Below are 111,822 nucleotides of genomic sequence, written 5' to 3' on the forward strand. Positions count from 1 at the left end.
AGCATGGACCCGCAGGAGATCGGCTGGTTCGTCTCCCCGCTCCAGCACGACTTCGACTTCGTCAAGGGCTCCCGGCATGTGACCGGAGGCGGCTCCGAGGACCTGACCTGGCTGCGGGAGGCCGGAAACCGCGCCCTGACCGGGCTGGCCAACGTGGTCCTCCACAGCAACTACTCCGACCTTTGCTACGGCTACATCGCCTTCCGGCGGGAGTGCCTTGAGGTCCTGCAGCTGGAATCCGAGGGATTCGAGATCGAGACGGAACTGATCGTGAAGGCGGCGCGGGGAGGACTTCGTATCGCGGAGGTTCCGAGCATGGAACTGAACCGGATTTCGGGAGCCTCCAATCTGCAGACTTTCCGTGACGGGTGGAGGGTGCTGCGCACCCTCGCCCGGGAGTGCGCCGCCTGGGACGCGCCCACCGGCGGGGCCCGCCCCGAAGCGCTCCGGCGGGTGAAATACACCTATCCCAGCGTCCGGCACTCACGGACTCCAACCGATCCCCGTAGCGTGCTCACCCTCGCGGAAGGTGCCTGACATGTCGCCCACTGGAGTACGACCTACTGTTTCCGTGGTCATCTGTTCCTACACCCAGGACCGCCTGCCGCTCATGGCCCGTGTCGTCGAGTCGGTACGGGCCCAGTCGGTGCCCCCGCAGCAGATCATTCTTGTCGTGGACCATAACAAGGACCTTTATAAGCACCTCATCGCGAATTTCAGTGCCGTGACGATCGTGGAGAGCACCGGCCAGCCCGGGCTGGCCGGCGCGCGCAACACCGGAATCGCCCACGCGACGTCGGACATTGTTGCCTTCCTCGACGACGACGCCGAGGCGGCCCCGGACTGGCTTGAACGCCTGATCTCGTTCTACGACGATCCCGATGTGCTCGCCGTGGGTGGGCACGTCGACCCGGTCTGGGAGGCGGGGCGTCCCGGGTACTTCAGCGAGGAACTCGACTGGATCGTGGGATGCAGCCACCGGGGCCTGCCGCGGATGGCCACCGAAGTCCGCAACCTGATCGGTGCGAACATGTCTTTCCGGCGGGACATCCTCGAGCATGTCGGCGGTTTCAACCAGGACCTTGGCCGACAGATCCTCAAGCCACTCGGCTGTGAGGAGACGGAAATCTGCATCCGGGCCACCATCGCGTCACCGGGCTCGCGCATCGTCTACGATCCGACCGCCGTGGTCCACCATCACGTCCCCGCCGCCAGGGGAACCTTTCGATACATGGCGGCACGAGCCTGGTCAGAAGGGCTCTCGAAAGCCCAGGTGAGCCATCTTGTGGGCCACAAACGCGCCCTGCGTTCCGAACGGCACTATGTCCGGAGGATCCTTCCCCGCGCCGTCCTGTCCGGACTCCGGGATTGGGGCACAGGCAGGGACAGCGCCGGACTGGGCCGGGCGGGAGCCGTTGTCGCCGTGCTTGGCATCACGACCGGAGGATATCTCCGGGGCCGTCAGCTCGCCCATCTCGCTCGGTCCCGCGCGGCCGAGCCAGTCCCTGCGGCTGCCGAGTGGCGAACCGTCCAGTGAGGGCTTAGGCCGAGGTCAGCGGCCGAGCGGCCGGCCGGCCATCCCTTCGAGCCGCGCGATCCGCTGGGGCATGGGCGGGTGGCTTGCGAACAGGCGCTGCATTCCTCCGCCCCGGAAGGGGTTCGCGATCATCAGGTGCGAGGTGTTGACGAGCCGCTGGTCCTGCGGCAGCGGCGCCCGCTGCGTTCCCAGCTCCAGCTTGCGCAGCGCCGAGGCCAGCGCCAGCGGATCGCCGGTCAGGCGCGCGCCGTCCTCGTCGGCGTCGTACTCCCGGGTCCGGCCGATCGCCATCTGAATGAGCCCGGCCGCCACCGGGGCGAGGAAGGCCAGCAGCAGCGCGGCGATCGGATTGCCCCCGGAGCTGCGGTTCCCGCCCATCAGGCCGGTGAAGGCGAACATCTGGGCCAGCGAGGTGATCACGCCGGCGACGGCGGCGGCGACGGAGCCGGTGAGGATGTCGCGGTTGTAGACGTGCATGAGTTCATGCCCGAGCACCCCGCGCAGCTCGCGCTCATTGAGCAGCTGCAGGATGCCCTGGGTGCAGCACACCGCGGCGTTCTGCGGATTCCTGCCGGTGGCGAAGGCGTTGGGCGCGAGGGTCGGAGAGATGTAGAGCCGCGGCATGGGCTGGTTCGCCCGCGCGCTGAGCTCGCGCACGATCCGGTACATCGCCGGCGCCTGCTGCTCGCTCACCTCGACCGCGCGCATGCTGCGGATCGCCAGCTTGTCGCTGTTCCAGTAGCTGTAGGCGACAGAGCCGACCCCGATGAGGGCGAAGATCAGCAGGAAGGACGAGTTCCGGGTGGCGCCCGCGATGGCCGCCCCGAAGAGCAGAAACAGTCCCATGAGCGAGCCGAACAACAGCGCGGTCTTGGCTCCGTTGAAGTGTCTGTGCACTGGACGGGATCTCCTTCAGGGGTCTTGTCTAGGGAGAACGGCCGGGCGCGGCGCTCCGTTCCACCGATTCTGCGGCCGGCCCGAGGGCACGGTCGACGCGGCACGGGCAGCGCTTTCAGGCCTGCGGGTTGCGCGAATCGTACTGGGCGAAACGGGGCTGCCACCTCGCAAGCAGGCCCACGAGGGCAATGCACAGCAGGCCGCCGATCACCGGCGTCCAGCCTTCCCCCAGCCACTCGGCGCCACCGCCGGCGACCATGTCGCCCAGGCGCGGGCCTCCTGCGACGACGACGATGAAGACGCCCTGCAGCCGCCCGCGCATCGCATCGGGGGTGGCGGACTGCAGGATGGTGCTGCGGAACACCGAACTGACGGAGTCCGAGATGCCGGCGAGGACGAGGCAGAGCGCGGCGGGGATGATCCAGGGCGTCACCGCGCCGCCGGCGCCGGGTCCGGTGGCTCCGGCCGCGACGACCACGAGGCCGAAGGCGCTCACCGAGGCACCCCAGCCCACGATGGACCACAGCACGGCCAGCCCCTGGCGGTGGATCCGGCCGAGCGGGCCGGAAAACAGTCCCGCCAGCACCGAGCCGAACGCCACGGCCGCGAGCAGGATGCCCACGGTGAATTCCCCGCCGCCGATCAGGACGGCGCCGATGGCAGGCAGCAGCGCCCGCGGCTGGGACAGGATCATGGCGGCGAGGTCGACGAGGAAGGTCATGCGGATGTTCGGGCGGGTGCCCAGGAACCGGAACCCCTCGAGCACCGAGGACAGCCCGGCCCGCCGGGTCGGCCCCTCGGGCGGCATGGGCGGGAGGCTGAACACGGCCCAGAGCGCAGCGGTGAACGTGACGGCGTCGATCGTGTAGGTCCAGGCGTAGCCCACCTGCGCAACCAGCACGCCCGCGAGCAGCGGTCCCACCGTGAACGCCAGGCCGAAGGTGAGCATGCTCAGCGCATTGGCCGCAGGCAGGAGTTCGGGCCGCACGAGCCGCGGAATGATCGAACTGCGGGTGGGTTGGTTGACGCCGGCCGCACCGCTCTGCACCGCGACCAGGAGGTACAGCAGCCAGACGTTGTTCAGGCCGGCCCAGGCCTGCGCGGCGATGGCGATGGTCGTCAGCCACAGGGCGAACCCGGAGAACAGCGCCACCGTCCGGCGGTCGTGGGCGTCGGCGATCGCCCCGCCGTACAGCCCGGCCACCACCAGCGGCACCAGCGCGAAGAGTCCCAACAGGCCAACGCTCAGGCTCGAGGAGGTCAGGGCGTAGACCTGGAGGCTGACGGCCACCAGGGTGAGCTGGGTGCCGGTGGCCGAGAGGGTCGTGCCGATGTAGAGCCGGCGGAAGGCCCTGCTCTCCTTCAGTGGCGTGATGTCGGCAAGGAGTCTGGGCACTCCAAAAGTGTAGCGGCGATGTGGTTCGCATCGGCAACTACCGAGGTCGGGACCGCCGAAGGTTACGCCCGCCGGCGCTACTCGGCGGCGGCGATCGCCTCGTCGACCATCTTCAGCACCCGGCGGTCCGCGATCGGCCGGAAGTGGCCCATGGTCTCGAGCTGGATATTGCGCGCCCCCTTGAGGAAACTGCCGCCGGGGATGTGCGGGTCGAAGCGCCCGTAGATCGAGGTGATGCGGGAATTGACCTCGAGGTTGCTCCCAAGCGAGACCAGGGTGCGGTTCCGTGGAGCGAAGGCCCGGATGCTCGGCAGGACGAAGAAGTTTGCGTAGAACGAGCCCGAGAAGGGGGTGTTGATGGCGACGAGCCGGCTGGCCCGGCTTCCGGGCAGGGTCATCAGGTATTTGCCAATCAGCCCGCCCTTGCTGTGGGCGACGATGACGACGTCGCGGAGGTCGCGTTCCTCGAGGTATTCGGCGGCCAGCGCGGCCATCGCCGGCACGCTGCCGCGGTTGTAGCCGAGCTTTTCCACGACGTGCACCGGATGTCCGGCCCGGTGCAGGTGGGCGGCGACCGGCCGCATGAACTGCCAGGGCTCGTAGACGCCCGGGATCAGCAGCACCGGCAGCTTCGCCGGGCCCCGGGAGGGCTCCGGGCCGGCAACGAGGTACCGGGCCGGGTCGTCGCGCACGAGGAGGCCGTGAAGCTGCCAAAAGCCGACGTACGCATAATCGAGTGTCCAGGCCCATGCCCGCCGCAATAAATCCATCGTTCCACCGTACCTAGCCACGCCCTGCCGCGGCACGCAAGTTAGACGGACCTTATTATGAATTCCTCAGAATTGGTGGTTGACTCCCTCCATGACCGACACCGCTCCGCACCCCACCGCGCGCGAGGCGCAGTGGTCGCAGGAGCTGCGCGGCCACGGACGCCGGGTGACCCGGCAGCGCCTCGCCGTGCTCAGCGCCGTCGAGCGCTCCCCCCATGCGACCGCCGACGACGCCGCCGCGGCCGTGCGCCAGGAACTGCCGCACATCGCCGTGCAGTCGGTGTACGTCATCCTCGCCGACCTGACGGCCCTGGGCCTGCTGCGCCGCATCGAAACCCCGCACTCTCCCGCCCGCTACGAGACCCGGGTCGGTGACAACCACCACCACGCCGTGTGCACGGGCTGCGGACGGATCGAGGACGTGGAGTGCGCCGTCGGCCACGCCCCCTGCCTGACCCCGCAGTGGTCCCCCGGCTCGGCCGGAATGACCATCCAGATCGCCGACGTCCTCTACCAGGGGCTCTGCGCTGACTGCCGCGCCCCCGCCGCCGGCCCAACGATTTACCCCAGCAGCACCACAGAAACAGGAGCACAGTGAACGCCAATTTCAGCACTACGCAGTCCGGGGCGCCCGTCGTCGACGACAGCAACTCGTCAGCGATCGGCCGCGACGGAGCGATCCCGCTGACCGACCATTACCTGATCGAGAAGCTCGCCCAGTTCAACCGCGAGCGGATCCCCGAGCGCGTCGTCCACGCCAAGGGCGGTGGAGCCTTCGGTGTCTTCGAGACCACCGAAGACGTCAGCATGTACACCAAGGCGGCCCTGTTCCAGACCGGCGCCGTCACCGAGACGCTGCTGCGCTTCTCCTCCGTCGCCGGCGAGCAGGGCTCCCCCGACACCTGGCGCGACCCCCGCGGCTTCGCCCTGAAGTTCTACACCTCCGAGGGCAACTACGACCTCGTGGGCAACAACACCCCCGTCTTTTTCATCCGCGACGGCATCAAGTTCCCGGACTTCATCCACTCGCAGAAGCGCCTTCCGGGCACCAACCTGCGCGACGCCGACATGCAGTGGGACTTTTGGACCCTGAGCCCGGAATCCGCGCACCAGGTGACCTGGCTGATGGGCGACCGCGGCCTTCCCGCCTCCTGGCGCACTATGAACGGTTACGGCTCGCACACCTACATGTGGATCAACGAGGCCGGCGAGAAGTTCTGGGTCAAGTACCACTTCAAGTCCAACCAGGGCCACGAGACGCTCACGGTCGACGAGGCCGAGTCCCTGGCCGGCTCGGACGCCGACCACCACCTGCGCGACCTCTCCGAGAACATCGCCAAGGGCAACCACCCAAGCTGGGACCTCAAGGTCCAGGTCATGCCCTACGACAATGCCAAGGACTACCGGTTCAACCCCTTCGACCTCACGAAGGTCTGGCCGCACGCGGACTACCCGCTGATCCCGGTCGGGAAGCTCACCCTGAACCGCAACCCGGAAAACTACTTCGCGCAGATCGAGCAGGCGACCTTCGCGCCGTCGAACTTCGTGCCCGGCATCGCCGCCAGCCCCGACCGGATGCTGCAGGCTCGCATCTTCTCCTACGCCGATGCGCACCGCTACCGCGTGGGCACCAACCACGCCCAGCTGCCGGTGAACATGCCCAAGAGCGAGGTGCGCAGCTACTCCAAGGACGGCGCGGGCCGGTACCACTTCAACTCCGCCTCCACTCCGGTGTACGCGCCGAACTCGGTGGGCGGTCCCGCGGCCGACCCTTCGCTGTACGGCCCGCACGGCGGCTGGGAGAACGACGGCGAGCTCGTGCGCGCCGCCCACACCCTGCACGCCGAGGACGACGACTTCGGCCAGGCCGGCACGCTCTACCGCGAGGTCTTCGACGACGCGGCCCGGGCCCGGTTCCTCGAGACGATCACCGGCGCCGTCGGCGGCGTGGTCAGCTCCGATATCCGCGAGCGGGCCATCCAGTACTGGACCAACGTCGACGCCGACCTGGGCGCCAAGCTGCGGGCCAACCTCGGCTCCGGCGAGACTCCGGCGTCGGAGTCGGAAGCGGCCCTGTACTAGGAGCCCTTTCGCGCCGCACGCGCCAGAAAACGACGAACGCACCCGGTTTTCCGGGTGCGTTCGTCGTTTCGGGGTGCGTCCGTCGTGAACGGAGGCGTCAGCGCGTCCCGGCGCCGACCATCTCGTCAGCCTCCGGTTCGGACGAGCCCGCTGCGGTATTCGCATTGAGCTGGGAGTGGCGGTAGCCGTACGCGAAGTAGATGGCGAATCCGGCGACCAGCCACACGGCGAAGAACACCCAGGTGATCGTGGCGAGGTTGAGCATCAGGTAGATGCACAGCAGTGCCGACACGATCGGGATGATCTTGCCGAACGGCACCCGGAACGCCGGCAACAGGTCGGGTCGCTTGCGCCGCAGCACGAGGATGCCGACGCTGACCATGATGAAGGCGGAGAGGGTGCCGATGTTGATCATTTCGGCGAGGATCTCGACCTGGGTGAACCCGGCGAGCAGGGCGACGACGACGCCGCAGAGGATCTGCGTGCGGGCCGGGGTGCCGCGCTTCTCGGAGGTGCGGCTCAGGAAGCGGGGCATCAGCCCATCGCGGCTGAGGGCGAAGACCACCCGGGCCAGGCCCATGAGCAGCACCATGATGACGGTGGTCAGGCCGATGAGGCTGCCGATCGAGATGACGCCGGCGGCCCAGTCGGCGCCGACGAGCTGGAAGGCCGTCGCCAGGGACGGTGCGCCCGACTCGCCGAGCTCGGTGTGGGAGACCATGCCGGTGACGACGAGGGTCACGAGGATGTAGAGCACCGTGACCACGGCCAGGCCGGCGAAGATGCCGCGCGGCAGGGTCCGGCTCGGGTTCTTGACCTCCTCAGCGGAGGTCGCGACGACGTCGAACCCGATGAAGGCGAAGAAGACCAGCGCGGCGCCGGAGATGATTCCGGTGAAGCCGAACGCCGACGGGGTGGCCCCGGAGAGGAAGGACAGGAAGGGCTGGTCGGCCCACTTGGCCTCGGTGTCGGCCGGCGGCTGGGATTCGGGCACGAACGGCGTGTAGTTTTCGGGGCTGACGTAGAAGAACCCGACGACGATGACGAAGAGGACGATCGCGATCTTGATGACGGTGAACACGCTGTTCACGCGGGCCGAGAGCTTGGTGCCCAGCACCAGCACGGCGGTGAAGATGGCGACGATCAGCAGCGGCCCCCAGTAAAGGGGAAGACCGAAGAAGCTGATCTCCGAGGGCACGTCGAGGTTGAGCACCGCGAACAGATCGCTGAGGTAGATGCCCCAGAACTTCGCGATGACGGCCGCGGCCATAAGGAGTTCGAGGATGAGGTTCCAGCCGATGACCCAGGCGACGAGTTCGCCCATGGTGGCGTAGGTGAAGACATACGCGCTGCCGGCCACGGGGATCGCGGTGGCGAACTCGGCGTAGCACATGATGGCCAGCGCGCAGGTGATTGCGGCGAGCACGAAGGAGATGGTGACGGCCGGTCCGGCGTTGAACGCCGCCGCCTGGGCCCCGACGGAGAAGATCCCCGCACCCACGGCCACGGCAACGCCCATGATCATGAGGTCCCACGTGTTCAGGGAACGCTTGAGCCTGCGCCCCTTTTCGTCAGAGTCTGCTATCGACTGCTCAATCGATTTTGTGCGCAATAGGTTCAATGGCCTGCATCTTTCACAGAGGGGGGGGCGGCAGTCAAGGGAAAACTGCCCAGACAAGCGTATTGAGGTCCAGCCGCTGGGACTGAATCCGTCCACATGGTGAGATGGTTAACCAGGGCCACCATGTGGTCCTCCGGCGTTTCTCCGGAGGGCGTGCGTCCGGGGGCGTCGGGACCCCATCCGCGACCCCGAAAGCGGCCGCTGCATACGAAACGACCGCCGCGCCGGATATATCAGGTGCGGCGGTCGCTTTCGGGCCGCTCGGTCGCGAAGCGGTACGCCTGGCGGTCAGCCCGCTGCCGGCACGGCCTCCCGCTGGGGCTCGGGCCGCGGGGTGAGCTTCGCCCCCTCGACGTCGACGTCGGGCAGGATCTTATCCAGCCAGCGCGGCAGCCACCAGGCCTTCCGGCCCAGCAGGTACATCGCGGCGGGCACGAGCGTCATGCGCACCACGAAGGCGTCGAGGAGCACCCCGAAGGCCAGCCCGAACCCGATCGGCCGGACCATGGTGAGGTGGGAGAACACGAAGCCGGCGAACACCGACACCATGATGATCGCCGCGGCCGTCACGACCCGTGCGCCGTGGCTGAAACCGACCCGCACCGCGGCCCGGGCGCCTCCGCCGTGGACGTACGCCTCGCGCATCCCCGAGACGAGGAACATTTGGTAGTCCATCGCCAGGCCGAACAGCACCCCGATCAGGATGATGGGCAGGAAGCTCAGGATCGGCCCGGGGTTGGTCACGCCGAAGAGGTCCCCGAACCAGCCCCACTGGTAGATCGCCACGGTGGCCCCGAAGCTCGCCAGCAGCGAGAGCAGGAACCCGGCGGTGGCGATGAGCGGCACGAGCACCGAGCGGAACACCAGCAGGAGCAGGATCAGCGAAAGCCCGACGACGATGCCCAGGTACAGCGGCATGGCCTCCATCAGCCGGGCCGAGACATCGATGTTCGCGGCCGTCTGGCCCGTCACCGACACGGAGACCCCGGTCCGGTCCTCGATGTCGTCGGAGGAGGCGCGCAGGGTGCGCACGAGGTCCTCGGTGGATTCGCTGGCCGGCCCCTCCTCCGGAAGCACCTGGAAGACGGCGGTGCGCCCGTCGGCGCTCACCGAGGCGGGAATCGAGGCGGCGACCTCCGGGATGTCCGCCAGCAGGTCGTTGACGTCGAGCTGCAGTTCGGCCAGTTCGGCCTCGCCCGCGGTTGCGGGCATCGCCCCGACGACGATCAGCGGCCCGTTGGCGCCCTCTCCGAACTTCTCGTCGACGGTGCTGTAGGCCTGGAAGGCGGTGGAGTCGGCGGGCTCGGATCCGCCGTCGGGCAGGCCGACCCGCAGCTGGGCCGCGGGGACCGCGATGGCGCCGAGCAGCAGGATGCCTGCCACGAGGGTAAGGGCGGGCCTGCGGGTGACGAACCCGCCCCAGCCGCGGCCGCGCTCGGCCCGCCGGTCCTGGGTCCGCTGCTCCTCCTCCGAGGAGGCCCCGCCGGACCGGCTGGCGTTGCGGGCCCACGCCCGCGCGGAGATGAGCCGGGTGCCGAGAACGGCGAGCAGGGCCGGGGTGAGGGTCAGGGCCACGAGCACCGAGACGGCGACAGTTCCCGCGGCGGACAGGCCCATGACGGTGAGGAACGGCAGGCCGGGCACGGCGAGCGCTGCCAGCGCGACTACGACCGTGAGCCCTGCGAAGAGCACGGCGTTGCCGGCGGTGCCCGTGGCCCGGCCGACCGACTCCTCAAGCCCCATCCCGTGCAGGAGCTGCGTGCGGTGCCGGTTCACGATGAACAGGGAGTAGTCGATGCCCACGGCCAGGCCCAGCATCAGCGCCAGGACCGGGGAGATGCTGTTCATCTCGATGATCCCTGACAGGGCGAAGGTGATGCCCACCCCGACGCCGACGCCGATCACGGCCATCAGGAGCGGCAGGCCCGCGGCGACGAGCGTACCCAGCATGAGGACAAGGACCAGGGCGGCGACGAGCAGGCCGATGATCTCGGCGTAGCCGAAGATCTCGGAGACGTCCTCGACGATGTCCTTGCTGTAGTCCACGGTGACGCCGCCACCTGCGGCGGCCGCGGCCTCCTCCTGCACGGCTTCACGCAGCTCCGGGGACACGGCGTTGATTGACTTCTCAAACTGGACGCTGGCGACGGCGGCGGAGCGGTCGTCCGCCACCAGCCGGACGCCCGAGGAGGCCTCGAGGCGGCGTTCGGCCAGTTCGAGCTCGGTGCGGCCCTGTTCGAGTTCGGCGGCGCTGCCCTCGAGCTCGGCCCGGCCGGCGTCGAGGCGCTCCTGCCCCGCGGCCAGCTGGGCCCGGGCGGCATCCAGAGCAGGACCCGGCAGGGAGGGTGCGCTATGTTCAAGCTGGTCCCGCTGGGCGTCGAGCTCCTGCTGGCCCTGCTCAAGCCCGGCCCGGCCGGCCTCGAGCTGCTCCTCCCCGGAGGCGAGGTCGGCCCTTCCGCTCTCGAGTTCGGCCCTTCCGCCTTCGAGCTGCTCCGTCACGGCGAAGGGGTCGACGACCGACCTCACGCCGTCGAGGCCGGCGACGCCGGCGAGGGCCTCCCGGACCGCGGACTCCTGGTCCGGGGTGAAGGCCGCGCCGTCATCGGTCCGGAAGACGACCGTCCCGGTGCCGCCGACGGCCTCGGGCAGTTCGCGCCGCAGCTGGTCCGCGACCCGCTGGGACTCGGTGCCGGGGATGGAGAAGTTGTTGGTGAGGGTGCCGGAGAAGAAGACGGCGGAGGCACCCACGGCCACCATCACCGTCAGCCAGGCGGAGACGACCCACCACCGCCTGCGGTAGGCGAACTTGCCGAGCCGGTAGAGCAGAAATGCCATTGGAAGTGTCCTTGGGTGACGGAGGTGGGGTGGGCGTGTGCGGATCAGGCGGGGTGTGCGAAGCCGTCCCGGAGCATTGAGAGCGCCAGCACCATGCGCTCCTCGAGGGCGGCACCGGCGTCCCCGTGCCGGTCGGGGTCGTCGGCGGCCCAGTCGTGCATCGCCGCCTTGGCGCAGGAGAGCACCGAGCCGACGAGGGCGCTGACGTAGAGGGGCGACGCGCCGCCCTGGAGGTGGTGGGTGACGGCCTCGATGATCCGGGCTTCCGCCCGTTCCCAGGCGTGCAGCTGGGCCCGCAGCAGTTCCGGGCTGCCCGCCGCCATGCGGAAGAGCTCGCCATGCACGGCGAGGTCCTGGACCTTGGCGGTGGCCGCGAGCGCGGCGATCATGGCGTCGAGCAGCGGCTCCCCCGCCGGGCGCCGGGAGAAACTGGAGATGGCGAGTTCGAGGAAGGACTCGGTGCTGACGTTCAGGGCTTCCTCGGCGCTGTGGAAGTAGTTGAAGAAGGTGCGCCGGGAGACACCGGCCCGGGCCGCGATCTGGTCCACGGTGAACGATCCGGCCCCCTTGCTGCGGGCGAGGGTGAGCGCGGCCTCGGCGATCGCCCGGCGGGTGTCGATCTTGTTCTGCTCCCGACGGCCGACAGGCTCCGGGGGCTCCACCGCGTCCTCAACCGTTTGCACGCTTTGACGTTACGCCAAAAGTTGCACGGTGTGCAAGAAATATTCCGGCGGGGAGGAGGTGGACTAAAGACCGGGCCCGCCACACCGGTCTAGGCTTGCCCGAAAACCTCACCGAAAGGCGTCGAAATGAAGCACCTCACCCTGGGACAGGACCTGGAGGTCTCGCGGCTGGGCCTCGGCTGCATGGGCATGTCGGCCTTCTACACCGGCAGCGGCACCGACGACGACGCCGCCGTGCGCACCCTCCACCACGCGCTCGACCTGGGCATCACCTTGTTCGACACGGCCGAGATCTACGGTCCGTACACGAATGAGGAACTGCTGGGCCGGGCCTTCGCCGACCGGCGGGATCGGGTGGTGATCGCCTCCAAGTTCGGCGTCATCCGCCACACCGGTTCGGGCGAGCGGGGCCTGGACGGCAGCCCGGCGAATGTGCGCCTGGCGGTCGAGGGGTCGCTGCGGCGCCTCCGCACCGACTACATCGACCTGTACTACCAGCACCGGATGGACCCCGCCGTCCCCGTCGAGGAAACGATGGGCGCCCTGGCCGAACTGGTCGAGCAGGGAAAGATCCGGCATATCGGCCTGTCCGAGGCGGCGCCGGCCACCCTCCGCCGGGCCCACGCCGTGCACCCGGTGACGGCGCTGCAGACCGAATACTCACTGTGGACCCGCGACCCCGAGCAGGAGATCCTCCCGCTGGTGCGCGAACTCGGCATCGGGTTCGTTCCGTACTCGCCCCTGGGCCGCGGATTCCTTACCGGGACCATTCGCAGCCTCGACCAGCTCGACGAGGCGGACGTCCGGCGCTACAACCCGCGTTTCGCCGGGGACAACCTCGAAGCGAACATCCGGATTGTCGAACAGGTCGACGCCGTGGCGCGGCAGGTCGGAGCGACCCCCGGGCAGGTGGCCCTCGCCTGGCTGCTCGCCCAGGATGGTGACCTTGCGCCCATTCCGGGCACCCGCAGGATCGAGCACCTCGAGGAAAATATCGCCGCCGAGGCCCTCGAGCTCTCGGGTGATCACCTCGCCGCGCTCAGCGCGGTCGCCGCGCCGGTCGGGGACCGGTATGCGGACATGTCGACGGTGAACCGCTGAGCCGCGGCTCAGCGGTTCACTGTGCCATTCAGCCCAGCGGCGGGGTCCTCGGCGGCGGCGTGCGGCGCCGGCCCGTGGCCTCGAAGGCGGCGGCGAGCCCCAGGAGGGCGGCGTCGTCGTAGGCCCGGCCGGCGAAGGTGAGTCCGACGGGCATGCCGGTATCGGCCATCGTGCCCATCGGTACGGTCACCGTCGGGATGCCCAGGTGCCTCGGCACCAGGTTGCCGTTGGCGACCCAGACCCCGTTGCGCCACCCCTGGTCGGCCGAGGCGGGATTGACGTCCATGTCCGCCGGTCCGACGTCGGCGGCCGCGGGGAAGAGCACGGCGTCGAGGCCGAGGCGCTCCATCCAGTCCTCAAGGTCGACGCGGCGGGTTTCCTCGAGCCCGCGCAGGCCCTCGGCTAGGTGTGGGATCGCGAGGAAGGACTCCACCGGGTGGTCGCGGACGCGGTCCGGGTAGGTGGCGATGTCGTCGTCGAACCCGTCGTAGCGGTCCGGCAGCGCACCCTCGGGGGCCGGGAAGATCGCCGCGCCGTCGACCGCCGCCAGGGTGTCGAGGGCCGGATCGCCGTTGGCCTTCAGGAAGTCATCCCACGCCCACGACGAGAGGTCGGTGATCTCGCGCTCAAGGTAGTCGGGGCTGACCAGTCCGCGGGTGGCGAGAGTGGGGGCGCCGGGGCGGTCGCCCTCGTAGTTGGAGACCACCGGGAAGTCGACTTCCACCACCTCCGCGCCGGCTGCCTCGAGGTCGCGGCGGGCGGCCTCCCAGAGGGCGATCACGGAGGGGCGCGTGTCGATGCGCTGTCCGGTGGGCCCGCCGATGCCCGGATTTTCGCCGGTGCCGGCCTCCGGATCGGCGTTGATGTACATGCGGGGCACCCCGAAGCGCCGGCCCTCAAGAGCCACTCGGGCGCCGTCCGGCCCTGCCGGGGCCAGCGCCGGGTAGGACGGCGGGCGGAGGTCCGACACGGGCGGGATCTCCACCCACGGCTGGGTGCGCCAGAAGTCGCCGCGGGTTTCGGCGTCGTCGGCGACGATCACGTCGAGCAGCTCAAGCAGGTCGGCCATGGAGCGGGTGTGCGGAACGACCACATCCATGGTGGGCACCAGCGGCCAGTTGCCGCGCACCGAGATCACTCCCCGGGAGGGCGTGTAGGCGCACAGGGCGTTGTTTGAGGCCGGCGCCCGTCCGCTGGACCAGGTTTCCTCGCCGAGGCCGAAGGCCGCGAAGCTCGCCGCGGTCGCCGTGCCCGAGCCGTTCGACGATCCGGAGGCGAACGCTGCGGGGAGGTAGTCGGCGTTGTATGGGCTTTCGGCGCGCCCGTAGAGTCCGCGCTGCATGCCGCCGTTGGCCATCGGGGGCATGTTCGTCAGCCCGATCAGGACCGCGCCGGCGCCCCGGAGGCGTTCGATGGTGAAGGCGTCGCGCTGGGCGGTGAGGTGCTCGAAGGCCGGGGAGCCGGCGGCGGCCGTGAGCCCCTCGGCCAGGTAGCTGTCCTTGGCGGTGTACGGGATGCCGTCCAGTGGTCCGAGCACGGCGCCGCGGGCACGCCGTTCATCGGAGGCCCGGGCGTCGTCCAGGGCCTGCGGGTTGGACACCACGACCGCGTTCAGCCGGGGGCCGCTCCGGTCGTAGGCCTCGATCCGCGCGAGGTAGGCCCGAGTGAGGTCCTCGCTGCTCGTCTCCCCGGACTCCAGGGCGGCGCGCAGCTGCGCAATGGAGGCCTCGACGACGTCGAACCGGGCCATCAGGCGTCCCCTCCGCCCAGTGCCGGCTGCTGCTGGGTGATGCAGTGGACGCCCCCGCCGCGGGCCAGGATCGGCCGGGCGTCCACGGTCACTACCCGCCGTCCGGGGTAGGCCTCCGCGAGGATCTCCGCGGCCAGCGCGTCGGCCCGTTCTTCCCCGTAGCCGCAGGCGATCACGCCGCCGTTGACCACGAGGTGGTTGACGTAGCTCCAGTCCACGAACCCTTCGCTGTCGCGCAGGGTGGCAGGCGCCGGCAGCGGGAGGATCTCGAAGGGCTTGCCTGCGGCGTCCGTCTGGGTCTCGAGGAAGGCCGCTAGGGTGCGGCTGACCTCGAAGTCGGGGTGCCCTGGGTCGGACTGGAGGTGAAGCAGGACCCGGCCGGGCGAGGGCAGGGTGGCAACCATGTCGATGTGCCCGCGGGTGCCAAGGTCCTCGTAGTCGCGGGTGAGGCCGCGGGGCACCCAGATGGTCTTCGTGGCGCCGAGAGTGCGCGCCAGTTCCGCCTCGACGCGGGCCTTGTCCGCGTAGGGGTTCCGGCCCGGATCCAGCTGGACCGTCTCGGTGACGAGGACCGTCCCGGCGCCGTCGACGTGGATCGCCCCGCCCTCGTTGACGAGCATCGAGCTGATGAGTTCGGCGCCGCTCTGCGCTGCGACCACGCGGGCCATCTCCGCGCTCTTCTCCCATTCGGACCAGGCGGGGGCGCCCCAGCCGTTGAAGGTCCAGTCCACCGCGCCGAGGACGCCGGGGCGCTCGTCGTCGAGCACGAAGGTCGGCCCGACGTCGCGCATCCAGAACTCGTCGAGGGGAACCTCGTGGAGCTCGATGCCGCTGCCGAGCAGGTTCCGGGCACGCACCATTTCGCTGGGGTCGACCGCCATGGTGACCGGTTCGAACTCGGCGACCGCGTGTGCGACGGCGGTCCACGCCGCATAGGCTTCGGCTGCCGACGCGGCATCCGCGCCGAGGGTCAGCCCCGCCCGGGGGAACGCCATCCAGGTGCGTTCGTGGGGTGCGGTCTCGGCCGGCATCCTCCAGGCCATTCGCGGCTCCTTACTCCCGTGCGGCCGTCCGGCGCCGGGGCTTGAAGGCCCTCGGCGGATCCGCAGCGGCACTGCACATCCTGTTATTGATCAAGTGATCAATAGAGTTGAAAACTACTTTAGACTGAAGCGTGATGTCAAGCACTCCTCCGAGGCGCGCGGCCCGGAAAGCACCGTCCGAGCGCGCCGCCGAAATCGCCGAAGCCGCACGGGAACTGGCCCTGGAGCGGGGCCTTGCCGCGATCACGCTGCGCAGCGTGGCCGCGCGTGTGGGTGTGGCCTCCGGCCTCGTCGCGCACTACCAGCCCAACGTCGACGCGCTCGTGGCGGACACCTTCACCACCATCGTCGCGGCCGAAACGGCGGAGGTCGCCGCCCTGCTGGCCCGGCTCCCGGACCCGCCGCAGCGGCTCGCCCTGCTCCTGGACACGCTGCTGGACGGGGCGCGCCTCGACGTGACCGCGGTCTGGGTTGAGGCCTGGACCCTCGGCCGCCGGAACGAGGCACTCGCCGCCAGCGTGCGCAGCCAGATGGACGCCTGGCAGGCGGTGCTGCAGGACGTCGTCGAGGCGGGAATCGCGGCGGGGCAGTTCGAGACCCCGGACGCGGCGTCCGTCGCCTGGCAGATCCTGGGCATGATCGACGGCCTGAACGCCCAGGCGCTGGTGCGCTGGGACGGGGTCAACGACCGCGGCGTGCACCTGGCCCGCGCTGTCGAGGGGATGGTCGGGGCGGCGCGCGGCGCACTGGTCCCCGGCGGCCTCCCGCAGGCCTGACCCCGGCGGGGCAGCGATCCGGCCCGCGGAACCGGAGTCAGTGCTGGCCGGGTGCGGCGGAGCCGGCCAGCGGGGAGGGCGGGGAGTCCTCCGGAAGACTGCGCAGGATGTCCTCGACGCGTTGTTTGGCGTCGCCGAAGAGCATTGAGGTGTTGTCGCGGAAGAACAGGGGGTTCTGCACGCCGGCGTAGCCTGCTGCCATTGAGCGCTTGAAGACGACGACGTTGTCCGCTTCCCAGACGCGCAGCACGGGCATGCCCGCGATGGGGCTGCCGGGGTCCTCGGCCGCGGCCGGGTTCACGGTGTCGTTGGCTCCGATCACGAGGACCACCGAGGTCCCGTCGAAGTCGTCGTTGATCTCGTCCATTTCCAGCACGATGTCGTAGGGGACCCGGGCCTCGGCGAGCAGGACGTTCATGTGCCCGGGTAGGCGTCCGGCGACCGGGTGGATGCCGAATCGAACGGTCACCCCGCGGGCGCGCAGTTGGTGGGCGAGCTCGGCCACGGGGTACTGGGCCTGGGCCACTGCCATGCCGTATCCGGGGGTGATCACCACACTCGAGGCGTCGAGGAGCAGCTCGGCGGTCTGCCGGGCCGTGATCTCGCGGTACTCGCCCTGCTCGGCGTCCGTCGTTGACGGTGGAGCGATGCCGAACCCGCCGGCGATCACGGAGATGAACGAGCGGTTCATCGCCCGGCACATGATGTAGGAAAGGTAGGCGCCGGAGGATCCAACCAGGGCGCCGGTGATGATGAGCAGATCGTTGTTGAGCAGGAACCCCGCCGCGGCCGCGGCCCAGCCGGAGTAGCTGTTGAGCATCGAGACGACGACGGGCATGTCCCCGCCCCCGATGGACGCCACGAGGTGCCAGCCCAGTCCGAAGGCGAGCACGGTGACGGCGATGAGCAGTTCCAGCCGGGAGTCGTTGACGTACCAGACGGTCAGGGCGACGAACGCGGCAAGGGCGCCGAGGTTGATGGCGTTCTTCCCCGGCAGCATCAGCGGGGCTGACTTTATCCGGGCGGAGAGTTTGAGGAACGCGACGATCGACCCGGTGAACGTCACCGCACCGATGAACACTCCGATGAACACCTCCGCATGGTGAACCGCCATCAGGTCCCCGGCCAGGGCGGGGGCCTGGAGGTGCCCGTTCCAGCCGACCAGGACCGCGGCAAGGCCGACGAAGCTGTGGAGCAGGGCGATGAGTTCGGGCATGCCGGTCATCTCCACAACACGGGCGCGCCAGAGCCCGATGCCGCCGCCGACCAGGACGGCGGCCGCGAGCAGGACCAGGCCGGTCGAGCCCCGCGCCGTGCCCAGGACGCCCTCAAGGGTCAGCCAGATGGTGGCCGCGAGCGCGAGTGCCATGCCGGCGATGCCGTAGAGGACGCCTGCCCGGGCCTTCTCGTGCCTGCTCAGACCGGCGAGGCTGAGGATGAACAGCAGGGCCGCGACGATGTAGGCCGCACCCGCAACGGACTCTGCGGTAAACGGCCCGGCAACGGCATTCGACACGTCTCCACTCCTCGATAGTGTTGCTGCTGCTCCCGGGGTCATGGTCGTGACCGATCGCCGCGGGCGAACATTCCGAGCATGCGCCGGGTGACGGCGAACCCGCCGAAGATGTTGATGCTCGCCAGCAGGACCGCGGCGGCGGCAAGGGCCTGCACCAGGGGGTCGCTTGAGGTGACCTGGAGCAGCGCCCCGATGACGATGATGCCCGAGATGGCGTTGGTGACCGACATCAGCGGTGTGTGCAGGGCGTGGTGGACCTTCCCGATCACGTAGAAGCCCACCACGACCGAGAGCATCAGCACCGTGAAGTGCTGCGGCAGCGGCGCCGGAGCCACGGCGTTGACCAGGAACAGCACCGCGATGCCGGCAGCGAGAAGGCCGGCCTTGCCGGCAGCGCTGAGCCCCGGCTTCGCCGCGGTGGCTTCGGCAGCGGGTCCCTCCGCGCGGGCGGCCGAGGCCGGCGCCGCGGAGACCTGGACCGGTGGCGGCGGCCAGGTCTTCTCCCCGTTCCGCACCACCGTGACCGAGCGCTGCACCACGTCGTCGAAGTCGATCCTCAGCTGCCCGTCCTTGTCCTTGGTCAGGAGCCGAAGCAGGTTCAAAAGGTTCGTCCCGTACAGCTGGGAGGCTTGGGCCGGCAGGCGGGCCGGAAGATCCGTGTAGCCGAGGATCACCACGCCGTTGTCGGTGACCACCCGTTCCCCGGCCACCGAGCCCTCGACGTTCCCGCCCTGCCCTGCCGCCATGTCGACGATCACGCTGCCCGGTCGCATGCCCGCCACGTCCGCCGCCGTGAGCAGCCTAGGCGCGGGACGTCCGGGGATGAGCGCGGTGGTGATGATGATGTCCACGTCGCGCGCCTGGTCGGTGTAGATTTCCGCGGCCCGGGCGTTGTAGGCCTCGCTGGTGGCCCTGGCGTACCCGTCGGAGGACGTCATTTCCTCGCCGACCTCGACCGGGAGGTAGGTTCCGCCGATGGACTTCACCTGGTCGGCCACCTCGGGCCGCGGGTCCGTCGCGCGCACGATTGCGCCGAGGCTGCTGGCGGCCCCGATCGCGGAGAGGCCCGCCACACCGGCTCCGGCGACGAGCACCTTGGCCGGCGGCACCTTCCCCGCCGCGGTCACCTGCCCCGTGAAGAACCTGCCGAACTCGTGCGCGGCCTCGATGACCGCCCGGTAGCCGGCGATGTTCGCCATCGAACTCAGGACGTCCATCGACTGCGCCCGGGAGATCCGCGGCACCGCATCCAGGGCGAGCGCGGTGATCGGGCGCGCCGCCAGGGCCTCCACCAGGTCCGGACGCAGGCCGGGGCTCAGCATGCCGATCAGGGTCGCGCCCTCGGCCAGCCGGTCGATCTCGTCCCCGGTGGGCGGGTTCACCTTCAGCACCACGTCGCTGCCCCACGCCTCAGTGGCGCCCCCGATGACGGCGCCGGCGGCGGTGTACGCGTCATCCCGGAACGAGGCCGACTCCCCCGCACCCTTCTCGACCACGACGTCGTAGCCCAGTTCCAGCAGCTGCCTCACCGTGGCAGGCGTTGCCGCCACCCGCGTCTCCTGGCCCATTTCGGCCACGATGCCAATACGTGTCACGTCTCTCCTCGTGCAGTGTTGAGGGAAGTGTAAGGCCACAGACCGGTCCGGTGGCGGATTCCGGAAGGGCAACCGGTTGGGGCAGCATCCGTCGACCGTGACGGTCGTCCACCGGATGATGGAAATCCTGCTCCATCCGGGCAACGATTGGAAGCCACGGATCAGAAGCCGGAAGAACCACCGATGGAGCCGCGCCATGAACGACTCGACCGCTTCAACCGCTTCGACCGATCCCGGGCCGCCCATCGCCGGTGACGAAGCCGCGGCCCTGCTGGCCTTCCTGGAGAGGCAGCGGGCGACCTTCGCCTGGAAGACCGGCGGGCTGGATGCGGCCGGGCTGCGGGCGACGGCCGGCCCCTCGTCAATGACGCTGGGCGGCCTGCTGAAGCACCTGGCCCGCTTCGAGGACGACATGTCCACCGAGTGGCTGCAGGGCCGCGCGCAGCTCCCGCCGTGGAATGCCGTCGACTGGGAGAACGACTCCGACTGGGACTGGCGCACGGCCGGCGGGGAGTCCCCCGAACAGCTGTATGGACGATGGCGCGACGCCGTGGCACGCTCCCGCGCCCTGTTCGCCGAGGCACTGGCCGAGGGCGGCCCGGCCCGCCGGGGCACCGTCGCCTCCGATCCCACCATCGAGCTTCCGAACCTGCGCTACATCTTCCTGAACATGATCGAGGAGTATGCCCGCCATAACGGCCACGCCGACCTTCTCCGGGAGTCGGTGGACGGGCTCGTCGGACAGGATCCGCCGGGCTGACGATGGGTGCCCGGTGGCAGCCGCGCGCTGCTCTCCCGGCAACCGAAGGGAGCCCCGGCCGTAGCCGAGACTCCCGTCGGGTTGTCCTGCGCCCCGGGGCCGTGCCCTACGCCATCAGCCTCGACCGAATGAGGAACCGCTTGCCCTCGGGCGCCTCCACCGAAAAGCCGCTCCCCCGCCCCGGCACCACATCCACGGTGAGGTGGGTGTGCTTCCAGTACTCGAACTGCTCCCGGGACATCCAGAAACCGATCGGCTTCCCGCCGTTCCCGGAGGCACCGCCGGAGGGCTCACCGCCGTCGTCCCCGGCGGAGATGTCGAGGACGCCGAGCAGGATGTCCGCCTCGGCCGTCAGGAATTCCCCCTCCGGATAGCACATCGGCGAGGAGCCGTCGCAGCAGCCCCCGGACTGGTGGAACATCAGCGGCCCGTGAAGGTCCCAGAGCTTGCGCAGCAGCTCGGTGGCCTCAGGGGTGAGGGCGACCCGGGAGAAGTCCTCTCCCGGGATCACCACCGACGCTTCGAGTGTCACGGCGCGTTCCTAGAAGAACCCGAGCTTGTTCTCGGAGTAGCTGACCAGCAGGTTCTTGGTCTGCTGGTAGTGGTCGAGCATCATGGCGTGGTTCTCGCGGCCGATCCCGGAGGACTTGTAGCCGCCGAAGGCCGCCCCGGCCGGGTAGGCGTGGTAGTTGTTGACCCACACCCGGCCCGCCTGAATCTCCCGGCCCGCGCGGTAGGCCACGTTGCCGTTGCGCGACCAGACGCCGGCGCCGAGCCCGTAGAGGGTGTCATTGGCGATTTCCATGGCTTCGGCGTAGTCGTTGAACCGGGTCACCGAGACCACGGGGCCAAAGATCTCCTCCTGGAACACCCGCATTGAGTTGGTGCCCTCGAAAATGGTGGGCTTGACGTAGAAGCCCTCCGCGAGGTCCCCGTCGAGCATCAGTCGCTCGCCGCCGATCAGGACCTTGGCGCCCTCCTGGGCCCCGATGTCGAAGTAGGAGAGGATCTTCTCCAGCTGGTCGTTCGAGGCCTGCGCGCCGACCTGGGTGTCGGTGTCGAGCGGGTTGCCCTGCACCATCTTCTCCACCCGGGCCACCGCGTCGGACATGAAGGAGTCGTAGATCGAGCCTTGGATCAGTGCCCGCGAGGGGCAGGTGCAGACCTCGCCCTGGTTGAACGCGAACAGGGCGAAACCTTCGAGCGCCTTGTCGTAGAAGGAGTCGTTCTTCTCGGCGATGTCGGAGAAGAAGATGTTGGGGCTCTTCCCGCCCAGTTCGAGGGTGACCGGGATGAGGTTCTGGCTCGCGTACTGGCTGATGAGCCGGCCCGTGGTGGTCTCGCCGGTGAAGGCGATCTTGCGGATGCGCTTGGAGGAGGCCAGCGGCTTGCCGGCCTCGACGCCGAAGCCGTTCACGACGTTGACCACGCCCGGGGGCAGGATGTCGCTCAGCAGTTCCATGAGCACGAGGATCGACGCCGGGGTCTGCTCGGCCGGCTTGATCACGACGGCGTTGCCGGCGGCGAGCGCGGGGGCCAGCTTCCAGACCGCCATGAGGATCGGGAAGTTCCAGGGGATGATCTGGCCCACGACGCCGAGCGGCTCGTGGAAGTGGTAGGCCGTGGTGTCGTCGTCGAGCTGGGAGATCCCGCCCTCCTGGGCACGCACAGCGCTGGCGAAGTAGCGGAAGTGGTCGGCCGCGAGCGGCAGGTCGGCGGCGAGGGTCTCGCGGACGGGCTTGCCGTTGTCCCAGGTCTCGGCGACGGCCAGCATCTCGAGGTTTTCCTCGATGCGGTCGGCGATCCGGTTCAGGACCAGCGCCCGGTCCGCGACCGAGGTCTTCCCCCACGCCGGTGCCGCCTTGTGGGCCGCGTCGAGGGCGAGGTCGATGTCCTCGGCCGTGCTGCGGGCAACCTCGCAGAAGACCTTCCCGTTGACCGGGGACACGTTCTCGAAGTACTGGCCCTTGATGGGGGCAGCCCATTCACCGCCGATCCAGTTTTCGTACCGGGGCTTGAAACTGACCTTGGATCCGTCCTGGCCAGGCTGGGCGTAAACAGTCATTGTGTAACTCCTTGGGCGTTGGAAACTCCGGTGGACGCCTTCGTCCACGCCCCGAGCCTAGGTCGCGGCACGTTGCACCGACGTTGCACCGCCCGCCGCAGGGGCCACCATACGGCCGACGCACGGGCCGCCGGCCGTCAGCGGTGCCAGTCGCTGCCCAGTTCCCGCTCGAGGCGTTCGATGTGGGCCACGACCGCCGACCGGCGGGGGGAGCGTGCCGGGAGCACCTTCAGCGCCGTCATCCAGGCGTCGGCGTCGTACTCGGCCTCGGGCAGCTGGAGGTACTGCAGCAGGGCCTCGGCCCCGCCGTCGTTGAGGACCGCGTCCCGCAGCAGGAAGCTGATCTCCCCGCGCAGGCGGGTGATCGCCGGGGCCTGGGAGCGCGGAAGCACCTGGCCCTTGTAGATCCCCAGGGCCAGGCGGTGGGAGCCCCGGTGAAGATGGTTCAGCACCTGCACCGCATCGAGGATGAGTTCCTGCGGCAGCCGGTACGGCCGCGACGCCGGCATCAGGGCGCCCCCGTGCTGGCCGAGGGCCTTGCGCAGGCGCAGCATCTCCGCGCGGACCGTGGTCACCGAGGCGTGCTCCGGGTAGGCCATCACGGCGAGCTGTTCGGCACTGAGGCCCTCCGGGTGCATGGCGAGCAGGGCCAGGAGTTCGGCGTGGCGCAGCGTCAGTTCGCTCGCCCGGCCCTCGGCGTGGAGCAGTCCGTAGTCGGTGCCGAGAATCTGCAGGCTGCTGCGGTACAGCGACTGCGGGGCACCCCGGTCGGCGGGCCGGCGGGACGGGGAGAGCCTGCTGCGCAGCCGCTGGATGGTCAGCTGCGCCTCGGCGGCGGCCACGCTTGCCTTAACGAGGGAGAGGGTGTGCCCGGCGACGGCGTCGGAGGCACCGGTGATGTCGACGACGCCGAGGACGGTGCCGGAATCGGGGTCGTGCAGCGGCACCGCGGTGCAGCTCCACGGATGGGCCTGTGGGCTAAAGTGTTCGGCGCCGGCGATCTGCACGCTGCTGTCAAGGGCCAGGGCGGTTCCGGGTGCGCTGGTGCCGACGGTGGCCTCCGACCAGTCGGCCCCCTCTATGAACATCATGCCCTCGGCCCTGCGCAGCGAGGCCCGGTCGCCGTGCACCCACAGGAGCCTGCCGTGCTCATCGCCGACGGCGACCAGCAGGCCGCTGTCCCGGCTGGGCTGGATGAGGAGCCGGTCGATCACCGGCATCACGGCTGCCAGCGGGTGGCTCTCACGGTAGGCCACCAGCTCGTCCGGAGTGTAGGACAGCCGGGCCCCGGCCCGCTCCGGGCCGGTCAGGTGCCCCAGGGAGCGCAGCCACGAGTCGTGGACCACCCGCCGAAGGCTGCCTTCGGGCGGTTCACCACGGCCGAGCGCGCTGTGCGCATCGACAGCGCGCTGCTGAATCACTCGGGATGTAAGGTCCCCCGAGGAGGTCGGTCGGAACGGCGACATCGGCACTCCACATCATGAATTCCGCCGCACAGGGGGCGGAACTCACAGTGTAACCGAGGTCACTCCCCGCGCGATATGGCGATCATGTCCTCGCGGGGGACGAGTTTCACCCGTTCCCGGACGAGGTCGCCGTTGCCCGTCTCGTTGACGAAGTTGGCTCCAAGTTTCAGCTCGTGTGCGTCCAGGCGCAGCCATCCTTCCCAGGTGGTGTACTGGACGCCGCGGGATTCGAGCAGGTTGATAATGGCGTCCTCCGAGGGGTCCTCGGCCGCCGGCAGGTTGAGCCGGTCCTCCAGCAGGAAGCCGATGGTCTCCAGGGCGTCGCCCTTGGTGTGGCCGATGAGCCCGACTGGTCCGCGCTTGATCCACCCGGTGGCGTAGATGCCCGGGACGGGGTTGCCCTCCTGGTCGATGACGCGCCCACCCTCATTGGGGATCACACCGCGCCTGGAGTCGAAGCCGACCTCGGGCAGTTCCGAGCCGAAGTAGCCCACGGCCCGGTAGACGGCCTGCACCGGGTAGTCGATGAAGGTTCCGGTGCCGCGGACGGTGCCCTCACCGGTCAGCTCGGTGCGCTCGAACCGGATGCCGGCCACCCTGCCCGGGGTTTCCGGCGAATCGTAGATCTCCACCGGGGTGTGAAGGAAGTGCAGGTGCAGCCGGCGGGAGGCGCCGGTGGGTTCGTCCTCGACCAGCCAGTTCGTGAGGGTCTTGACCATGGTCTTGGTCTGGTTGTTCGTCGCGATCTGCTTCTCGGAGGCTTCGTCGAAGTCGAAATCCTCGGGGTAGAGGACGATGTCGACGTCGCGCGAGTGGGACAGCTCCCGCAGTTCGAGGGGGGTGAACTTGACCTGCGCCGGGCCCCGCCGCCCGAAGACGTGGACGTCGGTGACGGGCGAACGCCGAAGGCCCTCGTAGACGTTGTCGGGGATTTCGGTGGTCAGCAGGTCGTCGGCGTGCTTGGAGAGCATGCGGGCGACGTCGAGGGCGACATTGCCGTTGCCGATGACGGCGATCTCCCGGGCCTCGAGGGGCCAGTCGCGGCTGACATCGGGGTGCCCGTCGTACCAGGAGACGAAGTCAGCGCCGCCGAAGGAACCCTCAAGGTCGATGCCGGGGATGTTGAGGTCGGCGTCCTTGACCGCGCCGGTGGCAAAGATGACAGCGTCGTAGAAGCGGCGGAAGTCAGAAAGCGTGAGGTCGCGGCCGTAGTTGACGTTGCCCAGGAACCGGATGTCGCCGCGGTCGAGCACCTTGTGCAGGGCATTGACGATGCCCTTGATGCGCGGGTGGTCGGGGGCCACGCCGTACCGGATGAGGCCGTAGGGGGCCGGGTACTGGTCGAAGAGGTCGATGCTGACCTCGAAATCCCCTCCCTGGACCTGGTGGGATTTCGTCAGGATGTCCGCGGCATACACGCCGGCGGGGCCGGCTCCGATGATCGCGACCCGCAGCGGACGGCCCGCAGCTGAGGTAGACACTGATTTGCCTTCTTCCATGGTGGAAACACTCAAGGTAACCGGTCGGTGCGCCGAATTTGCGCACATTTGTCTATTCTAAATCAGTGCGGCGCAGGGGGCTAAACCAGTGGCGTGGATCTCACTTTGGGCCCGGGGGAATAAATTCCGGCCCTCCGCGGTTCCTCACCGTGTGAGCGATGCGACAGCGGTAAAAACTCAACGACCGGCCCGCAGTGAGAACTCACTCGGCATCTTCTACGGCATCGGCGCGTACGGCCTCTGGGGCCTGCTTCCGCTCTACTTCCTCATCCTCCATCCGGCCGGCGCGGTGGAGATCGTCGCGAACCGCGTCCTGTGGTCGCTGATCTTCTGCGTCCTGCTGCTGACCGCCACCAAGGCCTGGCACACCGTGCTTGCGGCGGTGCGCAGCCCGGGCATCGTCGGAACCCTCGCCGTGGCCGGTGCCCTCATCGCCGTGAACTGGCTGACCTACACCTACGGGGTCACCACGGGGCACGCGATCGAGGCGGCCCTCGGCTACTTCATCAACCCGATCGTCTCGGTGCTGCTCGGGGTCATCGTGCTGCGGGAGAAGCTGCGCCGCCTCCAGTGGGCAGCCATCGGGCTGGGCTTCGTCGCGGTCATCGTCCTCGCCGTCGGGTACGGCTCCGTGCCGTGGATTGCCCTGATCCTCGCCTTTTCCTTCGGCTTCTACGGCTTCGTCAAGAAGCGCGTGGGCTCCCGCGTCGACGCGGTGTCGAGCCTGAGCATCGAGACGGCGCTGCTCACCCCGGTCGCCGCCGCGGTGATGATCTGGCTGGGCGCGACCGGCGCCGCCACGCTCACCACCGAAGGCCCCGGGCACTTCTGGATCATGGCGGCCTCCGGGATCATCACCGCGGTCCCCCTGATCTTCTTCGGAGCGGCCGCGCGCCGGCTGCCCCTGAGCACCATCGGCCTGCTCCAGTACCTCGCCCCGATCCTGCAGTTCCTGCTGGCCCTCTTCGTCTTCGGGGAGGAGATGCCGCCCGAGCGCTGGGTCGGCTTCGGACTCGTCTGGTCGGGCCTGGTGCTGCTGACCATCGACATGCTCCGCACAGTGCGCTCGGCCCGCCCGCGGAAGGGGTCCGGCGGAGCCCTTCCGGCCGGCAGCACCGCACCGGCCGGGCAGACCGCACCAATCTCCTCCTAGGGACTATCTCCTCCCCAGGCAGCTGCCTCCCGGGCGCCAGCCCCCTCCCGGAGGCGCTTCCGGGGGGGCCGGCTGGCAGGTCAGGCCGCGGCGAGGTTCCAGTCGCGCGGCACCACGACCATCGGCACCGGCAGGGCGCGCAGCATCTTGTTGGCCGTTGAGCCCAGGAAGAGCTGACTGTGCTGGGCGAGGCGGCTCGAGCCGACGATCACCAGTTCCCCGGCGTCCCATTCGACGTCGTCGATTGCCTGCTCAATGGTCCTGCCGTGGGCGACGGCGATGGTGGCCTCGTGGCCCTGCGGAAGCTGCTCAACGGCGTTGATGAGCACCGTGTTGGCGTGCTGGTGGGCCTGGTTCAAGGCCTCCCCCGAGTCCGTCGGGTCGCTGACATCCAGGGCCACCAGCGAGATCAGGCGCAGCGGCACCCCGTGCCGGGCCGCGGATTCGACGGCGACATCGAGCACCGCCCCGGCCCCGGCGCGGGTGCCAACGGCGCAGGACATGCGGGTGATGGTGTCGCGGTGGCGGTAGCCGCGCGGCGCGAGCGCCACCGGCACCGGCGAGGAATGAAGGACGGCGTTGGCAACGCTGCCCACGGTGAAGCGCCGCAGCAGTCCGTTGCTCGAGGCGCCGATCACGATCAGCTCCGCCTCGAATTCGCGGGCGGCCTCGAGCAGGCCCTCGGCGAACGAATCGGCCGTCCTCACATGGGTCTGTACGGTGACGTGGTCCGGGGTGCCGGCGGCGGCCTGGGCGAGGGCGGCCTCGGCGCGGTCCGTGCCGGGGGCGGCACCGCCGGAGCGCGGCCGGTTGAGCACGGTGACCAGGTCGACCTGCGCCCCCTGGGTGGAGGCCAGCGAGGTCGCCAGCGCGAGGGCGTCCTGGCCGCGGTCGTTTTCCGTGTATCCGACAACGTAGCGCACGGGGTTTCCTTCGTTCGGCGGGTGCCCCGGAGCAGCGGAAAGGCCGCGCCGGCGCAGGATGGCTTTCACTCTATCCCCTGCCCGGCGCGGCCTTGACCGCGGCGGCGCGGTGTCCTCAGCCGGTAAAACGCCGTCCTAGATGAGGTCCTCCAGCGGACCGCGGGGCGCGGGGCGGTGTTTCACGCCCGCCGGAAGTCCTTCGATCGTCCCGCTGCCCGCCTCGCCGCGCACGGTGATGCGGGAGGCGCCGAGGCGCACGTTGCCGGCGCTGACGCTTCCGAAGTCCTCCGGCAGCACCGGTGCCAGGCACACCTCGCCCTGCGGCAGGAGCGGGTCGAAGCGCAGGAGGGTGCGCAGAAGGTGGACCGGGGAGGCCGACGCCCAGGCCTGCGGGGAACACGACGTGGGGAAGGGAACCGGCTCGGCGAACTCGTCGCGGGCGAAGCCGCAGAAAAGCTCGGGCAGCCGGCCGTCGAAGTATTCTGCGGCGTCGAACAGGCCCCGGGCGACCCTCACCGCTTCCTCGACGAAGCCGTACCTCATGATGCCGGCGGCGACCAGGGTGGTGTCGTGCGGCCAGACGGAGCCGTTGTGATAGCTGACCGGGTTGTAGGCGCCCATATCGGAGGCGAGGGTGCGGATCCCCCATCCCGTGAACATCTCCTCGGACATGAGCCGCTCGACCACAAGGGGCGCCTTGTCGGCATCGACGATGCCAAGCCACAGGCAGTGGCCCATGTTGGAGGCGCAGGCGTCCACGGGTCTCTTGTCCTTGTCCAGCGCCACCGCGAAGTAGCCCCGATCCGGCAGCCAGAACCGGTCGTTGAACTCCGCCTTGAGGTACGCCGCCTTGTGCGCCCATTTCGCGGCGCCCGTGTCATCTCCAAGCTGCCGCGCCAGAAGTGCCCGGCCGAGGTAGGCGCTGTAGACATAGGCCTGCACCTCACAGAGCGCCAGCGGGGCCTCGGCCAGGGAACCGCCGGCGAAGTTGATGCCGTCCCAGGAGTCCTTCCAGCCCTGGTTCACCAGTCCGTGGTTGTTCCTCCGCCCGTACTCGACGAACCCGTCGCCGTCGCGGTCGCCGTACCGCTCGACCCATTCCAGCGCGCGGTCGGCATGCGGCAGCAGAACCGAGAGCAGGTCGCTGGCCAGTCCCCACCGGCCCAACTCTCCGAGGAGGGCAACGAACAGCGGAGTGGCGTCGGCGGTGCCGTAGTACGCACGGTTATGCCCCAGTGCCAGCCCGCCGCCGGTTCCCAGCCGGACCTCGTGCAGGATCCTCCCGGGTTCCTCCTCCGTTGCCCGGTCAACCTTCTCCCCCTGCATCGACGCCAGCGTCTGGAGGGTGCCGGCGGCCAGGGTGGGATCCACCGTCAGGGCCATGTAGGAGGAGATGAGCGAGTCCCGCCCGAACAGCGCCATGAACCACGGTGCGCCCGCCGCCACGGCGGCACGGCCGGGCTCGTCGGGATCGAAGATCCTCAGCGCGCCGAGGTCCTCCCGGCTGCGGGTGAGGACGCGTTCAAGGTTCCGTTCGCTGATGGCAAGGCGGGGCACCTCGCGCTCCCACTCGGCATGCCGTTGGGCCGCTACATGGTGCACGGACCCCGCGGTCGGGGAAAACGGCTCGTCCGGGCCCGCCCCCTCGACGAGGGGCGTGCTGATAATCCGGGCCGACCACGACCCCCGCGGTTCGAGTTCCGCCAGGAAGAGGAGCGACCCCTCGGTGACGAGTGCTCCGGGTGCGCTGACCGCGACCCCCCTTTGGGAGTCGTTCCGCACCGCTTCAATCCGGAGTTCGTCCCCGCGGACCTGCCGTACGCCTTCCTTTGAGGCGGGTATCCTCCCACCCTTCACCTCGAACAGGTCGCTGAGGTCGGCGTCGATCAGGATCTGGATCCGGCAGCTGACCTGCCGCTGCGAGAAGTTGCGGAGCCGGATGTCATCGCGCAGCCCCGGGCCGACCTCACGCTCGTGTTCCACCACGATGGGGCTGTCGGCGCCGTCGATTCCGCTTGGCCTGCCGACGAAGACCGCCCGGTAGGGTTCCCGGGTGCGCGCGGTCAGGGGTTCAAGCGGAGAGCCGTCCAGGGTCAGCTGCCATCGCGAGAGGATGCGGGTGTCCTGGTAGAACGCGCCCTGGGGAAGGCCCGGAAGGATGTCCCCGCTCTGGGCCGAGATGCAGAATGATGAACCCTCGACAAGAGTGACGGCGCCGAGGCCAGGTGAGCCCGCAGCATTATCCGCATTCCATCCACTCATGGTCCGCTCCCGATCGATAGTCCGCTACCGACAAGCCGTTGGGCCGTCGCCCGTGTCCATGGTCCCGCACCCCAGATTGCGCGGCAATAGGCCCCGGTTCACCCCGCCGCCGCTGTCTGCAGATACAGGGCCAGATGCTCATCGACCATCCGCCCGGCGCTGAAGCGCTCCTCGGCGCGGGCCCGGATGACGGCCCGGTCAAGTCCCGCGGCGCGCGCCAGGAGCGGCGCGAGCGCATCCGGGGTATCGGCGAGATAGCCCGTCACGCCGGGCTCAACTATTTCCGGTACAGCTCCCAGCGGCGTCGCGACGACCGGCGTGCCGGTGGCCAGGGCCTCGATCGTCACCAGCCCGAAGGGTTCCGGCCACTGGATCGGGTTGAGCAGTGCGATTGCATCCCCGAGAAGTGCATATTTGTCGCCGTCGCCGACTTCGCCCAGGAACTCCTCATTCGGCCCCAGGATCGGTTCAACGGCATCGCGGAAGTACTGAAGCTCGACGGCTTCGCGCATCTTCGCCGCGATCTTCAGGGGAAGTCCTGCGGCCCGGGCGGTTCGAATCGCTTCGACAACACCCTTTTCGACGCACATCCGTCCGAGGAAACAGACATAGCCACCCTCGCCCCGGCCGACCGGCACCTTGGCAACGTCGATGCCATGGTGGATGACCGCGGCCACCCGGATGTCCGGCGACCCGCTGAGCTGGCTGCGGGAGATCGCAACGAGGGCGGTGTCCTGGGCTGCGGCCCGGTACAACTCCCGGCTGGCCGGAGTCAGCCGGTTGTGGATGGTCGCCACCACCGCGACGCGCGGAGGCCGGTGCCGGTATAAAGGTCCGGTCGGGGTGTGGTCATGAATGAGGTCGACCCCGGCAAGCCCGGCATAGGCGTGGGCGACATGGGGCAGTTCCGAGCCGGTGATCCCCAGGGTCGAGGGATCCGAAACCTCTGTGTCCGGAAGCAGCGGGACCGGACACCTGCTGTCCGCCGGTGCGGCCAGCAGCACCTCGTGGCCGGCTTCGGCGAGCCCCCGGGCGAGGGAGTCGACCATCAGCTCCACACCGCCGTACCCTTCCGGCGGAACCGGAAGCCATGGCCCTGCAATCAATCCGATCCGCATGATGACTCGCCTCGCACTGGCCGGCCGCTATGGATGGCCGTGGCCCACCGGCCGCGGGACCCTCCTTATCGGGGCACTGCGGCAGGGGCCCACCGGTCGGAGTCGGGGGCCGCGCCGTCGACCGGTCAATGGCGGCACCGCACGTCCAAGCCGTCCGGGGAGTTCCGTACGTCGATCGTAAGCCTCCTGACGGACTCCGTCGAGCCGCGAAGAGGTGTACCGGATCGGCCGTGGCAGTGGTGACTTCGGCTTTAACGGCGGAGGCCGCCGGCGGAACTTCCAGGAGGAGGAATCCGCCGGCGGCCCGGTCGGTGCTCAGTCGGTCAGGACGTCGTCGAACGCGTCCTGGGAGGTGCCTTTGCGCAGCCCGGTGCCCTTGAAGAAGCCGGGGTTGCGCCGGTACTGAATGCCCATCAGCACGGCGCCGAGCAGGAGCACGCCGATGCCGAGAATGAACACCATGCCGATGCCGCCGACCTCCGAGCCCGAGCCGTAGGCCGGGTCCATCGAGTCAATGGCGGTTTTGACGAACATCACCAGGAGGATAACCCCGCCCAGCAGCGGCGCGAGGAACTTGCTGAGGAAGTTGCCGGCTCCGCGGAAGGCCTCGGCACGGAAGTACCAGACGCAGGCCAGGGCGGTGACGCCGTAGTAGAAGCAGATCATCATGCCAAGGGCCGTGATCGTGTCCCACAGGGCGTTCTCGGACAGCACCCGTGTCACCACGTAGAACCCGGCGGCGGCGACGGCCGCAGCGACCGTGGCGTAGCGCGGAGACTTGTGGCGGGGGCTGACGGTGCCGTACTTGGCCGGCAGCGCGTCGTAGTGGCCCATGGCGAGCAGCGTGCGGGCCGGCGAGACGAAGGTCGACTGCAGCGAGGACGCCGAGCTGCTCAGGACGGCCATCGACATCAGGATGGCGAACGGGCCCATGACCGGCCCGGCGAGCGCGGCGAAGATGCTGCCCTGGTTGTCGGGGTTGCCCGCGCCGAGTTCGCCGTCGCCGACGCCCGCGAAGGACAGCGTGGCCAGCGCGACGATCAGGTAGATGGCCATGATGACGACGATGGTGACGCCTGCTGCACGGCCCGGGGTCTTCTTGGGGTTCGTTGCTTCCTCGTTCATCGTGAGGCAGACGTCCCAGCCCCAGTAGATGAAGATCGACAGCGAGACGCCGGCGGCGAAGGCGGAGAAGGACCCGACGGCGAAGGGGTTGAACCATTCGGCGCTGATCGGGGTGGCGTCGAAGGCCGAGCCGTTGGCCACATGCGCGAACGCGGCGATGGCGAACCAGGCCAGGACGATGACCTGGAAGGTGACGAGCACGTACTGGACGGTCTTGATCGTTTCCATGCCCCGGTAGGAGATCCAGCAGGCCGCCGCGATGAAGATCAGGGTGGTGACGATGTTGACCGGCAGGTTCAGGGTCAGATCGGCCAGCGCATCGTTGCCGGTGAGCTGGGCGAGCATGAGGTAGAAGAAGTCGACGGCGACGGCGGCCAGGTTCGACAGGACGATGATCGTCGCTGCGATCGCGCCCCACCCTGCCATCCAGCCGATCCACGGGCCGAAGGCCCGGGTGGCCCAGGTGAACGAGGTGCCCGAGTCGGGCATCGCCTTGTTCAGTTCGCGGTAGCCGAGGGCCACCAGGAGCATGGGAACGAAGCCGACGAGGAAGATGGCCGGAAGGTTCACCCCGACCTCGGCGACGGTGGGGCCAAGGGCCGCGGTCAGGGTGTAGGCCGGGGCGATGCTCGAGACGCCGATGACGACGGCGCCCAGCAGGCCGACGGCGCCCGCGCTGAGGCCCTTCCTGCTGAGGCCTGTCCCCTGGCCGGTCGTGCGTACCTCTGTGCTCATTGGGTCACCTTCGTGAAGAGGGATCCCGGACCGGAAGCGGTGCCGGGCGGTGGAGCAAGGATGCTGCTGATGGTCTGTGCGGTGCGCCGGCCCATGCGGACTGCCCCGTCGACGTGCTGGTAGCCCTCGGCGGCGATGTCCGAGCAGGACCAGTGGATCGGCCCGACGGGGGTGTGCTGGTGGCGGCCGTACCGGCTCAGCCCGCCGAGGTCGTAGCTTGAGGCGTAGGCGCCGCGCGTCCATTCCTCGGAGGCCCAGTCGGATTCGTAGTAGACCTCGGGGGTCAGGGCCTCGGGGCCCAGGAAAGCGGCGATGGATTCGAGGATCCGCTGCCGCCGCTCCTCCGGCGGCAGTTCGAACATCGCGTCGGCCTTCTCGTCGGAGACGAACCCGACGAGGGTTCCCCGGGCGTCGCCGTGGTTGGTGTTGTCGTACACCTCCTGCACGATGGAGCCGGCGCCGAACCCGGTGCCGGAGAGCCCTGCGGCGCGCCAGAACGGGGTGGTGTAGACGGCGTGGACCTTGATGACCAGGCCCAGCGACTGGTGCTGGTGCATCTGTTGCTGGAGCCGGGGCAGCGGCGGGTCGTAGGAGATCCGGGAGTAGAGGTTCGGCGGCACGGCCACGATGCAGCGCCGCGCGTGCACCGTGACGCTCTCGGAGACGGCGGTGACGCTGGTGCCGTCGCCGCCGCCCGCCCCGCCGCTCCAACGCAGGGTGCGGACCGGGGCACTGAGGAACACATCGTCGCCGAGCTCGGCCGCCATGCGCTTGGAGACCTCCTGCATGCCGCCGACCACCCGCCTGTCGAGGATGAAGTTCTCGTCAACGAGGTTGGAGAAGGATCCGGCGGTGGCTGCCATGAGCACTGCCTGCAGCGCCGAGAAGGAGTGGGCGGGCTTGGTGAGCATTCCGCCGGCGATGAAGAGCCCGATGTTGTTGCAGGCCTCCTCGTCGTCGGAATGCCGGCGCAGCCAGGAGGCGAAGGACTCGGTATCGAGCTCACGGGCGAGCGGGTGCTCCCAGGGTGCCTCGGGCCCGGCTTCCTCCACCAGCCGATCGAGCAGTGCCGTCAGGCGCTCCATCTCGGCCCGGGTGCGCTCCCCCACCGGGAACCACTCCCCCGTATAGCGCCTGGCGGTGCCGTCGGCGCCGATGTAGACCGACTCCCCGTCGCGGTAGCGGGAGTAGGTCTCGAGGCCGAGCTCCTCGAGCAGGTCCTTCAGGGCGGTCTGGTCGGGTGAGACCCACTGCCCGCCGACCTCGAGGGTGGCACCGTCGATGACGTCGGTGTGGGTGCGGCCTCCAACCCGGTCCCTCGCTTCGAGGACAGCCACCGTGTGGCCGGCCCTGCGCAGTTCACGCGCGGCGGTCAGGCCCGATGGCCCTGCGCCGATCACGACGACGTCGCGTTCAATCGTTTTCATGGTCTCCTTACGGCGGCGGTGACGTCCGCCACAAAATGAATGGTATTCATTTACTGTGAGGACTTTAGCGAACCGGCCCGCCTTTGGGAAGAGCCGTAGGATAAATTCGAACAACGGATGGGAGCCGCTCGAATGACCGCAGCTGCGCAGGGAACACCGCGGCGCGCTGGACGGCCTCCGCGGGGGGTGCTCTCCCGGGAGCGCATCACCTCCGCCGCGGTCGCCCAGATCGCCGCCGAGGGCTATGAGGGGCTCACCATGTCGGCCCTGGCCCGCCGCCTCCGGGTCGCCCCCTCGGCCGTGTACAACCATGCGAGTTCCAAGCAGGAAGTGCTGCGCTGGGTGCAGGACCATGTGATGACCATGGTGGATTTCAGCGCCTTCGCCACCGAGCCGTGGGACGAGGCGGTCCGCCGCTGGGCGTGGTCCTACCGGGAGGTGTTCGCCCGGCACGCGCCCCTCGTACCCGTCATCGCCGTCATGCCCGTCACCGATGCGGCGGAAACGCTGCGGATGTACGAGGAGGTCGCCCGGGGCTTCCTGGCCGCCGGCTGGCCCGAGGAACGCGTGGTGCCCGCCATCGTCGCCCTCGAGTCCTTCATCTACGGCTCGGCGCTCGATGTCTCGGCGCCCAGCAACATCTTTGACTCGGGCGCATCGGGACCGGAGTTCCCGGTGTTCACCTCGGCCGTCCGCAGCGCGGCCGGCGAAGGTGCGGGTGATTCCGCGGAGGGCGGGAGCAATGCCGCCGATGTTGCGTTCAGCACGGGCCTCGAGGCGCTCATCACCGGCCTGAAACTGCAGCTTCCCACGTAACCGGCGGGGCGGAGCGTGGTTGAGTGCGCACTCGGCGGCGGAGCCGGCGTGCGTGGCCGCGGCTGCGGTCAGGGCTGCGCTGTGTAGGAGAAGTCCAGGTCCCACTCCCCCACGTCATCCGCGTCCAGCTGCCAGACGTACTCGTTCTTGAGCTTGCGTCCGTCCGCCGTGAAAGGCCCGGTCCGGTAGGGATAGAAGGCGATGGTCGGCAGGGTGGAGCCGGGTGCGGTTCGGATGGCGTTGTTGAAATCCCCGTTCATCCGGCGCAGCTCGGCGAGCACGTGCGGGCGGTACCGCTCGACGTCGAGGGCCCCGGACTCGCTGGCCTGCTGGGTCAGCTGCAGTGCGACGTGCAGCTGACGGTTGCCCGCCGCGTCCTCGTAGCTGATCAGCCGGTGGTTCTCGACGGCGTCGAGCAGCACCGGCTCGTTGTAGATGACGTCCCGCAGCGCATCGGGAGCCACGACGGCGCCGTTGAAGTCCACTGACAGATCGGAGCGGCCGTAGTGGAACAGCAGCGGCAGGTCCAGCAGCTGCTCACGCAGGACGTCCTCAAGGCCGTACTCGCGCAGGATCGGCTTCAGCTCACGCACCCGCATCACATGGCCGCGGTCGTGGATGTTGTAGCGGATCCGGGGATTGATGTTCTCCCGGCGCACGATCGTCACCAGCAGTTCGCCGGCGTCGTTGGTTTCAATCAGGTAGCCGTACGGATTGAACTGGAAGATCATCGGCAGCACGCCGTACTCCTCCTGCCGGGTGATGCGTGCGGCGAGTTCCGGGTTCCGGTCGACGGCCTGGCGCAGGGCCACTGAGAAGTCGGTTTCGATGGCCAGATTGATCTCCAGGTCGGAGGCGCCGTAGGAGCCGAATACGCCGTGCGTGTAGCGGTTGATGTGGGCGCGCATGTTCTCGCTGATGCCCTCGCCGCCGAACGCCGCGACGATGTCGTACTCCTGCCAGTCCAGCCGGGGGTCCTCGAAAAGGGCCTTCAGGAAGGGCGGGTAGCTCAGGATGATGTAGGTGAACCCCGTGCCGAACTCCCGCATGGTGGCGATGATCTTATCCTTGTCCGGGCCGACCGACTTGATCATGGTGACCTCGGTCAGTGACGAGGAGACATTCATGCCGGTGGCCCAGGCCCCCAGGGAAAACGCGTTGAGGACGAACGGCTGCTTGTCCAGGGCAGTGGCGGTCCGGGCGAAGCCCAGCTGGAGCAGCTGGCGGGTGGCCTCGCGCTCGTCCGGACCCCGGACCCAGCTGGTTGGAACCCCGGAGCTGCCCGAGGATTCGTCGACCACCACTCCGCGGCGGGGCAGCTTCCCGTCCAGGCAGCGGTCCTCGGTGCTCCAGGGCCGGATATAGCTGTCCTTATCCATTTCCGGGATCCGCGCGAACTCCTCCGAGACCCTGCCGTTGCCCGGGAGGCGGCCCGGAAAGTCCTGCTTCTCCAGGAACTGCCCGTAGGCGGGAACCCGTCGTGCCGCCAGCTCGAAGGTCCGCCAGGCGCGCCACCGCCCCAGCGTCCAGCGGAGGGACTCGATGCCGGGGAGCAGCAGCAGCTTGTGTGTGGAGACCCGGGGCATGAACAGCCGGACGAACCGCTCGTGGACGGCGAGGAAGGCGAAGATCAACAGCTTTTTCATGGGTGCAGCTCCTGGCCCGAGGGAAGAATCATCGCGGATGCGGCGCGGCGGTGCGCCACCGGTGGGCGGGCACTGTGGCCGAAGCGGAAGAGCATCCAGGCCATCCGCCCGTCGGACTCGGTGACGCCGGCGGCCTTCACGAACTCGGCGTGCGAGCGGGGATTGGTGATCACGGTGCCGAAGGGGTGCAGGTAGATATTGCGGCGGGTGAAACCCAGCCACACCTGCATGAACGTACGGCCGGCCTCCACATAGTCGGAAGGCCCGTCGAAGGGTCCCTCCAACCAGCCCAGCTGGCGCACCCCGCGCATGGTGTTCAGATAGATCCTGCGGATGAGAGCGCCGACCATCGGCGCATCCCACAGCCCCCGGTTCCGCATAGCGAACCGCAGCACCGGTCCGGGCATCAGCATCGTTTCCGCGCTCAGGCCGTCACCGCGCTCCTTCGCCTCGGCGCGCGAGAAACGGAGCCAGGTGAGGATTTCCCGGTGCACTGCGTCGTTGCGCAGGTCATCGAACAGCGTGGCCTGGTTGACGTGGACGAGCGCCCGGACGAGCGCGGGATCGCTGGAGCTGCGGAACACCTGCCCGTGCCGCCGGGCAGTGTCCTCGGCTTCCGCGACGGCGGCGGGCGCCACCAGCGTGTTGTCGTAGGGCCGGCGGGAGGTCCGCCGGGCCAGGAACGCCTCGTAGTCCGCTCGATCGTTGGCGTCGGGAGGCCGGGGCACCAAGTTGACCTCGCCGATAAGGTGGAGCCGGTCCTGCGCCCCGAAGTCCATCTCGCGGTGCTGGAGTTCTTCCCGGACCGCATATCCGCGAACCTGCGCGCAGACCCTGAGCGACTCAAGGAAAACGCCTGCGCAGACGTAGCCGAAGGGAATTCCATAAGCTTCCGCGGGCAGCCCTCGATCCAGATCATAATAAAGAGACGCCTGGGTTGAGCTGCGCAGCCGGATTTTTATCGGCTGTGAATTGTGCGGTGACGGATATCGGTGGGTGTCCTCAAGAATGGCCCCCCACGCCTCGGATTCCAACATGCCCTCACCCTAGTGGTGCCTGCGGCTTTGCGGACCTGATTTTTGGGAATAGTTTTCGGCGGGTAGTGGCAGGAGTGACGGCAATTCAATGTTTCGCCCCCTCCACCGCCCGCCGAAACTGCAGATCACCACTTAATTCCGCCCACGTGGCGTGGTTATCTGCACACTCGGCGAGGCGTTATTGCACGGCCGTTACACCGCCCCCGCCGAAAACGCAGATCACCACGCCATCCCGGGGGAAGAACGTGGTGATCTGCGGAGTCGCGGAGGCGCCGGCCCCGCTGATTTGTGTGGACGGCGCCGTACGCTGACTTAGGCGGCGGCGCGGATGGCCCCTTCGAGGACGTCCAGGCCGTCGAGCAGCAGTTCATCGCCGATGACCAGCGGCGGCAGCAGCCGGATCACGTTGCCGTAGGTGCCGCAGGTCAGGATGATGACCCCTTCCTTGAGGCACGCCGCCGCGATGGCCTTGGTGGCCTCCGGGTTGGGCGTGGTGGTCCCCGGCTTCACGAACTCGATGGCCAGCATCGCGCCGCGGCCGCGGACCTCGCCGATGATGCCGGCGTCGCCGAGCTCCTCCTGCAGCGCGGTGAAGCGCGGCACGACGATGCCCTCGATGGCGCGGGCGCGCCCGGCGAGGTTCTGTTCCTTCATGGTGCCGATCGCGGCGAGGGCCGCGGCACAGGCGACGGGGTTGCCGCCGTAGGTGCCGCCGAGGCCGCCGGGGTGGACGGCGTCGAGCAGGTCGGCCCGGCCGGTGATCGCCGACAGCGGCATGCCGCCGGCGATGCCCTTGGCCATGGTGATGATGTCGGGCACGACGCCCTCGTGGTTCACGGCGAACCACTCGCCGGTGCGGCAGAACCCGGACTGGACCTCATCGGCGATGAAGACGACGCCGTTGTCCTTGGCCCAGGCCGCGAGCGCCGGCAGGAACCCCTCGGCGGGAACGATGAAGCCGCCTTCGCCCTGGATCGGTTCGATGATGATCGCCGCCACCGACTCGCCGCCGATCTGCTTTTCGATCATGGTGATGGCCCGCTGGGCCGCCTCCGCACCGGTGATCGAGGGGTTTTCCTCGCGGTACGGGTAGCTCATCGGCATCCGGTACACCTCGGGGGCGAACGGACCGAAATTGGTCTTGTACGGCATCGACTTCGCGGTGAGCGCCATCGTGAGGTTGGTGCGCCCGTGGTAGGCGTGGTCGAACGCGACGACGGCGTTGCGGCCCGTGGCGAGGCGCGCCACCTTGACCGCGTTCTCCACGGCTTCGGCACCGGAGTTGAAGAGCACGGTGCGCTTGTCGAAGTCGCCGGGGGTCAGCTCGGCGAGCTGCTCGGCGACGGCGATGTACCCCTCGTACGGGGTGACCATGAAGCAGGTGTGGGTGAAGTGCCCCACCTGCTCCTGCACGGCCTGCACGACGGCCGGGTCGGAGGCGCCGACGCTGGTGACGGCGATGCCCGAGCCGAGGTCGATGAACGAGTTGCCGTCGACGTCGCGGAGAATGCCGCCGTCGGCATCCGCGGCGTAGACCGGCACGCCGGAGGCCACCCCCTTGGCGACGACGGCGCCGCGGCGGGCGTCAAGGGCGGCGGACTGCGGGCCGGGGAAGGGGCCCGTGAGGTGCCGCTTCTGCTCCAGGCGGAAGGTCGGCTGAACTGCTGGAAGTGTTGTCATGGTGTCCCTCCTAGGCATCCAGCACGGTCATGACGTGCTTGATGCGGGTGTAGTCTTCGACGCCGTACATCGAGAGGTCCTTGCCGTAGCCGGAGCTCTTAAAGCCGCCGTGGGGCATCTCGGCGGTCAGCATGATGTGGGTGTTGATCCACACAGCTCCGAAGTCGAGGTCGCGGGAGGTCCGCATCGCGGTTCCGTGGTCGGTGGTCCACACGCTGGAGGCCAGGGCGTACTCGACGTCGTTGGCCATCTCGATGGCTTCGGCCTCGGTGAGGAACTTCTGCACCGTGATGATGGGACCGAAGGTTTCCTTCTGGACGATGTCGTCCTCCTGCTTCGCGCCGGTGATGATGGTCGGCTCGAAGAAGTACCCCTTGTCGCCGGCGCGCTTGCCACCGGTGGCGACGGAGCAGTGTGCCGGCAGGGCGTCCATGACGGCGTTGACGGCGTTGAAGTGATTGATGTTGTTCAGCGGTCCGAAGTAGTTCTCGCTGTCGTCCTGGCTGCCGGTCTTGAGCGTCTTGGTGTGCTCGACCATGGCGGCGACGAGTTCGTCGTGGGCCGCTTCCTGGACCAGGACGCGCGTGATCGCGGTGCAGTCCTGCCCGGCGTTGAAGAAGGCGAATTCGGCGATGGCCGCGGCGGACTTCTTCAGGTCGGCGTCGGCGAAGACGATGGCCGGGGCCTTGCCGCCCAGTTCGAGGTGTGCCCGCTTGAGGCCCTTGGCCGCACCGGTGGCCACTGCGATGCCCGCCCGGACGGAACCGGTGATCGAGACGAGGCCCGGGGTCTTGTGCTCGACCATGGCGGCGCCGGTTTCCCCGTTGCCGAGGACGACGTTCAGCACGCCGGCCGGCAGGATGTCCTGCGTCAGCCGGGCGAGGACGAGGGTGGACTCGGGGGTGGTGTCGCTGGGCTTGAGGACGACGGTGTTGCCGGCGGCCAGTGCCGGCCCGATCTTCCAGACGGCCATCAGCAGGGGGTAGTTCCAGGGCGCGACCTGGGCGACGACGCCGATGGGCTCGCGGCGGACGTAGGAGGTGTGGCCCTCCAGGTATTCGCCGGCTGACTTGCCCTCGAGCAGGCGGGCCGCTCCGGCGAAGAAGCGCAGCTGGTCGGCTCCGGCGGAGACCTCCTCGGCGGCGATCATTTCGCGCACCTGGCCGGTGTTGCGGTGCTGGGCCTCGACGAGTTCCTCACTGTTCGCCTCGAGGGCGTCGGCGAGGCGCAGGAGCATCAGCTGCCGCTGGCTCGGCGGAACGTGCTTCCACGAGGTGAAGGCCTGCTTGGCGGCGTCCATGGCGGCGTCGATGTCGGAGGCGACGGAGACCGGCGCCTTCGCAACGAGTTCACCGTTGGTCGGGTTGACGATGTCGAGCAGCTCGATGCCGGCGGCGTCGACGAATTCGCCGTTGATGTAGTTCTGCAGGGTCTGGACCACAGCGTTCATCCCTTTCATTGCGGGGTTGGGCCGCCGCCGGTGCGGCCGAAATTGCCGGCGTTGCGGATCGGGCGCCAAATTAAAGCTGACCCTATCCGTCGGTACTCACGGTTCACTAGGTACTCTTGCACAGGATACCCAGTATTCCTTCATGCAGGCGCACAACTCAATCCTAGGACAGTTTCATGGCCATCTCCCTTGCAGATCTGCTCGCCGTCTCCAGCCTCCGCCTGGTTCCCGCCGGCGGTGCCCCCGCGTCGGACACGCCGATCGGCTGGATTGCGGTGACCGAACTCGAGGATCCGCTGCCGTTCCTCAGCGGCGGCGAGGTGGTCCTGACGACGGGGGTGCGGCAGACGACTCCCGCCGCGCAGCGCCGCTTCGTGCGCCGGGTCTCCGAGGCCGGCGGCCTCGCCGTCGGCTTCGGGGTGGGCCTGTCCCATCAGCGCATCCCGCCGGCCCTGCTCGAGGAGGCGCATCGGGTGGAACTGCCGGTCTTCGAGGTCCCCTACGAGACGCCCTTCATCGCCATCGGCAAGATCGTTGCCGATTCCCTCTCCGCGGAGCACTACTCGCGGCTCGAGGACCTTCTCCGGGGCCACCAGGTGCTCGCTGCGGCACTCCTGGGGGGCGGCGGGCTGTCCCGACTGCTCGAGGAACTGGCGGGCATGCTCGGCACGGACGTGGCCCTCTTCCAGTACGGCACGCGCATCGCGGGCGGGCGGGCACCGGCCGGAACAGTGCCCGCCGGAACAGTGCCCGCCGGATCAGTGCTGGGAGGATCAGTGCCGGGAGGATCAGTGCCGGGAGGATCAGTGCCGGGAGGATCAGACCGGAGCTGGCACCGGGTTCCGGTGGCGACCGGACTGAAGGACCGGTGCACGCTGGTCATCGCCGAGCCGTACGCCCCGGCTGCGATCGTCGACTATGCCCAGAGCCTGATCAGCGTGGAACTGAGCAACCAGGCCCGCCGCCGGGCGGGCGAACGGGTCACCGCCGGACAGCTCCTGCAGGACATCGTGCGCGGCGCGCTCGCCGGGCCCGACGCCGTCGCCCGCCTGGGCAGCACCGGCCTGGACTGCACCGGCCGGCACGTGGTGGTGGCAGTGGAGGTGGCGTCGGGGCAGCGGAAGGCCCTGCGGACCCTGCCGCTGCCCGAGGACTGCGCCGGTGTCCTCACGGCCCTGCTGGATGACCGGCTGCTCGTCCTGGCCCCCGAACCGGACGGCGCCGGGCTGGGCACCCGGCTGGGCGCCTACCTCCACGCGGCGGGGTTCACGGCGCGGGTGGGCATCGGCGGTGCCTACGCCCAGCCCAACGGGCTGCGGTGGAGCTACTTCGAGGCCCGCGAGTCCCTGACCAGGGGCGGGCCGGTGAACCCGCCGAACCGGCTCAGCCTCACGTCGCTGCTGCTCTCCAGCGAGGACGTTCCCCTTGCCGATCTCGCCGCCGAGGCCCTGTCCCCGCTGGTCGACTTCGACGCAAAGCACGGCGGCGGGCTGATCACCACCCTCGAAAGGTACCTGGCGCTCAATGGGTCGGTGGCCGCCGTCGCCGACGCCCTTCAGCTGCATCGCAATACCGTGCGCTACCGCCTTCAGCAGATCGCTGACCTGACCGGTTACGACCCGGCGGTCACCGCCGATCGGGTGCACCTCTACCTCGCCCTGAATGTGCGGGCGCTGCGGTAGCCAAGCGCAGGAAAAGCGCAGGTTCGTAAGGATTGGCCGAGTAAGTCCACAGCTTTACCGCAATCCTCGGACGGACCGGGGAAGCGGCGAATACCGTCGATGGAAGAGCCGGCGCTGGGCCGGTTCACCCGAAGTGAGGTATTCGTGAACGTTGTACAGAAGATCGCCGCTGCCGGTCTCACCGGCATGCTCGCACTGACCCTCGGAGCGGGAGCTGCAAGTGCGGCTCCATCCGCCACGGCGAAGGCCAACCCCGTCGCCGCCGCCGCCAAGGCCAAGCCGGCCGGCACCTCCAACTCCACCGTCGCCAAGGCCAACCCGGTTGCTGCAACAGCCAAGGCCAAGGCTCCGGTTGCCGCTGCCAAGACCCTCGTCGCCGGCAAGGCACCGGTGGCAGCCAAGGCGAACCCCGTCGCCGCCGCCGCCAAGGCCAAGGCGCCCGGAACGTCGAACTCCGAGGCGGCCCATCTGCACTCCAAGGGCTTCCAGAAGAACATCGACAAGCCGAAGCCTCCGGTAGTGGTCGTGCCGCCGGCACCCGAGCCCGAGCCCGCACCCGCGCCGGAGCCCGCACCCGAACCCGCACCCGAGCCCGCACCCGCCCCGGAGCCCGCACCCGAACCCGCACCCGAGCCCGCACCCGCCCCGGAGCCCGCACCGGCACCCGCACCCGCCCCGGAGCCCGCACCCGCACCCGCCCCGGAGCCCGCACCCGAACCCGCACCTGAGCCCGCCGCCTAACCAGCTGCGGCGGTTGTGATGAATGAGGGGCACCGGCGCCGACCGCCGTCGTGCCCCTCATTCGTGCGGCGACACGACGAACTGCGCGGTGCATGGCCAGCTCCGGCCGTAGCGTTTAATGAGGGACATGACTGACGCTCCGGATCGACGCCGTGCCCTGGTTGTAGAAGACGACGCCGATATCCGGAGCCTCCTGGTGCAGATCCTCACCATGCAGGGCTTCGACGTGACCGAGGCGGGAACCGCCAGGGAGGGACTCCAGGCCGCGCGTCTTGGGGTCGACCTGATCACCCTGGACCTCAACCTGCCCGACGGCGACGGCATCGAAATCTGCAGGGAGGTTCGTACCTTCTCCGATGCCTACATCCTCATGATCACCGCCCGCACCGACGAGATCGAACGGCTCACGGGCCTCGAAACCGGAGCCGACGACTACATCTCCAAGCCGTTCAGCCCGCGCGAACTCGTGGCGCGCCTCAACTCGATCTTCCGCCGCCAGAACCGGCAGAGCGCCGTCGAGGAGGCCAATGCGACCGAGCGGCGCCGCGCGGCCGAAGTGCAGCAGAGCCTGCTCCCCCGTGACGCGCTCTCCCTCGACGACTACGACCTGGCCGGCCAGTTCCGACCCTCCCGCAGCGTCGGCGGGGACTTCTACGACTGGTACCGGACCGCCGACGGGCTCCACCTCACCGTCGCCGACGCCATGGGCAAAGGCATGGGAGCGGCGCTGATCGCCGCCACCGTCCGCGCGGTCATGCGGTCGGTCTCCAACCAGTCGAACATCGATGCGGCGTTCAACGCCGCCGCCCGGGCCACCGAGCCCGACCTCGACAAGGCCGGATCCTTCGTGACCCTCTTCCACGCCCGGTTCAACACCTCCACCGGCGTTGTCGACTATGTCGACGCCGGCCACGGCCTCGCACTTCACATCACGGCCGGTGGCGACTGCACCCGCCTCTCCCCCGGCGGGCCGCCCGTCGGCGCGTGGGCCGGGCAGACCTGGACACCGGGCCGGCTGGTCCTGGCCCCCGGGGACACCCTCGCGGTCATCAGCGACGGCCTGCTGGACGCCTACCCCACCATCGATGAGTTCACCGCAGCGATGGCCCGGGTGGTCCATTCGAGCGAGAGCGCCGCACAGGCCTGCGAGACGCTGCTCGGGCTCGCCGACGTGCCCGAGGTCGACGACGACGTCACCGTCGTCATCCTCCGCCGGAAGGCAGCCGGCGCCACCGGTGACGCCGGGAACCTGCGCGCGGCGGAGCGCACCGGATGAGGATTTTCCCCACCCGCCTCCTGGTGGTCCTGACCCTCCTGCTGGGCATCAACTATCTCGCATGGCGCTGGCTGGAATCCCTCAACTGGGACGCCTGGTGGATCGCGGTTCCCCTGGTGGCCGCGGAGACCTACAGCCTGATCGACGTCGGGCTGTTCGGGCTGACCGTGTGGAAGAAGAAGGAGCGCACGGCCCCGCCCGCCCCCGCCGATGCAACTGTCGACGTCTTCATCACCACCTACAACGAGCCTCCGGAGATGGTGCTGGAGACCGCACTCGCGGCGAAGACCATCCGGCACCCGCACAGCACCTGGATCCTCGACGACGGAGGACGCGAGGAGGTGCGGGAGCTGGCACGGCAGCATGGCCTCGGCTACCTCACGCGGGGCCCGGACTGGGCGGACCGGCCCCGGCACGCCAAGGCGGGCAACCTCAACAACGCACTCATGGAGACCCAGGGCGAGTTCCTGCTGATCCTCGACGCCGACCAGATCCCCGATCCCGCGATCCTCGAGAAGACCCTCGGCTACTTCAACAACCGGCGGGTGGCCCTGGTCCAGACCCCGCAGTACTTCGCCAATGTGCCCGACGACGACCCGCTGGGCAGCCAGGCCCCGCTGTTCTATGGACCGATCCAGCAGGGTAAAGACGGCTGGAACGCGGCCTTCTTCTGCGGATCCAATGCCGTCCTGCGGCGCGAGGCCCTCATGCAGCTCGGCCTGGCCGGCTACGTCAAGGAGATCGAGCAGGGCGTCACCAGGGCACTGAAGGCCTCCCGGACCGCCCTGCGCCGGGCCCGCAGATCGCCCGAGGCGGCCGACCCCCTGGTCGCGGGGCTGCTCGACGACGTCGAGTCGGCAACGGAGCGGGCGCGGGCGGAACTGCGCGCGGGGGTGTCCCTCAGCGAGGTCACCTACCGGGTCCGCCGGACCGTCGACGGCGCCGTGCAGTCCCTGGTCGGCGCCGACTTCTTATCGCTGGAGGCCGACCTGGCCGACATTGCGGCCCTCGAACAGGGTACGGAACCCGCCCTTCCTAGCGGGGGCGAACTGGACGGCGCGATCGAACGCATGTCCCACCGCGACCTGTCCCCGCTGGCGGCCCTGGCGTCGGTCCAGGCGGTCCTCGACGCCCTCTCGATCGAGCGCTCCGCGGAGGCCCAGCCGATCATGCCGATGGCGACCATCTCCGTCACCGAGGACATGGCCACCTCCATGGGGATGCACGCCATGGGCTGGCAGAGCGTCTACCACCACGAAATCCTCGCCACCGGACTGGCCCCCGAGGACCTTTCGACCATGCTGACGCAGCGGCTGCGCTGGGCGCAGGGCACCATCCAGGTCCTGCTGCGGGAGAATCCGCTGGTCCGCCGCGGCCTGGGACTGGCGCAGCGCCTGATGTACTTTGCGACGATGTGGTCCTACCTCAGCGGCTTCGCGGCCGTCGTCTACTTCGCCGCCCCGGTCATCTACCTCACCCTCGGCGTGCTTCCGGTGACCGGGATCAGTTCCGAGTTCTTCCTCCGCTTCGTGCCGTTCATGGTGGTCAACCAGCTGCTGTTCGCGGTCACCGGCCGGGGCATCCCCACCTGGCGCGGCCAGCAGTACAGCCTGGCCCTGTTCCCGACGTGGATCCGGGCCTGCACGACGGCGGCCCGCAACGTGTGGTTCGGGCGCCCGCTGGGCTTCGCCGTCACCCCCAAGACCCGCCAGGAATCCGGACCCCGCTGGGACCTGATCCGGCCGCAGCTGATCGTGATGGCACTGCTCGCCGCAGCACTTATGGTGGGGGTGGTCAGGCTTGCGGCCGGGCTCAACGAGCCGATCGGAACCCTCGTCAACGTGGCCTGGGTGGCCTTCGACCTGCTGGTCCTCAGTGTGCTGATCAAGGCAGTAAAGTACAAGGGGTTCACCCCCGAAAAGAGGAGCGTAGATGCGGTTCAGCACTGAACAGAAGGACTCCTACACCGAGGTGTCCGGCACCGGACGGCTCAATATGGTTGCGGCGCCGAAGCTGCGCGAGGTGGTCGGCGAAGTGGTCTCGGCGGGAAACAAGCGCATCGTCCTCAATATGCTGGCCACTGACTTCATCGACTCCTCGGGCCTGGGCGCCCTGATCGGCTGCCTGAAGATGGCCCGCCAGGCCGGCGGAGACCTCCGCATCGCCTGTGTGCAGCCCCAGGTGAAGATGGTCCTGGAGCTGACCAGCATGAACCGGGTCCTGACACCGCATGCCACGGCCGAAGGCGCCTTCTCCAATGACTGAGGTGCTCGCCCAGCGCGCCTACCAGGCGCCCGCGACCCCCGAGGCGATCGACGAACTCCACACCGAGCTCGACCGGATCTGGGAGGTCGCCTCCTTCGTTCCCGAACTCGACCAGATGGCCTTCACCACCGCGGTGATCGAGTCCGCCTCGAACGTGGTGCAGCACGGCGTCGCGGTGCCCGGCGGCGAGCTCCGGCTGGCCGTCACGCTGACCGTCATGGCCTCGGTGCTGCAGGCCCGCATCTCGGAGATCGGTGCCGTGCCCTCGCCGGAGATGCCGTCGGGCTCCCTGCCCGACGACGACGAGGAGAGCGGCCGGGGCCTGGCCCTGATCGAGGCGCTGATGACCACGATCACCGTGGAACTGCGGGGCGAAACGAAGACCTGGGTGCTTTCGCGGGAGATCGAAACCCCGGCCTGACCCACCCCTGAAAAGGACTTCATGACCGCCGCGTCCCAGATCGCCCTGATCCTTGACCTGCTGGGCGTCTTCTTCTTCGCCGTCTCAGGCTCCCTGCTGGCCGCACGCAAGGGCTTCGACCTCGTGGGCTCGCTGCTGCTTGCCTCCCTCGCGGGCCTCGGCGGCGGCGTCGCGCGCGACGTCATCATCGACACCCCGCCGGCGGCGTTCAGCAATCCGGCCTACCTCATTCCTCCCCTGCTGGCGACGGTGCTGGTCTACTTCACCGTGGCGGGGGTGGAACGGATCAAGCGGGTCGTGGTCATCTTCGACGCCGGCGGGCTGGCCCTGTTCTGCGTCACCGGGACCGTGAAGGCCCTGGATTTTGGCCTCAACCCCGTTGCCGCCGTCCTGCTGGGCGTGACGACCGGGGTGGGCGGGGGCCTGCTGCGGGACGTGGTGGCCAACGAGGTGCCGCAGCTGTTCGACCCGCGCGACATCTACGCGCTCCCCGCCATGCTTGGCGCCGCCGTCGTGGCCCTGCTCGTCGGGGCCGGGTGGTTCAACCTGTTCAGCGGCACCGCGGCCGCGTCCGTCGTCTTTGTGCTGCGCCTGCTGTCCTGGCGGTACGGGTGGCGGGCACCGCTCGCATCGCGGACCTAGGCGGCGGGCCGGTCACCGTGCCCCGCATTGGAGGATAGGATGGAGCCTTCCCCCAATCCCATCTGGAGTTTTTCGTGACCGAGCTGTTCCTGGACAAGTTCCGTGCCCTGGTTCCTGCCTACTTTGACGACCAGTGGGAAGAGGAGGACGGCCTCTCGCCCGCCGAGATCGACGAGCTGATGGAGGGGAAGAATTTCCCGCTGCCCCAGGCCCTGCGCGAGTTCTACCTCGCCGTCGGGGCGACCGAGGACATCATGGAGGCGTTCCACTTCTTCTGGGACCCGGACGAGCTTGAGATCGAAGACGGCTTCCTGCTGTTCCTTGAGGACGAGGACGAGCAGTACACCTGGGGCATGCGCGCCGACCAACTGTCGGTGCCCGACCCGATCATCTGGCGCCGCAACAATGCCCGCGGCGAGTGGCAGAGCGAAGAGGGAACGTTCAGCGAGTATGTCCTGGACCTGTTCGAGTGGGTGTTCGAAGACACCGACGAGGACTGAGATGTCCGAGTTCGTCAACCACGCCCCGGAGGGTTACCAGTGTCCCTTCTGCGACCTGGCCCGCGGCAATTTCGATAACCCGCGCAACCTCTGCCGGCCCGGGGACATCATTTACGCCGACGACCTCGCCCTCGCCTTCATCGCCTCGCACGGATTCGCGCCGAACCCGGGCCACGTGCTGGTGACACCGCGCGCCCACTTCGAACTGCTGTACGAACTTCCCGACGACGTGGCCTCGCGCATCATGCTCCTCACCCGGGACCTTGCCGTGGCGATCAAGAGGGCGTGGCAGCCCGACGGCGTCTCCACCCGCCAGCACAACGAACCCGCGGGCAGCCAGCATGTCTGGCACTACCACCAGCATGTCCTGCCGCGGTGGCACGATGACGGTTTCTATTTCACCCCCAAACGCCCCATCGTCGACCCCGAGGTGCGCGCCCGGAAAGCACGGGAACTCCGCGCCTTCCTGTGACCGGGGCCCATCTGTGGCAGGGTGTTCCGTCGCCATAGGTCCGCGGCCCACCGTCCGGCACCGGACCCCTGCAGTCCGGTACCGGACCCTTGCGATCCGGCACCCTCCGGTGCTATTAAAAGAGGTGTCCCGGAGCTGCCGGGACGGCAAAAACATATGCGGCCATTGTGTAATTGAAAGCTGGTTTTGCAGGGGTTCCCATGTTGACGCATTCCGTCGAGTCCCGTGAAGAATTCGCGGTGTCCGGGTTCGTCGAATTGATGTGCCTTGAGGATGATTTCCTCGATGCCGAATTCCAGGAAATTGTCGAGAGGATCGACCCTCCTGACCGCGTCCGCGGTATAGCCGCCCCGGCCCGCCGCCGCGGGAAAGGCACCGATACCGCCCAGGGCGGCCACCGGCCCCGCCGGCCGCGGGAGCACGGCAGCCGGACGCCGCCGGCGGCCCGGGAGCGTTCGCCCCCGACCCTGCAGCACCGGAAGCGGTGCCCGACCTCCCAGCGCCTCAGGGCCCCTCGCGCGCCCGCCCATCCTTGACAGCCGGCCGGCCGTGCCGCCCATGATTAAGCAGTCCTAGTAATCGGCGGTGCCGGCTCGGCCGGACCGGCACCCGGCGCGCAGGGCGCCGCCGCCCTCCCGGCCGGTCGGGAGTAACCCGAATGCGACGACCTCGGAACGTCCACCGCAGCGGGCTGGGCCCCCTGGCGCCGCTCGTGCTCGTCCTGGCGGTGCTGACCGGCTGCACCGCGTTCGAAGGCAATGGGGACCCCGACCCCGGCCCGACAGCCACCCGGACGGAGCAGTCCGCCGAGGCGGGGAGCGGGGAAGGGCAGGGTCCCGGGTCCGCGGAACGGGAGGACGCCGCCCTGTCCATCCCGGAGATCGTTGAGGCCGTTCAGCCCTCGGTGGTGACCATCTTCACCGAGGGCGGGCTCGGCAGCGGGGTGATCTACTCCGAGGACGGCCTGATCATCACCAATGAACACGTGGTGCGCAACAACACCGAGGTGGAGGTGGCCTTCGCCGACGGCCAGCGGGTGGCCGGCACCGTGACCGCCGCCGACCGGGTCTCCGACCTCGCCCTGGTCCAGGCCGACCGGGAGGACCTGCCTGCGGCGCAGTTCCAGGAACGGCTGCCGGAGATCGGGGAACTGGCGGTGGTGATCGGCTCTCCCCTCGGCTTCGAGAACACCGTGACGTCCGGGATCATCTCGGGTCTGCACCGGCAGATCCCCGGCTCGGCCTCAAGGAGCCAGTCGCTTGTGGATCTGATCCAGACAGACGCCGCGATCAGTCCCGGCAACTCGGGTGGCGCCGTGGTCAACGGCCAGGGCGAGATCATCGGGATCAGCGAGGCGTACATCCCGCCCCAGACCGGGGCCGTCTCACTGGGGTTCGCCATCCCCGCCCCAACGGCAACCGCCATTGCCGAGGAACTGCTCGAGGACGGCACCGCCGACCACGCCTATCTGGGCCTGACCCCCGGCACCATCACGCCGCAGATCGCCCAGCAGCTGCGCGTCGAGGACACCACGGGCGCCGTGGTGATCTCGGTGGCGGAGGGCGGGCCGGCCGGCGAGGCGGGGCTCCGCCCGGGGGACATCATCACGTCCCTCGACGGGGAGGAAGTGGCTTCCCCCGAAGACCTGCTGGCGGTGCTGCGCCGCCTCGATCCCGGCGATACCGTCGACGTCGAGTTCAACCGCGGAAGCGATGGGGAGCGGGCCCGGATCGAGCTGACGGAGCGGCCGACCGAGGGCCTGTGACCTCCGGCGGGGGGTTACACGTCCCGGCTGACGACAGCCTGTGCGAAGCTCGTGAGGGCCTGCTTCACCACGCTCTCGGGCAGGGGCTCCAGGGCGGCCACTGCGTCGTCGGCCCAGCGCTGGGCGAAGGCCCACGCCTCCTGGGTCTGCGGGTGCGCACGCACCGCGGCCACCGCCTCCCCGAGCGCCTCATCGGAGCTGAGGTCGCCGTCGACGAGGGCCAGCACGTCCGCGGCGGAGGCGTCACCGGCGGCGGCGGCGCGCCGCAGCAGGATGACCGGCAGCGTCGGCACCCCCTCGCGCAGGTCGGTGCCAGGCGACTTCCCGGAGGTCACCTTCAGCCCGGTGACGTCGATGACGTCGTCGGCAAGCTGGAAGGCCACCCCGACCTTCTCGCCGTACTCCACCATGACGTCGATGACTTCCTGGGAGGTGTTGGCGAACAGCGCGCCCAGCTGGCCCGAGGCTGCCACGAGGGAGCCGGTCTTGTCGGCGATGACCGAGAGGTAATGCTCGAGCGGGTCCTGATTCTCGCGCGGCCCGACGGTCTCGTGGAGCTGCCCGAGGCACAGCCGCTCGAAGGTGCGGGCCTGGATCCCGAGCGCCTCTCCTCCAAGTTCGGACACCAGGATCGAGGCCCGGGCGAAGATCAGGTCCCCGGTGAGGATGGCCACGGTGTTGCCCCACACCTCGTGGGCCGTCGGGGCGCCCCGGCGGTAGGGCGCCGAGTCCATCACATCGTCGTGGTACAGGGTGGCCAGGTGGGTCAGCTCGACGACGACGGCGGCCTGGACCACCTCGGGCCGGCCGGGGTCGCCAAGGTGGGAGGCCAGGAGCGTCAGGAGCGGACGGATGCGCTTCCCACCGGCCTCCACGAGGTGGCGGGAGGTGGCGTCGGCGAGCCTGTCGGCGCTGGCAATGGCCCCGCGGAGCTGCTTTTCCACCTCGGTGAGGCAGGAGGAGACGGCGGGGCCGAGGTCGGGATCGTCGGCGATGAGCGCGAAGCCGGGCGGCAGCTTGAAGGAGGAAAAGCCGTCGTCCGGGTTCTCAGCGGTGTCGAGCGTGCCGTTTTCCACGCTGGTCATGCCGGAGTCGAAGGAGGAAGTCACTGTATAAGCCTAACCAAGTGGGGTGGCGGATGACGCACGGGTACCGCAGGGGGCCAGCGGCTGATTGGCGGTGGGCGGCACCAGCGCTTCGAGCAGGTGGATCACCCTGTCTTCGAAGCCGCGCCCGCCGGCGTCGGTGAGGTTGGCGAGCATCCTCACCACGAAGCGCATGAGCACCGGAACGGGCATGCCGGTGCGCAGGGCCAGCCGCAGAATTGCCGGTTTACCGATCAGCTGGGCGAACACCCGGCCGAGCGTGAAGTGGCTGCCCCATTGGGTCCGGATGTGCGGGGCGTAGCCGGTGAGGACCTGGTCCCTTCCGGCGAGCGAGGTGACGTCCTGGGCCGAGGCGATGAACTCCGCGGCGAAGCGCGCCGATTCCATGGCGTAGGAGATGCCCTCGCCGTTGAAGGGGGAAACCATTCCGCCGGCGTCACCGAGCAGCAGCAGGCCCGGACTGTAGTGCGGGATCCGGTTGAAGCCCATGGGCAGGGCGGCGCCGCGGATCTCCCCGACCTGGTTCTCGGGGGTGAACCCCCACTCGGCGGGCATGCCCGCGGTCCAGTCCCGGAGGACCTGCTTGTAGTCGAGCTTTCCAAACTCCGACGAGGACTTGAGGATGCCCAGCCCGACGTTGGAGGTGCCGTCGCCCACTCCGAAGACCCACCCGTAGCCGGGCAGCGGGCGCCCGGTGGCGTCGGGCAGTTCAAGCCAGCCCTCCATCCAGTCATCATTGTGCCGGGGGCTGGTGAAGTAGGTGCGCACGGCGACGCCGAGGGGCCGGTCGTCGCGTTTGGCCATCCCGAGGCTGACGGCGGTGCGGGTGGAGTTCCCGTCGGCGGCCAGGACGACGTCGGCGGAGAAGGTGCGCGACTCACCCGTCTTCCGGCCCGCGTCGTCGAGCAGGTTCACGGTGACGCCGGTGACCCGGCCCGTCTCGTCCCGGACTGCCGAGGAGACCGAATGTCCCTCAAGGATGGTGGCGCCGGCCGCGCGGGCGTGGCCGGCGAGGGCCTCGTCGAAGCCGAGCCGGGTGCGCACCAGACCGTACCCGGGGAAGTCGCTCAGTTCGGGCCAGGGCACCTCGACGGTGCGTCCGCCGGCGAGCAGGCGCAGGCCTTTATTGCGCCGCCAGCCGTCCGCTTCGTCGTGCGGCAGGCCGAGAAGCTGGATTTCACGCACCGCGCGCGGGGTGAGTCCGTCGCCGCAGACCTTCTCCCGCGGGAAGTGCGTCTTCTCAAGGACGGTGACCTCGATGCCGGCCTGAGCGAGGTAGTAGGCGGCAGTGGAGCCTGCGGGACCCGCCCCGGCGATGAGGACTGACACTAGTTGACTGCCCGGGTGCTGCGGCGGCGGAGACGCGCGCGGGCGGCGGGCGCAGCTGTTGGCCGTGGCGTCCCGCCCGGTTTGACCGCACGGTGGATGGCGACGATCCCGCCGTTGAGGTTGCGGTAGGCGACCTCGCCCCAGCCGCTTCCGGTGATCCAGGCGGCCAGTTCATCCTGGTTCGGCCAGGCCCGGATGGACTCGGCCAGGTACACGTAGGCGTCGGGGTTGGAACTGACCTTCTCGGCGATCGCCGGCAGCGCGCGCATCAGGTATTCGGTGTAGAGGTTGCGCCACAGCGCCACGGTGGGCTGGGAGAACTCGGCGATGACGAGCCGGCCGCCGGGCTTGGTGACCCGGAGCATCTCCTCAAGGGCCTTGCGCGGCTCATTGACGTTGCGCAGCCCGAAGGAGATGGTGCTGGCATCGAAGGAGTTGTCGGCGAACGGCAGATTCGTGGCGTCCCCGGCGACGAAGTCGATGTCGGGGCGGCGGCGCTTGCCCACGGTGAGCATGCCGAGGGAAAAATCACAGGCGACGACGTCGATGCCGTTGTCCGCATAGGGCTCGCTGGAGGTGCCCGTCCCGGCGGCAAGGTCGAGGACCCGCTGTCCCGGCTCGGCACCCACCGCCTGCACCACGAGGCGCCGCCAGCGGTGTGTCTGCCCGAGGGAGAGCACATCGTTGACCACGTCGTACCGGGGCGCGACGCCGTCGAACATGGCTGCTACTTCATCAGGGCGCTTTTCCAGTGATGCACGGTTCACCCGCCTATTGTCTCAAACAAAACCGGCACACCCGACCGCGGCGGTCGGGACGGGCCCGCCCCGGAAGCCGCGCCCGCGCACCGGAGTAGGCTTGGATCATCATGAGCAATCCCTTTCCTGCCGCGCTTGCCCCTGCACCCGGGCGCGCGGGCGGCCTGAGAAGCATCACCATCCCCCGGGGGCGGATCGAACCCGAGACGGGTCTTCTCGATTATTTGGTCCGCAACGACGCCCATACCTGGATCCGGCGCGGAGGCGGCCTTATCGCCTTCGGCGAGGTGACCCGTTTCACCACCGCCGGCCCGGACCGCTTCGCGGAGGCGCAGCGGTGGTGGCGGAGGGAACTGGAATCGGCCGAGGTGGTCAACGGCCTCTCCGTCCCGGGCACCGGTCTGGTGGCGTTCGGTTCCTTTGCCTTCTCGAAGACCTCACAGCACGCCTCACGGCTGATCGTGCCGGAAATCATCATCGGCTGCCGCGACGGGCAGAGCTGGTTGACCTATATCTCGAACGACGCCGACGCCGAGCTGAGCGCGGAGGCAGCGGAGTCGGCCCTGGCCGCCTACCTCGAAGAGGTGGACCCCGCCCGGGCCCCGCACCCGGAGGACCGGCTCGCCCCGGGGGTACTCACCGAGGAGCAGTACCTTGAGGCGGTGGCCGGCGGGGTGCGGCGAATCCAGGCCGGAGAGCTGAGCAAAGTCGTCCTGGCCCGCGATGTGGTGGCCGAACTCGGATCCCCCGTCGCCACGGCGCAGGTTCTGCGGGAGCTGGCGGTGCGGTACGAGGACTGCTGGACGTACTCCGTGGACGGGCTGATCGGTTCCACCCCGGAAATGCTGATCAAGGTTGAGGATTCGACGGCGCAGGCCCGCGTGCTCGCCGGCACCCTCGACCGGGCCGGAGCCCCCGCTGACGATCCGGGGTATGCCGAGCGGGTGCTTGCCGGATCGGCGAAGCAGCTTCACGAGCACTCCATCGCCATCGACTCCCTGACCCGCCAGCTTGAACCGTTCACCGACTCAATGACCTCGCACAGCGAGCCCTTCGTGCTGCAGCTGCCCAATGTCTGGCACCTGGCCTCGGACGTCCGTGCCCGGCTGACCCGGGACGGCGGCGGCGAGGTGCCGACCTCGCTGGCCCTGGTCGAGGCGCTGCACCCCACGGCCGCGGTCTGCGGCACTCCGACGACCGTTGCCGGCGCCCTGATCCGTGAGCTTGAACACCTTGAGCGCGGACCGTACGCCGGACCGGTCGGCTGGATCGACGCCGAAGGCAACGGCGAGTGGGGCATCGCGCTGCGCGGCGCGGTGATCGAAAGCAGCACCCGGGTGAGGCTGTATGCGGGGTGCGGAATCGTTGAAGGCTCGCAACCACAGGCCGAACTGGCCGAAACGTGGAGCAAGTTCCGCCCGATGATCGAGGCGCTGGGCCTTTCCCGCTAGGCGGGCCGTATTGCCCGCGGGAAATGCTTGGTTACCAATACGCATCTCCTGTAGCCTGTGACGCACATCTCTTGTGCAGTTAGAATCAACACGACCTTTCCTACCCGTCCAAACGCAGAGGTATCCGATGTTTTCCACGAAAACCGCAATGCTGGCCGCACTGGCCGCCGGAACGCTGGCGCTGAGCGCCTGCGGCGGCGGCTCCGATGAACCCGGGGCAGCAGGTGAGGCGGGCGGCCTCAGCCTGGTCAATGAAGGCGCCCTGACCGTCTGCTCCGATATCCCCTACCCGCCGTTCGAGTTCGAGGAGAACGGCGAGTACACGGGCTTCGACATGGACCTGATGAAGGAGATCGCCAAGGGCCTCGAGCTCGAGCTCGAGGTCCAGGACGTCGGCTTCGACGGCCTCCAGAGTGGTGCCGTCATCGCCGCCGGCCAGTGTGACGTCGGAGCCAGCGCCATGACCATCACGCCGGAGCGCGAGGAGAACCTCACCTTCTCCGAGCCCTACTACGATTCCCTGCAGTCGCTGCTGGTCCCGGCGGACTCCGACGTCAAGACCGTCGACGATCTGGCAGGCAAGTCGGTCGGCGTCCAGCAGGGCACCACCGGCGAGACCTACACCCGGGAGAACGTCCCCGCCGACACCAAGGTCGTCGCCTTCCCCTCTGATGCAGAGATGTATGCCGCCATCCAGGCCGGCAATGTCGACGCGCTCCTCCAGGACCTGCCGGTGAACATCGGGCACACCGAGGACGGCAAGTTCACCATTGCCGAGGAGTACAAGACGGACGAGCAGTACGGTTTCGCCTTCGCCAAGGAAGGCAGCGAAGAGCTGGTTTCCGCAGTGAACGAGCAGCTCGGCGAGCTGCGCGACAACGGCAAGTACCAGGAAATCTACGACACCTACTTCGCGGAGTAGAAAAACACTGCCGGTGCCCCGGTGGCCGAGCGCCACCGGGGCACCAGCGCGCCACCTCCTGAAGGAAGGTACACCCCAGCGTGAAACCCTCTACACGCCGGCGCCTGTTCCAGGGCGTCCTCTACGCGGTCTTCGTCATCGTCATCCTCGTCGTCGCGTTCCTCGCCGACTGGGACGCGATCCGCACCAACTTCTTCAACCTCGAGGTCGCCGCCGCGACCTTCCCCGAGATCGTCGTCATCGCGGCCAAGAACACGGTCATTTACACCGTGATCGCGTTCATCGGCGGCCTGATCCTCGGGCTGATCCTGGCCCTGATGAAGCTCTCACCGGTCCTGCCCTACCGCTGGCTGGCCACCGGTTACATCGAACTCTTCCGCGGCCTGCCCGCACTGCTGGTCATCTTCGGCTTCGCGTACGCCATCCCCATCGCCTTCCAGTGGCGCCCGCCGGGAGGCAGCGTGGGAGCGGGCCTGATCGGACTGATTGTCGTCTCAGCCGCCTACATCGCCGAGACCATCCGTGCGGGCATTGAAGCGGTCCCCAAGGGGCAGGTCGAGGCGGCCCGCTCGCTGGGCATCAACCCGACCTGGACGATGGTCTCAGTGGTGCTCCCCCAGGCGTTCCGCATCATCACCCCGCCGCTGACGAACGAACTCGTTATCCTGATCAAGGACACCTCGCTGCTGTTTATCGCGGGCCTGGCCCTGGGCGAACGGGAGCTGACGACCTTCGCGCGGGATTCGCTGACGAGCCTGGCCAACGCCACCCCCCTGGTGGTTGCGTCCTTGCTGTACCTGGTGATCACCTTGCCGTTGACGCAACTTGTCGCGAAGCTTGAACGACACAACAAGAGAGGCCGGTGATTGCCATGACTAGTTTGTCAAAGGGCTCCTCGGCAGTAAGCACCACCGAACCGGCGATCGAAGTCAGGGCCCTGTGCAAGAGCTTCGGCAGCAACGACGTCCTCAAGGGCATCGACTTCCACGTCGACCAGGGTGAGGTCGTGTGCGTGATCGGGCCCTCCGGCTCCGGAAAGTCGACGCTGCTGCGCTGCGTCAACCGGCTCGAGGAACCCACCACCGGATCGGTGATGGTCGAAGGCATCGACATCACCGATCCGGAGACCGACCTGGACAAGATGCGCACCCGCATCGGCATGGTGTTCCAGCAGTTCAACCTGTTTCCCCACCTGACCGTGCTCGGCAACCTCACGCTCGCCCAGCAGCGCGCCAAGAAGCGCGGCAAGGCCGAAGCGATAGAGGTGGCCCGGCGCAACCTGGCCAAGGTCGGCCTCGCGGAGAAGGAGAACGCCTTCCCCGCCCAGCTCTCCGGCGGCCAGCAGCAGCGCGTGGCCATCGCGCGGGCACTGTCGATGGATCCCGACATGATGCTCTTCGACGAGCCCACCAGTGCACTGGACCCGGAGCTCGTCGGCGACGTCCTGGAGGTCATGAAGCAGCTGGCCCGCGAGGGCATGACCATGATGGTCGTCACCCACGAGATGGGCTTCGCCCGGGAGGTCGGCGACCGCGTGGTGTTCATGGACGGCGGCGTCGTGGTGGAACAGGGCAAGCCCGAGGACGTCCTGGGCAACCCGCAGCACGAGCGCACCCGGAGCTTCCTCTCCAAGGTGCTCTAGCGCGGAGGAGTTCCCGGCCGCACCGCGCCTCAGGGCGCGAGCACCGCAGCGACGGCGTCCTGGATCCTTGAGTGCAGCGCCCGCAGCGACTGCCGGTCCGCCTGGACTTCAAGTATGGAGCGGCCCCTGAGGGGCCGCTCCATTGCTGTCTCAAGGCCCTGCAGCGTGGTGACCCGTTCGAAGGCCACCCCGTAGGCAGCGGCCAGCGCCGCCAGGTCCACCTGCTGCGGCGTCCCGAAGAGCCGCTCCACGGCGGCCCCGTAGCGCGCCGCCGTCGCGGGCTCCCCGTGCTCAAGCAGCCCGAAAATTCCGCCGCCGTGATCGTTCAGCACCACCAGCTGCAGGTCGGGCTCGGCCTCCCCGGCGCCGATGAGCAGCCCGCCGGCGTCGTGAAGGAAGGTCAGGTCGCCCAGCAGCACCCGGGTGGGCACCCCGGCGGCCAGGGCGATCCCGGTGGCCGTCGACACGGTGCCGTCGATGCCGGCCAGCCCGCGGTTGGCGAACACCTCGAGCGGGTGCCAGCCCGGAGCTGCGGTGAGCTCGACGTCCCGGATGGGGTTCGATGAGCCAAGCACCAGGAACCCGTCCGTCTGCTCCCAGACGGCCTCGGCGACGGCGGGACCGGTGAGGCCCTCCTCGCCGGCGAGCAGGGTGGCGATGGCCGCATCGGCGGCCGCGCCGGCGGAGCGCCAGGCCTCAAGCCAGCCCGGCGCCGCCGGCCCGGCGAACTCGAGTAGCTCGGGAAGGTTGTCGATGATGCGCTCAGAGCGGCGGCCCGGCTCGAACCACGCCGCCGGCTCCGGAAGGTAAAGTGCCCGCTCGATGTCGGTACGGGCCAGCAGCGCGGCCACCGGCCGGGACAGCGTCGGGCGGCCGAAGACCACCACCCGGGTGATGCCGGCGCCCAGGTGCCCGAGAAGCAGTCGGTAGGGCGCGATTGCGCTGGTGCCGAACCGGGCATTAGAGGACGGCTCGGCCAGCAGCGGCAGCCCAAGGTGAGCGGCGAAGACCGCCGCCAGCTCACCGGCACCGTGACCGGCCACGACGATGGGGCCGCCGGCCGCCGGCGCTGAGGGTGCCCGGCGTCCTGCCTCCTGGAGGGCCTCCGCTGAGCCGGCCGCCGCGCCGTCCCCGCCGGCCGACGGCAGCGTCCCGGCACCGTCGTGCGGGGGTGCCGGCGCTTCGACGGGACCTTCGACCGGCGCGGCCCCGGCGTCCCCTGCCGGTACCAGCGGGTCCCGGAAGGCAAGGTTGAGCTGGACCGGTCCGGCCGGTGCTCCGCCGCCGCGGGCCTCGCGCACCGCACGGGCGACGAAGGGTCCGGGGTCCTCCCCCGCCGGCACGTCGAAGGCGCACCGGACGTGGCTGCCGAACAGGCCCGGCTGCCGCGTCGTCTGGTTGGCGCCGGTTCCGCGCAGTTCCTCGGGCCGGTCCGCCGAGAGCACCACCAGCGGCACGGCCGCGTGGTTGGCCTCCATGACGGCCGGCAGCAGTTCCCCGACGGCCGTGCCCGAGGTGGTCAGCACTGCCGCGGGCCGCTTCCCGCCCAGGGCCAGGCCCAGCGCCGTGAACCCGGCCGAGCGCTCGTCAATGCGCACGTGGAGCGTCAGCTGCCCGGCGGCCTCCGCCTCGGCCAGCGCGTAGGCCAGCGGCGCGCTGCGGGATCCGGGGGCAACGACGACGTCGTGCACACCCCCGTTGGCCAGGGCCGTCACCGCACGCCGCGCCGCTTCGAAGGATGGAAGGGAATCGCTCATCCCCCAATACTTCCACGCCCCGGGCAGCCGCCCGCGGCCCGCCCCTCGGGTGGCCGGCGCGGTGCCGGGGCCTGCCGGGCCAGAGGTAGCGGGTTACTCTCCAGTGCTTCCGTCGACGGATTCGCGCAGCAGGTCGGCGTGGCCGTTGTGCCGGGCGTACTCCTCGATCATGTGGACGAGGATCCAGCGCAGGCTCGGCGCCTCGCCACTGGCCCAGGGGCGGCGGGCACGCTGGTCAAGGCCTCCCGAACCGAGGGCCCGGGTCGTCGCCGAGCGGGACCGTCCCACCGTCCCGTCCCAGAGAGACAGGAGCTCGCTGGGGGTGTCCCCGGCGGCGGAATGCCACTCCCAGTCGGGGTCGGTCTTCCAGTCCACCGCGTCCCACGGGGGCTGCCGGTCCTGTCCGTGCAGGGTGTAGGTGAACCAGTGGTCCTCGACGAAGGACATGTGCTTGAGGAGGCCTCCGAGAGTCAGGGCAGAGGCGCCGACCGTGGCGGACAGCCCCGCCGCGTCGAGTCCACCCGCCTTCCAGGCGAGGGTGGCGCGTTGGTAGTCGAGGTAGCCGAGCAGGGTCTCGGCTTCGGTGCCTGCAAGCGGAGGTTCAACCCGGCCCTGGTCATCAACGGTGGTCATGGGCGGGAACTCTACGCGCCGGGAAAGGCGGGGGCAATGTCGGCAGCCGGGCCGGGACCGGCGGGCGGACACCCCGGAGGCCACGGACTCCGCCCGGCGGTGGAGAGATTCCCAGCGGCGGCTCAGGAGACGCCCATCTTCGCCTGTCAGGCTGCCGGTTTGTGCCGTAGGTCCATTGAGCCGAATGTCCGTTGAGAGGGGCTGAACTTGCTTTTCAGGAGTATTGAACGTGGCCGGCCGGAGGCCTGGTCGTCCGTGGATGGTGCCGCCGCCGCGCGGGTCCGCTGGCAGGAGCTGACCACCGGGGACGCCGTCGTCGTCGAACTGGGCAACGGCCATTCGGTGCCCGGCGTGGTGGATGCGCTGGGCGAGGACGCCAGCGTGCTCTGGGTGGAGCTGGACGGCGGCAAAGGACGCCACCTGTTCCACTGGGAGGACGGCGTGGCCATCCGGCTGCTCAGCTGACCGTCGATGAACGCAGAAGGAGCCGGGAGAATCCTCCCGGCTCCTTCTGCGTGCCCGGCGGGTCAGCGCACCTGGAGGGTGAGCATTCCGTTCGGGTTGGACTGGATCACTTCGATCCGGGTGCCGGTGCCGCCCACGATGACGGAGCCCTGCGGGTTCGCCGGGTCGTAGTAGGCGTTCGGGTTGGTGTCATCGAAGACGGGAACGCCCGGCTGCGACGGCGCGGAGAGCGTCGTCATGCCGGTTGCCTGCTCGCGGTGGAGGCCGAGCGGATCGGTGGCCTGGCGGCCGAAGGTGGCGTCGTAGCTCTGGATGCGGTTGCGCACCACCGTACCGTCGGACCAGGTCAGTGGCTTCGGATGGGCGTCCACGGGCAGCGCGAGGCCCTCGCCCGGGTGCTGGCGCGTGTTGTTGTTGCGCTGCGCGGTGTTCCAGTAGGTGACGCTCAGGCCGTCCTGGTAGGTGTAGTGCTCCACGGTGTCCGGGGCGCTGAGGCTCCAGCCGAAGTTGTACGGGCCGGTGGCGAGCGTTCCGTCGTAGCCCAGGTACTGGCGATTCTCTGCGATGTAGAAGCGGCTCTTGCCCGCCGCGTCCTTGGGAAGGTTCACGACGACCGCCTGCGGGGCCTTCGTCGCATGGAAGGACGGCCCAATGGTGTGGGTCGAGGCGCGGCCGGCGGTGGCCACCTCGTAGTCGAGCCAGCCGAGCTGGATCTTCTCCCACGCTCCCATGTGGTTCGGGGTGGTGCCGATCGAGCCCTTGCCGTGGCCCAGCCAGGAGCCAGAACTCATGAGCGTCCAGAAGCCGGTGCCGTTCTCGCCGCCGCTGGTGTCGTAGAGGTCGGGCAGGCCGAGGTCGTGGCCGTATTCGTGCGCGAAGACACCGAGGCCGCCGTTTTCGGGTTCGGTGGTGTAATCGCGGATCCAGATGTTGGAGTTGCCGATCTTGATGCCGCCATAGGGGTTCGCCGCGGGCCCCGAGACCCCCCGGCCGGCCTGGCCGACGGACCAGCGGTGTGACCAGATGGCCGAGGAGGGCGCACCGGCTTCCTCGCCCTCGCCGGCGTGGATGGCCTGGAAGTGGTCGATGTAGCCGTCGGCTTCGTTGAAGTCGCCGTCCTTGTCGTAGTCGTAACGGTCCCACTGGTCGAAGGTTGCCAGGTACGCGTCGATCTCGGCGGGCGTCTTCCCGGAGGCGAGCTGCGAGTCATACCAGGCATTGGCCGTGTCCTGCACAAACCGGGTCATATCTGCCTGGCTCTCGGTTTGGCCGTAGCTGGCCGAGTTGAAGGGAACCGTTACCCAGTCGCTGACGTCGCCGTCGACCGTGTAGCGGCCGCTGGACATCTCCTCGTAGACGCCCTTGAGGGATTCGCTATCCCCGCTGAAGAACATGTCCAGAAAGTGCGCCCGGTCGAAGCGCGGCGACCAGTAGGTGGAGTTGTCCACCGCACGGTTAGGTTCCTTGATGGTGTCGCGCTTCGGTCCGGGCGCGGCGGTCGGGTAGCGGGGGTCGACCTGGTCGCCGAAGTCCACCAGGAAGGAGAGGATCTGGTCGCTGTCGGTGAGCCCGTACTCGGCCCACTGACCCGGAGCGACCCGGACGGCCCGAGAGCCGTTGCGGTCCTCGACCTTGGCCTCGCCGGAGATGACCTTCTCGACCGCCTTCTGGTTGAGGTCGCGGCGTGCGTCGGCCACCGGGTCGGAGCGGTCGTCGGACTTGGGGAGTGCGCCGTCGGCACCGGGTGAGGAGGTGGTTGACGGTCCCGGGTCGGTGCCGGGGGCGGCATACGCGCGCACGGGGGCGAGGACGACGGCGCCGGTGACGGCGAGCGCCATCGCGCGCCGCATCCTCCTGCTAGGGGTAGTGGAATTCAAGGGTTCTCCTTAGTGAAATGTCCCAGCTGGGCGGCGCTCCGTGATGGAGGCCGCCGTGGCGAACCTGTTGCCTAAGCACACGTTCTGGGAGGACGGTAACACCGCAATTCACCGGCTTGCCGTCTTGTTTTCACTCTGAACCGCTTTTCACACGCCCCCTAGCCGAAATGCGCGTGGGTTTGTATAGTGCCGGGCGATCAGGCGTAGGTGTCGCCCGGGTGGTGCTGATCCACGCCGGCCCGGACGGCAGCCGTCGGCGGCCGTCCGGGCGCGGGGCCTCCCGCACATTTCAGCGGCGTGCTTCGAAGACGCGGTTGAAGGGCGTCTGCGCCACCCGCCGGAAGGACGTGAATCCATTGCGGTGGAACAGGCGGGCCCACGTTTCGTCCGGGACCTGATTGCCGAGGGCCGTCGCGCCTCCTGCCAGAGCCGAAGGGGTGCAGAGCATCGCCGAGCTGGGGTAGAACAGCCGCGCGGCGAACATGCCCGCAGCGTCCTCGGGACCCTCGGCCGTCATCGGTTCGACGACCATCACTGACCCGTCCTCGGCCACCTGCCGGGCCGCGTTTGCGATCACCCGCTCAGGGTCCCCCATGTCGTGGAGGGAGTCGAAAAAGGTGATCAGGTCATACGGCCCTCCCCCGTACTCGGCGCCGGAGGCGTTCTCCAGCTGGATTCGGTCCGCCACTCCTGCGGCCGCGGCCTTCTTGGCCGCGGCCTCCAACGAGCCTTGGTGCAGGTCGACCGCGACGAAGCGCGATGCGGGGAATTCCGCGGCCATGAGCGTCACCGCCGTCGCCTGTCCGGCGCCGATGTCGGCAACCCGGGCGCCGGCGGCCAGTTTGGACTCGACCCCCGAGAGTGCCGGAAGCCACTGGGTCAGGAGGCACGCCCGGTAGACCGGGCCGAAGGAGCGGTCGAAGCCGTCGAACAGCCCCGGATTCTGATCTCCCCAGGACAGGGAGCCGTCGGAGCGGAACGCGGCGTCAATGCGTTGCTGCCCCTGGACCGTGGCGGCAAGGACCTCGGTGAGGCCGCCAAGGTAGGCCGGTGATTCTTCGACGGCCAGGACCATTTCCTGCTCCGCGGAGAGGCGGTACCGGCCATCGGGATCCACAGTGATGTACCCGGCCAGTGACTGGCCCGCCAGCCATTCCTGGAGCAGGCGTTCGTTGGTGCCGGTCCGCGCGGCCAGTTCGCCTGCACTCGCGGGGCCGGCGGAAAGGGCCTGGTAAAGGCCCTGCCGCACACCCAGATGGACCGAGACGATTCCCCAGGCGCCTACCAGCTCGGTGGCAAGCTGCGCGGTCAGGGCGTTCAGCTCGGATTCGTTGATATTCACGGAAACTCCTTCGTTGAGGTGGTGGAACCACGGTCGCAGGAGCCGCTTGCAGGCCACGCACAATCTGCTGACAGATTCCGCCCCGACCCGGTCCCTCACTTCAGGGCGGCGCCCGGACGTGCGGCCGCCTCGCGTGCCTGGGGCAGGGCGGTGCCGAGCGCGTAGACGATCGCCTCGGACCGGGTCAGCGCCGAGCCCATGGCCGCACAACGGGCGGTGTCCGCCGGACCGAGGCGGCGGGCAAGGTGCGTCCACCGCTCCTCGGCGCGGTCCGCCTCCGGGCCTCCGATAACCGACGCCTCAGGCGCGCTCCCGGCTGCCGACAGCAGGACGACGGCGGGCCGGGGCTGGTCGAGGTCCGCGAGCAGCTCGGCCAGCAGGCGCAGCGTGGTCCACTGCTGAACCCACATCCCCGCGCGGTGCCAGTGCTCAATGACGACCGGGAAGGCCGCGAGCGCCCGGGCGTAGTCCCGCCCCCGCATCGCGCCTGAGAGAAGGGAGACCATGGCAATGCCCTCCACATAGCCGGCCTTGACGGTCCGTGCGGCCGCCACCGCTTCCTCCAGGGCGGTGGCCGCCCGGTCGGGGTCGTCGACGAGGGCCACCTCCCCGTCGACGAACAACGCGAACGAGCGTCCGGCGGGGCAGCCGACAGCAGCGGCCAGCCGGATACAGGGGGTCACGGCCTTGCGCGCACCCTCGACATCGCCGCTGTACAGCCGGGCCAGGGCGATGTCCGCCAGCAGAATGACCCTCCACAGCGGCGAGACGGTCGGGGCAGCGCAGGCCTCGCGGGCAAGCTTTTCCGCTTCCGTATAGGAGCCCCTGAAGATCGCCACAATGTTGGCCGACGCCGCGCACAACCATGCCCGCTGCGAAAGCTGCGGGGACGCCTCGAGGGTCTGCCGCGCTGCGGCCAGGAGCCGTTCCGCTTCGTCGAGATCACCCTGCAGGCAGGCGGCCTGCGCGGCCGCGCTCTGTACGGCCGTGGACAGGGGATGTCCCGCCAAGCCCGGGTGGGCCGCCAGGGCCCGCGCCCAGGGCCACAGTTCGGACTGTTCGTGGATCTGCGCGTAGTTCGCCAGGGCTACCGTGATGCGCGCGGCCGAGGTGAGGTCGGACCGGCTCATACATCCATGCCACGCAGTGCGGATATTCGGCAGCTCGGCCTCGAGGGTTTCGACCCACCGTGCCTCATCGGCGCCCTCAAGAGCACCCTCGGCTTCTTCCACGAGCTCCACGACCCAGGCGGTGTGAAGCAGCACCGCGCTGCTGTCAGCCGTGTCCGCCGCGAGCCGTTCCGCGGCATAGGCGCGGAGGGTCTCCAGCAGCGAGTATCGGAGGCGTCCGCTCCTGCCCTGGCGGGCCGAGACCAGGGACGCGTCGACCAGGCGGGTGAGGGCCTTGACCGTCGAGCTTCCGGCCAGGGCCCCGCCGGCCACCCGCTCAGCGGCCTCGAGGGTGAACCCACCGTCGAACACCGACAGCCCGGCGAACAATGTTTTTTCATGAGCTGTGAGCAGGTCGTAGGACCTGTCGATGACGGTCCGCAGCGACGCCTGCCGCGGGAGGGACAGCAGATCCAACCGGTCGTCGAGCCGTTCCCGCAGGCCCGTCACGCCGAGAGTCCGCACCTGACCGGCGGCGAGTTCGATTGCCAGAGGGAGTCCGTCGAGGCGCCGGCACAACTCGTCCACAGCGGGAAGGGTCCACTCGTCCAGGGCGAAGTCGTCCTGGACCCGCCGCGCGCTTTGTTCGAAGAGCCGCGTCGCCGCCGATCGGTGTCCCTGGGCCGTCGCCCCGGTGGAATCGGGCGCGCCGCCTTCAGTGGCGAGTGGTCCCAGCGGAACCACCTGTTCGGCCCGGAGTCCAAGCCGCTTCCGGCTGGTGGCCAGCACCGTCAGGGCCGGGCCAGCACTGATCACCCGGTCGACGAGGTCCGCGACCTCGTCGAGCAGGTGCTCACAGTTGTCGAGCACCAGGACCAGCCGCTGGGTCTTCAGGTAATTGACGAGGACTTCCCCGAGTGGTTCCTCCGGGCCGGGACGAACGCCAAGCATGCCGGCAAGAGCCGGGCCAATGCCGTCCCCGCGGTGCAGGGGCGAAAGCTCAAGCACCACCACGGGCGATGCTTCGGGTTCCCGGGCAATGGCGGAGACGACTTCAATGGCCAGCCGTGTCTTGCCCACCCCTCCCGTGCCGGTCACGGTCACCAGCGGTGACGCGGCCATGGCGGCCCGCACCCGTTGCAGATCGGCTTCGCGGCCGAGCAGGGCGGTCGGAGGGCGCAGCCAGGCCGGCGGAGACGGCGGGGCATTGATGGTTGACCGACCGCGCCGCGGTTCCAAAGCGGGGTGCTGCGCAAGGATTTTTGATTCGAGGGCGCGGAGCTCCGCTGAAGGATCGAGTCCGGCATCCTCGGCCAGGCGCGCCCGGTATCCGCGGAGTGTAGCCAACGCCTCGGTCGGTTTCCCGCCGCGGTACAACGCCAGGGCCAGCAGGCGGTGCGGCCGCTCACTCAGAACCTCCTGCGCCGTCATCCGCTGCAGGTCCGGGAGCACCTCGTCGTACAGTCCTGCCGCGAGACGCGCTTCGACCAGATCCTCGGTGATCCTCCGGTGCAGTGCGTCAAGATGGAGCTGTTCTGCGGCCAGCGCGGAATCCGGCCAGCCGGGCAGACCGGCGAACTCCTCGAGCGGCCGGCCGCGCCAACGACCCAGCGCCCGGATGAACAATGAGACAGCGGAGGCCGGGTGGGATTCCAGCGATTGTCCTGCGGCAGCCACGAAGGAGGTCACCTCGTCCACGTCGACGTCGCTGCCGGTCATCGCCAGACGGTAACCGCCCGGTGTGCGCAGCACCGGACATGCCAGGTCCGGGGCCACCTGAAGCCACGATGCACGCAGCCGCGAGATGTGGCTTTGGAGACCGTTGCGTACGTCCCTCGGCGGATCATCGCCCCAGACGGCGTCGATGATTGCGTCCTCCCCCACCGTTGCCCCCCGGGCAACGAGCAGGAGTGCCAGAACGGCCCGGCGGCGGAGGCCTCCGAGGGGAAGCTGCTGCCCCCGAACGGTCACGGTCAGCGGTCCGAGCAGTCGGTAAGCCACGCGGCCGCCCTCGTCCGGGCGTTCCCTCGCCGCGCTGGTCCCGAAATCGTGCTCCATGATGTTCCCGACGCCCGCTCTGTGGAGCTTCAATCGTCGAACCGCGTTCGGAGGGCGTCAATAGGGCCGGACCATCAATCGATACGCCTCGGTTCCTGGAAGCGGCAGCATGCCTGCGGCCGCCGAACTTCAGTAGTGTTGAGAAGACGAGTTGCTCCACAGGGAACGGCACCGCGGGCCCGGTGGGCTCCTCCCCCAGCCGAAAGGGATATCCATGCACGAGGTTCAAGCCGTCGTCGTGCGGGCCAAGAACGAGCCCGCCACCGTTGAGACCATCCTGGTTCCCGACCCGGGGCCCGGCGAGGCGCTGGTCGACGTGCTCACCTGCGGGGTCTGCCAGACGGACCACCACTATCAGGTCGGTGCGGTGGGCGACGATTTCCCCTACCTGCTCGGGCACGAGGCCACCGGCGTCGTCTCCGCGGTCGGCGAGGGCGTCACCGAGGTGGCCCCCGGGGATCGGGTGATCCTGAACTGGCGTGCGGTGTGCGGGCAGTGCCGGGCCTGCCGCAAGGGCCAGCCCTGGTACTGCTTCAACACCCATAACGCCACGCAGAAGATGACCCTGCTCGACGGCACCGAACTCTCCCCCGCCCTGGGCATCGGCGCGTTCGCGGAGAAGACCCTCGTCGCCGCGGGACAGTGCACGAAGATCGAAGGCGACCTCGAGGAGCACCAGTACGCGGCCGTGGGCCTGCTCGGCTGCGGCGTGATGGCCGGCATCGGCGCGGTGCTCAATACCGGCGCAGTGCAGCGCGGCGAGTCCGTGGCCGTCATCGGCTGCGGCGGGGTCGGCACCGCCGCCATCGCCGGGGCGCAGTTGGCCGGCGCCACCACGATCATCGCTGTGGACGTCGACGACGACAAGCTCACCACCGCCCGCTCCTTCGGCGCCACGCACACCGTGAACTCCCGGGAGCAGGAGCCGGTCGAGGCGATCCGGGCGCTCACCGGCGGATTCGGCGCCGACGTCGTCATCGACGCCGTCGGGATCGCCGCCACCTTCCGGCAGGCTTTCGAGGCGCGAGACCTCGCCGGCCGCCTGGTCCTCGTGGGCGTCCCCGACCCCGGCACCACCTGGGAGATTCCGCTCGACCAGGTCTTCGGACGCGGCGGCGCGATCAAATCGGCCTGGTACGGCGACACCCTGCCCTCCCGGGACCTGCCCATGCTCGTGGACCAGTACCGGCTGGGCCGGCTGGACCTCGACGGCTTCATCTCGGAGCGGATCGGACTCGGCGACGTAGAGCCCGCCTTCGAGAAGATGAAGGCCGGCAAGGTGCTGCGCTCCGTCGTGGAAATCACCGACAGCCGATCTGCCTCCGCGGCCGCGGCCCGGACTGAGGCCGCCCGGTGAGCGCCGGGTCGGCCCCGCGCTCCGACGCCACGGGCCGGGTCCGCGTCGAACACCTGGTGACCTCCGGAACGTTCTCCCTCGACGGCGGCACGTGGGAGGTGGACAACAACGTGTGGATCGTCGGTGATGACAAGGAATGCGTGGTCATCGACCCCGCCCACGACTCAACGGCCGTCGTGGGCGCCGTCAACGGGCGCACCGTGAAGGCGGTCCTGCTCACCCACGGCCACGACGACCACATCCGGGCCGTCCGGGACGTCGCGGCGCGGCTGAAGGCGCCCGTCCACCTGCACCCGGCCGACACGATGCTGTGGGAGCAGGTGCATCCGGAAACCACCGTCGACGCCGCGATCGCCGACGGCGACGTGTTTTTCGTGGGCGGGGTGGAACTCACCGCCGTGCACACGCCGGGCCACTCCCCCGGGTCGGTCTGCTTCCGGGCTCCCGGCCTGGGACCCCACGGGGTGATCTTCTCCGGGGACACGCTCTTCTCGGGCGGACCGGGCGCCACCGGGCGGTCCTACAGCGACTTCGGCACGATCATCGAGTCGATCCGGACCCGGCTGCTCACCCTCCCGGAGGGCACCGAGGTGCTGACCGGCCACGGCGATTCAACGACCATCGGGGCGGAGGCCCCGCACCTGCAGGAGTGGATCGATCGGGGCCACTGACCCTGATCGCCGGGGGGGGGGCCGGGCGGGCAGGACGCCTTGGCCTTTCCGGGTCAAACGTGAATAAATGGGAGCGGGCTGCCCCAGCAGGGCGCTCCCGGACGATGGGTGCCGTACCCGGTGTGCGACAAGACGGCCCGGAGGAGTCTGTGATGGCGTGGATCGTACTCGTGATTTCCGGTGTCCTGGAGGCGGTCTGGGCGACGGCGCTGGGCAAGTCGGACGGCCTGAGCCGGATGGGACCGACCATCGTCTTTGTCGTCTCCATCCTTGCCAGCATGGCCGGCCTGGCCTATGCGATGCGCACGCTGCCCGTCGGTACGTCCTACGCGGTCTGGGTGGGAATCGGTGCTTCGCTGACGATCATTTACGCCATGGCCACCGGAACCGAGCCGGCGTCGCTGCTGAAGATCGTCTTCCTGACGATGATTATCGGCGGCATCATCGGGCTCAAGCTCATCCACTGACTGCACTATTGGCGGTTCGGGTCCTTCCTTTGGACCCGCGCTGGGATGTTCAGGACAGGCGTAGACGCGCCAAGCCCCTCGGCGCCGGCCCGGACCAGTCCGGCGAGGAGATTCTCGACCCGGACCCGGATGTCATCGCGGACGGCACGGACCTCCTCCTCGGGGGGCCGGCCCTTGGGATCGGCCAGCGCCCAGTGCTCGTAGCGCCTGCCGTGAAAGACCGGGCACACATCCCCGCAGCCCATGGTGATCACGACGTGGCGTTGGATTCGGTTGCTCCCCCATCCGCAGTTCCACGGAATGGGTGAGACTGGAGGGATGATCCTGAAAGTGGTGGTGCTCTTCGCCCTGGCCGCGGTCGCCGAGATCGGCGGGGCGTGGATGGTGTGGCAGGCGGTCCGTGAAGGCCGCCCCTGGTGGTGGGCGGGCATCGGCCTGATCGCGCTGGGCGTGTACGGCTTCCTTGCGACCCTCCAGCCCGATCCCCACTTCGGCAGGATCCTGGCCGCCTACGGCGGGGTGTTCGTGGCGGGCTCGCTCGCCTGGGGCGTCGTGCTCGACGGCTTCCGGCCGGACCGGTGGGACATCCTCGGGGCCGGAGTGTGCCTTGCCGGCGTGGCCATCATCATGTTCGCGCCGCGGGTCCCCGGCTCCTAGCGGCGGAGGGCGCTCCAGCGCCTCCCCGGCTGCACCGCACGGGGGGAGGGGGTCGCTGCCGGGGTGCACGGTCGGGTGCGCCCCCGGCAGCGACGTCGTGGGCCGGCGGACTATCCGGCGAGCGGAGCCGACCGGCGGAGCCTGGCACTGAACAGCAGGTCGTCGACCTCCTCCAGGTCCCTTACTGCATCACACAAGCGGCTCTGGGCCGCGCCCGGGCCTGAGTCCTTCCCGCTCGCCTCCGCCTGCTCGCAGGCAAGGCGCGCATCGAGGAGGCGCTGCACCCGCCGCAGCCGCAGTGCTTCCAGTTCCTCGAGATCACCCGACCGGCCCTGCAGGTCAATGACGTCGGCACTCAGCAATTCCATAGGGATATGGTCCAGCACCCCAACACCATCTGCAACAAAGGAATCGCCGGAAACAGGGAAAAGTTTTCCTTGTGACAGACCAACAACAGGAGATTACGGTAAGGCTACTGAATATTTCTGTGGTTATTTCTCCGGACAACCAATCCGCGCCGGAGAGCCCGCCGAACACCCTATAAGCACATCCCAAGATGTGCGCTCACCGCACAGTGAAGGAAATTGATCTCCATGAACAAGAACATGCGGCTCCTCGCAGTACCCTCCCTCGCCCTCGGCATGCTGGCGCTCTCCGCCGCCCCCGCCCTGGCGGCGGACGGCTCCTACTCCTCCACCCTCGGCCAGCTCAACGGCAGCACCGGCGCGGGCACCATCACCGTCGACGTCAAGGGCGACCAGGCGACGGTCAACCTGCAGGTCTCCGGCCTCGCCGAGACTTTCATGGACGGCCCCTACCCCCACGTCCAGCACATCCACGGCGGCGCCGAGGGTGTCTGCCCGACCCCCGCTGCCGACACCAACGGTGACGGCGTGGTCAACACCACCGAAGGCGCCCCCTCCTACGGCGGAATCGTCACCACGCTGTCCACCAGCGGCGGCACCGGTCCCGAAGAGGGCCTGAACGTCAAGCTCGGCGGCCAGGGTGGCAGCTACACCATCCAGCGCACGTTCGAGGTCAACGCCGACACCAAGGCCGCCCTCGAAGCCGGCACCGCCGTCGTCGTCGTCCACGGTCTCGACCCCGCAACCCTGAGCCCGGCCGCCCAGGAAGCCAAGAGCGACCTGACTCCGGACCTTCCGCTGGCAGCGACCTCACCGGCACTGTGTGGAACCCTTGTCGCCTCGCAGATGGGCGCCATGCCCAACGGTGGCGCTGACACGGGAGCCACCCAGGAGACCGGATCCAACGTCGGCGCCCTCGCCCTCGGCGGTGGCCTCGTCCTGGCCGCAGCAGCAGGTGGAACCTACATGGTCCGCCGCCGCAGCGCCGATCAGGCGTAATGCCTGAGCGCACCACCCGGCGCCGGGCCGGCTCATCCTGAGTCCACGCCCGGCAGCACCGGCCACCGCAGTGTTCCCCCGCTGCGGTGGCCGGACCGTTTAACCCAACAATCCTCCCGCTGCACTCTCCGGGACGGACCACCCTGACCGAACTCTCCGCCGTTGCCGACATGCTGCAAGCCCTGAACGACGTCGGCCTCAGCATCCCGGCCCAGGGCGGCACCTACTGGGTCGAGAGGCGATGCAGACGATCGATTACCGGACCTCGACGCCGTCCCGGAGAAGGTTGCAGCCACCACGGCCGGTGTCGCCCACCATGCCGCCCACCTCGCCCGCCTGCTCCGCGACAACCCTGCCCCGCCGGGTAACGCCGGGAGGTGCTCAGCCCCGGTAGACCTGCACCACCGAGGGCCGGGGAAGTGCGCCCTGGCCGGGTGCCGGTTGTACACCGGCGGGCACGTAGTCCGGGAACCTGGACACCTGGGCCGCCCAGGTGCCGTCCTCCCCCGGGTGCTGGACGGCGACGAAGACCGAGCGTTCGTCGTCGTGGATGATGGGCCCGCAGGTCTCGGCGTCGCGCGGCACGGCGAGGAACTGCTCGACCCGCCCCCGCTCGGCGCCGTCGAGGCCCACCCTAAACAGGCCGTCACAGTAGCCGATGGTGCCCGGCTGTCCGTCCGTGGAGATCCACAGGTTGCCCACCGAATCGAAGGCAAGGTTGTCGGGGCAGCTGATCGGGGAGACCTTATCGGCGGGATACCCGCTGAAGTACGCCGTGGAATTCTTCGCCGGGTCACCGCACACCAGCAGCAGGTTCCAGGTGAAGCGCGTTGCCGTGGCGTCCCCGCCGGCCTCGGTCAACTCCACCACGTGGCCGTCGCGGTTGGCGGTCCGCGGGTTCGCCTCGTCCGCCGCGGCGTTGGTGCCGGTTCCCCGGTTGGTGTTGTTGGTGCAGGCCACGTACACCTTGCCGGTCACCGGGTTCGGTTCGACGTCCTCGCACCGGTCCATCTTGGTGGGGCCCACCTTGTCGGCGGCGAGGCGAGTGAAGACCGCCACCTCGGCCGCGCTCATTCCCGGCACCGCCGATTCGTTGTCCAGCAGCAGCGGCAGCCACTCCCCGACGCCGTCGAACGCGCCGTCGGCCGGCAGCGCCCCGGTGCCGTTGATCTCGGGCACCGAGTTGCCCTGGAACCTCGCGACGTACAGCGAACCCTGCGAGAGCAGCGACATGTTCGCGCGCCGGGCCTCGGGGGTGTTCCCGGGCTGGACCGTGTTCGTGGAGACGAACTTGTAGAGGTAGTCGAACCGCTCGTCGTCCCCGGAGTAGGCAACCACCCGGCCGTCAGGGGCAACAGTCACGTTCGCGCCCTCATGCTTGAAGCGCCCCAGCGCCGAATGCTTGCGGGGGGTGGAGGTGGGATCGAACGGGTCGACCTCCACGATGTAGCCGAAGCGGTGCTTCTCGTTTTCGTAGCCGGGTATCCGGGTGTCGAAGCGGGCCTCGTCGATTTCCCAGCCGCGGACGGTGGGCTTGGAGCCCAGCCCGTACCGGCGGTCCCCGGCGCTGGTTCCGGCGCTGACGAAGTACCCGTTGAAGTTTTCCTCGCCGGAGAGGATGGTGCCCCACGGGGTGGTGCCGCCCGCACAGTTCCCCAGCGTGCCCAGCACCGTGCGGCCGGCCGGATCGTCGATGGTTTTCACCAGGTCGGATCCCGCGGCAGGGCCGGTGAGTTCGTAGGGGGTCGTGGTGAGGAAGCGCCGGTTTCGAGGCGCGCCCTGAACGTAGCTCCACGGCTTCGCCGTGTTCTTGCGTTCAAGCTCGACGACGGAGAGCCCGTGGGCGGCCTTGCCGATCCCGCGCACCTCGGCGGGGGGAAGGCTCGGCGGCACCATGATGGCCTCGTTGGTGTACTCGTGGTTGGCGAAGAGGACCGCACGGCGTCCCTTGCTGCCGGGCAGCGTGAGGATGTCGGTGTAGTCGCAGTTGTAGCCGAACTGGAGGGCCTGGGCGGCCGCGCTCTGGTTTCCGGCGTCGAAGGCGGGTGAGTTGGAGAACAGCGGGTCGCCCCAGCGGATGACCGGCTTCCAGGTGAAGCCGGCAGGAACGGTCATGTCATCGACCAGGGCGTCCACGGGCGCGATGGGCGTGAAGGTGAGCTTGCTGCGCGGCCCGCCCAGGGCAACCGCCTGTGGAAGTGCCTTCCCGGGCCCGACGGCCGAGCCCACCAGCAGGGTCAGGGCCCCCGTGGCGCCGGCACCCAGCAGGTTGCGCCGGGAAAACTCGGCCGAGACGACGTCGCGGAAGTAGTTGTTCTCCGAGGTATTGCAGACCGCGGACGCGCAGGCGTTGTCGCACTTCAGGGCGCAGGTGACGGCGCTTCGCTTGCCCTTGGTGTGTCCGAGCATGGGGAGCAGCCGGCGGCTGGTTTCATTCATGGGGTGTGCCTTCCAAGGGACGAACTGGCGTTGGACTCTCGTCCGACCTTGGCGGTGGAAGCCGACGTCCTGCGTTCCCGCCGGTGAACGGGCGGGAAACCCTCACGAAACACTTGACCCACCGGTCTCATGTGGAACACCCCCGCGTGATCGGCAGGGCGAGCACCGGTCCGCTACGGTGGGCGCATGAAACGCATCGGCCTGCTCGGCGGGATGAGCTGGGAAAGCTCGGCGCTCTACTACTCGCTCATCAATGAGGGGGTCCGCGACCGGCTCGGCGGCCTGCACTCGGCCTCCTGCGTCCTGATCTCCGTGGACTTCGCGCAGATCGAACGCCTCCAGACCCAGGGTGAGTGGCAGCGGGCGGGCGAGATCCTCGCCGGGGAGGCGCGGCGGATCGAAGCAGCAGGCGCCGACCTGCTGGTGCTCTGCACCAACACCATGCACAAGGTGGCGGCAGCCATCGAGGACGCCGTGTCCATCCCGTTTCTCCACCTGGGCGACGTCACGGCCCGGGCGGTCCTTGCCGCGGGAGTCCGGACGGTGGGTCTGCTCGGAACGAGATTCACCATGGAGCAGGCCTTTTACGTGGACCGCCTTGCCGCCCACGGACTCGAGGTGCTGCTTCCCGGCCCCGAGAACCAGGCGGTGGTGAACGCCATCATCTACGACGAACTGGTGCTCGGTGACATCCGGGATGAGTCGAGGCGCAGGTACCAGGCGGTGATGAAGGACCTGGTCGCGAGGGGTGCCGGGGGCATCATCCTGGGCTGCACGGAAATCGAACTGCTGATCGGGCAGGACGACTCGGAGCTGCCGGTGTTCGCCACCACCCGGCTTCACGCGGAGGCGGCCGTGACGGCGGCCCTCGCCAAGTGAGTCCGGGTCGCCTCAGCGCCCGGCCGCGGCCAGCACCCGGTGGACCCGCCCGAGCCGGTCGAGCCACCACTGCCGCCGGGCCGCCGGCGCGGCGAAGGCCTCAAGCAGAGCCGGGGACGCGGTGACCCGACGGACCGGGAGGAACCCGCCGTCGGGCACCAGCGGTTCATCGGTGACGTCGCCCTCCATGAGGGAGACCGTGGCAAGTCCGCACGCGTAGGGAAGCTCGGGAAGCGCCGCGGCGAGGGCAACCCCGGCGCGGATGCCCACGGAGGTGTCGAGGGCGGAGCTGACGACGGCGGGCAGCCCCGCCCGGGCCACGAGGTCCAGCGCCCTGCGCACTCCCCCGAGGGGGGCGGCCTTGATCACGAGGAGGTCGGCGGCGTCCTCCCGGGCGACCCGCAGCGGGTCCTCCTCGCGCCGCACGCTCTCGTCGGCGGCGATGAGCACCGGCACCTCCCGCCGGCGCAGCTCATTGCGCACCGCGCGCAGCCCCGGAATGCCGGCCACGGGCTGTTCGGCGTATTCGAGCCGGTGTTGGGCGAGCTCGGTCAGCGCGGTCAGCGCCTCGCCTTCGGTCCAGCCACCGTTCGCGTCGACGCGGAGTGCCGCGGAGGGAAGCAGCCGGCGCACTTCGGCCACCCGGGCAAGGTCCTGGGCGAGGTCCTGTCCCTGTTCGGCGACCTTGACCTTCACCGCGCCGACGCCGCCGAACCGGGCCAGGACCTCCTCGACGCGGGCCACGGGCACTGCCGGGACCGTGGCGTTCACCGGCACCTGCTGCCGCACCGGCTCCGGGAATCCGTGCCACCCCGCCTCAAGCGCCGAGCGCAGCCAGCTCGCCGCTTCACGGTCCCCGTATTCGGGGAACGGGGAGAACTCGCTCCAGCCCACGGGCCCCTCGATCAGAAGCGCTTCCCGGACCAGGACGCCCCGGAAGCGGACCCGCATGGGCACGGCGACGACGTGCGCGCGCTCCCGAAGCTCGGCCAGCGGGGGGAGGAACGGGGTGTGGGGGTCGGGTGTGCTCACGCGTCTAGGCTACGTGGCACTTGAGTGCGCGGCGCGCCGCTCCCCTGCCGCCGAAACAGCAGCTCACCACGCTTCCGCCCCCGGAGAACGTGGTGAGCTGCGGACTCGACGGGAGAAAGAAGCAATTCAGGAACTTTCAGCCGGATATGGAACAGTTGGTGGATGACCTTGCAACGAGGACCTCTTCGGTGGACCCGTCGGCGGGCCAGGGCGGCACGCAGCCCCCAGCTGTTCGTTCTGGGGGCAGCAGCGTGCTTCACGGCCCTGGGCTGGACCTATTGGTTGTTCGTTCGGACCACCACCGGACAGTTCGCCGACGAATCGGCGTGGGCGGAGGCCGACACCGCCGCCCCGGACGGCGCCCTGCCGTTTCTCCGCTTCCTCGACAACCTGCCGCTGATCTCCGTGGTCATGGCCGCGGCCACCCTCCTGTTCGTTACGCTGGTGCGGCGGCGCTGGGCCGCGGCGCTTATTGCCCTCGGCGCCATGGCCGGCGCGAACCTCACCACCCAGATCCTCAAGAACATGGTGCTCGACCGCCCCGACCGCGGCGTCCCCACCCTCGACTTCAATTCATTACCCTCGGGGCATACGACACTGGCAGCGTCGGCGGTGGCCGCGGTCTTCCTTGTGTCCTCGCCGCGCTGGCGCCCGCTCGTTGCGGCCGGCGGCGGGATGTATTCGGTGCTGGCGGGTGCCGCGACCTTCGTTAACCTGTGGCACCGCCCGGCCGACGTGATCGCCGCCCTCCTCGTCGTGGGGGCGTGGGCGCTCCTGGGCGGTCTGCTGGTGATGCGCACCGGCAACGAGTGGAACGTCTGGCCCGGCTTCGGACGCCACTGGGCGGGGTCGCGGTGGTGGCTCGCGCTCTGCTGGGTGGCCGGCCTGGCGGGCCTTGTTCTGTCCGCGCTGCTCTATGTCCTGGTGCAGCAGATCGGCCCGGCGCCTATCCCCGGGACGGCGCGCGTGCCCTTGTTCTTCTGGGCCGGCCTCGCCTCGATCGTGGGCACCGGATTCACCCTGGCCGGAGCCGCCGCCTGGCTCTTCACCTCGCAGGCCCGGATCGCCGGGGACCGCCCGCGCCCAAACAAAGCCGCCGCGCGGCCCGGCGCTCAGGGCTGACGGGAGAGCCACTTCCAATGGGCAAGCGTCCGGAGCCTGTCCAGCAGCACCCGTGAACGTTCCGGGCCGTAGGGCAGGAGCGGGACCGCCTTGGTCATGTCGATGGAGGCTTCGTCCATGGCGATCTTGGTGACCCGGATGGCCGCACGCATCTTTTCCATCTGCGTGCCGACGAACCGCACGTCCACCGGAGCGCCATGCCCGGGAACGAAGATGTCGTAGAGGTCCTCGAGCGCCGTGATCTTTCCGAGCGTCCGGATCCAGTCGGTGGGGAACGAATCCTCGAAGGCCGGATCGGCACCCTCTTCGACGAGGTCACCGGTGAACAGCACGTTGCCGGCGCCCACCAGGAGGTCGTGGTCGGTGTGGCCGCGGCCGAGATGGAACAGGGTGACCTGGATGCCGCCCAGGTCGAGGTCCACCGGCTTGCCGTCGACCAGGCGGGTCGCCGCCACGAGGTCGGTGTGCGGGCCTTCTCCGGCGCCCATTTCGGGTTCCACCCCGGCGACGAGGGCGCGCTGCTGCCCGCCGCCGTCGAGCATTGCCTCGCTGCAGCGCGAGGTGGCCCAGATCTGCTCGACGCCGTGCGCGGCCAGGTAGCTGTTGCCGAAGTAGTGGTCGCCATGGGCGTGGGTGATGACGGCGGCCAGCGGCAGGTCCGTCACCTCCCGGACCCTGCGCAGAATCTGCTCCGCCTGCCGGGGCCCGGCTCCGGTGTCAATGATCAGCCCGCGCTCGGAACCGAGGACGAAGCCGATGTTCGCGGCGAATCCAGGCAGTGAAAGGACGCGGATCCCGGGCGCGGGCTCCTGCCATGGCGCTTCCTGCCCCGGGGCATCGGGTATAGCGGACACGAAGGATCCCTCTCCATAGGCGATGGACTTCCAGTCTAGGAGCCCCGGGCTCCGACGGGACTCATCCCACGGGGCCGTGGTGGGACCAGTCCCCCGGCGGGAACTCCTGCCCCGGGAAAAACCCCGGGCCGGGCACGATGCCGGGCCCCGGAGGATAGCCCTGCCCGGCCGGGGCGTCCGGGCGGTGCTGGCTCCCAAGCAGGCTGCGGGTCAGGGCGGCGCCGTCGGCCATCAGCTCCTCCACCGCGGCCTCGAGATGTTCGTCGGCGACGTCGGCGCCGGCCAGCTGGGCTCCGAGGACCGCCCGGCGCACAAGTTCCCGGACGAAGGAGGCGGTGGTTCCTTCGATGCGCGTGGCGGCCGCGGCCAGCGCCTCCCCGCTGAAGCGGATCCTGCGTGAGTAAAGGCGGAGCAGCTCGATGCGCTCACGCTCGGAGGGAAGCGGAATGTTCACCGCGAGATCGACCCGGCCCGGACGCTCGGCCAGTGCCCGTTCGAGCATGTCTACCCGGTTCGTCGTCAGGACGAAGGTGACGTCGGCGTCATCGTCAAGCCCGTCCATGGCGTCGAGCACCTCGAACAGCAGGGGCTGCGGGCCGTGGCCGTAGCTGCGGTCCTCGGCGATCAGGTCGCAGTCCTCAAGGACCACGACCGAGGGCTGCAGGGCGCGGGCCATCCGGGCTGCCTCGCTCACGAAGGCAAGGGTGCCGCCGGAGAGCAGGATCGCCGTCGTGCCCTCGGTCCGGCCGAGCAGGTAGCGCACGGTGTGGGTCTTTCCCGTGCCCGGCGGCCCGTACAGCAGGATTCCGCGCTTGAGGTGCTGGCCCAGGGCCTTGAGGGCCGCGCGGTGGGCGGCGACGCCCACCGCATGGTCGGAGATTTTCTGCAGGAGGCCCTCGGGCAGGATGACGTCCGCCTCCGCGAGGGCCGGGCGGTGGTGGAAGGTGACACCGGCGCTTCCCTGCCCGAAGTCGTCCATCGTCAGGGAGATCACCTGGCCCTTGAGCACGCTGTCGCTTTGCATCTGCCGGCGCAGCTCGGCGAGGATTGCGGCCGTTGCGCCCGGGTCCGGAGCGAGGACCTCGAGCGATGCGGTCATCCGGCCGTACTGCGGGCTCGCGGTGCGCTGGAGGACCACCAGCGGGACTCCGTCCCGGGTGAACAGCCAGACGCCCAGCGCCACGGCCTGCCGCTGGGCGTCGGGGCCCACGGCCACGTTCGTATAGTCGGGCTGGGAGAGCGGAAGCCGCGGGAAGAACTGCTGCTGCTGGAGCATGTCGCTCAGGGATAGATGGTGGCGCTGGTCTCCCCCGCCGATGCCGACGAGCCGGGCGGCCGGGTCCTTTCCGGCCTCTCCGGCCAGGAAGATGTCGAGGTCCACGAAGCGGTGGGAGGGAACCTGTTCGAGGACCACCGGAACCTCGTGTGCCGGGCGCCCGAGGTGTGCGCTCAGGATCGGGACAAGCTGTTCGCCCTGGGGACCGCGCGGTCCCTGCGCCTGCGCCAGCTCGACCAGGGCAGCGAAGTCGGACAGAAATTTCCCCATTGACTCATCCATGGGCAGAGACTACCAGCGGCATTCCGTCCCCGAACGGCAGCGCTTCGGCACCGGGAAAGTAATTTGATACCTGATTAGCTCTAGTCACATCTGAAACAGATGGGCTACTTTCTTCAAATACCTATATACGGGGTATGGGGTAATTCCTTCCGCTCCAACCAGGACAGGTGACTATGGAACCCGGCGGAACACCACCCCGGCGGAACGTTGCGGTTTTTCTGGATATGGAGAATCTGTACGGCGGGGTTGCCGGGCACCCAACCTCCGTTCCCGTGGGCTCGATCCTCAAGGACATCGGCCAGCTCGTCCGCGACAGCGGAGTCGGCGCGCTGACTGCGGTGGCCCGGGCCTACGCGAACTGGGGGCGGGCGGAGATGGGCACCTATCGCCGCCAACTGCTCGGGCATGGCGTCGAGCCGGTCCAGATCTTCTCCTTCAGCCAGGACATCAAGAACGCGGCCGACATCGAACTCGTGGTCGACGCGCTCCGGGTCGCTGCCGAGGCGCCCTGGATCGAGGTATTCGTGATCGTCAGCGGAGACGGCGGCTACGTTCCGCTGGTGCGGCGGCTGCATGCGCTGGGCAAGTATGTGATCGTGGTGACGACCTCCGGTCCCGACGTCGGTGCCGTCAGCAGCATGCTCCGGTCGGCCGCGGACCAGTTCCACGTCGTTGCGGTTCCAGAGCCGCCTGCACCGCCGCCGACCCTGGCCGAATACCGGGAGGCCATCCTCTCGCTGGTCGGCGCGGACCCCGAACTGCTCATCGACGGCCGAGTCAATGGGGCCCGCCTGGGCATGCTGCTGCGCAAGCGGTGGCCCGGAACCACGAGCAAGAGCTTCCAGTACCGGAGCCTTGGGGCCCTGGTCGAGGAAAACTGCGGGCTGCGCATGATCCGCCACGTCGAGCCGAAGCCCGTCCCGGAGATGGTTCCCGCCTGAGACCGCCGCGGGGCCGGCTCCACGAAATCCGCGAAGCCGGCCCGCCGCCGGGAACCGCTCCGGCGCGCCGCTAGAGGTCGGCCAGCAGCCGGGCTGGCTTCTCCATCGCGTCGGCCACGAACCGCAGGAACCCGCCGGCCGTCCCGCCGTCGCAGACCCGGTGGTCGAAGGTCAGGGTCAGTTCCGTCACCTTCCGGACCGCCAGCGCCCCGTCGACCACCCAGGGCCGGTCGATGATCCGCCCGACGCCGAGGATTGCCGACTCCGGGTGGTTGATGATCGCGGCGCTGCCGTCCACGCCGAACACGCCGTAGTTGTTCAGCGTGAAGGTTCCGGAGGTCAGCTCCGCCGGAGTGGCCTTCCCGGCACGGGCGGCCCCGGTAAGGCGGCGGATTTCGGCGTCCAGGGCCCGGGCGTTGAGCACGTCTGCCCTGCAGATGCTCGGCACCACCAGCCCGCGGTCGGTCTGTGCGGCGACCCCAAGATTGATGCCCTCGACGGTCAGGAGCTCCTGGGAGCCGTCCTCACCGGTGAGGACGCGGGTATTGAGCTCGGGATATTTCGCCAGACCGGCGACGACGAACCGCGCAATGAACGCCAACAGGCCGGGGGCGCCGCCGTCGGACTTCAGCGAGGCCCGCAGGTCCAGCAGGGCGGTGGCGTCCACGTCGACCCACACGGTCGCCTCCGGGATCTCCCGGCGGCTGCGCGAGAGGGTGTCGGCGATCGTCCTGCGCATCCCGCGCAGGGGGACGCGCTCGAGGATGGCGAGTCCGGACCGCTGATCGATGCTGGACGCCGGCTGCTCCACCGTGGACGCCTCCACCGCCGGCCGTTCCATCGCCGGCGGTTCCATCGCTGGCCGTTCTCTGTCCAGGGCGGCGGGGGCGCCGGTGCCGCGGCCGGCGAGGGCCGCCTCGACATCCCGGCGCAGGATCAGCCCGTCCGGGCCGCTCCCGCTGAGCTCCCGCAGCACCAGCCCGCCCTCGACCGCCATCCGGCGGACCAGGGGCGAGATGCAGCGTACGGCCTGCACGGCGTTCCCGCCGTCGGTCACGGCCGGGGCAGTGGGCCCCGGGGTGACCGGCCGGGACGGCGAACCGGAGGTCCGGCGCGCACGGGTCCGCTTCCCCGTGCTGCCGCCGGGGGTGCCGTAGCCGATGAGGACGTTGCCCGAGCCCTGCTCCGGTTCCGGTGCTGCGGCCGCCGCGGCGGCGGTCGAGATGCCGGCCCGCTCCTCGTTCCGGTAGGTTTCGGCCTCCGGTCCGGCGGTGGTCCCGGCGACGGGTTCGACGCGCGGTGCGGCCCCGGCGGCAGGCGGCTGGACGGCGGGCGTTTCGGCAGCCGGTGCGCCGGCCGCCCGGACGGAGATCAGGGGGGCGCCGACGTCCAGGGTCTCCCCCGCCGCTCCGTGCAGCACCGCGATGGTGCCGGCGTAGGGGCAGGGCACCTCGACCACGGCCTTGGCCGTCTCGACCTCGGCGACCGGCTGGTCGACGCGGACCTCATCGCCCTCCTTGACCAGCCAGTTGACGAGTTCAGCCTCGGTCAGGCCCTCGCCCAGATCGGGCAGCCGGAACACCTGCAGGGCCGCAGGCAGCGCTTCGGTGCTCATTGCCCGTCCTCCCACTGCAGCTCGTCGACGGTGTCGAGGATCCGGTCGACGCTGGGCAGGAAGTGATGCTCCAGCTTGGGTGCCGGATAGGGAATATCGAAGCCGGTGACGCGCCGCACGGGCGCGGCCAGGGAGTGGAAGCACCGCTCCTGGACCCGGGCCACGATCTCCGCGGCGACCGAGGCGAACCCCGGGGTTTCGGCGATCACCACGGCCCGCCCGGTGCGGCGCACGCTCGCGCACACCGTCTCGTCGTCGAAGGGTACGAGGGAGCGGACGTCGATGACCTCAAGCGACCTGCCCTCCTCGGCGGCGGCCGCCGCGGCGGCCATGGCGGTGGGCACCGAGGGTCCGTAGGCGATTAGGGTCGCGTCGGTGCCGGAACGGGCGACGACGGCGCTGCCGATGGTCCGCGGCGCGGAACCGTCCTCGAAGGTGCGGCGCAGTTCCCCGAGGTCGACGACCTCCTTGGACCAGTACAGCTTCTTCGGTTCGAGGAAGACGACGGGATCCGGCGAAGCGATCGCCTCGCGCAGCATGAGGTAGGCGTCGCGGACCGTGGCCGGGGCGAGGACCGTGAGGCCGGGGGTGTGCGCGTAGTAGGACTCGGAGGAATCGCAGTGGTGCTCCACCCCGCCGATGCCGCCGGCGTAGGGGATGCGGATGACCATCGGCAGCAGCACCCGGCCCTTGGTGCGATTGGGCAGCTTGGCGACGTGGCTGACCACCTGCTCGAAGGCCGGATAGGCGAAGGCGTCGAATTGCATCTCCACGACCGGGCGCATGCCGTTCATCGCCATCCCGACGGCCATGCCCATAATCCCGGCCTCGGCCAGCGGGGTGTCGAAGCAGCGCCCGGGGCCGAAGCGGGCAGTCAGCCCGTCGGTGATCCGGAAGACTCCACCGAGGGGTCCGACGTCCTCGCCGAACATCAGCACCGAGCTGTCCGCCGCCATGGCGTCGGCAAGGGCGGTGTTGAGGGCCTTGGCGAAGGTCACGGCCGTCGCCGCGGACTGGGCTGCCGCCGAGGACTCGGCCGCCGACGGGTCGGCGGGCTGGACGGGCGCCTCGACCGGGGCCGCCGCGCGTTCGGAGATCTGGGTCATGGCTGGACCGCCTCGCGTGAGAGCTCGTCGCGCAGCAGGTCGGCCTGCTCCCGGAGCTGTGCTGTTTTCTGGGTGTAGACGTGGGCGAACAACTCCTGCGGGTCGACCTCGACGTCGGCGTTGAGGCCGGCGCGGATCGAGGCCGCGAGGGCTTCGGCATCGGCGGCGAACTGCTCCTCCACGGCGTCGTCGAGCAGGGACAGCCCGCGCAGATAAGTGCGCAGCCTGCTGATCGGGTCCTTCGGGATCCACTTGTCGACGTCCTCGGCGGGCCGGTACCGCGTGGCGTCGTCGGCGTTCGTGTGGGCCTGCATGCGGTAGGTGTGGGCCTCGATCAGGGCCGGGCCGCCGCCGCTGCGGGCGTGGTCGACGGCCGCGCCGAGCACCGACAGGAGAGCGGCGAGGTCGTTGCCGTCCACCCGCTCCCCCGGCATGCCGTAGCCGATCGCCTTGTGGGCCAGGGACGGCGCCACCGACTGGTTCTTCAGCGGCACCGAGATGGCGTATTCGTTGTTCTGCACGAAGAACACCACCGGCACGTGGAACACGGCGGCGAAGTTCAGCGCCTCGTGGAAGTCGCCCTCGCTGGTGGCCCCGTCGCCGCACAGGGCAAGGACCACGGTGTCCTCGCCGCGGAGCTTGGCGGCGTGGGCGACGCCGACGGCATGGAGCAGCTGCGTCGCCAGCGGAGTGGCCTGAGGCGCGACGTGCAGTTCGTAGGGGTCGTAGCCCGAGTGCCAGTCGCCGCGCAGGAGGGTGAAGACCTCCAGCGGATCCACGCCCCGGGTGATGACGGCGACGGTGTCGCGGTAGGTGGGAAACAGCCAGTCCTGGGACTGCAGGACAAGCGCCGCGGACACCTGGCAGGCCTCCTGCCCGTGGGAGGAGGGGTAGACGGCAAGGCGCCCCTGGCGTACCAGGGCGTTGGCCTGGTCGTTGATGCGCCGGCCAGAGATCAGCCGCGCGTATCCTGCCAGGAGGGCCCGGGGGTCCGGAAGCGCGTACCGGGCGTCGGAGTGGGCCTCCCCGTGGTGGTCGATCAGCTGCACCGGAACCGGCGAGGGCAGCAACTGCGTATCGACCCCGCCCTCCGTTCTGGTGGAGTCGCTGTTCGTTGGAATCGTCATGTCCGCCTCCGTTGGCCGTGTCCTCGACAGCTTCCGCGCCGCCGCCCGCGGCTCGCAGGGGGCAGCATTGGATGCTGTGTCACCTTAGTATCGCTTCGGAGCGCATTTCGTATCCATCAAATGCGTAAAGTCTGGAAGGATTGACTCCCGGAGGTCCGGATCGGAGACGAACGGTCCGTGTGAGCTGGATTACAGGAGCGGAGAGAGACAGATGGCCGATGGGCTGTTGGACGAGGTTGACCGCAGGATCCTGGCCGAGCTGACCCGGGACGGACGGCAGTCGGTCACCTCGCTCGCCGAGAACGTCCACATCTCACGGGCCCACGCCTACTCGCGGATCTCCCGCCTCACCGAAGAGGGGGTGCTGACGAAGTTCACTGCCCTCGTGGACCCCGTGAAGGCCGGCCTGAAATCCTCGGCCTATGTGACCCTCAAGGTGCGCCAGCACTCCTGGCGGGAGCTTCGGGAGAAGCTGAGGGAGATTCCCGAAATCCACCACATCGCCCTGGTCGGCGGGGACTTCGACGTGATCCTGCTGGTGCGCGCGGAAGACAACCTCGACCTGCGCCGGGTGATCTTCGACCGGCTTCAGTCCATGCCGGGCGTCCTGGACACCCAGACCTTCCTGGTGTTCGAGGACCTCGACACCAGGTAGGGCACGGAAAAGCACCCGGCGTGCCTGGCTGCCGCGGGCTGCGGCCCCCGGGCTGGTGCTACCGTCCGGCGAAACGGGGCGCGCGCTTCTCCTGGAAGGCGGTGAACCCCTCGGCGTAGTCAGGCGTCCGGCAGAGGGCGGCCTGGGCCGCGTTCTCCTGGTCCACGGCCGCCCACAGCCCCAGCCGCCGGTCGCGGATCTCGGCCACCAGCTGCTTGGAGGCGCGGAAGGCCCCGGTGGCGCCCGTGGCGACCCGGGCGGCGGTGGCCCGGGTGGTTTCGAGGAGTTCGCCGGCGGGCAGCGAGCGGCTGAACAGGCCCGACCGCACGGCCTCGGCACCGCTCATCAGCTCGGCGGTGTAGATCAGGTCGAGGGTGCGGTGGGCACCGAGGCGCTCGGTGAACAGCCAGTGGCCGCCGGAGTCGAGGGTGGCCCCGAGGTTGGCGAAGGGCGACCCGATCTTGGCGTTGTCGGCGGCGTAGACGACGTCGGTGGCGATGAGCAGGCCCAGCCCGACCCCGAGGCAGGCGCCCTGGGCGGCCGCGAACGTCGGTGCCGGGAAGGCGGACATCTTCTTCAGCAGCGGGGTGACCAGCCCGGCGAGGTAGGCCTCGGCGTCGTCGGTGTCCGGCGCGACCCCGGAGATGTCCCGGCCTGCGCAGAAAGCGCGGCCCTCCCCGCGCAGCAGCAGGGCGCGGACGGACCCGTCGGCGGCCGCCGCTTCGGCCTCGTCGTACGCCCGGGACAGGTCCGCGAGCGCCTGCTCGTCGAGGGCGTTGAGCTTGTAGGGGGCGTTGAGGGTGATCTCGGCGACGCCGTCGTGGAGCTCAAGCGAAATCATGGTGTCCTGCAGTGTCATGCCTCTCCTAGGCGTCGTAGTCCACCGACACGGCGTCGCTGGTGGGCCGGGCCTGACAGGTCAGGACGTACCCCTTGGCGAGTTCGTCGGGCTCCAGGGCGTAGTTTTCTTCCATCTCCACCGTGCCCGAGACGATCTTTGCACGGCAGGTTCCGCAGACCCCGCCGGCGCATGCGAAGGGCACGTCCGGGCGCACCCGCAGGGCGGCGTTGAGCAGGGATTCCCGCGCGTGGGTGGGGCTTTCGACGGTGCCCTGCAGCCCGTCGAGGCGGAAGGAGATGGTGTAGTTCTCGCCGTTGTCGGCCGGCCGGACGGGGCGCCCGGTCTGGCCCTCCGGACGGGCCGGTTCGCCGGTGCTGAACAGTTCGAAGCGGATCTTCTCGGCCGGCACGCCCCGCTCGGCGAGGGTGTCCCGGCACAGCTGCACGAGTTCGAAGGGCCCGCAGAGGAACCATTCGTCGACGTCCTCGGTGCGCAGCACGCCCCCCAGCAGGGTCTGCAGCTTCTCGGCGTCGATCCGGCCCGAGAGGAGCGGCGAGATGCGCTGTTCGCGGGAGAGCACGTGGTGGACGGCGAACCGGGCCGGGTAGCGGTCCTTGAGGTCCGCGAGGTCTTCGAGGAACATCACATCCATGGCCGCCTTATTGGCGTAGATGAGGTCGAAGCGGACGTTCTCCCCGGCGGCGAGGACCGAGCGGGCGATGGAGATGACGGGGGTGATGCCGGAGCCTGCCGCCACGGCGACGAAGGTGTTCTGCGTCGCCGTGTCGATCTTCTCGGGGTGGTTCAGCTCCGTCATTTCGTGCTTGGAGATGAACTGGCCCATGGGGCTCATCACGTCGAGCCGGTCCCCCGCCTTGAGGGACTCGTTGGCCCAGCTGGAGAACACCCCGCCGAGGTCCCGCTTGATCGCCACCCGGATTTCGCCAGGGCGCGGCTCGGCGCAGATGGAGTAGCTGCGGCGCACTTCCTTCGGCTCGCCGTCGATGTCGAGCGTGGTCCGCAGCGCCACGTACTGCCCGGGAACGTAGTCGTATTTTCCGGCCAGGTCCGCCGGCACGGCGAAGGTGACCTCGACGGCGTCGTCGGTCAGCCGGCGCACCTCGGCCACCGTGAGTTCGTGGAAGGCGGTGCGCCGCTTGTTGGTCGGGGCGAAGGTAACGGCCATGTCAGTGCACCTTGAAGTAGTCGAAGGGTTCCCGGCAGTCCTGGCAGACGTAGAGCGCCTTGCACGAGGTGGAGCCGAAACGGGTGAGCTCGCGCGTGTTCAGGGAGGAGCACTGGGGGCATTTGACGCTCAGGCTCACCCGCACGGGCCCTGCGGCGGCCTGCCCGGTGGGCGGGGCGATGCCGTACCGGTTCAGTTTGGCCTTGCCGTCCTCGGTCATCCAGTCGGTGGTCCAGGCCGGGGCGAGGACCAGTTCCACCCGGGCGTCCGCGTAGCCGTGGGCACGGAGGGCGGTGAGCACGTCGTCGCGGATGGCGTCCATGGCGGGGCAGCCGGAGTAGGTGGGCGTGATGACCACGGTGGTTCCGGTTCCGTCCGGACCGACGCGGGCGTCCCGGAGGACGCCCAGGTCCTCAATGGTGAGCACGGGGATCTCCGGGTCGCAGACGGTGGCGGCGATGTCCCAGACCGCGGCGGCGGCGGGATCGGCCGGCCGGTGTGCCGCGGTGGAGGTGCGGGTGTCGGTGCGCATGAGGGCTACCAGGAGGCGCCGGGGTGCTCGCGGGCGAGGACCTGGAGTTCGGCGAGGATGTAACCGAGGTGCTCGCTGTGCACGCCGCGGCGGCCGCCGCCGGTGGCGCCGGGCACGGCCGGAACCTCGAGGTCGGCCTCGGCGAGCACCGCGGCGACCGCGGCATCGAAGGGCTCCCGCAGGCTGCTGGGTCGGACGGCGGCGCCGCCGAGGGCATCGATCAGGGGCTCGTCCGCGAACAGTTCCTCGACGTAGGGCCAGGTCAGCTTCAGCCCGGCGGTCATGCGGCGGCGGGACTCCTCGGTCCCCTGGGCCAGGCGCAGCACCCACTGGAGGCTGTGGTCGCGGTGGTAGTCGACCTCCTTGACGGCCTTGGCGGCGATGCCGGCGAGGGTGGGGTGGGTGGAGTGCTGAAGGCGCGAGTACAGCTCCCACTGGTAGTGGGAGACTACGAACTGGCGGGCGATGGTGCGGGCGAAGTCGCCGTTGGGCTGCTCGAACAGGTGCGCGGAGCGGAACTCCGGCTCGCGGCGGAAGTAGGCGAGGTCGTCCTCGGTGCGGCCGGAGGCGTGGCCGGCGTAGGTGAGGAAGGAACGGGCGTGGCCGATGAGGTCGAGGGCGATATTGGCCAGCGCCACATCCTCCTCGAGCTCGGGGGCGCGGGAGATCCACCAGCCGAGGCGCTGGGCGAGGATGAGGGAGTCGTCCCCCAGCCACAGCGCGTACTCCGCGGCCTCCGGGGAGGGCACGGCATGCGAGGCGGCAATGTCCTCGGGGCGCAGGGCGTTGCCCGGGGTGATGCGGGTGGCGCTGGCGTTGGCCTCGCTCACAGGTGCTTCACCCCTTCGCTCTTGGTGTAGTAGGTGGCGTGCCGGTAGTCCTTGCCCTGCGGGGATTCGAAGAACTGCTCCTTCGCGGACGGGTCGCTGGTGATGATGGCCGAGGAGGGCACCACCCACAGGCTCACTCCCTCGTTGCGCCGGGTGTAGAGGTCGCGGGCGTTGCGCAGCGCCATGTCGGCGTCGGGCGCGTGGAGGGAACCGGCGTGGACGTGGGAGAGCCCGCGCGAGGACCGCACGAACACTTCCCACAGCGGCCAGGGCTGGCGCTTTTCGGCGGGCCCTGGGGCCGGCGCCGTCGAGCCGTCGTCGCCGGTTGTTGATCCGCCGGTCATGCTGCCTCCGTCGCTGGGGCGGCCCTGCGGGCCTGCTTGTCGGCGTAGGCCGCCGCGGCCTCGCGCACCCAGGCGCCGTCCTCGTGGGCCTCGCGGCGGCGCTCCATGCGCTGGGCGTTGCAGGGGCCGCGGCCGGCGAGGACCTCCTTGAACTCCTCCCAGTCGAGCGGGCCGTGCTCCCATTTTCCGGTGTCCTCGTTGAAGCGCACGTCCGGGTCGGGAAGGGTGAGCCCGAGGGCCTTCACCTGCTCGGCGATCATGCCGACGAAGCGCGAGCGCAGCTCATCGTTGGAGAATCGCTTGATGTTCCAGGCCATTGACTGCTTGGAGTTCGGCGAGTCATCGTCCGGCGGGCCGAACATCATGAGCGAGGGCGCATACCAGCGGTTGATCGCGTCCTGGGCCATGTCGCGCTGGGCCTGCGTGCCGTTGGCGAGTTCGAGCAGAATCTCGAAGCCCTGCCGCTGGTGGAAGGACTCTTCCTTGCAGATGCGCACCATGGCCCGGCCGTAGGGTCCATAGGAGGCCCGGCACAGGGGGACCTGATTGCAGATGGCGGCGCCGTCGACGAGCCAGCCGATCGCGCCGATGTCGGCCCAGGTCAGCACGGGATAGTTGAAGATGCTCGAGTACCGCGCCTTGCCGGCGATCAGGTCCTCGGTCATCTTGTCGCGCGGGGTGCCGAGGGTTTCGGCGGCGGAGTAGAGGTAGAGCCCGTGGCCGGCCTCGTCCTGGACCTTGGCCATCAGGATGGCCTTGCGCTTCAGTGACGGCGCGCGGGTGATCCAGTTGGCCTCGGGCTGCATGCCGATGATCTCGGAGTGGGCGTGCTGGGAGATCTGCCGGGTGAGGGACTTCCGGTACGCCTCCGGCATCCAGTCCCGCGGTTCAATGCGGGAGTCCTCGGCGATCAGCTCGTCGAACAGCTGCTGGCCGGCGGCGTCGATGTCCGGGCCGCCGTACTGGGTCGCTGCTGGTGCTGCCATGGGGTCACCTCACTGTGCGGAACGTGTCGAAAATAATTACCGACCGTTCGTTCAGGATATGCGGCGTGCCGGGAGGGCGTCAACACCGAATCCACCGCCGGGCGCCTGCAGCAGACCCCTCGGCGGCCGGGCTCCGGGCCCGTCCGCCGGGCAAACCGAGCGCCCGGGCCCGTCCCCGCGCTTCTGGCAAGATGGACCCATGACTGCCGAGACCCCCGTGGATGCCGTCCCCCGCCCGCCCGCCGCGAAGAAAATGCCGGTGGAACGCACCCACCACGGCGACACCTTCACCGATTCCTACGAGTGGCTGCGGGAAAAGGACAACCCGGAGGTGACCGCCCACCTCACCGCGGAGAACGCCTACACGGAGGCCGTCACCCGCGGCCAGGAGCAGCTGCGGGAGGGTATCTTCACCGAGATCAAGAACCGCACCCAGGAGACCGACCTCTCGGTTCCGGCCCGTAAGAAGGGCTGGTGGTACTACTCGCGCACCGAGGAGGGCAAGCAGTACGGCATCCAGTGCCGGGTTGCCGCCGTGGACACCGGCGACCTCGCCGCCGACTGGACTCCGCCCGAGGTGGTGCCCGGGCGGCCGGTCGAGGGCGAACAGGTCCTCCTCGACGGGAACGTCCTGGCCGAGGGCAAGCCCTTCTTCTCCCTCGGCGGGCTCGCCGTGAGCGAGGACGGCTCCCTCCTTGCCTACTGCGAGGACAACGCCGGCGACGAGCGGTTCACCCTGCGCGTCAAGGACCTCGAGTCGGGCGAGCTGCTGCCCGATGAGGTGGCCAACGTCTTCTACGGCCTCGGCTTCTCCCCCGACGGAACCCGGGTCTTCTACACCGTCGTCGATGACTCCTGGCGCCCCTTCCAGGTCAAGGTCCACACCCTGGGCACCCCGGTGGAGGCGGACGAGGTCCTCTACCAGGAGGACGACGTCGCCATGTGGACCGGCTTCGACCTCTCCGCCGACCGCACCCAGCTGCTGATCAGCGTCGGCTCCTCCGAGTACAGCGAATACCGGGTCCTCGACCTGACGACGCCGGGCGCCGAGCTGACCACACTAATCTCCCGGGACGAGAGGATCCTGTACGAGGCGGAGCCGGTGCGGCTGGACGGGGTGCTTCACTACGTCCTGACGCACAACCGCGACGCCAAGAACTCGATGGTGAGCCTGGTGGCCGCCGCCGAGTTCTCCCGTCCGCTCAATGACCAGCAGTGGACGACGGTGATCCCGCACGACGACGCCGTCCGGGTCAACGGAGCCGCGGTCACCCGCACCCACCTGGTGCTCTCGGTCCGCCGGGACACCACCGAACGCGTCCAGGTCCTCGACCTCGAGGGCCTCGGGACGCCGGCCCAGGCCGCCCCCGCGGAGCCCGCCTTCGAGGAGGAGCTGATCACGAGCAACCTCGCCAACGCCGAGTTCGACTCCCCGATCATCCGCCTGTCCTACACCTCCTTCCTGACCCCGCCGCGGATCTACGACTACGTCCTGGCCACCGGGGAGCTGGCGCTGCGCAAGGAGACCGAGGTTCTTGGCGGCTACCGGCCGGAGCGCTACGTGGCCGAACGCCAGTGGGCGAAGGCCGCCGACGGCACGCTGCTTCCGCTCTCGGTCCTGCGGCGGGCGGACCTGCGGCAGGACGGATCCAACCCGGCCCTGGTCTACGCCTACGGGAGCTACGAGGTCAGCATGGACCCCGGGTTCTCCGTGGCGCGGCTGTCCCTGCTCGACCGCGGCATCGTCTACGTCGTCGCTCACGTCCGCGGCGGCGGCGAGATGGGCCGCACCTGGTACGAGCAGGGCAAGAAGCTGAACAAGAAGAACACCTTCACGGACTTCGTCGACGCGACGGACCACCTGGTCGACTCCGGCTGGGTGGACCCGCGGCGCATCGCCGCAATGGGGGGCTCCGCGGGCGGCCTGCTCATGGGCGCCGTGGCGAACCTCGCCCCCCAGAAGTACCGGGCCATCGTGGCCCAGGTGCCGTTCGTCGATGCCCTCACCACCATCCTCGACCCGGAGCTGCCGCTGTCGGCGCTGGAGTGGGAGGAGTGGGGCAACCCGATCACCGACCCCGCGGTGTACCGGTACATGAAGGAGTACACGCCCTACGAGAACGTCCGTACCGCGGACTACCCGCGCATCGCCGCCGTGACGAGCTTCAACGACACCCGGGTGCTGTACGTCGAGCCGGCGAAGTGGGTCGCCGAACTCCGGGAGAAGACCACCGGCTCCGAGCCGATCGTGCTCAAGACGGAGATGGACGGCGGCCACGGCGGTGCCAGCGGCCGGTACGCTCGGTGGAAGGACGTGGCGTGGGACTATGCGTTCGCCGCCGACGCCCTCGGCGCCACCGAGGTCCGGCCCTTCGCCGACGCGCCGGAGTAAAGCCCGCCGCCCGGCGTGCCCCTGGCGCATCCTCCGTCGAGGACGCACTCATTGCCGGGGACGCCGCTACCGGGGCTGGTAGGTGAGGCAGTCAGCGGCCTCGGCGCCCGGGCCGACACGGACATTCTCCGCATCGCACAGCAGGTGGTCGTTGAACTGGCATTCGGAGCGCTGGCAGGCGCCGACGTGCGCCAGCACCTTCGGCAGCCCGCCGCTGGCCGACGTGTCGATGAACGTCGAGCAGCTCGCATGCTCGGGACTGCCGCCGACGGTGATGGCGAAGGCCGTGCAGTCGTGGTGGTGGTTGAAGGAGCAGGTTTCCACATCGCACGCGGAAACGTTGGCTACATGGTCCGTCATGACTTCCTCCTGGGTAGGCACAATCCGGGAACTTCGGATGCCGGCGGCGCCGGGGGGCCGGCAGTCATCGGGCACCTTCCTTCCCAAAAAACCTAGCACCGCCGGAGGGCTTTGAACCCGGTGAATATGCGCATTTTTACCTGACCTATTGGCCTGACGGCCGGGGCGAACCCTGGCGCACCACCCGGTAGGTGGTGGAGGTGACATGGGGCGTGCTCCGCGACCGCACAATCGCGAGCTCAAGGTCCCCGACGCCGGTGAAGAGCCGCTCACCGGCGGACAGCAGAACTGGCGGCACATGCAGGGTCAGTTCATCGATCAGGCCCGCGGCCAGGCACTGGTTGATGGTTGAGGCGCCTCCGCCGACGCCAACGGAACCGCCTCCGGCCGCAGCCTTCGCCTGCTCCACCGCGGCCGTCACGCCGTCGGTGATGAAGATGAAGGTGGTCCCTCCCTCCATCACCACCGGGTCCCGGGGATAGTGGGTCAGGACGAACACCGGCGCGTGGTACGGCGGATCCTCCCCCCACCAGCCCCGCCAGGCTTCGTCCCAGGCACCCCGCACGGGCCCGAACATGTTCCGGCCCATCACGTACGCGCCGTGCGAGAGCAGTTCCTCCCGCTGGGCGGCGTGCGCCTCCGGGTGGTCGAACATCCAGGTGTGAAGGTTCTCACCGCCCTCCCCCAGCGGATCCTCAAGGCTCTGGCGCGGGCCGGCGACGAACCCGTCGAGCGACACCGCCACACCGCAGCTCACAATGCCCACCGGACCACCTTCCCTGCCTTGACACGGTGCCCCGACCTTGCGCGCTCCGTTTCCGGAGGGATTGGCACCCTTGTCTCCGCAGTGAACCACAGCCGCTATGTTCCCGACAGGGGAAGACGGACTTTGGGTGAAGGCTCTGGGTGAAGGCTGTGGGCCCCTCGGTGCCGTCCGCTCAGGCAGCAGGGCTGTGCGGGCTCGCGTCCTCTCCGCGTTGACGGTCAAGGCGCAGGCACAGAAGCAACAGGACGAGCGCCAGGGGCGCCCAGAGGAACCGCTCCCAGGGACTCGACGAGGCGGCGTTTAGAAGGGTCCCGGCCGCAAGCAGGACGATGAATCCGCGGAGTCCCCAGCGGAGGGCCCTGCCCGCCGGAACCGGCCCTGGACGGACCCGGGCAAGGACGGTCACCGCCGCCAGCAGCCACACAACCATGGCGACGGCGCTGGCCGCGCGCAGCTCCGGCGGCAGCCGGCCAGCGCTGGCGCCGCCGTATGCGGCTTCCCCCAAGGGCGCCCCGAGCGCCAGGGATGCCTGGAAGGCCGCGATGACCGAGAAACCGGCCGCCGCAGCGGCTGCCGTCCGCCTAGGCGTTGCGGCGCCCCGGCGACGGAGAAAGGGGAAAGCGTTCATGGGTGCTCCCTGGCAGGATGGACGGTCTCGGAAACTGCGGGTGGTTCTGCGGCAGGATTGGGCGCTGCCGAGTCGGGCAGAGTCTCAAGGGCCTCGAGGGCGTCGTCGGCCCAGGCGATGGCCGCCCGGGCGGCATGCTCGCCTGCGGAGATCGTGAGGAGCCAGTATGGGCGGTCCTGGGCGTGCGGACCCTCCTGCGATTCGCTGCGCGCCACGGCAAGCTCGGCCAACCGCGCCTCCGCTTCCTCCCGGGCCTCCCGGATGAGGTTCCGGCAGGCCTCGGGCCCCAGCTGGCGGCCGAAAAAGAGCCGGAGCATCAGCCCGTTCCGCGGCCGGACCGGTTGCGCCGGCTCCGAGAGCAGTTCGCGGAGCCGCGCCGTCCCGGCCGGAGTGATGGCAAAGACCGAAGCCCGCACCTGGTCCGCACCCGTGCGCTCGACCAGGCCCTGCCGCTGAAGTTCGGCGAGTGCCGGATAGATCTGGCCGAAACTTTCGCTCCAGAAGTGCCCGAGGACTGACCGGATCTCTTCCCGCAGCGCATAACCGGTCATGGGCATCACACTTAGGGCGCCGAGCACTGCGGTCTGGGTCTGCTCCGTACGGGACATCGCGTCCTCTCCTTCGACATTTATATCTAATAGATATAGTGCTTCAAAAGCAAGGCCTCCGCCCTCCCCGCCTTGACAGTGCCCGTCGGCGGGTATTACCTAATGAACATTCGGTAAATAATTCGGAAGGCGGCTCGAATGGACAGCGACGTCCGGACGGCGGGGCCCGCGGCACCGCGGCACCAAATCCTCGCGGAGGACCACGCGTCGGCCTGGCTGGGCATCGAACTGCTCGAGGTCGGCGAGGGCTCGGCCCGGATTGCTATGACGGTGCGCCCGGAAATGCTCAACGGCTTCGGCATCGCCCACGGCGGAATGATTTTCGCCTTCGCGGATTCCGCCTTCGCCCTCGCCTGCAACCCCGCATCCCCCGACTCCGACTCCGACTCCGCATCCGGAGCACAGGACGCCGGGACGGTGACGGTCGCCTCAGGGGCCGACATCACCTTCCTCAGCCCGGTGCGTGCCGGCGAGGTCCTGACCGCGGTCGCCGAACGGCGGGCAGCCGCGGGCCGCAGCGGGCTCTACGACATCACCATCACCGCGCACGACGGCGCCGCAGGGCGGCCCGTCGCCGAGTTCCGCGGGCGCTCCCGCACCGTGCCCGCACCCGCCCGTTCCTCCAAGGCGAAGGACCCCTCATGACCGGTACAGCCCTCAAGGCCTCTGCGGCCGCTTCCGGAACACTCGACCCCGAGGAGGAGTACAGCCGGGACCGCATCGAATCGCTCCAGCTCGAGCGCCTGCAGCGCACCGTGGCGCTCGCCTACGAAAAGGTGGAACTGTACCGGCGGAAGTTCGACGACGCCGGCGTGCACCCCGGGGACCTGCGCGAACTGTCGGACCTGGCGAAGTTCCCCTTCACCACCAAGGAGGACCTGCGGCAGTCCTACCCCTTCGGGATGTTCGCCGTGCCGCAGGACCGGGTGGTCCGCATCCACGCGTCTTCGGGCACCACCGGCAAGCCCACCGTCGTCGGGTACACCGCCGGGGACATCGACCGCTGGGCCACACTGGTGGCCCGGTCGCTGCGCGCCTCCGGCGTCAAGAGCGGATGGAAGGTCCACAACGCCTACGGGTACGGGCTGTTCACCGGCGGCCTCGGCGCCCACTACGGCGCCGAGAAGCTCGGGTGCACCGTCATTCCGATGTCCGGCGGGCAGACCGAGCGGCAGATCCAGCTCATCCGCGACTTCGAGCCCGACGCCATCCTCGCCACCCCCACCTACCTCCTAACCATCCTCGACGCCATGGCCGCCGCCGGCATCGACCCGCGCTCGACGACGCTGAAGACCGCCGTGCTCGGCGCCGAGCCGTGGACGCAGGAGATGCGCCACGAGCTCGAGGAGCGCATGGGCTTCGACGCCTGCGACATCTACGGGCTCTCCGAGGTCATGGGCCCGGGCGTGGCCGGTGAGTGCGTGGAGAGCAAGGACGGCTCGCACATCTGGGAGGACCACTTCCGGCCCGAGATCGTCGACCCGTTCACCGACCAGGTCCTGCCCGACGGCGAAGCCGGCGAACTCGTCTTCACCTCCCTGACCAAGGAGGCCCTGCCGATCATCCGGTACCGCACCCACGACCTGACCCGGCTGCTGCCCGGCACCGCCCGGCCCGGGATGCGCCGGATGGGGCGGATCACCGGCCGCAGCGACGACATGATCATCCTGCGCGGAGTCAACCTGTTCCCCACCCAGGTCGAGGAGCTCGCCCTGCGGATTCCGGCGCTGAGCCCGCACTTCCAGCTTGAGCTCACCCGCCCCGAGGGCCAGCGCATGGACCAGTTGAACGTGAAGGTGGAGCCGCGGGACGGCGTGTCCGCGGAGGCGGCCCGCGACGCCGCGGCCACGCTGCGGGAGCAGATCAAGATCCACATCGGCTCAAGCTGCACCGTGACCGTCGTCGAGCAGGGCTCCCTGGTGCGCTCCAGCGGGAAGCTCAAGAGGGTCTACGACCTCCGCCCCCGCTCCGGCGCGGAGTGACCGAACGCTCATGCGAAAATGACGGATATGGCGAGCACTCAAGTACCGGTCACCACACCCGGACGCCGCGGGCGTCCCGGCTACGACCAGCAGGCGGTCCTCACCATCGCCGTGGACGTCTTCAACCGGCACGGCTACGAAGCGACCTCCATGGGGGTGCTCGCCGAGAACCTGGGCATCAGCAAGTCCGCGATCTACCACCACGTCCCCTCGAAGGGCGACCTGCTCCGGCTGGCCCTCGAACACGCCCTCGGCGGGCTTGAGGCGGTCCTCGCCGACCCGCGGGCGACGTCGGGGCGGGCGGACGCGCGGCTCGAATTCGTACTCCGCGGGACCATCGCCGTCCTGACCGAGCGCCTGCCGTTCGTGACCCTCCTGCTGCGCCTGCGCGGCAATACGGAGGTTGAGCGCGGTGCCCTTGAGCGGCGGCGCTCCTTCGACCGGCAGGTCGCGGCCCTTGTCGACGCGGCCCGCTCGGAGGGATCGCTGCGCAGCGACATCGACCCGCGGACCACCACCCGGCTGCTGTTCGGCACGATCAACTCGATCGTCGAATGGTACAAACCGGGCGGCCAGCTCACCGCCGGCAAGCTGGCCGACGACGTCATCACCATGGTCTTCGACGGGCTGCACCACCGGCCCTGAGCCCGGGCACCCAGCGCGGGCGGGCCAGCGCCGGCAGCCGCTCGTCCCGGCGACCGCTTCGGCGGGCCGCCCGCACTGCCCGCCGACGGGAAAGCCCTACTTCTCCACGAGGGTCAGCACGTCGTAGGTGGCCACGATCTCGTCGGACTGGTTGGTCAGCACCGCATCCCAGGCCACCTCGCCGTACTCGTCGGTCTCGCGCGGGGTGATGCGCATGGCCGTCAGGGTCACCCGGATCGAATCCCCGGCGGCCACGGGGGTGAGGAAGCGCAGGTTTTCAAGCCCGTAGTTGGCCAGCACCGGCCCCGGCGCCGGGTCGACGAAGAGCCCGGCCGCCCAGGACAGCAGCAGGTACCCGTGCGCCACGATTCCCGGGAAGAACGGGTTGGCCGCGGCGGCCTCCTCGTTGGTGTGGGCGTAGAACTTATCCCCCGTGGTCTCGGCGAACGCCGTGATGTCCTCAAGGGTCACCTGCCGCAGGTCCGAGCGCACGGCGTCGCCGATGCGCAGTTCGGCAAGGTTCTTGCGGAACGGGTGGACGCCGTCGAAGTTGCGGTCGGCCCCGGTGTGCCAGATGCCGGTGACGGCCGTGAGCATGTTCGGTGAGCCCTGGAGCGCTGTGCGCTGCATGTGGTGGAGCACCGAGCGCATCCCGCCGAGCTCCTCGCCGCCGCCGGCCCGGCCGGGGCCGCCGTGGGTGAGGTGGGGCACCGGGGACCCGTGCCCCGTGGAGGACCGGGCGTCCTCCCGGTTGAGCATCAGCACGCGTCCGTGGTGGGCCGCGATGCCGGTGACGAGTTCGCGGGCCACCGCCGGGTCGTTGGTGCACACGGTGGCGACCAGGGAGCCGGAGCCGAGCGCGGCAAGGTGGACCGCGTGGGCGGGGTTGTCGTAGCCGATCACCGAAGCGACGGGCCCGAACGCCTCCACCGAGTGCAGGGCACCGGCTTCGACGTCGTCCCAGGTGAGGAGCACCGGCGCCATGAACGCTCCACTCTCGGCGGGGCCGACCGTGCCGTCGGCGCGGGTCACGGGCGGCGCCTCGAGCGAGCCAAGGGCCAGCTCGCCGCCGGAGGACATCAGTTCCCGCACCGCGTCCCGCACCCCCTCGAGCTGCTCGAGGGACGCCAGCGCGCCCATGGTGACGCCCTCCGCCCGGGGGTCGCCGAGGGTGACGCGTTCCTCAATGCGGGCGCGGGCGGCGCCGACCACGTCCTGGACGAGGGCCTTGGGCACGATGGTGCGCCGGATGCCCGTGCACTTCTGCCCGGCCTTCACAGTCACCTCGGTGACGAGGGAGCGGATGAAGGCCTCGAATTCCGGCGTGCCCGGCACCGCGTCGGGCCCGAGGATCGCGGCGTTGAGGGAATCCGTCTCGGAACTGAAGCGCACACCGCCGTGCATCACGTTCGAGTGGGAGCGGAGGTGGTTCGCAGTGGAGGCGGACCCGGTGAAGGCGACGAGGTCGCGGTAGTCGAGGTGGTCGAGCAGGTCCCGGGCCGGTCCGGAAATGAGCTGAAGGGATCCCTTGGGCAGGATGTTCGACTGCACGATCAGCTTCACGACGGCCGCCGTGAGGTACCCGGTCGGAGTCGCGGGCTTGACGATGGTGGGAACACCGGCGAGTAAGGCGGGGGCGAGCTTTTCGAGCATGCCCCAGACGGGGAAGTTGAAGGCGTTGATCTGCACCGCGGCGCCGGGGATGCGGGTGTAGATGTGGGTGCCGAGGAAGGAGCCGTCCTTGGAGAGGTTTTCGGCCGGGCCGTCGACGATGACCTGCGAGTTGGGAAGCTCGCGCCGCCCCTTGGAGCCGAAGGTGAACAGGACGCCGATGCCGCCGTCGATGTCGACCATCGAGTCGCCGCGGGTGGCCCCCGTCCGGGCCGACAGCTCATAGAGCGGCTCCCGGTGCCCGTTGAGGAACTGGGCAAGCTCCTTGAGTTTCAGGGCCCGCTCGTGGAAGGTGAGCTTCCCGAGTTCGGCCTGGCCGGTCGAGCGCGCGAACCGCACCGCAGCGCCGACATCGAGGCCTGCGGTGCTGACGACGGCGAGGACCTCGCCGGTGCTTGCGTCGCGGACCCGGGTGGAGTTCCCACTGTCCAGGACCTGCTGGTCCGGAGCCCACCAGGAGTCCTCGATGAAGCTGGGGACAATGTCCGTGCTCACAGCGGTAGCAGTCGTCATCGACTCGCCTTTCAGCTTGATCTCAACGCGTCCGCCGCCCCCGGAGGATAAACTGAACGGACGTTCGGTAATATTTCCCCAGCGTACAGGATCGGCCTTTTTCAGTGCACCCCCAAGGAGCCCCAGTGAGCGAAACTTCAGCACCCGACGCGGCCCGGACCCCGTGGCGCATTGTCCCCGGTGAACTGGACGTCGCCATGGGCGTGGAGATCCTTGAGCAGTCAGTCGAGAAGGTCGTCGCAACAATGCCCGTTGAGGGCAACCGGCAGTCCTTCGGACTGCTTCACGGTGGGGCCTCGCTGGCCGTCGGCGAGGCCGTCGGATCCTGGGCCGCAGTGATCCACGCGAGCACCCTGGGCAAGACCGCCGTCGGGGTCGACGTCTCGGCCACCCACCACCGGTCGGCCCGCTCGGGCCGGGTCACAGTCACGGCCACGCCGATCCACCTCGGGCGGACCCTGACCACCCACGAGGTGCTCATCGAGAACGAGGACGGCCAGCGGCTGTGCACGATGCGGATCACCAACCTGCTGCTGGACAAGCCGATCCCCGGCTGAGGCCGCCTGCCTCTTGGCGATTCGCCGGCGGATCGGTCAACCCGCGGGGTAACCCGACCTTTTGCCTTCCCTTACCGGGTCCGGTGAGTCAGGGTGTCCCTATGCCCACACCTCTCCAGCGCGTCGTCGTCATCGGCGGCGGCATCCTCGGTGTCTCGACAGCGGTCCACCTGCTGCGCGGCGGGGCCGGCGTCACCCTGGTGACCGAGGCCGAACTGGCCAGCGGCGCCTCCGGCCGGTCCCTATCCTGGCTGAACTCCGCCGGCGAGCGCCCGGACCCCTACCATCTGCTTCGGATGGCAGGGATCGACCGCTACCGCACCCTGTTCGCCGCCGACCCCTCCCGGGACTGGCTGCGCTTCGACGGCGCGCTTTACTGGGGCGGGGCCGGCAATGAGGAGGCGACCTCCAGGCGCCACTCCTCTGAAAAGCGGCACGGTTACGACTCGCACTTGATCGCCCCGGTGCAGGTCGGATCCCTCACCCCCCGGGTCAACCCCGCAGCGGTGGCTCCGAAGGCCATCTTCAACCCCGGGGAAGGCTGGGTGTCGCTGCCGCACCTCATCGAGTTCCTCATGGAGGAGTTCAAGGACCTCGGCGGGGACCTCGTCACCCACGCGGGAAAGGCCTCGGTCGTCCTCACCGGCGGCCGGGCAACCGGCGTCGTCACTGGCACGGGAGGGAAGCACGACGGCGACGCTGTCGTCGTCGCATGCGGCCCGCAGACCCCTGAGGTTGTCGCCGCGCTGGGAATCACCATCGAGGACGCCTCGCCCGTGTCGATGCTCGTTGTGACGAAGCCGGTCGAGCACGGCCTGCGCGCCGTCCTGAACACCCCGCGGGCCGCGGTCCGGCCCAACCCGGACAACTCCCTGGCCGCGGACCACGACTGGTACGAGGAGGCCATCACCGAGAATGCCGACGGGACCTATTCCGTTCCGGAATCCGTCGTCCAGGAACTGCTCGACGAGGTGGCCCATCTCATCGAGGGAACCCCCGCCCTCGAGCCGGCCTCCTGGAAGATCGGCCGCAAGCCCATTCCCGGCGACGGGGAGCCCGTCTTCGGGGAGCTTGAGCAGGCGCCGGGATGCTTCGTCGCCTTCACCCACTCAGGTGCAACCCTTGGACTCATCGGCGGCGAGCTGCTCGCCGGGGAGGTCCTGACCGGCGACAAGCATCCGATGCTCGCGTCCTTCCGGCCCGGCAGGTTCCCGCGATGACCGGAGGTGGGGACGGGCGGGCGCCCGCCCCACCGTCTTTGGGGGCGCTGCCGTGCATGTCACACTGCGTAACGTTGGGCATCCCTTCCTTTGGGCTCCGCCCGTGAAGGGTGACGGAAGGGAACCCGTGGGACAGAGGTGATAGTTGAGCCGGAATATTCTCGACCCTCGTGATACTCCTCCGTCGAAACCCTTGCGGCAGGGGGTGGTGCCTCTTGTACAGTCCTTGCGTAGAGGTCCTGACCGGACCCCGGCAATGTCCCCCATCAGTGCCGTACCGGTCAGGACCTCCATTCGTTCCCGGCAGCATCCTCGACCCCTCACGCCGACCGGCGCGCCCCTGGCCCGGCTTCCCGGCTTCCCGGCCTCGAGGCCTGTCCCGGCCCGGAAGGACCGCCCATGCCCGACCGTGACCTCCTTCGACAGTGTGCCGTGGCTGCAGCCGTGGCTGGAGGGATCCTCAGCGGCGCCACCGGGCACTACGGGGACGCCAATGAGAGCACCAGCCGGGTCCTTCCGGCGAACTACGCCTTCTCTATCTGGTTCCCCATTTACGCCGGCGTCCTCGGGTACGCCGGTTACCAGGCGCTTCCCACCGAACGCCGCAATCGGTTGCTCCGCCGGACCGGCGGCCCGGCGGCCGCGGCCGTGGGCCTGTCCGGGCTTTGGGCGAGGACGTCCTCGCCCGCGGTTCAGCTGCCGCTCATCGCCGCGACGACCTCCGCGGCGCTCCTCGGCTATGCGCGGGCCACGCCGGTGGATCAGGCGGAACAGACATCGGCCGCCGCCCGCTGGCTCGTACGGGTCCCGCTCGGGCTGTTCAGCGGCTGGATCACCCTGGCGGCGGGTGCGGCGGTCCCCGAGCTCCTCATCGACCGCGGCGTCCGGGCACCCCGCCCTGGAGCCGATTTCTGGGGAACGGCCCTGCTGGCGTCCCTGGCCGGTGCCGCCGTCGCCGTCACCCGGCGGCTCCCGGTCTCCGCGGCCTATCCCGCGGCCGTGGCATGGGGCCTCGCCGGGACCGCGGTGCGGACCCTGCCCCGCTACCGCGCCCCCGGGATCGCCGCGGCCCTCGGGGCCGGCGCCGTCGCCTTCGCGGGGCTGCGGGCAGCCCGCCGGAACGCGGAGGCGGAGAACGGCTGAGCACCCCTCCCGGCCTTGATAGCGTGGAAGACATGACCGCTCGCCGCCCCTTCGCAGCGCGGCGCCTCCGGCCGGTACGGACGCCGGCGGCCCGCCGAAGGGTTCTGTCGGCCGCATTGCTTATGGCGTTCCTGGCCGCGTCGCTGTCCGCCTGTTCCCCGGCGTCGCCGGCGACGCCCGCACCGCCGGAGCCCCTGTCCTACGTCGCCCTCGGCGATTCCTACGCTTCCGGCCTCGGCGCCGGCTCCTACTCCGGGGAATGCCGGCGCTCGCCGCTCGGCCTGCCCGGGCTGCTCGACGCCGAGGGCACGGTCGACCTCGCGGCAGACGGCACGTGCGCCGGCGCCGTCGCCGCCCCGGGCGCCGCGCCGTCCAGCGTCCCCGGACAGGTCTCCCAGCTCATGGAGGAGGGCTCGCTCGGGCCGCAGACCGATCTTGTCACCGTGTCGGCCGGAGGCAACGACGCCGGGTTCGGCCAGGTAGCGGGAACCTGCGCGGCCGCGCCCCTCGAGTCGTGCCGCCGCCTGGTCGAGGAAACGACGGCGCTCGTTCTGCCCGCCCTGGCCCGGGACCTCGACGCCCTCTACGGACAGCTCCGGAGGGCGGCTCCGGAGGCGGCGGTCGTCGTGACGGGCTACCCCCACCTGTTCTCCCCCGAATTCGGCGCGGCGGACGCCCTGAGCCTTCCGGCGCAGGAGGCCTTCAACGCCGGAACCGACTCACTGAACGCCGTCCTCGAGGAGGCTGCCGCCGCTCACGGCTTCCTGTGGGTCCCGACGACCGAAGGCTTTAGATCGCACGGGCTAGGGGCGCCCGAACCGTGGATCACCGGCGCCGGCGAACCGGACGGCCTCCACCCCAACGCCGAGGGCTACCGCTCCGGGTACCTCCCGGCCGTGCGGGACGGCGCGGACCTGGCCGCCCTGCAGCGGGAGCGGCCCGCGCAGTAGGCCGCCCCGGCGGCCGGGCAGGCTGCCGGCGCGGCTCAGAGGGTCAACCGGGCCCTCAGCGCGGTGAGCTCACTGGGGCAGAGGCCTGCCTCCCGGAGGTACGACCCGGCGTCGAGCGTCGAGAGCAGTTCCAGAAGGTGCGTCCGTGCCTGGTGCAGCCAGGTCGACAGTTCCTCGGCGCTCCGGGGATTCTCCCGCGGTGCCGACTGGGTCCGGTAGCGCTCGTTCATGGTCCGCACGGCCACCTCGTAGTCATCGGCGATGTCCCCGGCCGGCACCCCGCATGCGGCGAGCAGCAGGGAGGTCACCATGCCGGTGCGGTCGCGCCCGGCCGCGCAGTGGACGATCACGCCCCCGGCCGGCGCTGCGACGACGGCCCGGGCCACCGCGGCGAATTTCCCGGGCCACCGCTCCAGGTTGTCCCGGTAGTGAAGCGGAGTGTTCAGGTAGGGCCCGCCGGCCACGCCGCCGAGGTCGCGCGCGTTCACGGCGCCCTCCCACCCGACGTCCCTGCGCGGCTCGCCTCCCGGCGGGGTCATGCCCGGGGAATCCCCGGAGGGCGCCGCGGGGTCAGTCGTTCCACTCGAAGAAACCACGGCCCGACTTCCGGCCAAGCTCCCCCCGGGCCACCTTGTCCCGCAGGATCTGCGGCGGGGAGAACCGCTCGCCCAGCGTGGATTCGAGGTATTCGGCGATGCCGAGCCGCACGTCGAGGCCCACGATGTCGGTGGTCCGCAGCGGGCCCACCGGGTGTTTGTAGCCGAGGACCATGGCAGTGTCGATGTCCTCCGGGGAGGCGACCCCCTCCTCCACCATGCGCATCGCCTCAAGGGCAAGAGCCACCCCGAGCCGGGAACTGGCGAACCCGGGGGCGTCACGCACCACCACCGGGGTCTTCCCCAGGGCCTCGACCCATCCGCGTGCCGCCGCGGCGGTCGCCTCGGAGGTGTCGGGGCCGAGCACCACCTCGATCAGCGTGGAGGCCGGCACCGGGTTGAAGAAGTGAAGGCCGCAGAACTCCGAGGGCCGCTTCAGCACCCGGGCCAGGCCGGCGACCGAGAGCGAGGAGGTGTTCGTCGCGAGCCAGGCGCCGTCGGCGAGGTGCTCCTCCACGGCGGCGAGGGCCGCCTCCTTCAGGCCGGAGTCCTCCGGAACGGCCTCGACCACGAGGGAGCAGCCGGCGAACGCGGCATAGTCGGTGGAGATGCGGACCCGGTCGAGCAGCGTCCGCAGCGGCTCCGTCGTCGATCCGCGCTCCACGCTCTTGTGCAGGGCGCCGGACACCCGCCCGTGGGCGGCGAGCGCGGCCGGATCGTCACGCTCCACGACGACGACGTCGGCCCCGGCAACGACAAACGCGTGGGCGATACCGGCGCCCATCCGTCCTCCGCCGAGCACCCCGACCCGGGCCGGGACGCTCATCGTTCGCCGCCCTCGGCGGCCGTGGGAGCCGGCTGGGAACCGTTCCTGCGGTCAAGGAAGCGCTGCATCCGCTCGAACTTCGCCTCGGACTCGAACAGGATGCCCTGGGCGAGCTGGTCGATCAGCGGGTGCGCCTCCGCCGGTGCCGAAAAGACGCTCTTGGTGAGCCGGACGGCGAGCGGGTCCTGCCGGGCGATGCGGTCGGCGAGCGCGTGCGCACCCTCAAGCAGCACGTCGGGTTCGTGGATCTCGGTGATGAGGCGTGCGGCGAGCGCCTCGGAGGCGTCCAGGACGCGCCCGGCCAGCAGGATCTCCTTGGCAAGGGGCTCCCCGACGAGCTCCCGAAGGCGCCAGCTCGCCCCGGCCGCCGCGAGGATCCCCAACCCGGTCTCAGGATTGCCGATCTTCAGGGCGGGGGTGCCGATGCGGAAGTCGGCGGCATAGGCCAGCTCGGCGCCGCCGCCGAGGGCGTACCCGTCGAGGGCGGCAATCACCGGCATTGGCAGGCGGGCGATCCGGGTGAACAGCGTGGAGTTGATGCCGGCGAGGGCGTCGTCGCGGCGGCGCTCCCGAAGTTCGCCGATGTCGGCTCCCGAGGCGAAGACGCCCCCGGTCCCGGTCAGGATCAGCACCCGTGGGTGCGCCTCAAGGCCCGAGCACAGCTGGTGCAGCTCCTCGACCATGCGGCGGTCGATCGCGTTGCGTACGGCGGGCCGGTTGAGCCGCACGAGCAGCCGGTCGGGGCCTTCCTCGACAATCAGCGCTTCGAAGGACTCCATCAGACGGCCTCAATGAGCATCGCGGTGCCCTGGCCCACGCCGACGCACATGGTGGCAAGGCCGAGCCGCCGCTCCCCCGGGCCGAGCTCGCGCTCCATCCGGCCCATCAGGGTGATGGCGATCCGCGCCCCGGAGGACCCCAGCGGGTGTCCCAGGGCGATCGCCCCGCCGTCGCGGTTGACGATGTCCTCGTCGAGCCTGAGCCGGCGGATGCAGGCGAGTGCCTGCGTGGCGAAGGCCTCGTTCAGCTCGACGGCGCCGAGGTCGCCGATGGAGAGGCCGGTGCGTTCGAGGACCTTCCGGGTGGCCGGGACCGGGCCGATGCCCATGATGTGCGGAGGCACCCCGGCCGAGGCACCGTCGAGGATCCGGGCCCGCGGAGTGAGGGAGAATCTCTCAAGCGCGGCCTCGGAGGCGACGATCACCGCGGAGGCGCCGTCGTTGAGGGCACTTGAGTTGCCGGCGGTGACCACTCCGCCCTTCTTGACCACCGGGCGGAGCCCGGCGAGGGCTTCAAGGCTGGTGTCGGCCCGGGGGCCCTCGTCGGCGTCGAAGTTGTAGGACCGCTTGCCCTCATTGACCTGGACCGAGACCAGCTCCGCGTCGAACCGTCCGGCCTCCGTGGCCGCCACCGCACGCTGGTGGGAGCGCAGTGCGAACGCGTCGGCGTCATCGCGGGTGATCCCGTCAAGCTCGGCCAGCTCCTCGGCCGTTTCCGGCATGGAGTAGGTCACCTTGTCCATGGCGGCGAACTCCGGGTTGGTGAACCGCCACCCGATGGAGGTGTCGAACACGGCCCCCGGTCGAGCGTAGGCCTTGGCCGGCTTCTCCATCACCCAGGGCGCACGGCTCATTGACTCGACCCCGCCGGCGACGACGACGTCGGCCGCCCCCGACTTGATCATCTGGGAGGCCTGGATGATTGCCGAAAGCCCGGAGGCGCAGAGCCGGTTCACCGTGATGCCGGGCGTGGTGTCCGGGAAGCCGGCAAGGAGCGCGGCCATCCGGGCGACATTGCGGTTCTCTTCGCCGGCGCCGTTGGCGTTTCCGAGGATCACTTCGTCGATGCCGCCGGGGTCCATGCCCGTCCGCCCCACCACCTCGCGGAGGACCAGGGCCGCCAGGTCGTCCGGCCGGACCGGGGAAAGCGCTCCGCCGTACCGGCCGACCGGAGTGCGCACTCCGCCCACGAGAAATGCTTCGGTCATGACTGCCTCCATGTCGCAGGGCCGGGTGGCCGGTGCACGGGTGGGCGGATCCGGAATTACCGACCGCTCGTTCTGTAAAGCTGTATCAAGAATTGCACGGGGGTTTTCCCCGGTCAACCGACGCGGCCCACCCCGGTGCCGGTGGCGGCGCGCTGGGCGCCGCCGGAGCACTGCCGAGCAGGAATCGCCACTCCTGCCGCCGCCCGTCTTTTCCTTGTGCGCCCGGCTCCGGGCTCAATGCCCTCCTGTAGGGGGCGCCTCCGCCGCCCGGTCAGCGCCTGCTGGCAAGGAGGAAAGCCTGGGCCGTCTTCTCGCCCTCGTGCGGCTCCCTCAGGGTTGAGGAAACCAACGCGAACCCGTGCCGGGAAAGCAGCCCGGTGAGGACCGTCGGGTCGAGACGGTAGGCGTCGAGGCTGACCCGGCTGCCGTAGGCCTTGGTGATCCGCCGCTTCTCGTTCCCGGTCTGGAAGGCGAGGAGCAGAGGGCCGTTCGGCACGAGGACGCGGGCGAATTCGGCAAGGACCGCCTCCAGCCTCGGCGGCGGGATGTGGATGAGCGAATACCAGGCCAGGACTCCTGCCGCGGATCGGTCGGCCAGGTCCAACCGTTCCATGGACCCCACCTCGAACGCGAGTGACGGGTGGTCCCTGCGCGCCGCGGCGATCATGCCCGGCGACAGGTCGATCCCCCGCACCGGGGCGTCCAGCGAGGCAAGATGGGCGGTGATCCGGCCCGGTCCGCACCCGACGTCGACCAGCGGTCCGGCGTCGTTGGACCGGGCCAGTTCCGCGAACGCGCCCAGCAGTGCGCGCTCGAGGGGAAGCCCGTCGAGCTCGAAGCGCAGGAGGTCGGCATACCGGTCCGCCACGACATCGTAGGCGGCGCGGGTGGCGAGGACATCGGGTTCCATGGACCGAGGCTAGCCGGTGGAGCCTTGGACGCCGTAGCGCAGGAACACGACCCCGTTGCGGAACCGGCGTTCGTCGAGCAACTCGAGGTCCAGGCGCACCCCGCCGGGCAGGAACCGCGTGCCGCCGCCCACGACGACCGGGGAGATGAATTGGTGGATCTCGTCAACGAGCCCTTCGCTGATCGCTTCGGCTGCGAGGCCCGGTCCGCCCACGGCCAGGTCCCGGGACGCCCCGGCCTTGAGGCGCCTCACGGACGCCGCGTCGAAGGTGTGCTCCAGCCGGGTCCGGGCGGTGGCCACGGCCGGCAGCGTCCTCGAGTAGACGATCTTGTCGGTGCCCCGCCAGATGTCAGCGAAGTCGGCGATGGCGGCCGGGTGGCCGGCCGTCTCAAGGGTTTCCCAGGCGAGCATCACCTCATAGAGCCGCCGACCGTACAGGTGCGTGCCGACGGCCCGCTGGAGGTCGTTGATGAACGCGTGCACCTCCTCGTCGGGGACGCTCCAGTCGAAGGAACCCGCCTCGTCGGCGACGTACCCGTCCAAGGAGGTGATGCCCGTAAAAACCAGACGCGCCATGATCCCTCCGAGGTTGGACACCGGATGCAGCCATCCAGGACTCTACGGGCTCCTGCCGGCCCTGGCGAGGGCGCCGCTGCCATCGGCGGGGGAACCCGGCGCGGCTGCGATGACGAGATGGAAAACCGGCCTCTGCGGTCGGCGCCGGCCGCAGGAATTCCGGATGAAATACGAAATTCTCGCACTAACTGACGACCCCTTCCGGATGGAATTGCCCGGCCGCTTTCCCAAAGCTGGTGCCTTAATGCAAAAATGACTGATCGCCGGCCACCGGCTTATCCGCACAATCAGGGGGAACAATGTCTCAGCACCAGTCCGAGCAGAATTTCGCAGTCACCAATCCCGCCCAGCCCAACGAGGGTGAGAAAGCCGCAAGGACGTCGCTGATCCTCGGGATCATCGGCCTCTTCGTCCTCGGTATCGTCCTCGGCCCGCTGGCCATCATGCAGGCGAAGAAGGCGGAGCGCCTGGGCTCCAAGGCCACGGCGGGCATGGTGCTCGGCTGGATCGCCGCGGTCCTGTCGGTAATCTGGATCATTTTCTATTCCACCAGAATGATGTAATTCGCGCCGCACCGGCCGGAAATGCCCGTCAACCCCTATGGGGGCGGCGGGCATTTTCTTTACCTCCGGTGCCTCCTCCGTGCGGTGCCGCCAGCTATCCGCGGAGCGCATCAATTCAGGGCAAATGCGCGAGGTCCGCCGGCGATTGAGGACGCAGGCTGTCCGCGGTTTCCTTCCGCCGGCCCCGGAGCCGGCGTTACCGTGTCGGCATGGAACACAATATTCAGATTTCAATCGACTGCGCGGACCCCCATACCCAGGCGGACTGGTGGGCCGAAACCCTGGGCTGGATCGTCGAACCGGTCGACGAAGGCTTCATCGACAAGATGCTGGCGGCCGGATATGCGAAGGAGTCCGACGTCACGTCCCACAACGGGGCCCGCGTGTGGACCGGCGGGGCGGCGGTCTGCAGGGCCGGTGAACTGGAGCGCAAAGACCGGATGCGCCTGGTCTTCCAACCCGTACCCGAGCCGAAAAGCGTCAAGAACCGGGTGCACCTCGACATCCACCTGTCCGGTACGGATAAGGACTATGCGCGCGAGGCCCTGGTGGCCCGCGGCGCCCGGTTCCTCTACGAGGCAAGCCAGGGGCCCCTCGTCTGGTACACCATGACCGATCCGGAGGGCAACGAGTTCTGCATCTCCTGAGCCGCCGCGGCATGCCCGGCCGGTTGCGCGCCGTTAGACTCGGTTGGTGACATCCGATCTTCCCGTCCAGGTCTCCGATACCTTCGACCCGCAGCAGTGGCGCGCCGTGTCGGGGTTCGACGATCTGACCGACCTGACCTACCACCGCCAGGTCCAGCGGACCGCCGACGGCAGCGTGCTCAGGGATCTGCCCGCCGTGCGCATCGCCTTCAACCGCCCCGAGGTCCGCAACGCCTTCCGCCCCGGGACCGTCGACGAGTTGTACCGCGCCCTCGACCACGCCCGCATGAGCCCTGACGTCGCCACGGTGCTGCTCACCGGCAACGGTCCCTCCCCCAAGGACGGCGGCCACTCGTTCTGCTCCGGCGGCGACCAGCGCATCCGCGGCCGTGACGGGTACCGGTACGCGGAAGGCGAAACGAAGGAGAGCATCGATCCGGCACGTGCCGGCCGGCTCCACATCCTCGAGGTGCAGCGGCTCATCCGCACCATGCCCAAGGTCGTCATCGCCGTCGTCAACGGCTGGGCGGCCGGCGGCGGCCACAGCCTGCACGTGGTGGCGGACCTGACCCTCGCCTCCCGCGAGCACGCCCGCTTCAAGCAGACCGACGCCACCGTGGGCAGCTTCGACGCCGGCTACGGTTCGGCCCTGCTCGCCCGCCAGATCGGGCAGAAGAAGGCCCGCGAGATTTTCTTCCTGGCCCGGGAGTATTCGGCCGAGGACATGGTGGCCATGGGGGCGGTCAATGAAGCCGTCGACCACGCCGACCTGGAGCGCACGGCATTGGAGTACGCAGCCGACATCGCCCGGCAGAGCCCCCAGGCCATCCGGATGCTGAAGTTCGCCTTCAACCTCGCCGATGACGGCCTGGCCGGCCAGCAGGTCTTCGCCGGCGAGGCCACCAGGCTTGCCTATATGACCGACGAGGCGGTGGAGGGCAAGGAGGCCTTCCTCGCCAAGCGCGACCCGGACTGGTCCGCCTTTCCCTACTACTTCTAGGACGCGCATGGAACTCCTTCCGATCTATACCCCTCCCGCGTTCGACCCGAAGGCACTGCTGAAGCCCCTGGCGGCCTCCCTTGCGGGCGAGGGACCGGCCGTCGCACCGCATGCCGCCCTCGGCCAGCAGTTCACGGGCGAGCTGCCCAACGACGAGATCGCCGCCGTGCTCAGCACCTCCGGTTCCACCGGGGCGCCGAAGAAGACCATGCTCAGCGTCGATGCGCTCGCCGCGTCCTCAATGGCGACGGCGATCGCGCTGGGCGCCGAGGGCCAGTGGCTGCTGACCCTGCCCGTGCATCACGTCGCGGGCTTCCAGGTGCTCGTCCGGTCCCTGTACGCCGGGACGGAGCCCTGGGCGATGGACCCCGCCACGGCCTTCACGGCGGACGCGTTCACCTCCGCAGCGGGCGAACTGACCGACCGCGTGCGGTTCACCTCCCTCGTGCCGACCCAGCTTCACCGGCTCCTCCAGGACCCCACACCGCAGACCCTGAAGGCGCTCAAGCGGTTCAACGCGATCCTGCTGGGCGGCGCCCCGCTCGGATCGGGCCTGCGCAGCGAGGCCCGCCGGCACGGCCTGAACATTGTGGAGACGTACGGGATGAGCGAGACCTCGGGCGGATGCGTCTACGACGGGCGGTCCCTTGACGGCGTGGAGGTCCGCGAGGACGGCGGCCGGCTGTGGATCAGCGGCCCGGTACTGGCCGAGGGCTACCTGGGCGACCCGGAGCTGACCGGTGAACGGTTCGTCTTCAACTCGGGCCGGCGCTGGTTCCGGACTGACGACGCCGGAGCGCTCACCGCCGACGGCACCGTCGAGGTGCACGGGCGCCTCGACGACGTCATTGTGACCGGCGGCCTCAAGGTCTCCGCGGCCGTCGTCGCAGAGGTGATCGAAGGAATCTCCGGGGTGAACCAGGCCCTGGTCCTGGGCATCACGAGTTCCGAGTGGGGCACCTCGGTGGCCGCCGCGGTGGTTGGCACCGTGGAGGCCGAGGTGGTGCGCCGACACGTCGCCGAGGAACTCGGAGCCCACGCCGCCCCCAAGACCGTCCTGGCCCTCGAGGCGATGCCGCTGCTGCCGGGGGGCAAGCCGGACCGGCAGTCCGTCCGGGCGCTGCTCGAACAGCGGGACTCCTAGCGCCGGACACCGCGCCAACCGTTTCGGGCCACCGGCCCGCCAGCACAACCAGTGAAGGAACACACCGTGGCGACTGCCGCTCAGTGGCTTGAAGGAGCCCGCCCCCGCACCCTGCCCATGGCCCTGGCGCCGGTGATCGCCGGCAGTGCCGCCGCGTTCGGGCTCGGCGCGTTCCGACCGCTCAACGCGGTACTCGCCGCGGTCGTGGCCGTGCTGCTGCAGGTGGGCGTCAACTACGCCAACGACTATTCCGATGGGATCCGGGGCACCGACGACGTCCGGGTAGGCCCGCTGCGGCTCACCGGCTCCGGCGCCGCCCGGGCCCGAGACGTCAAGCACGCGGCGTTCGCCTGCTTCGCGCTCGCCATGGTGGCGGGCGCTGCGCTGATCGTCCTCTCGCAGGCCTGGTTCCTCCTGCTGGTGGGCGTCGGCTGCATCGCGGCGGCCTGGGGCTACACCGGAGGCAAGAACCCCTACGGGTACCTGGGCCTCGGCGACGTCTTCGTCTTCGTCTTCTTCGGCCTCGTCGCAACCCTCGGCACCACCTACACGCAGGCCGGTCAGCTGAGCGCACCGGCCTGGGTGGGGGCCATCAGCA

At 69.5% G+C, this 111,822-nt stretch carries 104 protein-coding genes and 1 riboswitch (1 of these 105 only partly in view); of the genes, 47 read left to right on the plus strand and 57 right to left on the minus strand.

Going from position 1 to position 111,822, the window contains the following annotated elements; translation table 11 throughout:
• The coding region (locus tag I6N91_RS03565) for a glycosyltransferase family 2 protein (RefSeq protein ID WP_198810718.1) at positions 1-537 on the plus strand (537 nt) is incomplete at its 5' end.
• Between the two features lies 1 nt (position 538).
• Entirely contained in the window at positions 539-1,537 is a 999-nt protein-coding gene (locus I6N91_RS03570) for a glycosyltransferase family 2 protein (protein ID WP_198810720.1), read from the plus strand.
• A 15-nt stretch (positions 1,538-1,552) separates the two neighbouring features.
• Here the strand turns inward: I6N91_RS03570 and htpX are convergent, their stop codons facing one another.
• From htpX to I6N91_RS03585, 3 genes are all read right to left on the minus strand, one after another.
• Positions 1,553-2,434 (minus strand): zinc metalloprotease HtpX, encoded by an 882-nt coding sequence (gene htpX, locus I6N91_RS03575; protein ID WP_198810722.1) that lies wholly within the window; start codon positions 2,432-2,434, stop codon positions 1,553-1,555.
• A gap of 115 nt (positions 2,435-2,549) precedes the next feature.
• The gene (locus I6N91_RS03580) at positions 2,550-3,830 is read right to left on the minus strand and encodes an MFS transporter (protein ID WP_198810724.1); all 1,281 of its coding nucleotides are present in this window, start codon (positions 3,828-3,830) and stop codon (positions 2,550-2,552) included.
• A 77-nt stretch (positions 3,831-3,907) separates the two neighbouring features.
• Positions 3,908-4,600, minus strand: coding sequence for an alpha/beta hydrolase (locus tag I6N91_RS03585; protein ID WP_198810726.1), 693 nt, complete (start codon positions 4,598-4,600; stop codon positions 3,908-3,910).
• 91 nt (positions 4,601-4,691) lie between these two features.
• On the opposite strand from I6N91_RS03585, the gene I6N91_RS03590 reads away from it, so the two are divergent.
• Both I6N91_RS03590 and I6N91_RS03595 read left to right on the plus strand, forming a co-directional pair.
• Positions 4,692-5,198: a Fur family transcriptional regulator gene (locus I6N91_RS03590; protein ID WP_198810728.1), complete on the plus strand. Its 507-nt coding sequence runs from the start codon at positions 4,692-4,694 to the stop codon at positions 5,196-5,198.
• On the plus strand, positions 5,195-6,682 hold the full coding sequence (locus I6N91_RS03595) for a catalase (RefSeq protein ID WP_198810730.1): 1,488 nt from the start codon (positions 5,195-5,197) through the stop codon (positions 6,680-6,682). Before I6N91_RS03590 ends, I6N91_RS03595 begins: the two co-directional genes overlap by 4 nt.
• A 97-nt stretch (positions 6,683-6,779) precedes the next feature.
• Here the strand turns inward: I6N91_RS03595 and I6N91_RS03600 are convergent, their stop codons facing one another.
• From I6N91_RS03600 to I6N91_RS17455, 3 genes are all read right to left on the minus strand, one after another.
• Positions 6,780-8,303 (minus strand): amino acid permease, encoded by a 1,524-nt coding sequence (locus tag I6N91_RS03600; RefSeq protein WP_198810732.1) that lies wholly within the window; start codon positions 8,301-8,303, stop codon positions 6,780-6,782.
• A 288-nt stretch (positions 8,304-8,591) separates the two neighbouring features.
• Positions 8,592-11,138, minus strand: a complete 2,547-nt coding sequence (locus I6N91_RS03605) for an MMPL family transporter (RefSeq protein WP_198810734.1) — start codon at positions 11,136-11,138, stop codon at positions 8,592-8,594.
• A gap of 44 nt (positions 11,139-11,182) precedes the next feature.
• On the minus strand, positions 11,183-11,821 hold the full coding sequence (locus tag I6N91_RS17455; RefSeq protein WP_198810736.1) for a TetR/AcrR family transcriptional regulator: 639 nt from the start codon (positions 11,819-11,821) through the stop codon (positions 11,183-11,185).
• Between the two features lie 126 nt (positions 11,822-11,947).
• Between I6N91_RS17455 and I6N91_RS03615 the strand changes: the two genes are divergently transcribed.
• Positions 11,948-12,922, plus strand: coding sequence for an aldo/keto reductase (locus I6N91_RS03615; RefSeq protein ID WP_198810738.1), 975 nt, complete (start codon positions 11,948-11,950; stop codon positions 12,920-12,922).
• A 28-nt stretch (positions 12,923-12,950) separates the two neighbouring features.
• Here the strand turns inward: I6N91_RS03615 and I6N91_RS03620 are convergent, their stop codons facing one another.
• Both I6N91_RS03620 and I6N91_RS03625 read right to left on the minus strand, forming a co-directional pair.
• Positions 12,951-14,672 (minus strand): amidase, encoded by a 1,722-nt coding sequence (locus I6N91_RS03620; RefSeq protein WP_198810740.1) that lies wholly within the window; start codon positions 14,670-14,672, stop codon positions 12,951-12,953.
• Positions 14,672-15,715: an agmatine deiminase family protein gene (locus I6N91_RS03625; protein ID WP_198810742.1), complete on the minus strand. Its 1,044-nt coding sequence runs from the start codon at positions 15,713-15,715 to the stop codon at positions 14,672-14,674. Before I6N91_RS03625 ends, I6N91_RS03620 begins: the two co-directional genes overlap by 1 nt.
• 134 nt (positions 15,716-15,849) lie before the next feature.
• Between I6N91_RS03625 and I6N91_RS03630 the strand changes: the two genes are divergently transcribed.
• On the plus strand, positions 15,850-16,491 hold the full coding sequence (locus tag I6N91_RS03630; protein ID WP_198810744.1) for a TetR/AcrR family transcriptional regulator: 642 nt from the start codon (positions 15,850-15,852) through the stop codon (positions 16,489-16,491).
• A 37-nt stretch (positions 16,492-16,528) separates the two neighbouring features.
• On the opposite strand, the gene pntB is transcribed toward I6N91_RS03630, so the two are convergent.
• Both pntB and I6N91_RS03640 read right to left on the minus strand, forming a co-directional pair.
• Positions 16,529-18,049, minus strand: coding sequence for a Re/Si-specific NAD(P)(+) transhydrogenase subunit beta (pntB, locus tag I6N91_RS03635; protein WP_198810752.1), 1,521 nt, complete (start codon positions 18,047-18,049; stop codon positions 16,529-16,531).
• Positions 18,046-19,602, minus strand: a complete 1,557-nt coding sequence (locus I6N91_RS03640; RefSeq protein ID WP_198810754.1) for a Re/Si-specific NAD(P)(+) transhydrogenase subunit alpha — start codon at positions 19,600-19,602, stop codon at positions 18,046-18,048. Before I6N91_RS03640 ends, pntB begins: the two co-directional genes overlap by 4 nt.
• 196 nt (positions 19,603-19,798) lie before the next feature.
• On the opposite strand from I6N91_RS03640, the gene I6N91_RS03645 reads away from it, so the two are divergent.
• Positions 19,799-20,362: a DinB family protein gene (locus I6N91_RS03645; RefSeq protein ID WP_198810756.1), complete on the plus strand. Its 564-nt coding sequence runs from the start codon at positions 19,799-19,801 to the stop codon at positions 20,360-20,362.
• A gap of 106 nt (positions 20,363-20,468) precedes the next feature.
• On the opposite strand, the gene I6N91_RS03650 is transcribed toward I6N91_RS03645, so the two are convergent.
• The 4 genes from I6N91_RS03650 to I6N91_RS03665 form a co-directional block, all read right to left on the minus strand.
• Positions 20,469-20,894 carry a DUF779 domain-containing protein gene (locus I6N91_RS03650; RefSeq protein WP_198810758.1) on the minus strand — a complete coding sequence of 142 codons (426 nt, stop codon included), beginning with the start codon at positions 20,892-20,894 and terminating at the stop codon, positions 20,469-20,471.
• Between the two features lie 9 nt (positions 20,895-20,903).
• Complete coding sequence (locus tag I6N91_RS03655) at positions 20,904-22,427, minus strand: aldehyde dehydrogenase family protein (protein WP_198810760.1); 1,524 nt, start codon at positions 22,425-22,427, stop codon at positions 20,904-20,906.
• A gap of 137 nt (positions 22,428-22,564) precedes the next feature.
• Entirely contained in the window at positions 22,565-23,893 is a 1,329-nt protein-coding gene (locus I6N91_RS03660) for a GAF domain-containing protein (protein ID WP_198810767.1), read from the minus strand.
• A gap of 59 nt (positions 23,894-23,952) precedes the next feature.
• Positions 23,953-25,374, minus strand: a complete 1,422-nt coding sequence (locus tag I6N91_RS03665) for an FAD-dependent oxidoreductase (RefSeq protein WP_307843223.1) — start codon at positions 25,372-25,374, stop codon at positions 23,953-23,955.
• 169 nt (positions 25,375-25,543) lie between these two features.
• Here I6N91_RS03665 and rarD point away from each other — a divergent pair, with 169 nt between their 5' ends.
• Entirely contained in the window at positions 25,544-26,545 is a 1,002-nt protein-coding gene (gene rarD / locus I6N91_RS03670) for an EamA family transporter RarD (protein ID WP_307843224.1), read from the plus strand.
• A gap of 80 nt (positions 26,546-26,625) precedes the next feature.
• Here rarD and I6N91_RS03675 read toward each other — a convergent pair whose 3' ends face one another.
• From I6N91_RS03675 to I6N91_RS03695, 5 genes are all read right to left on the minus strand, one after another.
• Entirely contained in the window at positions 26,626-27,468 is an 843-nt protein-coding gene (locus I6N91_RS03675; RefSeq protein WP_198810773.1) for a universal stress protein, read from the minus strand.
• 135 nt (positions 27,469-27,603) lie between these two features.
• A complete protein-coding gene (locus I6N91_RS03680) occupies positions 27,604-29,730 on the minus strand; it encodes an amylo-alpha-1,6-glucosidase (RefSeq protein WP_198810775.1) in 2,127 nt (708 codons plus the stop codon).
• A gap of 98 nt (positions 29,731-29,828) precedes the next feature.
• Positions 29,829-30,848: a glycosyltransferase family 4 protein gene (locus tag I6N91_RS03685; RefSeq protein ID WP_198810777.1), complete on the minus strand. Its 1,020-nt coding sequence runs from the start codon at positions 30,846-30,848 to the stop codon at positions 29,829-29,831.
• A gap of 315 nt (positions 30,849-31,163) precedes the next feature.
• Positions 31,164-32,708 (minus strand): APC family permease, encoded by a 1,545-nt coding sequence (locus I6N91_RS03690; protein WP_198810779.1) that lies wholly within the window; start codon positions 32,706-32,708, stop codon positions 31,164-31,166.
• Positions 32,705-34,135, minus strand: a complete 1,431-nt coding sequence (locus I6N91_RS03695; RefSeq protein WP_198810781.1) for an NAD(P)/FAD-dependent oxidoreductase — start codon at positions 34,133-34,135, stop codon at positions 32,705-32,707. The genes I6N91_RS03690 and I6N91_RS03695 overlap by 4 nt, the downstream gene beginning before the upstream one ends.
• A 132-nt stretch (positions 34,136-34,267) precedes the next feature.
• On the opposite strand from I6N91_RS03695, the gene I6N91_RS03700 reads away from it, so the two are divergent.
• Positions 34,268-34,951, plus strand: a complete 684-nt coding sequence (locus I6N91_RS03700) for a TetR/AcrR family transcriptional regulator (protein WP_198810783.1) — start codon at positions 34,268-34,270, stop codon at positions 34,949-34,951.
• Between the two features lie 68 nt (positions 34,952-35,019).
• Here the strand turns inward: I6N91_RS03700 and I6N91_RS03705 are convergent, their stop codons facing one another.
• From I6N91_RS03705 to I6N91_RS03720, 4 genes are all read right to left on the minus strand, one after another.
• Complete coding sequence (locus I6N91_RS03705; RefSeq protein WP_198810785.1) at positions 35,020-36,597, minus strand: CoF synthetase; 1,578 nt, start codon at positions 36,595-36,597, stop codon at positions 35,020-35,022.
• Entirely contained in the window at positions 36,594-37,634 is a 1,041-nt protein-coding gene (locus I6N91_RS03710) for a hypothetical protein (RefSeq protein WP_198810787.1), read from the minus strand. The genes I6N91_RS03705 and I6N91_RS03710 overlap by 4 nt, the downstream gene beginning before the upstream one ends.
• Before the next feature lie 312 nt (positions 37,635-37,946).
• Positions 37,947-39,314: a 4-aminobutyrate--2-oxoglutarate transaminase gene (gabT, locus tag I6N91_RS03715; protein ID WP_198810789.1), complete on the minus strand. Its 1,368-nt coding sequence runs from the start codon at positions 39,312-39,314 to the stop codon at positions 37,947-37,949.
• 10 nt (positions 39,315-39,324) lie between these two features.
• The gene (locus I6N91_RS03720; protein WP_198810791.1) at positions 39,325-40,764 is read right to left on the minus strand and encodes a gamma-aminobutyraldehyde dehydrogenase; all 1,440 of its coding nucleotides are present in this window, start codon (positions 40,762-40,764) and stop codon (positions 39,325-39,327) included.
• A 176-nt stretch (positions 40,765-40,940) separates the two neighbouring features.
• Here I6N91_RS03720 and I6N91_RS03725 point away from each other — a divergent pair, with 176 nt between their 5' ends.
• From I6N91_RS03725 to I6N91_RS03775, 11 genes are all read left to right on the plus strand, one after another.
• On the plus strand, positions 40,941-42,446 hold the full coding sequence (locus I6N91_RS03725; RefSeq protein ID WP_198810793.1) for a PucR family transcriptional regulator: 1,506 nt from the start codon (positions 40,941-40,943) through the stop codon (positions 42,444-42,446).
• Positions 42,447-42,590: 144 nt separating this feature from the next.
• Positions 42,591-43,187 carry a hypothetical protein gene (locus I6N91_RS03730; protein WP_198810794.1) on the plus strand — a complete coding sequence of 199 codons (597 nt, stop codon included), beginning with the start codon at positions 42,591-42,593 and terminating at the stop codon, positions 43,185-43,187.
• Positions 43,188-43,314: 127 nt separating this feature from the next.
• Positions 43,315-44,463 (plus strand): PP2C family protein-serine/threonine phosphatase, encoded by a 1,149-nt coding sequence (locus I6N91_RS03735; RefSeq protein ID WP_198810796.1) that lies wholly within the window; start codon positions 43,315-43,317, stop codon positions 44,461-44,463.
• Complete coding sequence (locus tag I6N91_RS03740) at positions 44,460-46,412, plus strand: glycosyltransferase family 2 protein (protein WP_198810798.1); 1,953 nt, start codon at positions 44,460-44,462, stop codon at positions 46,410-46,412. Before I6N91_RS03735 ends, I6N91_RS03740 begins: the two co-directional genes overlap by 4 nt.
• Complete coding sequence (locus I6N91_RS03745) at positions 46,396-46,728, plus strand: STAS domain-containing protein (RefSeq protein WP_120167913.1); 333 nt, start codon at positions 46,396-46,398, stop codon at positions 46,726-46,728. Before I6N91_RS03740 ends, I6N91_RS03745 begins: the two co-directional genes overlap by 17 nt.
• Positions 46,721-47,149, plus strand: coding sequence for an ATP-binding protein (locus tag I6N91_RS03750; protein WP_198810800.1), 429 nt, complete (start codon positions 46,721-46,723; stop codon positions 47,147-47,149). The genes I6N91_RS03745 and I6N91_RS03750 overlap by 8 nt, the downstream gene beginning before the upstream one ends.
• Positions 47,150-47,170: 21 nt before the next feature.
• The gene (locus tag I6N91_RS03755; RefSeq protein WP_198810802.1) at positions 47,171-47,791 is read left to right on the plus strand and encodes a trimeric intracellular cation channel family protein; all 621 of its coding nucleotides are present in this window, start codon (positions 47,171-47,173) and stop codon (positions 47,789-47,791) included.
• A gap of 74 nt (positions 47,792-47,865) precedes the next feature.
• A complete protein-coding gene (locus tag I6N91_RS03760; protein WP_198810804.1) occupies positions 47,866-48,291 on the plus strand; it encodes a hypothetical protein in 426 nt (141 codons plus the stop codon).
• Between the two features lies 1 nt (position 48,292).
• Positions 48,293-48,763 (plus strand): HIT family protein, encoded by a 471-nt coding sequence (locus I6N91_RS03765; protein WP_198810806.1) that lies wholly within the window; start codon positions 48,293-48,295, stop codon positions 48,761-48,763.
• Between the two features lie 200 nt (positions 48,764-48,963).
• Positions 48,964-49,299 carry a hypothetical protein gene (locus I6N91_RS03770; RefSeq protein ID WP_198810808.1) on the plus strand — a complete coding sequence of 112 codons (336 nt, stop codon included), beginning with the start codon at positions 48,964-48,966 and terminating at the stop codon, positions 49,297-49,299.
• 122 nt (positions 49,300-49,421) lie between these two features.
• A complete protein-coding gene (locus I6N91_RS03775; RefSeq protein ID WP_198810810.1) occupies positions 49,422-50,528 on the plus strand; it encodes a S1C family serine protease in 1,107 nt (368 codons plus the stop codon).
• A gap of 14 nt (positions 50,529-50,542) precedes the next feature.
• Here I6N91_RS03775 and I6N91_RS03780 read toward each other — a convergent pair whose 3' ends face one another.
• Genes I6N91_RS03780 through I6N91_RS03790 form a run of 3 tightly spaced genes read right to left on the minus strand, consistent with a single transcriptional unit; the run spans position 50,543 to position 53,730 of the window.
• Positions 50,543-51,637: a polyprenyl synthetase family protein gene (locus I6N91_RS03780; RefSeq protein ID WP_307843225.1), complete on the minus strand. Its 1,095-nt coding sequence runs from the start codon at positions 51,635-51,637 to the stop codon at positions 50,543-50,545.
• Positions 51,638-51,646: 9 nt separating this feature from the next.
• Complete coding sequence (locus I6N91_RS03785) at positions 51,647-52,963, minus strand: geranylgeranyl reductase family protein (RefSeq protein ID WP_198810812.1); 1,317 nt, start codon at positions 52,961-52,963, stop codon at positions 51,647-51,649.
• Positions 52,963-53,730: a demethylmenaquinone methyltransferase gene (locus I6N91_RS03790; protein WP_198810814.1), complete on the minus strand. Its 768-nt coding sequence runs from the start codon at positions 53,728-53,730 to the stop codon at positions 52,963-52,965. Before I6N91_RS03790 ends, I6N91_RS03785 begins: the two co-directional genes overlap by 1 nt.
• A gap of 101 nt (positions 53,731-53,831) precedes the next feature.
• Between I6N91_RS03790 and I6N91_RS03795 the strand changes: the two genes are divergently transcribed.
• The 4 genes from I6N91_RS03795 to I6N91_RS03810 all read left to right on the plus strand — a co-directional run bounded on the left by I6N91_RS03795 (position 53,832) and on the right by I6N91_RS03810 (position 57,736).
• Positions 53,832-55,172 (plus strand): isochorismate synthase, encoded by a 1,341-nt coding sequence (locus I6N91_RS03795; RefSeq protein ID WP_198810816.1) that lies wholly within the window; start codon positions 53,832-53,834, stop codon positions 55,170-55,172.
• Between the two features lie 127 nt (positions 55,173-55,299).
• Entirely contained in the window at positions 55,300-56,094 is a 795-nt protein-coding gene (locus tag I6N91_RS03800; protein WP_198810818.1) for a transporter substrate-binding domain-containing protein, read from the plus strand.
• 80 nt (positions 56,095-56,174) lie between these two features.
• On the plus strand, positions 56,175-56,960 hold the full coding sequence (locus I6N91_RS03805; protein ID WP_198810820.1) for an amino acid ABC transporter permease: 786 nt from the start codon (positions 56,175-56,177) through the stop codon (positions 56,958-56,960).
• A 5-nt stretch (positions 56,961-56,965) separates the two neighbouring features.
• A complete protein-coding gene (locus I6N91_RS03810) occupies positions 56,966-57,736 on the plus strand; it encodes an amino acid ABC transporter ATP-binding protein (RefSeq protein WP_198810822.1) in 771 nt (256 codons plus the stop codon).
• 29 nt (positions 57,737-57,765) lie between these two features.
• Here I6N91_RS03810 and menD read toward each other — a convergent pair whose 3' ends face one another.
• Together menD and I6N91_RS03820 are read right to left on the minus strand one after the other, a co-directional pair.
• A complete protein-coding gene (gene menD / locus I6N91_RS03815; protein WP_198810824.1) occupies positions 57,766-59,493 on the minus strand; it encodes a 2-succinyl-5-enolpyruvyl-6-hydroxy-3-cyclohexene-1-carboxylic-acid synthase in 1,728 nt (575 codons plus the stop codon).
• A 93-nt stretch (positions 59,494-59,586) separates the two neighbouring features.
• Complete coding sequence (locus tag I6N91_RS03820; protein WP_198810825.1) at positions 59,587-60,126, minus strand: DinB family protein; 540 nt, start codon at positions 60,124-60,126, stop codon at positions 59,587-59,589.
• A gap of 255 nt (positions 60,127-60,381) precedes the next feature.
• Between I6N91_RS03820 and I6N91_RS03825 the strand changes: the two genes are divergently transcribed.
• On the plus strand, positions 60,382-60,591 hold the full coding sequence (locus I6N91_RS03825; RefSeq protein ID WP_198810827.1) for a hypothetical protein: 210 nt from the start codon (positions 60,382-60,384) through the stop codon (positions 60,589-60,591).
• Positions 60,592-60,653: 62 nt separating this feature from the next.
• Here I6N91_RS03825 and I6N91_RS03830 read toward each other — a convergent pair whose 3' ends face one another.
• From I6N91_RS03830 to I6N91_RS03840, 3 genes are all read right to left on the minus strand, one after another.
• Complete coding sequence (locus I6N91_RS03830; RefSeq protein ID WP_307843226.1) at positions 60,654-62,468, minus strand: immune inhibitor A domain-containing protein; 1,815 nt, start codon at positions 62,466-62,468, stop codon at positions 60,654-60,656.
• Between the two features lie 289 nt (positions 62,469-62,757).
• Complete coding sequence (locus I6N91_RS03835) at positions 62,758-63,810, minus strand: class I SAM-dependent methyltransferase (protein ID WP_198810829.1); 1,053 nt, start codon at positions 63,808-63,810, stop codon at positions 62,758-62,760.
• Positions 63,811-63,905: 95 nt separating this feature from the next.
• Positions 63,906-66,920 (minus strand): BTAD domain-containing putative transcriptional regulator, encoded by a 3,015-nt coding sequence (locus tag I6N91_RS03840; protein ID WP_307843227.1) that lies wholly within the window; start codon positions 66,918-66,920, stop codon positions 63,906-63,908.
• A gap of 271 nt (positions 66,921-67,191) precedes the next feature.
• On the opposite strand from I6N91_RS03840, the gene I6N91_RS03845 reads away from it, so the two are divergent.
• The 3 genes from I6N91_RS03845 to I6N91_RS03855 all read left to right on the plus strand — a co-directional run bounded on the left by I6N91_RS03845 (position 67,192) and on the right by I6N91_RS03855 (position 69,472).
• Positions 67,192-68,334 carry an S-(hydroxymethyl)mycothiol dehydrogenase gene (locus tag I6N91_RS03845; RefSeq protein ID WP_198810831.1) on the plus strand — a complete coding sequence of 381 codons (1,143 nt, stop codon included), beginning with the start codon at positions 67,192-67,194 and terminating at the stop codon, positions 68,332-68,334.
• Positions 68,331-69,005 (plus strand): MBL fold metallo-hydrolase, encoded by a 675-nt coding sequence (locus I6N91_RS03850; RefSeq protein WP_198810832.1) that lies wholly within the window; start codon positions 68,331-68,333, stop codon positions 69,003-69,005. The genes I6N91_RS03845 and I6N91_RS03850 overlap by 4 nt, the downstream gene beginning before the upstream one ends.
• A 74-nt stretch (positions 69,006-69,079) precedes the next feature.
• A riboswitch (guanidine-III (ykkC-III) riboswitch) is annotated at positions 69,080-69,147 on the plus strand.
• A gap of 10 nt (positions 69,148-69,157) precedes the next feature.
• Positions 69,158-69,472 (plus strand): multidrug efflux SMR transporter, encoded by a 315-nt coding sequence (locus I6N91_RS03855; RefSeq protein ID WP_159617798.1) that lies wholly within the window; start codon positions 69,158-69,160, stop codon positions 69,470-69,472.
• A gap of 5 nt (positions 69,473-69,477) precedes the next feature.
• Here I6N91_RS03855 and I6N91_RS03860 read toward each other — a convergent pair whose 3' ends face one another.
• A complete protein-coding gene (locus I6N91_RS03860; protein WP_198810834.1) occupies positions 69,478-69,726 on the minus strand; it encodes a hypothetical protein in 249 nt (82 codons plus the stop codon).
• 64 nt (positions 69,727-69,790) lie between these two features.
• Between I6N91_RS03860 and I6N91_RS03865 the strand changes: the two genes are divergently transcribed.
• Positions 69,791-70,129 (plus strand): YnfA family protein, encoded by a 339-nt coding sequence (locus tag I6N91_RS03865; protein WP_198810836.1) that lies wholly within the window; start codon positions 69,791-69,793, stop codon positions 70,127-70,129.
• 110 nt (positions 70,130-70,239) lie between these two features.
• On the opposite strand, the gene I6N91_RS03870 is transcribed toward I6N91_RS03865, so the two are convergent.
• On the minus strand, positions 70,240-70,497 hold the full coding sequence (locus I6N91_RS03870) for a hypothetical protein (protein ID WP_198810838.1): 258 nt from the start codon (positions 70,495-70,497) through the stop codon (positions 70,240-70,242).
• A 225-nt stretch (positions 70,498-70,722) separates the two neighbouring features.
• On the opposite strand from I6N91_RS03870, the gene I6N91_RS03875 reads away from it, so the two are divergent.
• Positions 70,723-71,493 (plus strand): hypothetical protein, encoded by a 771-nt coding sequence (locus tag I6N91_RS03875; RefSeq protein WP_120167860.1) that lies wholly within the window; start codon positions 70,723-70,725, stop codon positions 71,491-71,493.
• 381 nt (positions 71,494-71,874) lie between these two features.
• Here the strand turns inward: I6N91_RS03875 and I6N91_RS03880 are convergent, their stop codons facing one another.
• Positions 71,875-73,932 (minus strand): PhoX family phosphatase, encoded by a 2,058-nt coding sequence (locus I6N91_RS03880; protein ID WP_198810840.1) that lies wholly within the window; start codon positions 73,930-73,932, stop codon positions 71,875-71,877.
• A 186-nt stretch (positions 73,933-74,118) separates the two neighbouring features.
• On the opposite strand from I6N91_RS03880, the gene I6N91_RS03885 reads away from it, so the two are divergent.
• On the plus strand, positions 74,119-74,811 hold the full coding sequence (locus tag I6N91_RS03885; RefSeq protein ID WP_198810842.1) for an aspartate/glutamate racemase family protein: 693 nt from the start codon (positions 74,119-74,121) through the stop codon (positions 74,809-74,811).
• 12 nt (positions 74,812-74,823) lie between these two features.
• On the opposite strand, the gene I6N91_RS03890 is transcribed toward I6N91_RS03885, so the two are convergent.
• Positions 74,824-75,843 (minus strand): o-succinylbenzoate synthase, encoded by a 1,020-nt coding sequence (locus tag I6N91_RS03890; RefSeq protein ID WP_198810844.1) that lies wholly within the window; start codon positions 75,841-75,843, stop codon positions 74,824-74,826.
• A 162-nt stretch (positions 75,844-76,005) separates the two neighbouring features.
• Here I6N91_RS03890 and I6N91_RS03895 point away from each other — a divergent pair, with 162 nt between their 5' ends.
• Positions 76,006-76,965 (plus strand): phosphatase PAP2 family protein, encoded by a 960-nt coding sequence (locus I6N91_RS03895; protein WP_198810846.1) that lies wholly within the window; start codon positions 76,006-76,008, stop codon positions 76,963-76,965.
• Here I6N91_RS03895 and I6N91_RS03900 read toward each other — a convergent pair.
• Positions 76,956-77,819 carry an MBL fold metallo-hydrolase gene (locus I6N91_RS03900; RefSeq protein ID WP_307843228.1) on the minus strand — a complete coding sequence of 288 codons (864 nt, stop codon included), beginning with the start codon at positions 77,817-77,819 and terminating at the stop codon, positions 76,956-76,958. The two genes, I6N91_RS03895 and I6N91_RS03900, sit on opposite strands and share 10 nt — an antisense overlap.
• 61 nt (positions 77,820-77,880) lie before the next feature.
• Positions 77,881-79,377 (minus strand): AAA family ATPase, encoded by a 1,497-nt coding sequence (locus tag I6N91_RS03905; protein ID WP_198810848.1) that lies wholly within the window; start codon positions 79,375-79,377, stop codon positions 77,881-77,883.
• A gap of 173 nt (positions 79,378-79,550) precedes the next feature.
• On the opposite strand from I6N91_RS03905, the gene I6N91_RS03910 reads away from it, so the two are divergent.
• Positions 79,551-80,318: an NYN domain-containing protein gene (locus tag I6N91_RS03910; RefSeq protein WP_269823055.1), complete on the plus strand. Its 768-nt coding sequence runs from the start codon at positions 79,551-79,553 to the stop codon at positions 80,316-80,318.
• A gap of 70 nt (positions 80,319-80,388) precedes the next feature.
• Here I6N91_RS03910 and I6N91_RS03915 read toward each other — a convergent pair whose 3' ends face one another.
• From I6N91_RS03915 to pdhA, 3 genes are read right to left on the minus strand one after another with little or no spacing between them, the layout of a single operon-like run.
• The gene (locus tag I6N91_RS03915; protein ID WP_198810852.1) at positions 80,389-81,933 is read right to left on the minus strand and encodes a dihydrolipoamide acetyltransferase family protein; all 1,545 of its coding nucleotides are present in this window, start codon (positions 81,931-81,933) and stop codon (positions 80,389-80,391) included.
• A complete protein-coding gene (locus I6N91_RS03920; protein ID WP_198810854.1) occupies positions 81,930-83,039 on the minus strand; it encodes an alpha-ketoacid dehydrogenase subunit beta in 1,110 nt (369 codons plus the stop codon). The genes I6N91_RS03915 and I6N91_RS03920 overlap by 4 nt, the downstream gene beginning before the upstream one ends.
• A complete protein-coding gene (pdhA, locus tag I6N91_RS03925) occupies positions 83,036-84,166 on the minus strand; it encodes a pyruvate dehydrogenase (acetyl-transferring) E1 component subunit alpha (RefSeq protein WP_198810856.1) in 1,131 nt (376 codons plus the stop codon). Before pdhA ends, I6N91_RS03920 begins: the two co-directional genes overlap by 4 nt.
• A gap of 211 nt (positions 84,167-84,377) precedes the next feature.
• Between pdhA and I6N91_RS03930 the strand changes: the two genes are divergently transcribed.
• Positions 84,378-84,821, plus strand: a complete 444-nt coding sequence (locus I6N91_RS03930) for an Lrp/AsnC family transcriptional regulator (RefSeq protein WP_120167838.1) — start codon at positions 84,378-84,380, stop codon at positions 84,819-84,821.
• A gap of 58 nt (positions 84,822-84,879) precedes the next feature.
• Here I6N91_RS03930 and I6N91_RS03935 read toward each other — a convergent pair whose 3' ends face one another.
• The 6 genes from I6N91_RS03935 to paaA are packed head-to-tail and all read right to left on the minus strand — an operon-like array spanning position 84,880 to position 89,540.
• Positions 84,880-85,662, minus strand: a complete 783-nt coding sequence (locus tag I6N91_RS03935; RefSeq protein WP_198811257.1) for an enoyl-CoA hydratase/isomerase family protein — start codon at positions 85,660-85,662, stop codon at positions 84,880-84,882.
• Between the two features lie 25 nt (positions 85,663-85,687).
• The gene (gene paaE, locus I6N91_RS03940) at positions 85,688-86,848 is read right to left on the minus strand and encodes a 1,2-phenylacetyl-CoA epoxidase subunit PaaE (protein ID WP_198810858.1); all 1,161 of its coding nucleotides are present in this window, start codon (positions 86,846-86,848) and stop codon (positions 85,688-85,690) included.
• Position 86,849: 1 nt separating this feature from the next.
• Entirely contained in the window at positions 86,850-87,380 is a 531-nt protein-coding gene (paaD, locus tag I6N91_RS03945; protein WP_198810860.1) for a 1,2-phenylacetyl-CoA epoxidase subunit PaaD, read from the minus strand.
• Between the two features lie 5 nt (positions 87,381-87,385).
• Positions 87,386-88,210 carry a 1,2-phenylacetyl-CoA epoxidase subunit PaaC gene (paaC, locus tag I6N91_RS03950; RefSeq protein WP_198810862.1) on the minus strand — a complete coding sequence of 275 codons (825 nt, stop codon included), beginning with the start codon at positions 88,208-88,210 and terminating at the stop codon, positions 87,386-87,388.
• Entirely contained in the window at positions 88,207-88,554 is a 348-nt protein-coding gene (gene paaB / locus I6N91_RS03955; RefSeq protein ID WP_198810864.1) for a 1,2-phenylacetyl-CoA epoxidase subunit PaaB, read from the minus strand. The genes paaC and paaB overlap by 4 nt, the downstream gene beginning before the upstream one ends.
• Entirely contained in the window at positions 88,551-89,540 is a 990-nt protein-coding gene (gene paaA / locus I6N91_RS03960; protein ID WP_198810866.1) for a 1,2-phenylacetyl-CoA epoxidase subunit PaaA, read from the minus strand. Before paaA ends, paaB begins: the two co-directional genes overlap by 4 nt.
• 199 nt (positions 89,541-89,739) lie before the next feature.
• Here paaA and I6N91_RS03965 point away from each other — a divergent pair, with 199 nt between their 5' ends.
• Positions 89,740-91,932: a S9 family peptidase gene (locus tag I6N91_RS03965; RefSeq protein WP_198810868.1), complete on the plus strand. Its 2,193-nt coding sequence runs from the start codon at positions 89,740-89,742 to the stop codon at positions 91,930-91,932.
• Between the two features lie 66 nt (positions 91,933-91,998).
• On the opposite strand, the gene I6N91_RS03970 is transcribed toward I6N91_RS03965, so the two are convergent.
• From I6N91_RS03970 to I6N91_RS03985, 4 genes are all read right to left on the minus strand, one after another.
• Positions 91,999-92,292: a DUF1540 domain-containing protein gene (locus I6N91_RS03970; protein ID WP_120168038.1), complete on the minus strand. Its 294-nt coding sequence runs from the start codon at positions 92,290-92,292 to the stop codon at positions 91,999-92,001.
• 145 nt (positions 92,293-92,437) lie between these two features.
• Complete coding sequence (locus I6N91_RS03975; protein WP_198810870.1) at positions 92,438-93,058, minus strand: dihydrofolate reductase family protein; 621 nt, start codon at positions 93,056-93,058, stop codon at positions 92,438-92,440.
• A 172-nt stretch (positions 93,059-93,230) separates the two neighbouring features.
• The gene (locus tag I6N91_RS03980; protein ID WP_198810872.1) at positions 93,231-93,686 is read right to left on the minus strand and encodes a hypothetical protein; all 456 of its coding nucleotides are present in this window, start codon (positions 93,684-93,686) and stop codon (positions 93,231-93,233) included.
• Positions 93,683-94,294, minus strand: coding sequence for a PadR family transcriptional regulator (locus I6N91_RS03985; RefSeq protein WP_198810874.1), 612 nt, complete (start codon positions 94,292-94,294; stop codon positions 93,683-93,685). Before I6N91_RS03985 ends, I6N91_RS03980 begins: the two co-directional genes overlap by 4 nt.
• A 138-nt stretch (positions 94,295-94,432) precedes the next feature.
• Between I6N91_RS03985 and I6N91_RS03990 the strand changes: the two genes are divergently transcribed.
• The 3 genes from I6N91_RS03990 to I6N91_RS04000 are packed head-to-tail and all read left to right on the plus strand — an operon-like array spanning position 94,433 to position 96,921.
• Positions 94,433-94,939 (plus strand): hotdog fold thioesterase, encoded by a 507-nt coding sequence (locus tag I6N91_RS03990; protein WP_198810876.1) that lies wholly within the window; start codon positions 94,433-94,435, stop codon positions 94,937-94,939.
• A complete protein-coding gene (gene paaK / locus I6N91_RS03995) occupies positions 94,936-96,276 on the plus strand; it encodes a phenylacetate--CoA ligase PaaK (RefSeq protein ID WP_198810878.1) in 1,341 nt (446 codons plus the stop codon). Before I6N91_RS03990 ends, paaK begins: the two co-directional genes overlap by 4 nt.
• 27 nt (positions 96,277-96,303) lie before the next feature.
• On the plus strand, positions 96,304-96,921 hold the full coding sequence (locus I6N91_RS04000) for a TetR/AcrR family transcriptional regulator (protein WP_198810880.1): 618 nt from the start codon (positions 96,304-96,306) through the stop codon (positions 96,919-96,921).
• Positions 96,922-97,017: 96 nt separating this feature from the next.
• On the opposite strand, the gene paaZ is transcribed toward I6N91_RS04000, so the two are convergent.
• The gene (gene paaZ / locus I6N91_RS04005; protein WP_198810882.1) at positions 97,018-99,105 is read right to left on the minus strand and encodes a phenylacetic acid degradation bifunctional protein PaaZ; all 2,088 of its coding nucleotides are present in this window, start codon (positions 99,103-99,105) and stop codon (positions 97,018-97,020) included.
• A 197-nt stretch (positions 99,106-99,302) separates the two neighbouring features.
• Here paaZ and I6N91_RS04010 point away from each other — a divergent pair, with 197 nt between their 5' ends.
• The 4 genes from I6N91_RS04010 to I6N91_RS04025 all read left to right on the plus strand — a co-directional run bounded on the left by I6N91_RS04010 (position 99,303) and on the right by I6N91_RS04025 (position 102,975).
• Entirely contained in the window at positions 99,303-99,662 is a 360-nt protein-coding gene (locus I6N91_RS04010) for a hotdog fold thioesterase (protein WP_198811259.1), read from the plus strand.
• 101 nt (positions 99,663-99,763) lie between these two features.
• The gene (locus I6N91_RS04015) at positions 99,764-100,882 is read left to right on the plus strand and encodes an FAD-binding oxidoreductase (protein WP_198810884.1); all 1,119 of its coding nucleotides are present in this window, start codon (positions 99,764-99,766) and stop codon (positions 100,880-100,882) included.
• Positions 100,883-101,281: 399 nt separating this feature from the next.
• Entirely contained in the window at positions 101,282-102,025 is a 744-nt protein-coding gene (locus tag I6N91_RS04020) for a hypothetical protein (RefSeq protein WP_198810886.1), read from the plus strand.
• Between the two features lie 32 nt (positions 102,026-102,057).
• Entirely contained in the window at positions 102,058-102,975 is a 918-nt protein-coding gene (locus I6N91_RS04025) for an SGNH/GDSL hydrolase family protein (RefSeq protein ID WP_198810888.1), read from the plus strand.
• 35 nt (positions 102,976-103,010) lie between these two features.
• Here I6N91_RS04025 and I6N91_RS04030 read toward each other — a convergent pair whose 3' ends face one another.
• The 6 genes from I6N91_RS04030 to I6N91_RS04055 form a co-directional block, all read right to left on the minus strand.
• Positions 103,011-103,514, minus strand: coding sequence for a tyrosine-protein phosphatase (locus I6N91_RS04030; RefSeq protein ID WP_198810890.1), 504 nt, complete (start codon positions 103,512-103,514; stop codon positions 103,011-103,013).
• Between the two features lie 31 nt (positions 103,515-103,545).
• On the minus strand, positions 103,546-104,397 hold the full coding sequence (locus tag I6N91_RS04035; protein WP_198810892.1) for a 3-hydroxyacyl-CoA dehydrogenase family protein: 852 nt from the start codon (positions 104,395-104,397) through the stop codon (positions 103,546-103,548).
• Positions 104,394-105,176, minus strand: coding sequence for an enoyl-CoA hydratase/isomerase family protein (locus I6N91_RS04040; protein WP_198810894.1), 783 nt, complete (start codon positions 105,174-105,176; stop codon positions 104,394-104,396). The genes I6N91_RS04035 and I6N91_RS04040 overlap by 4 nt, the downstream gene beginning before the upstream one ends.
• On the minus strand, positions 105,176-106,384 hold the full coding sequence (locus I6N91_RS04045) for an acetyl-CoA C-acyltransferase (protein WP_198810896.1): 1,209 nt from the start codon (positions 106,382-106,384) through the stop codon (positions 105,176-105,178). The genes I6N91_RS04040 and I6N91_RS04045 overlap by 1 nt, the downstream gene beginning before the upstream one ends.
• A gap of 271 nt (positions 106,385-106,655) precedes the next feature.
• A complete protein-coding gene (locus I6N91_RS04050) occupies positions 106,656-107,294 on the minus strand; it encodes a class I SAM-dependent methyltransferase (RefSeq protein WP_198810898.1) in 639 nt (212 codons plus the stop codon).
• 9 nt (positions 107,295-107,303) lie between these two features.
• On the minus strand, positions 107,304-107,870 hold the full coding sequence (locus I6N91_RS04055) for a dihydrofolate reductase family protein (protein WP_198810900.1): 567 nt from the start codon (positions 107,868-107,870) through the stop codon (positions 107,304-107,306).
• Positions 107,871-108,169: 299 nt separating this feature from the next.
• Here I6N91_RS04055 and I6N91_RS04060 point away from each other — a divergent pair, with 299 nt between their 5' ends.
• The 5 genes from I6N91_RS04060 to I6N91_RS04080 form a co-directional block, all read left to right on the plus strand.
• Complete coding sequence (locus tag I6N91_RS04060) at positions 108,170-108,433, plus strand: DUF4190 domain-containing protein (protein ID WP_198810902.1); 264 nt, start codon at positions 108,170-108,172, stop codon at positions 108,431-108,433.
• 209 nt (positions 108,434-108,642) lie between these two features.
• A complete protein-coding gene (locus I6N91_RS04065) occupies positions 108,643-109,080 on the plus strand; it encodes a VOC family protein (RefSeq protein WP_198810904.1) in 438 nt (145 codons plus the stop codon).
• A gap of 46 nt (positions 109,081-109,126) precedes the next feature.
• On the plus strand, positions 109,127-110,080 hold the full coding sequence (locus tag I6N91_RS04070; protein ID WP_198810906.1) for a 1,4-dihydroxy-2-naphthoyl-CoA synthase: 954 nt from the start codon (positions 109,127-109,129) through the stop codon (positions 110,078-110,080).
• Positions 110,081-110,087: 7 nt separating this feature from the next.
• Complete coding sequence (locus I6N91_RS04075) at positions 110,088-111,224, plus strand: AMP-binding protein (RefSeq protein ID WP_198810908.1); 1,137 nt, start codon at positions 110,088-110,090, stop codon at positions 111,222-111,224.
• Positions 111,225-111,290: 66 nt separating this feature from the next.
• Positions 111,291-111,822, plus strand: partial view of a 1,4-dihydroxy-2-naphthoate polyprenyltransferase gene (locus I6N91_RS04080; protein WP_198810910.1) — the 5' portion only. The gene runs 353 nt beyond the window's last position; 532 of the gene's 885 nt are visible here — the first part of the coding sequence; its start codon is at positions 111,291-111,293; its stop codon lies beyond the right edge, outside the window.

Source organism: Arthrobacter sp. MSA 4-2, from assembly GCF_016405885.1.
GTDB lineage: Bacteria > Actinomycetota > Actinomycetes > Actinomycetales > Micrococcaceae > Arthrobacter_D.

What these genes read in the sequence shown, in the direction of transcription:
- I6N91_RS03570 (WP_198810720.1), top strand. Translation starts at nt 539, where the DNA reads ATGTCGCCCACTGGAGTACGACCTACTGTTTCCGTGGTCATCTGTTCC.
- I6N91_RS03585 (WP_198810726.1), bottom strand. Translation starts at nt 4,600, where the DNA reads ATGGATTTATTGCGGCGGGCATGGGCCTGGACACTCGATTATGCGTAC.
- I6N91_RS03590 (WP_198810728.1), top strand. Translation starts at nt 4,692, where the DNA reads ATGACCGACACCGCTCCGCACCCCACCGCGCGCGAGGCGCAGTGGTCG.
- I6N91_RS03605 (WP_198810734.1), bottom strand. Translation starts at nt 11,138, where the DNA reads ATGGCATTTCTGCTCTACCGGCTCGGCAAGTTCGCCTACCGCAGGCGG.
- I6N91_RS03615 (WP_198810738.1), top strand. Translation starts at nt 11,948, where the DNA reads ATGAAGCACCTCACCCTGGGACAGGACCTGGAGGTCTCGCGGCTGGGC.
- I6N91_RS03620 (WP_198810740.1), bottom strand. Translation starts at nt 14,672, where the DNA reads ATGGCCCGGTTCGACGTCGTCGAGGCCTCCATTGCGCAGCTGCGCGCC.
- I6N91_RS03625 (WP_198810742.1), bottom strand. Translation starts at nt 15,715, where the DNA reads ATGGCCTGGAGGATGCCGGCCGAGACCGCACCCCACGAACGCACCTGG.
- I6N91_RS03630 (WP_198810744.1), top strand. Translation starts at nt 15,850, where the DNA reads ATGTCAAGCACTCCTCCGAGGCGCGCGGCCCGGAAAGCACCGTCCGAG.
- pntB (WP_198810752.1), bottom strand. Translation starts at nt 18,049, where the DNA reads ATGACCCCGGGAGCAGCAGCAACACTATCGAGGAGTGGAGACGTGTCG.
- I6N91_RS03645 (WP_198810756.1), top strand. Translation starts at nt 19,799, where the DNA reads ATGAACGACTCGACCGCTTCAACCGCTTCGACCGATCCCGGGCCGCCC.
- I6N91_RS03655 (WP_198810760.1), bottom strand. Translation starts at nt 22,427, where the DNA reads ATGACTGTTTACGCCCAGCCTGGCCAGGACGGATCCAAGGTCAGTTTC.
- I6N91_RS03660 (WP_198810767.1), bottom strand. Translation starts at nt 23,893, where the DNA reads ATGTCGCCGTTCCGACCGACCTCCTCGGGGGACCTTACATCCCGAGTG.
- I6N91_RS03680 (WP_198810775.1), bottom strand. Translation starts at nt 29,730, where the DNA reads ATGAGTGGATGGAATGCGGATAATGCTGCGGGCTCACCTGGCCTCGGC.
- I6N91_RS03685 (WP_198810777.1), bottom strand. Translation starts at nt 30,848, where the DNA reads ATGCGGATCGGATTGATTGCAGGGCCATGGCTTCCGGTTCCGCCGGAA.
- I6N91_RS03690 (WP_198810779.1), bottom strand. Translation starts at nt 32,708, where the DNA reads ATGAGCACAGAGGTACGCACGACCGGCCAGGGGACAGGCCTCAGCAGG.
- I6N91_RS03695 (WP_198810781.1), bottom strand. Translation starts at nt 34,135, where the DNA reads ATGAAAACGATTGAACGCGACGTCGTCGTGATCGGCGCAGGGCCATCG.
- I6N91_RS03700 (WP_198810783.1), top strand. Translation starts at nt 34,268, where the DNA reads ATGACCGCAGCTGCGCAGGGAACACCGCGGCGCGCTGGACGGCCTCCG.
- I6N91_RS03705 (WP_198810785.1), bottom strand. Translation starts at nt 36,597, where the DNA reads ATGAAAAAGCTGTTGATCTTCGCCTTCCTCGCCGTCCACGAGCGGTTC.
- I6N91_RS03710 (WP_198810787.1), bottom strand. Translation starts at nt 37,634, where the DNA reads ATGTTGGAATCCGAGGCGTGGGGGGCCATTCTTGAGGACACCCACCGA.
- gabT (WP_198810789.1), bottom strand. Translation starts at nt 39,314, where the DNA reads ATGACAACACTTCCAGCAGTTCAGCCGACCTTCCGCCTGGAGCAGAAG.
- I6N91_RS03720 (WP_198810791.1), bottom strand. Translation starts at nt 40,764, where the DNA reads ATGAACGCTGTGGTCCAGACCCTGCAGAACTACATCAACGGCGAATTC.
- I6N91_RS03725 (WP_198810793.1), top strand. Translation starts at nt 40,941, where the DNA reads ATGGCCATCTCCCTTGCAGATCTGCTCGCCGTCTCCAGCCTCCGCCTG.
- I6N91_RS03735 (WP_198810796.1), top strand. Translation starts at nt 43,315, where the DNA reads ATGACTGACGCTCCGGATCGACGCCGTGCCCTGGTTGTAGAAGACGAC.
- I6N91_RS03740 (WP_198810798.1), top strand. Translation starts at nt 44,460, where the DNA reads ATGAGGATTTTCCCCACCCGCCTCCTGGTGGTCCTGACCCTCCTGCTG.
- I6N91_RS03745 (WP_120167913.1), top strand. Translation starts at nt 46,396, where the DNA reads ATGCGGTTCAGCACTGAACAGAAGGACTCCTACACCGAGGTGTCCGGC.
- I6N91_RS03750 (WP_198810800.1), top strand. Translation starts at nt 46,721, where the DNA reads ATGACTGAGGTGCTCGCCCAGCGCGCCTACCAGGCGCCCGCGACCCCC.
- I6N91_RS03755 (WP_198810802.1), top strand. Translation starts at nt 47,171, where the DNA reads ATGACCGCCGCGTCCCAGATCGCCCTGATCCTTGACCTGCTGGGCGTC.
- I6N91_RS03765 (WP_198810806.1), top strand. Translation starts at nt 48,293, where the DNA reads ATGTCCGAGTTCGTCAACCACGCCCCGGAGGGTTACCAGTGTCCCTTC.
- I6N91_RS03770 (WP_198810808.1), top strand. Translation starts at nt 48,964, where the DNA reads ATGTTGACGCATTCCGTCGAGTCCCGTGAAGAATTCGCGGTGTCCGGG.
- I6N91_RS03775 (WP_198810810.1), top strand. Translation starts at nt 49,422, where the DNA reads ATGCGACGACCTCGGAACGTCCACCGCAGCGGGCTGGGCCCCCTGGCG.
- I6N91_RS03795 (WP_198810816.1), top strand. Translation starts at nt 53,832, where the DNA reads ATGAGCAATCCCTTTCCTGCCGCGCTTGCCCCTGCACCCGGGCGCGCG.
- I6N91_RS03800 (WP_198810818.1), top strand. Translation starts at nt 55,300, where the DNA reads ATGTTTTCCACGAAAACCGCAATGCTGGCCGCACTGGCCGCCGGAACG.
- I6N91_RS03810 (WP_198810822.1), top strand. Translation starts at nt 56,966, where the DNA reads ATGACTAGTTTGTCAAAGGGCTCCTCGGCAGTAAGCACCACCGAACCG.
- menD (WP_198810824.1), bottom strand. Translation starts at nt 59,493, where the DNA reads ATGAGCGATTCCCTTCCATCCTTCGAAGCGGCGCGGCGTGCGGTGACG.
- I6N91_RS03820 (WP_198810825.1), bottom strand. Translation starts at nt 60,126, where the DNA reads ATGACCACCGTTGATGACCAGGGCCGGGTTGAACCTCCGCTTGCAGGC.
- I6N91_RS03845 (WP_198810831.1), top strand. Translation starts at nt 67,192, where the DNA reads ATGCACGAGGTTCAAGCCGTCGTCGTGCGGGCCAAGAACGAGCCCGCC.
- I6N91_RS03855 (WP_159617798.1), top strand. Translation starts at nt 69,158, where the DNA reads ATGGCGTGGATCGTACTCGTGATTTCCGGTGTCCTGGAGGCGGTCTGG.
- I6N91_RS03865 (WP_198810836.1), top strand. Translation starts at nt 69,791, where the DNA reads ATGATCCTGAAAGTGGTGGTGCTCTTCGCCCTGGCCGCGGTCGCCGAG.
- I6N91_RS03870 (WP_198810838.1), bottom strand. Translation starts at nt 70,497, where the DNA reads ATGGAATTGCTGAGTGCCGACGTCATTGACCTGCAGGGCCGGTCGGGT.
- I6N91_RS03875 (WP_120167860.1), top strand. Translation starts at nt 70,723, where the DNA reads ATGAACAAGAACATGCGGCTCCTCGCAGTACCCTCCCTCGCCCTCGGC.
- I6N91_RS03880 (WP_198810840.1), bottom strand. Translation starts at nt 73,932, where the DNA reads ATGAATGAAACCAGCCGCCGGCTGCTCCCCATGCTCGGACACACCAAG.
- I6N91_RS03885 (WP_198810842.1), top strand. Translation starts at nt 74,119, where the DNA reads ATGAAACGCATCGGCCTGCTCGGCGGGATGAGCTGGGAAAGCTCGGCG.
- I6N91_RS03895 (WP_198810846.1), top strand. Translation starts at nt 76,006, where the DNA reads ATGACCTTGCAACGAGGACCTCTTCGGTGGACCCGTCGGCGGGCCAGG.
- I6N91_RS03905 (WP_198810848.1), bottom strand. Translation starts at nt 79,377, where the DNA reads ATGGATGAGTCAATGGGGAAATTTCTGTCCGACTTCGCTGCCCTGGTC.
- I6N91_RS03910 (WP_269823055.1), top strand. Translation starts at nt 79,551, where the DNA reads ATGGAACCCGGCGGAACACCACCCCGGCGGAACGTTGCGGTTTTTCTG.
- I6N91_RS03915 (WP_198810852.1), bottom strand. Translation starts at nt 81,933, where the DNA reads ATGAGCACCGAAGCGCTGCCTGCGGCCCTGCAGGTGTTCCGGCTGCCC.
- I6N91_RS03920 (WP_198810854.1), bottom strand. Translation starts at nt 83,039, where the DNA reads ATGACCCAGATCTCCGAACGCGCGGCGGCCCCGGTCGAGGCGCCCGTC.
- pdhA (WP_198810856.1), bottom strand. Translation starts at nt 84,166, where the DNA reads ATGACGATTCCAACGAACAGCGACTCCACCAGAACGGAGGGCGGGGTC.
- I6N91_RS03930 (WP_120167838.1), top strand. Translation starts at nt 84,378, where the DNA reads ATGGCCGATGGGCTGTTGGACGAGGTTGACCGCAGGATCCTGGCCGAG.
- I6N91_RS03935 (WP_198811257.1), bottom strand. Translation starts at nt 85,662, where the DNA reads ATGATTTCGCTTGAGCTCCACGACGGCGTCGCCGAGATCACCCTCAAC.
- paaE (WP_198810858.1), bottom strand. Translation starts at nt 86,848, where the DNA reads ATGGCCGTTACCTTCGCCCCGACCAACAAGCGGCGCACCGCCTTCCAC.
- paaD (WP_198810860.1), bottom strand. Translation starts at nt 87,380, where the DNA reads ATGCGCACCGACACCCGCACCTCCACCGCGGCACACCGGCCGGCCGAT.
- paaB (WP_198810864.1), bottom strand. Translation starts at nt 88,554, where the DNA reads ATGACCGGCGGATCAACAACCGGCGACGACGGCTCGACGGCGCCGGCC.
- paaA (WP_198810866.1), bottom strand. Translation starts at nt 89,540, where the DNA reads ATGGCAGCACCAGCAGCGACCCAGTACGGCGGCCCGGACATCGACGCC.
- I6N91_RS03965 (WP_198810868.1), top strand. Translation starts at nt 89,740, where the DNA reads ATGACTGCCGAGACCCCCGTGGATGCCGTCCCCCGCCCGCCCGCCGCG.
- I6N91_RS03970 (WP_120168038.1), bottom strand. Translation starts at nt 92,292, where the DNA reads ATGACGGACCATGTAGCCAACGTTTCCGCGTGCGATGTGGAAACCTGC.
- I6N91_RS03980 (WP_198810872.1), bottom strand. Translation starts at nt 93,686, where the DNA reads ATGAACGCTTTCCCCTTTCTCCGTCGCCGGGGCGCCGCAACGCCTAGG.
- I6N91_RS03985 (WP_198810874.1), bottom strand. Translation starts at nt 94,294, where the DNA reads ATGTCCCGTACGGAGCAGACCCAGACCGCAGTGCTCGGCGCCCTAAGT.
- I6N91_RS03990 (WP_198810876.1), top strand. Translation starts at nt 94,433, where the DNA reads ATGGACAGCGACGTCCGGACGGCGGGGCCCGCGGCACCGCGGCACCAA.
- paaK (WP_198810878.1), top strand. Translation starts at nt 94,936, where the DNA reads ATGACCGGTACAGCCCTCAAGGCCTCTGCGGCCGCTTCCGGAACACTC.
- I6N91_RS04000 (WP_198810880.1), top strand. Translation starts at nt 96,304, where the DNA reads ATGGCGAGCACTCAAGTACCGGTCACCACACCCGGACGCCGCGGGCGT.
- paaZ (WP_198810882.1), bottom strand. Translation starts at nt 99,105, where the DNA reads ATGACGACTGCTACCGCTGTGAGCACGGACATTGTCCCCAGCTTCATC.
- I6N91_RS04010 (WP_198811259.1), top strand. Translation starts at nt 99,303, where the DNA reads ATGGGCGTGGAGATCCTTGAGCAGTCAGTCGAGAAGGTCGTCGCAACA.
- I6N91_RS04015 (WP_198810884.1), top strand. Translation starts at nt 99,764, where the DNA reads ATGCCCACACCTCTCCAGCGCGTCGTCGTCATCGGCGGCGGCATCCTC.
- I6N91_RS04020 (WP_198810886.1), top strand. Translation starts at nt 101,282, where the DNA reads ATGCCCGACCGTGACCTCCTTCGACAGTGTGCCGTGGCTGCAGCCGTG.
- I6N91_RS04025 (WP_198810888.1), top strand. Translation starts at nt 102,058, where the DNA reads ATGACCGCTCGCCGCCCCTTCGCAGCGCGGCGCCTCCGGCCGGTACGG.
- I6N91_RS04030 (WP_198810890.1), bottom strand. Translation starts at nt 103,514, where the DNA reads ATGACCCCGCCGGGAGGCGAGCCGCGCAGGGACGTCGGGTGGGAGGGC.
- I6N91_RS04035 (WP_198810892.1), bottom strand. Translation starts at nt 104,397, where the DNA reads ATGAGCGTCCCGGCCCGGGTCGGGGTGCTCGGCGGAGGACGGATGGGC.
- I6N91_RS04040 (WP_198810894.1), bottom strand. Translation starts at nt 105,176, where the DNA reads ATGGAGTCCTTCGAAGCGCTGATTGTCGAGGAAGGCCCCGACCGGCTG.
- I6N91_RS04045 (WP_198810896.1), bottom strand. Translation starts at nt 106,384, where the DNA reads ATGACCGAAGCATTTCTCGTGGGCGGAGTGCGCACTCCGGTCGGCCGG.
- I6N91_RS04050 (WP_198810898.1), bottom strand. Translation starts at nt 107,294, where the DNA reads ATGGAACCCGATGTCCTCGCCACCCGCGCCGCCTACGATGTCGTGGCG.
- I6N91_RS04055 (WP_198810900.1), bottom strand. Translation starts at nt 107,870, where the DNA reads ATGGCGCGTCTGGTTTTTACGGGCATCACCTCCTTGGACGGGTACGTC.
- I6N91_RS04060 (WP_198810902.1), top strand. Translation starts at nt 108,170, where the DNA reads ATGTCTCAGCACCAGTCCGAGCAGAATTTCGCAGTCACCAATCCCGCC.
- I6N91_RS04065 (WP_198810904.1), top strand. Translation starts at nt 108,643, where the DNA reads ATGGAACACAATATTCAGATTTCAATCGACTGCGCGGACCCCCATACC.
- I6N91_RS04075 (WP_198810908.1), top strand. Translation starts at nt 110,088, where the DNA reads ATGGAACTCCTTCCGATCTATACCCCTCCCGCGTTCGACCCGAAGGCA.